Annotated in this window: 97 protein-coding genes; 49 read left to right on the forward strand and 48 right to left on the reverse strand. The window is 64.1% G+C overall.

All coding sequences use genetic code 11. The features are described 5' to 3' along the window. Window positions 1–329 precede the first annotated feature (329 nt). The 23 genes from ACT9T4_RS15660 (at window position 330) to ACT9T4_RS15770 (ending at window position 27,677) form a co-directional block, all read left to right on the forward strand. Window positions 330–1,235, forward strand: coding sequence for a helix-turn-helix domain-containing protein (locus ACT9T4_RS15660; RefSeq protein ID WP_042553633.1), 906 nt, complete (start codon window positions 330–332; stop codon window positions 1,233–1,235). 224 nt (window positions 1,236–1,459) lie between these two features. Then, complete coding sequence (locus ACT9T4_RS15665; protein ID WP_042553632.1) at window positions 1,460–2,770, forward strand: ABC transporter substrate-binding protein; 1,311 nt, start codon at window positions 1,460–1,462, stop codon at window positions 2,768–2,770. Between the two features lie 141 nt (window positions 2,771–2,911). After that, window positions 2,912–3,838 carry a carbohydrate ABC transporter permease gene (locus ACT9T4_RS15670; protein WP_042553631.1) on the forward strand — a complete coding sequence of 309 codons (927 nt, stop codon included), beginning with the start codon at window positions 2,912–2,914 and terminating at the stop codon, window positions 3,836–3,838. 9 nt (window positions 3,839–3,847) lie between these two features. Next, window positions 3,848–4,681: a carbohydrate ABC transporter permease gene (locus ACT9T4_RS15675; protein WP_042553630.1), complete on the forward strand. Its 834-nt coding sequence runs from the start codon at window positions 3,848–3,850 to the stop codon at window positions 4,679–4,681. 10 nt (window positions 4,682–4,691) lie between these two features. Beyond that, the gene (locus ACT9T4_RS15680; protein WP_499117841.1) at window positions 4,692–4,865 is read left to right on the forward strand and encodes a hypothetical protein; all 174 of its coding nucleotides are present in this window, start codon (window positions 4,692–4,694) and stop codon (window positions 4,863–4,865) included. Window positions 4,866–4,894: 29 nt separating this feature from the next. Further along, entirely contained in the window at window positions 4,895–6,001 is a 1,107-nt protein-coding gene (locus tag ACT9T4_RS15685) for an ABC transporter ATP-binding protein (RefSeq protein WP_179539557.1), read from the forward strand. Window positions 6,002–6,018: 17 nt separating this feature from the next. Continuing rightward, a complete protein-coding gene (locus ACT9T4_RS15690) occupies window positions 6,019–7,494 on the forward strand; it encodes a mannitol dehydrogenase family protein (protein ID WP_499117842.1) in 1,476 nt (491 codons plus the stop codon). Between the two features lie 3 nt (window positions 7,495–7,497). Further along, window positions 7,498–8,982: a xylulokinase gene (gene xylB, locus ACT9T4_RS15695; RefSeq protein WP_499117844.1), complete on the forward strand. Its 1,485-nt coding sequence runs from the start codon at window positions 7,498–7,500 to the stop codon at window positions 8,980–8,982. Between the two features lie 69 nt (window positions 8,983–9,051). Continuing rightward, window positions 9,052–10,017, forward strand: a complete 966-nt coding sequence (locus tag ACT9T4_RS15700) for a carbohydrate kinase family protein (protein WP_499117845.1) — start codon at window positions 9,052–9,054, stop codon at window positions 10,015–10,017. A 93-nt stretch (window positions 10,018–10,110) separates the two neighbouring features. Next, window positions 10,111–11,775, forward strand: a complete 1,665-nt coding sequence (gene pgi / locus ACT9T4_RS15705; protein WP_179539560.1) for a glucose-6-phosphate isomerase — start codon at window positions 10,111–10,113, stop codon at window positions 11,773–11,775. Between the two features lie 391 nt (window positions 11,776–12,166). Continuing rightward, entirely contained in the window at window positions 12,167–12,898 is a 732-nt protein-coding gene (locus ACT9T4_RS15710) for a carbonic anhydrase (protein WP_042553624.1), read from the forward strand. A 199-nt stretch (window positions 12,899–13,097) separates the two neighbouring features. Next, window positions 13,098–14,627, forward strand: coding sequence for a SulP family inorganic anion transporter (locus tag ACT9T4_RS15715; RefSeq protein WP_042553623.1), 1,530 nt, complete (start codon window positions 13,098–13,100; stop codon window positions 14,625–14,627). A 275-nt stretch (window positions 14,628–14,902) separates the two neighbouring features. Then, on the forward strand, window positions 14,903–15,535 hold the full coding sequence (locus tag ACT9T4_RS15720; RefSeq protein ID WP_499117848.1) for an SCO family protein: 633 nt from the start codon (window positions 14,903–14,905) through the stop codon (window positions 15,533–15,535). Window positions 15,536–15,912: 377 nt separating this feature from the next. Then, window positions 15,913–16,416 (forward strand): RNA polymerase sigma factor, encoded by a 504-nt coding sequence (locus ACT9T4_RS15725; protein WP_042553620.1) that lies wholly within the window; start codon window positions 15,913–15,915, stop codon window positions 16,414–16,416. Between the two features lie 90 nt (window positions 16,417–16,506). Then, complete coding sequence (locus ACT9T4_RS15730) at window positions 16,507–17,487, forward strand: FecR family protein (protein ID WP_042553619.1); 981 nt, start codon at window positions 16,507–16,509, stop codon at window positions 17,485–17,487. Between the two features lie 131 nt (window positions 17,488–17,618). Then, window positions 17,619–20,681: a TonB-dependent receptor gene (locus ACT9T4_RS15735; protein WP_499117851.1), complete on the forward strand. Its 3,063-nt coding sequence runs from the start codon at window positions 17,619–17,621 to the stop codon at window positions 20,679–20,681. A gap of 114 nt (window positions 20,682–20,795) precedes the next feature. Next, entirely contained in the window at window positions 20,796–21,359 is a 564-nt protein-coding gene (locus tag ACT9T4_RS15740) for a heme acquisition protein HasA (RefSeq protein WP_042553618.1), read from the forward strand. A gap of 187 nt (window positions 21,360–21,546) precedes the next feature. Continuing rightward, window positions 21,547–23,307, forward strand: coding sequence for a type I secretion system permease/ATPase (locus tag ACT9T4_RS15745; protein ID WP_499117852.1), 1,761 nt, complete (start codon window positions 21,547–21,549; stop codon window positions 23,305–23,307). Beyond that, window positions 23,307–24,632, forward strand: coding sequence for an HlyD family type I secretion periplasmic adaptor subunit (locus ACT9T4_RS15750; RefSeq protein WP_499117854.1), 1,326 nt, complete (start codon window positions 23,307–23,309; stop codon window positions 24,630–24,632). Before ACT9T4_RS15745 ends, ACT9T4_RS15750 begins: the two co-directional genes overlap by 1 nt. After that, complete coding sequence (locus ACT9T4_RS15755; RefSeq protein WP_499117856.1) at window positions 24,629–25,987, forward strand: TolC family outer membrane protein; 1,359 nt, start codon at window positions 24,629–24,631, stop codon at window positions 25,985–25,987. The genes ACT9T4_RS15750 and ACT9T4_RS15755 overlap by 4 nt, the downstream gene beginning before the upstream one ends. Before the next feature lie 111 nt (window positions 25,988–26,098). Next, on the forward strand, window positions 26,099–26,692 hold the full coding sequence (locus ACT9T4_RS15760; RefSeq protein WP_042553615.1) for a biliverdin-producing heme oxygenase: 594 nt from the start codon (window positions 26,099–26,101) through the stop codon (window positions 26,690–26,692). Then, on the forward strand, window positions 26,685–27,098 hold the full coding sequence (locus tag ACT9T4_RS15765) for a YbaN family protein (RefSeq protein ID WP_042553614.1): 414 nt from the start codon (window positions 26,685–26,687) through the stop codon (window positions 27,096–27,098). The genes ACT9T4_RS15760 and ACT9T4_RS15765 overlap by 8 nt, the downstream gene beginning before the upstream one ends. A 150-nt stretch (window positions 27,099–27,248) precedes the next feature. Next, window positions 27,249–27,677, forward strand: a complete 429-nt coding sequence (locus ACT9T4_RS15770; RefSeq protein ID WP_042553613.1) for a GFA family protein — start codon at window positions 27,249–27,251, stop codon at window positions 27,675–27,677. Between the two features lie 86 nt (window positions 27,678–27,763). Here ACT9T4_RS15770 and ACT9T4_RS15775 read toward each other — a convergent pair whose 3' ends face one another. From ACT9T4_RS15775 to ACT9T4_RS15850, 16 genes are all read right to left on the reverse strand, one after another. Continuing rightward, the gene (locus ACT9T4_RS15775; protein WP_042553612.1) at window positions 27,764–28,540 is read right to left on the reverse strand and encodes a MetQ/NlpA family ABC transporter substrate-binding protein; all 777 of its coding nucleotides are present in this window, start codon (window positions 28,538–28,540) and stop codon (window positions 27,764–27,766) included. A 61-nt stretch (window positions 28,541–28,601) separates the two neighbouring features. Then, the gene (locus tag ACT9T4_RS15780; protein WP_090423656.1) at window positions 28,602–29,267 is read right to left on the reverse strand and encodes a methionine ABC transporter permease; all 666 of its coding nucleotides are present in this window, start codon (window positions 29,265–29,267) and stop codon (window positions 28,602–28,604) included. Then, window positions 29,267–30,271 (reverse strand): methionine ABC transporter ATP-binding protein, encoded by a 1,005-nt coding sequence (locus tag ACT9T4_RS15785; RefSeq protein WP_499117860.1) that lies wholly within the window; start codon window positions 30,269–30,271, stop codon window positions 29,267–29,269. Before ACT9T4_RS15785 ends, ACT9T4_RS15780 begins: the two co-directional genes overlap by 1 nt. Window positions 30,272–30,432: 161 nt before the next feature. Continuing rightward, window positions 30,433–31,257, reverse strand: coding sequence for a PA5502 family lipoprotein (locus ACT9T4_RS15790; protein ID WP_499117862.1), 825 nt, complete (start codon window positions 31,255–31,257; stop codon window positions 30,433–30,435). Between the two features lie 74 nt (window positions 31,258–31,331). Further along, complete coding sequence (znuB, locus tag ACT9T4_RS15795) at window positions 31,332–32,120, reverse strand: zinc ABC transporter permease subunit ZnuB (RefSeq protein ID WP_042553608.1); 789 nt, start codon at window positions 32,118–32,120, stop codon at window positions 31,332–31,334. After that, window positions 32,113–32,916: a zinc ABC transporter ATP-binding protein ZnuC gene (gene znuC, locus ACT9T4_RS15800; protein ID WP_042553607.1), complete on the reverse strand. Its 804-nt coding sequence runs from the start codon at window positions 32,914–32,916 to the stop codon at window positions 32,113–32,115. The genes znuB and znuC overlap by 8 nt, the downstream gene beginning before the upstream one ends. Continuing rightward, window positions 32,913–33,413, reverse strand: a complete 501-nt coding sequence (locus ACT9T4_RS15805; RefSeq protein WP_042553606.1) for a Fur family transcriptional regulator — start codon at window positions 33,411–33,413, stop codon at window positions 32,913–32,915. Before ACT9T4_RS15805 ends, znuC begins: the two co-directional genes overlap by 4 nt. An 89-nt stretch (window positions 33,414–33,502) precedes the next feature. Continuing rightward, complete coding sequence (locus tag ACT9T4_RS15810) at window positions 33,503–34,237, reverse strand: ABC transporter ATP-binding protein (protein WP_042553605.1); 735 nt, start codon at window positions 34,235–34,237, stop codon at window positions 33,503–33,505. After that, window positions 34,234–35,091, reverse strand: coding sequence for an ABC transporter ATP-binding protein (locus ACT9T4_RS15815; protein ID WP_499117865.1), 858 nt, complete (start codon window positions 35,089–35,091; stop codon window positions 34,234–34,236). The genes ACT9T4_RS15810 and ACT9T4_RS15815 overlap by 4 nt, the downstream gene beginning before the upstream one ends. Continuing rightward, the gene (locus ACT9T4_RS15820; RefSeq protein WP_179539569.1) at window positions 35,084–35,965 is read right to left on the reverse strand and encodes an ABC transporter permease; all 882 of its coding nucleotides are present in this window, start codon (window positions 35,963–35,965) and stop codon (window positions 35,084–35,086) included. The genes ACT9T4_RS15815 and ACT9T4_RS15820 overlap by 8 nt, the downstream gene beginning before the upstream one ends. Continuing rightward, on the reverse strand, window positions 35,965–36,972 hold the full coding sequence (locus ACT9T4_RS15825) for an ABC transporter permease (RefSeq protein WP_499117867.1): 1,008 nt from the start codon (window positions 36,970–36,972) through the stop codon (window positions 35,965–35,967). The genes ACT9T4_RS15820 and ACT9T4_RS15825 overlap by 1 nt, the downstream gene beginning before the upstream one ends. After that, window positions 36,969–38,552 carry an ABC transporter substrate-binding protein gene (locus ACT9T4_RS15830; protein ID WP_499117869.1) on the reverse strand — a complete coding sequence of 528 codons (1,584 nt, stop codon included), beginning with the start codon at window positions 38,550–38,552 and terminating at the stop codon, window positions 36,969–36,971. The genes ACT9T4_RS15825 and ACT9T4_RS15830 overlap by 4 nt, the downstream gene beginning before the upstream one ends. A gap of 11 nt (window positions 38,553–38,563) precedes the next feature. Next, on the reverse strand, window positions 38,564–39,208 hold the full coding sequence (locus ACT9T4_RS15835; RefSeq protein ID WP_179539571.1) for a gamma-glutamylcyclotransferase: 645 nt from the start codon (window positions 39,206–39,208) through the stop codon (window positions 38,564–38,566). Between the two features lie 47 nt (window positions 39,209–39,255). Further along, window positions 39,256–42,027 carry a TonB-dependent receptor domain-containing protein gene (locus tag ACT9T4_RS15840; RefSeq protein WP_499117871.1) on the reverse strand — a complete coding sequence of 924 codons (2,772 nt, stop codon included), beginning with the start codon at window positions 42,025–42,027 and terminating at the stop codon, window positions 39,256–39,258. Window positions 42,028–42,046: 19 nt separating this feature from the next. Beyond that, the gene (locus tag ACT9T4_RS15845) at window positions 42,047–42,988 is read right to left on the reverse strand and encodes a FecR family protein (protein WP_179539572.1); all 942 of its coding nucleotides are present in this window, start codon (window positions 42,986–42,988) and stop codon (window positions 42,047–42,049) included. After that, window positions 42,985–43,485, reverse strand: a complete 501-nt coding sequence (locus ACT9T4_RS15850; RefSeq protein ID WP_499117874.1) for a sigma-70 family RNA polymerase sigma factor — start codon at window positions 43,483–43,485, stop codon at window positions 42,985–42,987. Before ACT9T4_RS15850 ends, ACT9T4_RS15845 begins: the two co-directional genes overlap by 4 nt. 190 nt (window positions 43,486–43,675) lie before the next feature. On the opposite strand from ACT9T4_RS15850, the gene znuA reads away from it, so the two are divergent. Next, window positions 43,676–44,635, forward strand: a complete 960-nt coding sequence (gene znuA / locus ACT9T4_RS15855) for a zinc ABC transporter substrate-binding protein ZnuA (RefSeq protein WP_499117875.1) — start codon at window positions 43,676–43,678, stop codon at window positions 44,633–44,635. A 42-nt stretch (window positions 44,636–44,677) separates the two neighbouring features. Here the strand turns inward: znuA and ACT9T4_RS15860 are convergent, their stop codons facing one another. The 3 genes from ACT9T4_RS15860 to ACT9T4_RS15870 all read right to left on the reverse strand — a co-directional run bounded on the left by ACT9T4_RS15860 (window position 44,678) and on the right by ACT9T4_RS15870 (window position 46,791). Then, complete coding sequence (locus ACT9T4_RS15860; protein ID WP_499117877.1) at window positions 44,678–45,355, reverse strand: TVP38/TMEM64 family protein; 678 nt, start codon at window positions 45,353–45,355, stop codon at window positions 44,678–44,680. 188 nt (window positions 45,356–45,543) lie between these two features. Next, window positions 45,544–46,494, reverse strand: a complete 951-nt coding sequence (locus ACT9T4_RS15865) for a homoserine kinase (protein ID WP_042553595.1) — start codon at window positions 46,492–46,494, stop codon at window positions 45,544–45,546. Window positions 46,495–46,506: 12 nt separating this feature from the next. Beyond that, window positions 46,507–46,791, reverse strand: coding sequence for a DUF2782 domain-containing protein (locus ACT9T4_RS15870; protein ID WP_042553594.1), 285 nt, complete (start codon window positions 46,789–46,791; stop codon window positions 46,507–46,509). Window positions 46,792–46,866: 75 nt separating this feature from the next. On the opposite strand from ACT9T4_RS15870, the gene polA reads away from it, so the two are divergent. Next, window positions 46,867–49,695, forward strand: coding sequence for a DNA polymerase I (polA, locus tag ACT9T4_RS15875; protein ID WP_499117880.1), 2,829 nt, complete (start codon window positions 46,867–46,869; stop codon window positions 49,693–49,695). Window positions 49,696–50,263: 568 nt separating this feature from the next. On the opposite strand, the gene yihA is transcribed toward polA, so the two are convergent. From yihA to ACT9T4_RS15895, 4 genes are all read right to left on the reverse strand, one after another. Continuing rightward, a complete protein-coding gene (gene yihA, locus ACT9T4_RS15880; RefSeq protein ID WP_042553592.1) occupies window positions 50,264–50,905 on the reverse strand; it encodes a ribosome biogenesis GTP-binding protein YihA/YsxC in 642 nt (213 codons plus the stop codon). An 85-nt stretch (window positions 50,906–50,990) separates the two neighbouring features. Further along, window positions 50,991–51,887, reverse strand: a complete 897-nt coding sequence (locus ACT9T4_RS15885; protein WP_042553654.1) for a D-hexose-6-phosphate mutarotase — start codon at window positions 51,885–51,887, stop codon at window positions 50,991–50,993. A 137-nt stretch (window positions 51,888–52,024) separates the two neighbouring features. Next, window positions 52,025–53,401, reverse strand: coding sequence for a TRAP transporter large permease (locus ACT9T4_RS15890; protein ID WP_042553591.1), 1,377 nt, complete (start codon window positions 53,399–53,401; stop codon window positions 52,025–52,027). After that, window positions 53,394–53,939: a TRAP transporter small permease subunit gene (locus ACT9T4_RS15895; RefSeq protein WP_042553590.1), complete on the reverse strand. Its 546-nt coding sequence runs from the start codon at window positions 53,937–53,939 to the stop codon at window positions 53,394–53,396. Before ACT9T4_RS15895 ends, ACT9T4_RS15890 begins: the two co-directional genes overlap by 8 nt. Window positions 53,940–54,249: 310 nt before the next feature. Here ACT9T4_RS15895 and ACT9T4_RS15900 point away from each other — a divergent pair, with 310 nt between their 5' ends. Next, window positions 54,250–55,347, forward strand: coding sequence for a TRAP transporter substrate-binding protein (locus ACT9T4_RS15900; protein ID WP_042553589.1), 1,098 nt, complete (start codon window positions 54,250–54,252; stop codon window positions 55,345–55,347). 65 nt (window positions 55,348–55,412) lie between these two features. Here the strand turns inward: ACT9T4_RS15900 and argB are convergent, their stop codons facing one another. The 4 genes from argB to coaBC form a co-directional block, all read right to left on the reverse strand. After that, entirely contained in the window at window positions 55,413–56,318 is a 906-nt protein-coding gene (argB, locus tag ACT9T4_RS15905; RefSeq protein ID WP_042553588.1) for an acetylglutamate kinase, read from the reverse strand. A 24-nt stretch (window positions 56,319–56,342) separates the two neighbouring features. Then, complete coding sequence (algC, locus tag ACT9T4_RS15910; protein ID WP_197077010.1) at window positions 56,343–57,734, reverse strand: phosphomannomutase/phosphoglucomutase; 1,392 nt, start codon at window positions 57,732–57,734, stop codon at window positions 56,343–56,345. Between the two features lie 1,210 nt (window positions 57,735–58,944). Continuing rightward, the gene (gene dut / locus ACT9T4_RS15915; RefSeq protein WP_042553586.1) at window positions 58,945–59,400 is read right to left on the reverse strand and encodes a dUTP diphosphatase; all 456 of its coding nucleotides are present in this window, start codon (window positions 59,398–59,400) and stop codon (window positions 58,945–58,947) included. Window positions 59,401–59,431: 31 nt separating this feature from the next. After that, the gene (gene coaBC / locus ACT9T4_RS15920; protein ID WP_042553585.1) at window positions 59,432–60,640 is read right to left on the reverse strand and encodes a bifunctional phosphopantothenoylcysteine decarboxylase/phosphopantothenate--cysteine ligase CoaBC; all 1,209 of its coding nucleotides are present in this window, start codon (window positions 60,638–60,640) and stop codon (window positions 59,432–59,434) included. Between the two features lie 177 nt (window positions 60,641–60,817). On the opposite strand from coaBC, the gene radC reads away from it, so the two are divergent. Then, entirely contained in the window at window positions 60,818–61,492 is a 675-nt protein-coding gene (gene radC, locus ACT9T4_RS15925) for a RadC family protein (protein ID WP_042553584.1), read from the forward strand. Between the two features lie 19 nt (window positions 61,493–61,511). Here radC and ACT9T4_RS15930 read toward each other — a convergent pair whose 3' ends face one another. Continuing rightward, window positions 61,512–62,867 carry an esterase-like activity of phytase family protein gene (locus ACT9T4_RS15930; RefSeq protein ID WP_499117883.1) on the reverse strand — a complete coding sequence of 452 codons (1,356 nt, stop codon included), beginning with the start codon at window positions 62,865–62,867 and terminating at the stop codon, window positions 61,512–61,514. Between the two features lie 122 nt (window positions 62,868–62,989). After that, the gene (locus ACT9T4_RS15935; protein WP_499117885.1) at window positions 62,990–64,567 is read right to left on the reverse strand and encodes an ABC transporter substrate-binding protein; all 1,578 of its coding nucleotides are present in this window, start codon (window positions 64,565–64,567) and stop codon (window positions 62,990–62,992) included. Window positions 64,568–64,948: 381 nt separating this feature from the next. On the opposite strand from ACT9T4_RS15935, the gene rpmB reads away from it, so the two are divergent. Together rpmB and rpmG are read left to right on the forward strand one after the other, a co-directional pair. Continuing rightward, complete coding sequence (gene rpmB, locus ACT9T4_RS15940; protein WP_042553582.1) at window positions 64,949–65,185, forward strand: 50S ribosomal protein L28; 237 nt, start codon at window positions 64,949–64,951, stop codon at window positions 65,183–65,185. Between the two features lie 9 nt (window positions 65,186–65,194). Further along, window positions 65,195–65,350 (forward strand): 50S ribosomal protein L33, encoded by a 156-nt coding sequence (rpmG, locus tag ACT9T4_RS15945; RefSeq protein ID WP_042553581.1) that lies wholly within the window; start codon window positions 65,195–65,197, stop codon window positions 65,348–65,350. 77 nt (window positions 65,351–65,427) lie between these two features. Here the strand turns inward: rpmG and ACT9T4_RS15950 are convergent, their stop codons facing one another. The 3 genes from ACT9T4_RS15950 to ACT9T4_RS15960 all read right to left on the reverse strand — a co-directional run bounded on the left by ACT9T4_RS15950 (window position 65,428) and on the right by ACT9T4_RS15960 (window position 70,290). Next, window positions 65,428–67,806 carry a penicillin acylase family protein gene (locus ACT9T4_RS15950; protein ID WP_499117888.1) on the reverse strand — a complete coding sequence of 793 codons (2,379 nt, stop codon included), beginning with the start codon at window positions 67,804–67,806 and terminating at the stop codon, window positions 65,428–65,430. A gap of 336 nt (window positions 67,807–68,142) precedes the next feature. After that, entirely contained in the window at window positions 68,143–69,630 is a 1,488-nt protein-coding gene (locus tag ACT9T4_RS15955; protein ID WP_499117890.1) for a methyl-accepting chemotaxis protein, read from the reverse strand. A gap of 84 nt (window positions 69,631–69,714) precedes the next feature. Then, window positions 69,715–70,290: a DUF6436 domain-containing protein gene (locus tag ACT9T4_RS15960; protein WP_042553578.1), complete on the reverse strand. Its 576-nt coding sequence runs from the start codon at window positions 70,288–70,290 to the stop codon at window positions 69,715–69,717. Between the two features lie 160 nt (window positions 70,291–70,450). Here ACT9T4_RS15960 and bipL point away from each other — a divergent pair, with 160 nt between their 5' ends. Next, on the forward strand, window positions 70,451–71,383 hold the full coding sequence (gene bipL, locus ACT9T4_RS15965; RefSeq protein ID WP_042553652.1) for a phospholipase BipL: 933 nt from the start codon (window positions 70,451–70,453) through the stop codon (window positions 71,381–71,383). Window positions 71,384–71,385: 2 nt separating this feature from the next. On the opposite strand, the gene ACT9T4_RS15970 is transcribed toward bipL, so the two are convergent. Then, window positions 71,386–72,117, reverse strand: coding sequence for a DUF2059 domain-containing protein (locus ACT9T4_RS15970; protein WP_179539581.1), 732 nt, complete (start codon window positions 72,115–72,117; stop codon window positions 71,386–71,388). A gap of 82 nt (window positions 72,118–72,199) precedes the next feature. Between ACT9T4_RS15970 and ACT9T4_RS15975 the strand changes: the two genes are divergently transcribed. Beyond that, window positions 72,200–72,823 carry a 2OG-Fe(II) oxygenase gene (locus ACT9T4_RS15975; protein WP_042553576.1) on the forward strand — a complete coding sequence of 208 codons (624 nt, stop codon included), beginning with the start codon at window positions 72,200–72,202 and terminating at the stop codon, window positions 72,821–72,823. 58 nt (window positions 72,824–72,881) lie between these two features. Here ACT9T4_RS15975 and serA read toward each other — a convergent pair whose 3' ends face one another. Continuing rightward, a complete protein-coding gene (gene serA / locus ACT9T4_RS15980) occupies window positions 72,882–74,111 on the reverse strand; it encodes a phosphoglycerate dehydrogenase (protein WP_042553575.1) in 1,230 nt (409 codons plus the stop codon). Between the two features lie 183 nt (window positions 74,112–74,294). Between serA and ACT9T4_RS15985 the strand changes: the two genes are divergently transcribed. The 6 genes from ACT9T4_RS15985 to ACT9T4_RS16010 all read left to right on the forward strand — a co-directional run bounded on the left by ACT9T4_RS15985 (window position 74,295) and on the right by ACT9T4_RS16010 (window position 79,053). Beyond that, window positions 74,295–75,686: a D-2-hydroxyglutarate dehydrogenase gene (locus ACT9T4_RS15985; RefSeq protein WP_042553574.1), complete on the forward strand. Its 1,392-nt coding sequence runs from the start codon at window positions 74,295–74,297 to the stop codon at window positions 75,684–75,686. A gap of 21 nt (window positions 75,687–75,707) precedes the next feature. After that, a complete protein-coding gene (locus tag ACT9T4_RS15990) occupies window positions 75,708–76,373 on the forward strand; it encodes a fumarylacetoacetate hydrolase family protein (RefSeq protein WP_042553573.1) in 666 nt (221 codons plus the stop codon). A gap of 242 nt (window positions 76,374–76,615) precedes the next feature. Continuing rightward, complete coding sequence (locus ACT9T4_RS15995; protein ID WP_042553572.1) at window positions 76,616–76,963, forward strand: NirD/YgiW/YdeI family stress tolerance protein; 348 nt, start codon at window positions 76,616–76,618, stop codon at window positions 76,961–76,963. Window positions 76,964–76,993: 30 nt separating this feature from the next. Beyond that, window positions 76,994–77,053: an H-X9-DG-CTERM domain-containing protein gene (locus ACT9T4_RS16000; RefSeq protein ID WP_350310366.1), complete on the forward strand. Its 60-nt coding sequence runs from the start codon at window positions 76,994–76,996 to the stop codon at window positions 77,051–77,053. Between the two features lie 10 nt (window positions 77,054–77,063). Continuing rightward, window positions 77,064–77,984 carry an SdiA-regulated domain-containing protein gene (locus ACT9T4_RS16005; RefSeq protein ID WP_042553571.1) on the forward strand — a complete coding sequence of 307 codons (921 nt, stop codon included), beginning with the start codon at window positions 77,064–77,066 and terminating at the stop codon, window positions 77,982–77,984. Between the two features lie 154 nt (window positions 77,985–78,138). Continuing rightward, window positions 78,139–79,053: an SdiA-regulated domain-containing protein gene (locus ACT9T4_RS16010; protein ID WP_499117895.1), complete on the forward strand. Its 915-nt coding sequence runs from the start codon at window positions 78,139–78,141 to the stop codon at window positions 79,051–79,053. A 35-nt stretch (window positions 79,054–79,088) separates the two neighbouring features. Here ACT9T4_RS16010 and rpiA read toward each other — a convergent pair whose 3' ends face one another. After that, a complete protein-coding gene (gene rpiA, locus ACT9T4_RS16015; protein ID WP_042553569.1) occupies window positions 79,089–79,760 on the reverse strand; it encodes a ribose-5-phosphate isomerase RpiA in 672 nt (223 codons plus the stop codon). A gap of 131 nt (window positions 79,761–79,891) precedes the next feature. Here rpiA and ilvA point away from each other — a divergent pair, with 131 nt between their 5' ends. After that, on the forward strand, window positions 79,892–81,406 hold the full coding sequence (ilvA, locus tag ACT9T4_RS16020; protein WP_499117915.1) for a threonine ammonia-lyase, biosynthetic: 1,515 nt from the start codon (window positions 79,892–79,894) through the stop codon (window positions 81,404–81,406). A 127-nt stretch (window positions 81,407–81,533) separates the two neighbouring features. Continuing rightward, window positions 81,534–81,974 carry a DUF2269 family protein gene (locus ACT9T4_RS16025; protein ID WP_499117897.1) on the forward strand — a complete coding sequence of 147 codons (441 nt, stop codon included), beginning with the start codon at window positions 81,534–81,536 and terminating at the stop codon, window positions 81,972–81,974. Here the strand turns inward: ACT9T4_RS16025 and ACT9T4_RS16030 are convergent. From ACT9T4_RS16030 to ACT9T4_RS16045, 4 genes are read right to left on the reverse strand one after another with little or no spacing between them, the layout of a single operon-like run. Beyond that, window positions 81,971–82,444 (reverse strand): response regulator, encoded by a 474-nt coding sequence (locus ACT9T4_RS16030; RefSeq protein ID WP_042553567.1) that lies wholly within the window; start codon window positions 82,442–82,444, stop codon window positions 81,971–81,973. The two genes, ACT9T4_RS16025 and ACT9T4_RS16030, sit on opposite strands and share 4 nt — an antisense overlap. After that, entirely contained in the window at window positions 82,441–84,765 is a 2,325-nt protein-coding gene (locus ACT9T4_RS16035) for an ATP-binding protein (RefSeq protein WP_042553566.1), read from the reverse strand. The genes ACT9T4_RS16030 and ACT9T4_RS16035 overlap by 4 nt, the downstream gene beginning before the upstream one ends. Next, entirely contained in the window at window positions 84,762–85,442 is a 681-nt protein-coding gene (locus tag ACT9T4_RS16040) for a response regulator (RefSeq protein WP_042553565.1), read from the reverse strand. The genes ACT9T4_RS16035 and ACT9T4_RS16040 overlap by 4 nt, the downstream gene beginning before the upstream one ends. Next, the gene (locus ACT9T4_RS16045; protein ID WP_499117900.1) at window positions 85,439–86,614 is read right to left on the reverse strand and encodes a sensor histidine kinase; all 1,176 of its coding nucleotides are present in this window, start codon (window positions 86,612–86,614) and stop codon (window positions 85,439–85,441) included. Before ACT9T4_RS16045 ends, ACT9T4_RS16040 begins: the two co-directional genes overlap by 4 nt. Before the next feature lie 175 nt (window positions 86,615–86,789). Here ACT9T4_RS16045 and ACT9T4_RS16050 point away from each other — a divergent pair, with 175 nt between their 5' ends. Continuing rightward, on the forward strand, window positions 86,790–87,314 hold the full coding sequence (locus ACT9T4_RS16050) for an SgcJ/EcaC family oxidoreductase (protein ID WP_042553563.1): 525 nt from the start codon (window positions 86,790–86,792) through the stop codon (window positions 87,312–87,314). 69 nt (window positions 87,315–87,383) lie between these two features. Here ACT9T4_RS16050 and ACT9T4_RS16055 read toward each other — a convergent pair whose 3' ends face one another. Next, a complete protein-coding gene (locus ACT9T4_RS16055; protein ID WP_042553562.1) occupies window positions 87,384–88,037 on the reverse strand; it encodes a histidinol-phosphatase in 654 nt (217 codons plus the stop codon). A 176-nt stretch (window positions 88,038–88,213) separates the two neighbouring features. Here ACT9T4_RS16055 and ACT9T4_RS16060 point away from each other — a divergent pair, with 176 nt between their 5' ends. Together ACT9T4_RS16060 and ptsP are read left to right on the forward strand one after the other, a co-directional pair. Further along, window positions 88,214–88,693, forward strand: a complete 480-nt coding sequence (locus ACT9T4_RS16060) for an RNA pyrophosphohydrolase (RefSeq protein ID WP_042553561.1) — start codon at window positions 88,214–88,216, stop codon at window positions 88,691–88,693. Window positions 88,694–88,705: 12 nt separating this feature from the next. Then, a complete protein-coding gene (gene ptsP, locus ACT9T4_RS16065) occupies window positions 88,706–90,985 on the forward strand; it encodes a phosphoenolpyruvate--protein phosphotransferase (RefSeq protein ID WP_179539584.1) in 2,280 nt (759 codons plus the stop codon). 150 nt (window positions 90,986–91,135) lie between these two features. Here ptsP and ACT9T4_RS16070 read toward each other — a convergent pair whose 3' ends face one another. Together ACT9T4_RS16070 and ACT9T4_RS16075 are read right to left on the reverse strand one after the other, a co-directional pair. Continuing rightward, entirely contained in the window at window positions 91,136–91,891 is a 756-nt protein-coding gene (locus ACT9T4_RS16070; protein WP_179539585.1) for an NRDE family protein, read from the reverse strand. Then, window positions 91,882–92,259, reverse strand: coding sequence for a hypothetical protein (locus ACT9T4_RS16075; RefSeq protein WP_052493785.1), 378 nt, complete (start codon window positions 92,257–92,259; stop codon window positions 91,882–91,884). The genes ACT9T4_RS16070 and ACT9T4_RS16075 overlap by 10 nt, the downstream gene beginning before the upstream one ends. Window positions 92,260–92,379: 120 nt before the next feature. On the opposite strand from ACT9T4_RS16075, the gene ACT9T4_RS16080 reads away from it, so the two are divergent. The 3 genes from ACT9T4_RS16080 to ACT9T4_RS16090 are packed head-to-tail and all read left to right on the forward strand — an operon-like array spanning window position 92,380 to window position 94,763. Further along, the gene (locus tag ACT9T4_RS16080; RefSeq protein WP_042553558.1) at window positions 92,380–93,162 is read left to right on the forward strand and encodes a sulfite exporter TauE/SafE family protein; all 783 of its coding nucleotides are present in this window, start codon (window positions 92,380–92,382) and stop codon (window positions 93,160–93,162) included. A 9-nt stretch (window positions 93,163–93,171) separates the two neighbouring features. Beyond that, on the forward strand, window positions 93,172–93,972 hold the full coding sequence (gene lgt / locus ACT9T4_RS16085; protein WP_042553557.1) for a prolipoprotein diacylglyceryl transferase: 801 nt from the start codon (window positions 93,172–93,174) through the stop codon (window positions 93,970–93,972). Beyond that, complete coding sequence (locus tag ACT9T4_RS16090; RefSeq protein ID WP_042553556.1) at window positions 93,969–94,763, forward strand: thymidylate synthase; 795 nt, start codon at window positions 93,969–93,971, stop codon at window positions 94,761–94,763. Before lgt ends, ACT9T4_RS16090 begins: the two co-directional genes overlap by 4 nt. 216 nt (window positions 94,764–94,979) lie before the next feature. Here ACT9T4_RS16090 and ACT9T4_RS16095 read toward each other — a convergent pair whose 3' ends face one another. Together ACT9T4_RS16095 and ACT9T4_RS16100 are read right to left on the reverse strand one after the other, a co-directional pair. Further along, complete coding sequence (locus ACT9T4_RS16095; RefSeq protein WP_257026968.1) at window positions 94,980–95,309, reverse strand: hypothetical protein; 330 nt, start codon at window positions 95,307–95,309, stop codon at window positions 94,980–94,982. After that, a complete protein-coding gene (locus ACT9T4_RS16100) occupies window positions 95,306–96,229 on the reverse strand; it encodes a LysR family transcriptional regulator (protein WP_179539586.1) in 924 nt (307 codons plus the stop codon). The genes ACT9T4_RS16095 and ACT9T4_RS16100 overlap by 4 nt, the downstream gene beginning before the upstream one ends. A gap of 91 nt (window positions 96,230–96,320) precedes the next feature. Here ACT9T4_RS16100 and ACT9T4_RS16105 point away from each other — a divergent pair, with 91 nt between their 5' ends. Next, on the forward strand, window positions 96,321–97,202 hold the full coding sequence (locus ACT9T4_RS16105; RefSeq protein WP_042553554.1) for a DMT family transporter: 882 nt from the start codon (window positions 96,321–96,323) through the stop codon (window positions 97,200–97,202). A 213-nt stretch (window positions 97,203–97,415) separates the two neighbouring features. Here the strand turns inward: ACT9T4_RS16105 and ACT9T4_RS16110 are convergent, their stop codons facing one another. The 4 genes from ACT9T4_RS16110 to ACT9T4_RS16125 all read right to left on the reverse strand — a co-directional run bounded on the left by ACT9T4_RS16110 (window position 97,416) and on the right by ACT9T4_RS16125 (window position 101,907). Beyond that, window positions 97,416–97,742, reverse strand: a complete 327-nt coding sequence (locus tag ACT9T4_RS16110; protein ID WP_499117906.1) for a cupin domain-containing protein — start codon at window positions 97,740–97,742, stop codon at window positions 97,416–97,418. A 23-nt stretch (window positions 97,743–97,765) separates the two neighbouring features. After that, window positions 97,766–99,139: a GTPase/DUF3482 domain-containing protein gene (locus ACT9T4_RS16115; protein ID WP_179539588.1), complete on the reverse strand. Its 1,374-nt coding sequence runs from the start codon at window positions 99,137–99,139 to the stop codon at window positions 97,766–97,768. Between the two features lie 216 nt (window positions 99,140–99,355). After that, window positions 99,356–100,732: a DUF2868 domain-containing protein gene (locus ACT9T4_RS16120; RefSeq protein ID WP_499117908.1), complete on the reverse strand. Its 1,377-nt coding sequence runs from the start codon at window positions 100,730–100,732 to the stop codon at window positions 99,356–99,358. Window positions 100,733–100,800: 68 nt separating this feature from the next. Further along, window positions 100,801–101,907 (reverse strand): glycerophosphodiester phosphodiesterase, encoded by a 1,107-nt coding sequence (locus ACT9T4_RS16125; protein ID WP_499117910.1) that lies wholly within the window; start codon window positions 101,905–101,907, stop codon window positions 100,801–100,803. 112 nt (window positions 101,908–102,019) lie between these two features. On the opposite strand from ACT9T4_RS16125, the gene ACT9T4_RS16130 reads away from it, so the two are divergent. The 3 genes from ACT9T4_RS16130 (at window position 102,020) to ACT9T4_RS16140 (ending at window position 105,731) form a co-directional block, all read left to right on the forward strand. Further along, a complete protein-coding gene (locus tag ACT9T4_RS16130; RefSeq protein ID WP_042553549.1) occupies window positions 102,020–102,544 on the forward strand; it encodes a dihydrofolate reductase in 525 nt (174 codons plus the stop codon). A gap of 77 nt (window positions 102,545–102,621) precedes the next feature. After that, window positions 102,622–103,266, forward strand: coding sequence for a YitT family protein (locus tag ACT9T4_RS16135; protein ID WP_499117912.1), 645 nt, complete (start codon window positions 102,622–102,624; stop codon window positions 103,264–103,266). A 353-nt stretch (window positions 103,267–103,619) separates the two neighbouring features. Next, window positions 103,620–105,731, forward strand: coding sequence for a TonB-dependent siderophore receptor (locus ACT9T4_RS16140; protein ID WP_499117917.1), 2,112 nt, complete (start codon window positions 103,620–103,622; stop codon window positions 105,729–105,731). Window positions 105,732–106,304: the final 573 nt, after the last annotated feature.

Genomic DNA, 106,304 nt, shown 5'->3' on the forward strand with positions numbered 1-106,304 from the left:
ATCGCGGGCGTGGCCCGCTCCCACGGTGGATCGCACGAGGTCAGCTCACCGCCTCATGACCGCGATGGTGGATGAAAGAGCGTCAGCTACGCGCCCCGATCCACCCTGCATCTGTGTGGGAGCGCGCCATGCGCGCGATTCGCGGGCGCGGCCCGCTCCTGCAGTGGATCGCACGATGCCAGCTCACCGCTTTGCGATCTCAGCGTGGATGAGCAGGGCGTGGGTGTGACCGGGTTCTCGCGGCGAGGTCAGTCAGCGAACCCCTCGGACTGTGCTAGGGTCTCTAGTCGATAGCTGTTTCGACAAGAACAAGAGCAGGCTGCCGAGCCATGTCCCGAACGCAAAGAACGCTCGACCCCTCCTACGAGTTGATGGATGACCACGAGGGTCATTCGCTGATCTATCGCCAGCACGGCTTTCCCAGCCCGCTGGTGCGTTGGCATTTCCACAAGGAATACGAGCTGCACCTGATCGTTGCCAGTTCCGGCAAGGTGTTCATCGGCGACTACATCGGCAATTTCTCCCCCGACACCCTGTTTCTCACCGGCCCCAACCTGCCGCACAACTGGATCAGCCAGATGAGTGCGGGCGAGGCGGTGGCCGAGCGCGACATGCTGGTCAACTTCACCGACGAGGTGCTGGAGAGCGGCACCGCGGTATTCGCCGAGCTCAAGGATCTGCAGCCGCTGCTCAGCCGGGCCCATTACGGCATCGAGTTCCGCTGCGAGCGCACCATCGCCGAGGCGCGTCAGCTGCTGCAGCGCATCGCCGACTCCCAGGGCATGACCCGGTTGGGCAATTTCTTCATCCTCATGGAGCTGCTCGCTGCTTGCGACGACTACCAGTTGCTGTCGGACAGAACCGCTGCGCAGCTGGCTGACGAGCACCATGTCGAACGCATCAACCGCGCGGTGGATTACATCTTCCAGCACTACGCCCAGGAGCTGACCCAGGAAGAAGTGGCCGAGTATCTGGGCATGACGCCCACCTATTTCTCGCGTTTCTTCAAGCAGGCCACCGGGCGGGGCTTCGTCGAGTTCGTCAATCGCATGCGGGTGAGCAAGTCCTGCGAGCTGCTGACCCAGAGCGACAAGCCGGTGACTCAGGTGTGTTTCGAGTCGGGCTTCAACAACATTTCCAACTTCAACCGGCGTTTCCAGCAGCTCAAGGGCATGACGCCCAGCGGCTATCGCAGGCTGGTCACGCAACGGGTTACCGAGCAAAACCTGTACTGATTCCGTCGCTCTCATCCACCGGGAAGATGCAGAAAGGCTCGTGCTTGAGCCTTTCTGCTGCATTTCATGACCGTTGTCCGTCACCTGGCGAGTGCAAAAAAGTATCGGTTGCAGTGCAGTCGAGGCGTTGTCTGCGCTCGGTCGTAGGGGTGTAATCCGGGTCGGCCCACAAAAACAATAACGTCTCCTGCGACCTCTCCGGTCAGGGAGAGGAGTTCAAGACCATGAACCACACGATCAAAGTACTGGTAGCCGCTTCATGCCTGTCGCTCACCGTTGGCGCGCAGGCCGCCGAAACCCTGACCATCGCCACGGTCAACAACAGCGACATGATCCGCATGCAGCGCCTGGCGAAAACCTTCGAAGAACAGAACCCCGACATCAAGCTCAAGTGGGTGGTACTCGAAGAGAACGTGCTGCGTCAGCGCCTGACCACCGACATCGCCACTCAGGGCGGCCAGTTCGACGTGCTGACCATCGGCATGTACGAAGCGGCGCTGTGGGGTGAGAAGGGCTGGCTGGAGCCGATGACCGATCTGCCCGCCGACTATGCCCTCGATGACGTCTTCCCCTCCGTGCGTGAGGGCCTCTCGGCCAAGGGCCAGCTCTATGCCCTGCCGTTCTACGCCGAAGCGTCGATCACCTACTACCGCACCGATCTTTTCGAGCAGGCCGGGTTGAAGATGCCCGAGCAGCCGACCTGGGATCAGATGGCCGAATTCGCCAGCAAGCTGCACCAGCCCGACAAGGGCCAGTACGGTATCTGCCTGCGTGGCAAGGCCGGCTGGGGCGAGAACATGGCGCTGATCACCACCGTGGCCAATGCCTACGGCGCGCGCTGGTTCGATGAGCAGTGGAAGCCTGAATTCACCGGCAGCGAGTGGAAGAACGCGCTGAACTTCTACGTCGACACCATGAACAAGTACGGCCCGCCGGGCGCGTCTAGCAATGGTTTCAACGAGAACCTGGCGTTGTTCAACAGCGGCAAGTGCGCGATGTGGGTCGATGCCAGCGTGGCCGGCTCGTTCGTCACCGACAAATCGCAGAGCAAGGTCGCCGACTCGGTAGGCTTCACCTTCGCGCCGACCCAGGTCACCGACAAGGGCGCCTCCTGGCTGTACTCCTGGGCGCTGGCGATCCCTACCAGTTCCAAGTCCAAGGACGCTGCCAAGACCTTCAGCGCCTGGGCCACGTCCAAGGCCTACGGAGCGCTGGTCGCCGAGAAGGATGGCGTCGCCAACGTGCCGCCAGGCACCCGCGCCTCGACCTACAGCGACGCCTACATGAAGGCGGCGCCGTTCGCCAAGGTCACCCTCGACTCGTTGAAGAAGGCCGACCCGGCCAACCCCAGCGCCAAGCCTGTCCCGTACGTGGGCATTCAACTGGTGACCATTCCCGAGTTCCAGGCCATCGGCACCAGTGTCGGCAAGCTGTTCGCCGCCGCGCTCACCGGGCAGATGAAGCCTGATCAGGCCCTGCAGGCAGCACAGCAGAGCACCGAGCGGGAAATGAAGCGCGCCGGGTATCCGAAGTAGCGGAACCGCGATCGTTCCCACGCTCTGCGTGGGAACGTATGTCGGGACGCTCCGCGTCCGCCCCGGTGTTACGCGGCGCGGAGCGCCACAGGCGGCGTTCCCAAAGCGTCATCCGCTGTAGAACCGTCTTTCGGAGACACGATGAATACCATCGACAATCCTGCGGAGCTGGCCCGCGAGCCGGCGCCGCGTAAATCGCGACGCCTGGCGCCCGGCTGGTTTCTGGTCAGCCCTTCGGTCGTCCTGCTGCTGATCTGGATGATCGTGCCTCTGGGCATGACCATCTATTTCTCGCTGATCCGCTACAACCTGCTGTACCCCGGCGAGAACGATTTCGTCGGGCTGGAGAACTTCGAGTACTTCGTCACCGACGCCGCGTTTCTGTCTGGCGCGGGCAACACCCTGTTGCTGGTGGGCAGCGTGCTGCTGATCAGCGTGGTGTTCGGCGTGCTGATTTCCGCACTGCTGGAGGCCAGTGAGTTCTTTGGCCGGGGCATCGTGCGGGTGCTGCTGATCTCGCCGTTCTTCATCATGCCGACGGTCAGCGCGCTGCTGTGGAAGAACCTGATCTTCCATCCGGTTTCGGGGATTCTGGCAGCCGTCTGGCAGTTCTTCGGCGCTCAGCCGGTGGACTGGCTGGCGCACCACCCCTTGTTCTCGATCATCCTCATCGTGTCCTGGCAGTGGCTGCCATTCGCCATCCTCATCCTGATGACCGCCATGCAGTCTCTGGATCAGGAGCAGAAGGAAGCCGCGCGCCTCGACGGTGCCGGACCGCTGGCCATCTTCTGGCACCTGACCCTGCCGCATCTGGCGCGACCGATTGCCGTGGTGGTGATGATCGAAACCATCTTCCTGCTCTCGGTATTCGCCGAAATCTACACCACCACCGGCGGCGGCCCGGGCTATGAGTCCACCAACCTCGCTTACCTGATCTACACCCAGGCGCTGCTGCAGTTCGACGTGGGCATGGCCTCCGCTGGCGGGCTGATCGCCGTGGTCATCGCCAACATCGCCGCCATCGTGCTGATTCGCATGATCGGCAAGAACCTGACCGACCGGCAGTAGGAGCGAAGCATGCTGACCCTCAAGCAATCCCGTCGGCTGCAGAGCCTGATCATCGGCACCCTGGCCTGGGCCATCGCCGCGTTGATCTTCTTTCCGATCTTCTGGATGGTGCTGACCAGCCTGAAGACCGAGCTCGACGCCTTCGCCACGCCGCCGCAGTTCATCTTCACGCCGACGCTGGAAAACTACCTGCACATCAACGAGCGCAGCAATTACTTCAGTTTCGCCTGGAACTCGGTGCTGATCTCCTTCTCGGCGACCCTGCTGTGCATGCTGATCGCGGTGCCGGCGGCATACTCGATGGCGTTCTTCGAGACCAAGCGCACCAAAGGCACGCTGCTATGGATGCTGTCGACCAAGATGCTGCCGCCGGTCGGTGTGCTGGTGCCGATCTATCTGCTGGCCAAGCAATTCGGCCTGCTCGATTCGCGTATCGCGCTGATCGTCATCTACACCCTGATCAACCTGCCGATCGTGGTGTGGATGGTGTACACCTACTTCAAGGATATCCCCGGAGAGATCCTCGAAGCGGCGCGCCTGGATGGGGCCACCACCTGGCAGGAAATCGTTCGCGTGCTGCTGCCCATCGCCCGTGGCGGCCTGGCCTCGACCATGCTGCTGTCGTTGATCCTGTGCTGGAACGAGGCTTTCTGGTCGCTCAACCTGACCAGTTCCGCGGCGGCGCCACTGACCGCGCTGGTGGCGTCCTACTCCAGTCCCGAAGGCCTGTTCTGGGCCAAGCTTTCCGCCGTTTCGACGCTTGCCTGCGCGCCCATCCTGATCTTCGGCTGGATCAGCCAGAAGCAGCTGGTGCGTGGCCTGTCGTTCGGGGCCGTGAAATGAGGACGCCGATATGTATTTGATTCTCGTCGCCCGCCGTAGGAGCGAGCTTGCTCGCGATCTGCCGGCAACCGGCAGTGGCTCTGCTGCCACGGTCGAGGGCGATTTCGCTGCCGGTTCCCTGCAGATCGCCGGCAAGCCGGGCTCCTACGCCCGTTGGGCAGAAGCACAACTGCAGCGTCTGTAAACAATCGAAGAATAAGACTGGAGCCCGCTATGGCTGATTTGAAAATCCGCAACCTGAAGAAAGGCTTCGACGGCACGGCGATCATCAAGGGCATCGACCTGGATATCGAGAACCGCGAGTTCGTGGTCTTCGTCGGCCCGTCCGGCTGCGGCAAGTCCACGCTGCTGCGGCTGATCGCCGGCCTGGAGGAGGTGTCCAGCGGGACGATCACCCTCGACGGCACCGATATCACCGACACCGCGCCAGCCAGGCGGGATCTGGCGATGGTCTTCCAGACCTACGCCCTGTATCCGCACATGACCGTGCGCAAGAACCTGTCCTTCGCCCTCGATCTCGCTCGGGTAGGCAAGCAGGAAGTGCAGGAGAAGGTCGCCAACGCGGCGCGCATCCTCGAGCTGGACGCCCTGCTCGAACGCAAGCCCAAGCAGCTCTCCGGTGGTCAGCGCCAGCGCGTGGCCATCGGCCGCGCCATCGTGCGCAATCCGAAGATCTTCCTGTTCGACGAACCACTGTCCAACCTCGATGCCGCCTTGCGCGTGCAGACCCGCCTGGAGCTGGCGCGGCTGCACAAGGAGCTGAAGGCGACGATGATCTACGTGACTCACGATCAGGTCGAGGCCATGACCCTGGCCGACAAGGTGGTGGTGCTCAACGGCGGCCGTGTGGAGCAGGTCGGTTCACCGCTGGAGCTCTACAACCACCCGGTCAACCTGTTCGTCGCCGGCTTTCTCGGCACGCCGAAGATGGGCTTCCTGCGTGGCCAGGTCGAGCGCGTCGATGCCGGGCTGTGCCAGATCCGCCTGGAAGGCGCTGCCACGCTGGATCTGCCGCTGGCAGGCACCGGCCTGGCGAGCGGCAGCCAGGTCACCCTGGGCATCCGCCCCGAGCACCTCAACGTGGTGCCTGCCGGCCAGGGCCGACTGCAGGCGACGGCGGACGTCAGCGAGCGTCTGGGCAGCGACACCTTCTGCCATGTCCGGGTGGGCGACGAAGTGCTCACCGTGCGTGTGCGCGGTGATTTCTCCCCGGCCTATGGCGAGCCGCTGGCGCTGGATTTCGATCCGGCCCACTGCCACCTCTTCAACGCCGATGGCCTGGCCATCGACAAACGCATCCAGGCTGGCCAGGCCGCCTGAAGCGCAGGAATGACCCCATGAAACTGACCCGCAAGAATCTCGCATCACTGGCCGCCGAGGTCGATGTACCGGCCTACGATCCGGCGGACGTACGCCAGGGCATCGCCCATATCGGCGTCGGCGGTTTCCACCGTGCTCACCAGGCGATCTACACCGAAGCGCTGCTCAACCGTGGCGAAGCCCTGAACTGGGGCATCTGTGGCGTTGGCCTGCGCCGCGAGGACCGCGCCATGCAACAGGCGCTGGCCGAGCAGGATCACCTCTACACGATGTTCGTGCTGGGCGATGAGCCCGGTCTGGAAGTCCGTGTGGTCGGTGCCATCAATGGCATGCTGCTGGCCGAGGACTCACCCGCCGCGCTGATCGACAAGCTGGCCGATCCGGCGATCCGTATCGTTTCGCTGACCATCACCGAAGGTGGCTACTGCATCGACGACAGCAGCGGCGAGTTCATGGCCCATCTGCCGGACATTCAGCATGATCTGGCGCACCCGGATGCACCGCGCAGCGTCTTTGGCTTTCTCTGCGCCGCCCTGGCCAGGCGCCGTGCTGCCGGCACGCCGGCGTTCACGTTGATGTCCTGCGATAACCTGCCCCACAACGGCGCGGTGACCCGCAAGGCGCTGCTGGCGTTCGCTCACCTGGCCGATCACGAGCTGGCGACCTGGATCGACAGCCATGTCAGCTTCCCCAATGCCATGGTCGACCGCATCACACCGATGACCAGCGACGCGCACCGCCAGCAACTGGCCGAGCGTCATGGCGTCGAGGACGCCTGGCCGGTGGTCTGCGAGCCGTTCCTGCAGTGGGTGCTCGAAGACAAGTTCGTCAGCGGCCGGCCGGCCTGGGAAAAGGTCGGTGTGCAGTTCACCGATGACGTCACGCCCTACGAGGAGATGAAGATAAAACTGCTCAACGGCAGCCACCTGGCGTTGACCTACCTGGGCTTTCTCAAGGGCTATCGCTTCGTTCACGAGGCCATGAACGATCCACTGTTCCAGCGCTATGTGCGCACCTTCATGGACCTCGACGTGACCCCGCAACTGGCAGCGGTGCCGGGTATCGATCTGGAGGCTTACAAGGACACCCTGATCGAGCGCTTTTCCAACCAGGCCATCGCCGATCAGCTCGAACGCGTCTGCTCGGACGGCTCGTCGAAGTTTCCCAAGTTCATCGTGCCGACCATCAACCGGCTGATCGAGGACGGTCGGCCGCTGGAGCGCGCGGCGCTGGTGGTCGCCGCGTGGGCGCTGTACCTCAAGGGTGTCGACGAGAAAGGCAGCCGCTATCGCATTCCTGATCCACGTGCCGAGTTCTGCCAGAAACTGGTACAGGATGACGACCGGGTGAGCGAGCTTGTGTTGGGCGTCGAAGTGATCTTCGGCAATGGCATCCCGCAGTCGGCGGCTTTCGTCACGGCCTTCGAACTCTGCTATGACAGCCTGCGCAAGCTCGGCGTGACGCGCACCCTGCAGACCCTGCTGGGTGATTGAGCCATGTACCTCGGCATCGATTGCGGCACCCAGGGTACCAAGGCGCTGGTGCTGGATATCCACAGTGGGCGGGTGCTTGGCGAAGGCAGCGCAGGGCACCAGCTGATCAGCGGTGCCAACGGGCGTCGCGAGCAGGAACCGGCCGACTGGCTGCAGGCCTTCGAATTGGCCACCGCGCGAGCGCTGCAGCAGGCCGGCGTGTCGGGTCGCGAGGTTCTCGGCATTGGCGTGTCCGGTCAGCAGCACGGCCTGGTGCTGCTCGATGCCAAAGGCGAAGTGCTGCGCCCTGCCAAGCTGTGGTGCGACACCGAGTCGGCCGCCGAGAACGCCCAGCTGCTGGATTTGCTCGGCGGCGAAAGCGGTTCGCTGGAGCGCCTGGGTGTGGCCATCGCGCCGGGCTACACGGTGTCCAAACTGCTCTGGACCCGTGATCATCACCCTGAGGTGTTCGCCCGCATCGCCCACATCCTGTTGCCCCACGACTACCTGAATTACTGGCTGACCGGGCGTTTCTGCGCTGAATACGGGGATGCCTCGGGTAGCGGTTATTTCAACGTGCGCACCCGCGCCTGGGACAGCCAACTACTCGAGTCGATCGACCCGAGCGGCGCCCTGTCGCGTGCCTTGCCGGAGCTGATCGAGTCGCATCGCTGCGTCGGTCCGATTCGTCCGCAGATCGCCGAGCTGCTGGGTCTGAACCCCCGTGCTCTGGTGGCCAGCGGCGGTGGCGACAATATGATGGGCGCCATCGGTACGGGCAATATCGCCCCCGGCGCCATCACCATGAGTCTCGGCACATCCGGCACGGTATACGCCTACGCCGATCAGCCACGGGTCAGCCCACACCCGCAGGTGGCGACCTTCTGTTCGTCATCCGCTGGCTGGCTGCCGTTGATCTGCACCATGAACCTGACCAACGCCAGCGGTGCGATTCGTGAATTGCTGGGGCTGGATATCGAGGCCTTCGGTGCGCTGGTCGGCCAGGCGCCCATCGGTGCGCAGGGCGTGCTGATGCTGCCATTCCTCAATGGCGAGCGGGTGCCGGCGTTGCCGCAGGCCACCGCCAGCCTGCATGGCCTGACGACCGACAACCTGACTCGCGCCAATCTCTGTCGGGCGGTGGTGGAGGGCACCACCTTCGGCTTGCGCTACGGGCTCGACCTGTTGCGTGACAGCGGTATTCGCAGCGATGCGATCCGCCTGATCGGTGGCGGTGCGAAGAGCGCCCCATGGCGGCAGATCGTCGCCGACATCATGGGGGCGCCGGTGGCCTGCCCGCAGCACACCGAAGCGGCAGCGCTCGGTGCGGCGATCCAGGCCGCCTGGTGCGTGAGTCACGAGCAGGGCGAGGCGCTGAGCCTGGACAGCCTGTGCGAGCGCTGCGTGACCCTGGATGAAACCCGCGGTGCCCAACCCGACGCGTTGCGCCGCCGGGCCTACGAGGGTGTCTACCAACGCTACCGTGAGCTGGTGCGACAACTGCAATGACCCACACCGACGGCATTTTGCCGTCGGCTCTTCCCTGCGCGAGCGCGCCTTCTGAGATGCGGAGATTCCATGTACCTGGTATGCGGCGAAGCCCTGTTCGATTTCTTCTGCAACCCTGGCGAGCGCAGCAGCGAGCTGAATTTCCAGGCCCTGGCCGGCGGTTCGCCGTTCAACGTGGCGGTCGGCCTGCGTCGGCTTGGCGTGGAGTCGGGCCTGTTCGGCGGTATTTCCAGTGACTACCTCGGCCAGCGCCTGCGCCAGGTGCTGGAGGAGGAGGGGGTGAGCGATCGTTACCTGATCGCCAGCGAGGCGCCAACCACCATGGCCATGGTCGCGCTGGATGCCAAGGGCTCGCCGCAGTACATGTTTCGCGGCGAGGGTTGTGCGGATCGTCAACTGCTACCCGAGCATTTGCCCGCTCTGGACGATGAGGTCAAAGGCCTGCACGTGGGCTCCTATTCGCTGGTGGTACCACCGATTGGCGACACTCTGCTGGCGCTGGTCGAGCGCGAGAGCGACCGCCGCCTGATCACCCTGGATCCCAACGTACGTCTCAATCCTGCACCGAATATCGAGCGCTGGCGCCAGCGAATTGAATCTTTTGCCGCCCATGCGCATCTGATCAAGGTCAGCGAGGAAGACCTGGAGCTGCTCTATCCCGGTATCGAGCCGCTGACGAGCATCGAGCGCTGGTTGGCCCGGCGTTGTCAGGTGGTGTTTCTGACCCGTGGCAGCGAAGGGGCGAGCGTGTTCAGCCGGCAGCATGGGCACTGGTCAGTGCCGGCGCGCCAGGTGGTCACGCGTGACACGGTGGGAGCGGGGGATACCTTCCAGGCGGCGATCATCGCCTACCTGGTGCAGCATGGGCTGGACAGCCCCACTGCCCTCGCTGCGTTGTCTCGTGAGAGGCTCGATGCGATGCTCGATTTTGCGGTGCAGGCCGCGGCGCTGACCTGTTCGCGGGTGGGTCCGCAGTTGCCGTATCGCCATGAACTGGAGCGTTATCAGGCCGTTGAGGGAAGTCAGGCGCAGTAGGCAATTTTCAACGCAGTATTGCCAACGCCACGCCCAGCGGCATGCAATCGAATTCGCGAGGTCAGCCTGGCTGGCCCGAACCAAGGAGTCTTCATGCCGTACCTTTCATCATCGCTGGATGTCACGCAATTGCCGAGCTGGCAGGCCCTGGTCGCCCACCGCGAGCGTCTTGCCGGTTTCAGCATGCGCCAGGCCTTCGCCGCGGATGCGCAGCGCTTCGAGACCTTCAGCCTGAGCGGCTGCGGGCTGTTTCTGGATTACTCGAAGAACCTGATCAATACCGAGACCCGCGAGCTGCTGGTCAATCTGGCCCGGGAAGTGGGGCTGGAGCGGGGCATTCGGGCGCTGTTCGACGGCGAGCTGCTGAACAACACCGAGAAGCGCCCGGCGCTGCACACTGCGCTGCGTCGTCCGCTGGGTGACAAGGTGCAGGTCGATGGCGTCGACATCATTCCCGAGGTGCAGCGCGTGCTGCAGCAGATGACCGAGCTGGTCGGGCGCATCCACGATGGCCTGTGGCGCGGTTACACCGAGAAGCCCATCACCGACGTGGTGAACATCGGCATCGGTGGCTCCTTCCTCGGCCCGCAACTGGTTTCCGAAGCGCTGCTGCCCTTCGCCCAGCGCGGTGTGCGCTGCCACTACCTGGCCAATATCGACGGTAGCGAATTCCACGAGCTGTCGGCCAAGCTGCGCGCCGAGACCACGCTGTTCATCGTCTCGTCGAAGTCCTTCGGCACTTTGGAAACTCTCAAGAACGCCCAGGCCGCTCGTGGCTGGTACCTGGCTCAGGGTGGCTCCGAAGCCGAGCTCTATCGTCACTTCATCGCCGTGTCGAGCAACCGCGAGGCGGCGGTGGGCTTCGGCATCCGTGAAGAGAACATCTTCCCGATGTGGGACTGGGTCGGTGGGCGCTACTCGCTGTGGTCGGCCATCGGTCTGCCGATCGCCCTGTCCATTGGCATGTCCAACTTCAAGGAGCTGTTGTCCGGTGCCTACCGCATGGACGAGCACTTCCAGACCGCACCGTTCGAAGAGAACATGCCGGTGCTGCTGGCACTGCTCGGTGTCTGGTACGGCAACTTCTGGAACGCCCAGAGCCATGCCATCCTGCCGTACGACCACTACCTGCGAAACATCACCAAGCACCTGCAGCAGCTGGACATGGAGTCCAACGGCAAGAGCGTGCGTGGCGATGGTCAGCCGGTCAACACCGCCACCGGTCCGGTGATCTGGGGGGGCGTGGGCTGCAACGGCCAGCACGCCTATCACCAGTTGCTGCATCAGGGCACCCAGCTGATTCCGGCGGATTTCATCGTGCCGGTGAGCAGCTACAACCCGGTCGCCGACCACCAGCAGTGGCTGTACGCCAACTGCCTGTCGCAGAGCCAGGCACTGATGCTCGGCAAGTCCCGCGAGGAGGCCGAGGATGAGCTGCGTGCCAAGGGCGTGAGCGAGGAAGAGGTGCAGCGCCTGGCGCCGCACAAGGTGATTCCCGGCAACCGTCCGAGCAACACCCTGGTCATGGAACGCGTCAGCCCGCGGCGCTTGGGTGCGCTGATCGCCATGTACGAGCACAAGGTGTTCGTGCAAAGCGTCATCTGGGGCAACAACGCGTTCGACCAGTGGGGCGTGGAGCTTGGCAAGGACCTTGGCAAGGGCGTTTATTCGCGCATGGTCGGTAGCGAGAGCGCGCGGGCGGAAGATGGCTCCACTCAGGGCCTGATCGACTTCTTCCGCGGTCGTCACCGCGGCTGATCGATCCGCAGTGCCATTATCTGGATGAGCGCAAAAGCCGCCCGGCATCTCTCCGCAGGCGTACGGTTTCGCGTGGCCGGGCATGGCCAGAATCACGCCCGGTCACGCGGCCTTTCTGATCAAAGGCCGCTCGCTGTCACACTCTGGACATCTGTACGTTCTTACATGGGACAGGTATCGAGCCCATGCTAGAGCGGTTGCGTGCGGAGCCAGGCGAGCCTGGCTCAGTGGCATGCAGTTACATATCGCTGGCCAATTTGGATCGCTTTTCTTGCGATTAAGGTTGGTTTAAGCCTTCATGGGTAAATTCGTATGCGATGTGACCAGTTGGTCACGAAGCACACTGCCACTAGATGGCAAGTCAATATCACGACTGAAACCAGGAGGCACCATGAGCGAGCGCATTCGTTCCATCCGATCCGCTACACCCTCGGCAGCCGGCAAGCAGACCGCGGAAGATGCCCTGCAGACCCTGCTTGATGGCTTTCAGCGTTTTCGCACCGAAGTCTTCCCCGAGCAGCGCGAGCTGTTCAGCAAACTGGCCCGCCAGCAGAGCCCGCAGGCCATGTTCATCACCTGCGCGGACTCGCGCATCGTTCCCGAACTGATTACCCAGAGCGACCCTGGCTCGCTGTTCGTGACCCGCAACGTCGGCAACGTGGTGCCCCCTTACGGACAGATGAACGGTGGCGTATCCACGGCCATCGAGTACGCGGTGATGGGCCTGGGCGTGCAGCACATCATCATCTGCGGACATTCCGACTGCGGCGCCATGAAAGCGGTGCTGGCGCCTGACACCATCGAGCGCATGCCGACGGTCAAGGCCTGGTTGCGTCATGCCGAAGTCGCCAAGACCGTGGTCGCCGACAACTGTGGCTGCGCCGATCACTCCACGCTCGGTGTGCTCACCGAAGAGAACGTGGTGGCCCAGCTCGACCACCTGCGCACGCATCCGTCGGTTGCTGCGCGCCTGGCCAGCGGTCAGCTGTTCATCCATGGCTGGGTCTATGACATCGAGAACTGCACCATCAAGGCCTATGACGCCGAGCGTGGCGAGTTCCTGCCGCTCGATGGCGAAACCGCTCCCAACGCCAGCCCTCGAGCGCGTTACCTGGCTTCCTAGCCGACCCCGACAGGACGTCACCCGGTGGCCATGAATCGACCCGTGGGTTAACCCCGCCAACAATCGACAGCCGTGTTCGGGTCTGCTCCGTCATTTCATGACGGAGCAGACCCTTGGGTTTTGACTGCCTACCTGCCAGACGGCGAGCGTTGCTTGTCGTCGTGACCTTTCGTGCGCCGTACCCGCAGGAGACCGCACCATGACCCTCGCTTCTTTCAAATCCGCTCTACCCCGTGATGCCCTGGCATCCATCGTGGTATTTCTCGTCGCCCTGCCGCTGTGCATGGGTATCGCCATCGCGTCCGGCATGCCGCCGGCCAAAGGCCTGATCACCGGCATCATCGGTGGTCTGGTGGTCGGTTGGCTGGCCGGCTCGCCGCTGCAGGTCAGCGGCCCGGCTGCCGGCCTCGCCGTACTGGTGTTCGAACTGGTGCGCACCCATGGCCTGGCCATGCTCGGGCCGATTCTGCTCCTGGCTGGACTGCTGCAACTGATCGCCGGGCGCCTGCGTCTCGGCTGCTGGTTTCGCGTCACGGCACCGGCAGTGGTGTACGGCATGCTTGCCGGTATCGGCATCCTTATCGTGCTTTCGCAGTTGCACGTGATGTTCGATGTGAAGCCCCAGGCGTCCGGCCTGGATAACCTGCTGGCGTTTCCCGACACGGTGCGCCAAGCGATTCCCGGCCTTGGCGGCGGCAGTGCCATGGCGGCGGCCCTGCTGGGTTTCGGCACCATCGCCTGCATGTTCCTGTGGGACAAGTTGCGCCCCAACAGCCTGCGCTTTCTGCCGGGCGCGTTGCTGGGGGTGGCGTCGATGACGCTGATCAGCCTGTGGATGAACCTGGGCGTGGCGCGGGTCGAAGTACCGGCCACGCTGAGCGATGCCATCGACTGGGTAAAGCCCGCCGATCTGCTCAACCTGGCTGATCCGCACATCCTGCTGGCCGCCGTCGTGGTGGCTTTCATCGCCAGTGCGGAAACCTTGCTGTCTGCGGCGGCGGTGGATCGCATGCACAGTGGCGCGCGTTCCAATATGGATCGTGAGTTGTCCGCTCAGGGCATCGGCAACATGCTCTGCGGTGCGCTCGGTGCCTTGCCGATGACCGGGGTGATCGTGCGCAGCTCGGCCAACGTGCAGGCCGGCGCGCGCACCCGCATGTCGGCCATCCTCCACGGTGCCTGGTTGCTGGCGTTCGTCATGCTGCTGCCCGGTGTGCTGCAGAGCATCCCCATCGCTTCGCTCGGCGGTGTCCTGGTGTACACCGGTTTCAAACTGGTCGACATCAAGGCCATTCGCAGCCTCGGGCGCTATGGCCGGGCGCCGGTATTCATCTACGCGGCCACTGCCATCGGCATCGTCTCGGTCGACCTGCTCACCGGTGTACTGATCGGCTTCGCCCTGACACTGGTCAAACTGGCCAGCAAGGCTTCGCGTCTGAAGGTCAACCTCAATCAGGTCGGCCCCGACCAGGCGGAACTACGCCTTATCGGCTCGGCGACTTTCCTCAAGGTGCCGCACCTGGCCAGCGTGCTGGAGGGTATCGCGCCGACCACTCGCCTGTATGTGCCGCTGGACAAGCTCAGCTACGTCGATCATGCCTGCATGGAGTTGCTCGACGACTGGGGCCGCGCGGCAGAACAGCAGGGCGGTGCGCTGCTGATCGAACGCCACGGCCTCAACCGGCGCCTGGAAGGTCGCACACTGAGCATGCGTCGCGCGGTGGCCTGACAGCCATCAGCCCTACAGGGCTTCAGCCGCCATGTGCAGCGTGGAGCCCGTCCGTTTCATCCGCGCCTGCTGCAATGGCAGGCGCGACTTTCTTCACCGTGACAGCTGGCCGCATGCGCCAATGCGACCTTGGCGCTCAGTATCTGGTACCTTTTCCCGCTGTTCATCGCCTACCGGCTGATCCCATCTGCCTGGCCGCCGTGCCATTCGCGTGTCGATCGGGGTTCTCTGGCCAGTCCGGGCGATCACCTTTCACTCAGACCATCGTGGCCGCCATGACCCGAAAGCAAATCACCGTATTCGTCCTGATCGCCGTCGTCGCACTGGTGCTCGGTCTTGCCGTCAATCAGGTGCTCAGCAGTAAATCGAAGAACGACCCTGCCGCGTTGCTCGACGCTGGCATCGTCATGCTGCCGCAACAACGCCAGGTACCGGCGCTGGACTTCGTCGATCAGGATGGCCAGACCTTTTCCACCAGTCAGCTCAAGGATCAGTGGAGTCTGCTGTTCTTCGGTTACACCTTCTGCCCGGACATCTGCCCGGCGACCCTGGCTCAGCTGCGCCAATTGCGTTCGGAAATCCCGGAGGAGGCCTGGAACAACCTGCGCATCGTACTGGTGACCGTCGACCCCAATCGCGACACGCCCGAGCAGATGAAAAAGTACCTGGGCTATTTCGATGCCGGTTACATGGGCCTGACCGGTGAGCCGGACACCATCCAGACGCTGGCCAACGCGGTGAGCATTCCCTACATCCCGGCCGATACCAGCAAGGAAAATTACCTCGTCGACCATAGCGGCAACCTCGCCGTCATCGGCCCTGACGGCACTCAGCGCGGCTTCATTCGTGCGCCGATCAATGTCGACAAACTGGCCGCACAATTGCCGGGATTGATCCGCAAGGATTGAAACGTTGGGCGAACGCCTGATGCCTGTCGGTGGCGTCTTCGCCGGCTCTCCAGGAGCCGCGACGCCGCGGCGAATGATGGGCATGACACGCATGGTGCGCTGATCACCATCGCATCGTCCGCGAGCGGGCTCCTCAGGGGCTCGCGGCTCTGCAGGTTTTGCAGACGAATCACGGCCAAGTGCGGCGGTACGGCGAGCCCGTCCATCGGGTGCATGAGGCCGTCGACGATCTGGAAGCAGGCTCGCTCACCCTGGCTTTCCTGCCTGTGCATGGCGCCAGCCTGACTGACGCGGTACCTGGTCAAAAATGTTAATTGAAAACTATTCTCATCGGTCGGTAAGATGCGGCTCCTTCCCGCTCAGGTCAGGTATGACGATTGTCGGATCTGGATCTCAAAGGCCTTTTCCAGCAGCACGCCAGGGCGCTACAGAGCTTCCTGCTGCGCAAGAGCCGTGACCCCCACCTGGCTGCCGATCTGGTCCAGGAAAGTTTCCTGCGCCTGACCGAGCAGGCGCGGCACGACCACATCGAGAATACCCCGGCCTATCTCTACCGTACCGCGCGCAACCTGCTGATCGACCACCGTCGCCAGCAGGATCGACGCAAGACCGACCTGGTGGGCGACGAGGTGCTCAACGCTGTCGAAGATGAGGTCGACAGCCTGGAAGACACGACCGAGAGGCAGCAACGTATGGAGCTGTTGCAGCGTGCTGTGGCCGAACTGCCACCGCGTACCCGCGAAATCTTTCACCTCAACCGAATCGAAGGGCTGACCCATGCCGAGGTCGCCAGGCGTCTGGCAATCAGTGACAGCTCGGTGCAAAAGCACCTGTCCAAGGCGCTGTCGCATGTCATGGAACGCCTGGGTGCAGGCCCATGAGCGGGAAAAATGCCGGTATCGCCGGGCGCTTTTACGGTAAAAGAGCCGCCCGAGCGTCATTACCCTTATAAGACGAACCGAGAGCACGACGTGAATAGCCCAGACCTGCAGGATCGCGGGATTCGCCAGGCCGCTGCCGAATGGGCGGTGCGCCTGAGCGATTCGCCACTCGCCGAGGATGAGCAGCAGGCGCTGCAGGCCTGGCTCGCCCTCGATTCGCGTCACGCCGCTGCCCTGCAGTTCGCTCGGCATACCTGGGGTGACCTCGCCGGTCTGACGGAGCCGCTTCTCGATGCTCCGCGGCGTGCACCCGCTCGGCCGCTTGCCGCGCCGCCAAGGCGCCGTAGCAGGCGTGCACTGCGTTGGCTGAGCAGCGCCTCGCTGGCGGTGATCGTTACCGCTGTCGGCTGGACGCAGGGTAACGCGCTGTACCTGCCACTGATCGCCGACCACCTGACCGCCAGCGGGGAAGTGCGCACCTTCGAGCTGCCCGACGGTAGCCAGGCGACGCTCGATGCGCGCAGTGCCATACGCCTCGATTACACCTCCCAGGCGCGGCGTATCGAATTGCTGGCCGGCTCGGCCATTTTTCAGACGGCTCCGGTGGGCAAGCACGAGTCACGGCCATTCATCGTCGACAGCGGTGGTGGCAAGGCCCAGGCGCTGGGCACGCGTTTTCTGGTCAGCCGGGGTGACGCCGAGCAGGCGCTCGTCGGTGTCATGCAGCACCGTGTGGCCGTCAGCAAACATGGTCAGAGCCTGATTCTCGACGAGGGGCAGAGTGCGCGTTTCGACGCCGATGGGCGGATCGAGCGGCTGAGCCTGGATCTGTCGCGCGCCAGCAGTTGGCAGCGCGGTCTGCTGATTTTCGATCAGGTACCGTTGCAGCAGGTGGTGACCCAGCTCAATCGTTACCGCGACGGGCACATTCTCATCGCTGGCGGCCAACTGGCGCAGCGCCGAGTCAGCGGTGTGTTCCGCCTGGACTCGCTGGACGGTGCGGTCGCTACCCTCACGGGCGAGCTGCAGGCCCGGCATAGCGATCTGCCCGGCCTCAGCATCATTTACTGAGCCGCGTTCGCCTGGGCTTTTCAGCCGAACGAATAATTTCCAAAAACGCTTACTGAGTTTTCCCGGCTGCAACGTCTTGCTTGTTGATAGTGATTTTCATTACACGCCAATATCAACAAAGAGCAGGGTCGATGGGCAACAAGGGAATGCGTCATTCAATCGCCGGAAACCAGAAAGGGCATCGCGCTCTGGGGCTGGCGGGTGGTTTGCTGGTGGGTGTGGCGCTGGTCGCTGGCAGTAGCGCCTGGGCCCAGCAGTCGGCGCCTTTGGCGGCGGATGCGGGCGGCGCTGTGAGGGCAGCTCAGGTCCAGTTCGATATTCCCGCACAGCCGCTGGGGAGCGCTGTGATCGCCTTTGCCGAGCAGGCCGGGATTCAGGTGTTCTTCGACAGCAGCAAGCTGGCAGGGCTGCAGAGTCGTGAGCTGAAGGGGCCGCACGGGCCGGAGCAGGGCTTGCGTCTGCTGCTCAGTGGTCTGCCGGTCAGCTACAGCTTCACGGGTGAGCGGCGGGTCAACGTGGAGCGGGTGGCCGAAGTCGCCGGCACGCTGCAGATCGATGCGACGACCATCGAATCGACCCGCGACGTCAGCAATGAATGGATCTACCAGGCGCCGCGCTCGGTCAGCGTTATCACCCGTGACCAGCTCGACCGCAACCCGCCACGGCATGCGGCCGACATGCTGGTCGAAACGCCAGGCGTGTACAGCGCGGTGAGCGCCCAGGATCCAGGGCTGTCGGTAAACATCCGCGGCATGCAGGACTTCGGTCGGGTCAACACGATGATCGATGGCATGCGCCAGAACTTCAACGAGAACGGCCATCAGCAGCGCAATGGCCAGCTCTACGCGGATTCCGAGCTGATCAGCAGCGTGGTGATCGAGAAGGGCCCGCGCTCCGACGTCACCGGTGCCGCGTCGATTGCCGGCAGCGCCAACTTCGGCACGCTGAATGTCGACGACATCATTCTGCCGGGCCAGGATCAGGGCGTGCGCCTGCGCGGCATGACCGGCCTGGGCGGCCACGGCAATGGCGTCAACTTCATCGGCAGTGCCGCTGTGGCCGGGCGCTTCGATGACCGCTGGGAGCTGCTCGCCGCCCGTAGCCGACGCAGCTTCGGCGATTACGCGCCGGGCTCGCGTCGGGAGAACTTCGATTTCCTGCTCGGTGGCGTTCAGGATTCCGACCGCCCGATCACGCAGGTCGTCGATCGCATCAAGTTCTCCGATCAGGAGCAGGATTCGGAGCTGTTCAAGGCGCGCTTCGTCATCAATCCGGAGCAGGCCCTGCAGTTCACCTACATCAATACCGACCTCGGCTATGCCAACGTGTCCGACCGCCGGGTGATCAACCCGGTCGACGGCGCAGCACGGGACGGTGAAGAGGCCTGGCAGAAATACGGCGATGCCAGTGCCCGTTCGCAGTCCTTCGGGCTGGACTACAGCGTCGATTCCGACTCGCCGCTGCTGGATCTCAAGGCCAAGCTCTACTACGTCACCACCCGCAACCAGCGCGACACCGCCGCCGGGCGACCGGTCGTCACGGGCGGCGTGAACATGACCGATACCGCCTGGCGACTGGGTTACTGCGACCAGAGCCCGGTGCCCGGCTCCTGGACCAGTGCCTGCGAGGCCGGGCTGGGTAACGATGCGCGTACCAAGATCGACACCATCGGCTTCACCCTGGACAACACCGCGCGCTTCGCCTTGGTTGGCGTCGAAGGTTTTCGCTTCAACCATGGCCTGGAGTACTTCCAGGATCGTGGCGCCTCGGACACCGTCTACAACCGCCAGGGCCGTGAAGTGGGTAGCGACACCAATACCCTCAACCCCAACGGCAAGCGCAGCATCACCAGCGCTTTTGGCAGCCTTACCTTCGAGACCGAGCAGATCACGCTGTCGGGTGGCCTGCGTTATGACTACTACAGGCTCAAGGGCAAGACCCGCGTACCCGTTACGGACTGGACCTACGAGGGCCGTGCCCAGGTTTACAACCGTCTGCTCACGCAATCCATCGCTGACACTCAGCTACGCTGCACCAGCTACGTGGCGCCTGTGATACGCGGCCAGAGCGAAGCGGCGCGCCTGGCCCGTCAGGCGCGTACCAGAGCGAGTGCCTGCGCCAACATCCCGGGACTGCAGGCCAGACTGGCGGCCGACCCGACCTCGGATCCGCGCTACTACACGAGTTTCTATGATGGCATCTGGTCGTCCAACACCGGCATGCGCGCGTACGAGGTCGATGAGAGCCTGGACAAATTCCTGCCTACATTCGCTGCCGCGTACCGCCCTACCGACTGGCTGGAAGTCTTTGCCAGTTGGGGCAAGTCCTGGCGGCCGCCGGCGCTGACAGAGTCGCTGATGGAGGGCTCCCATCCCGGTGACCCTTTCGCCACCATGTACCCCAATCCCTACGCCGAACCAGAGACGTCGCGCAGTTGGGACCTGGGCTTCAACGTCAACAAGCTGGACCTGGTCACGGTGGGCGACCAGTTCAACGCCAAGGTCACGTACTACGACACGCGCGTCGACAATTACCTGATCACCTCGATGGACAATGCCCTGCCGGGCATGACCGGCGGACTGGGTAACACCATGTTCGTCAATAATCAGGCCCGCATGCAGTTTCGCGGGGTCGAGCTGGAACTGGACTACGACGCCCGCCGCTGGTACAGCGGCCTGAACTACACCCATGTGATCGGTGGCGACAACGATATCTGCCAGAAGACTTTCCCGCTCGGCAGCGACAACATCCGCGAAGACATGCCCCGTGAGGACGGCAGCTATTCGGACCTTCGCAACCAGGCCGTAGCCGCTGGATACCCCTCCTACCAGGCCTACCTGGATGCCCAGACCTATTGCGGGGGAGACGTGTTCGGCATGAACAGCGCCCGCAACTCTCCGATGGATCGCGGCAGTTGGGTGTTCGGCACCCGCTGGCTGAACGAAAGCCTGGAACTGGGCACTCGCCTCAACTACAGCGCCGCCGGCCGGCCCAGAGGCTGGAGCACCGACCTGTGGCCGAGCTACACCACCTGGGACCTGTTCGCCAGCTATCGCATCAGCCGCAACCTGCAGCTGCGCGCCACAGTGGAAAACATCCGCGACCGCAGCTACGTCATGGGCTACTCGGACATCTTCGTCAAATCCTATGGGCCCGGTCGTACCGTGATGGGCGGCTTCGAACTGCAGTTCTGAATAGGGTCGTCGCCTGTGAGGGTCCTGTTCGATGCACTCCGGTGACGGTGTGCGTATCGGTACCGCGAGGTGCCAATCAACCGGCGAACGATCGCCAAGCAAGGAGAAACAACGATGGCAATTTCCTATAGCTACGATGCCGACCACTTCCCGATCAACTTCACCTCGGGTGGCTCGCTTGCAGAATTGTTGGGCGCTTATGAAGCCAATGGCGTTGCCGGTCAGCACCCGGCCAACACTGGCGGTTTCTACACCAATGGCGTCGCGTCAGGGCTGTCCGGCGATACCTACGCGCTGTCGCTCAACAACGGCGCCTTCTCGTTCTCGGCGGTCGGCAACCTGTCCTACAACTTCAGCAGCCACTCGCTGTACGGCACCCTGCAGCAGGTGACCCTGGGGGGTGGCCTGAATGCCAACGGTACCGTTTCCAGCCCGCTGATCAGCTTCGACTTCGGCAACACGCCGCTGACCGCCACGGCGGCGGAAGGTCGCGACAATGCCGTGCACGATGTGATCTGGGGCTTGATGAACGGTTCGGTCGAAGGGGCTACCGACAGCGCCGGTACGCCGAACGACGGTGGCCTGCTGGCCGTGCTGGAAGCTGCCGGGCTGGCCGACGACATCATCACCGCAGCGGGTTCGTCGTTGAGCGAGTCCGAGTTGCTGCTGGCTGCCTGATCATCAGGCAATAAAAAGCGAACGGATAAGTCATCCCGTCCGCTCTGGTAACGCCGTCACGGCCCGTGTTTTCCAAGGCCCAGGCTGTGACGGTCACGAATTCTGGGTGTCGCCCGGGCGCCCGTCAATGGCGCCGGGGGATGCCGCCGGGCGTGTCGCGCCTGGCATTGCGCCAAGGAGCCCCTGCATGCGTGCGCCCGTTCCCGCGGCTGCCAACGAGATACTTCAGGCCCTGCGTGCCTGCCGATCAGGGCTGCTGCATGTCGGCCTGTTCTCTGCGGTGATCAACCTGCTGATGCTGGCACCTGCGCTCTACATGCTGCAGGTCTATGACCGGGTGCTCGCCTCCGGCAATGCCATGACCCTGTTGATGCTGACCCTTATCGTGGTCGGGCTGTTCGTGTTCGCCGGAGCGCTGGAATGGATCCGCAGCCTGCTGGTGATCCGGCTCGGTACGCAGATGGACATGCGCCTCAATGCACGGGTATTCGAGGCGACCTTCGAAGCCAACCTGAGCAACGCGCGACAGACCTCGACCCAGGCGCTGAGCGATCTCACCAGCCTGCGTCAGTTCGCCACCGGCAATGCGCTGTTCGCCTTCTTCGACGCCCCCTGGTTCCCGGTGTATCTGGGGGTGATCTTCCTGTTCAGCCCGTGGCTTGGTCTGCTTGCCCTGGTAGGTGCCCTGGCGCTGGTGATGCTGGCCTGGCTCAATCAGCGCCTGACCCGAGAGCCGCTTGGCGAGGCTGCACGGCTGTCCATCGCGGCGAATCAGCAAGCCGCCGGCCATTTGCGTCAGGCCGAAGCCATCGAGTCGATGGGCATGCTTGGCGCGATACGCCAGCGCTGGTTCGCCCTGCATGCCGGCTTCCTGGGCCAGCAGAACCTGGCCAGTGAAAAGACCGCCGTGTTCAGCGCCTGGTCCAAGTACGTGCGTCTGGCGCTGCAGTCACTGGTGCTGGGCCTGGGTGCCTGGCTGGCCCTGGATGGGCTGATCACGCCGGGTATGATGATCGCCGGTTCCATACTCATGGGCCGGGTGCTGGCGCCCATCGATCAGGTCCTCGGCGTCTGGCGGCAGTGGAGCAATGCGCGGCTGGCCTATGAGCGGCTGTCGGCGCTGCTCCAGGCGCACCCGCCGCGCCAGGCAGGCATGCCGCTGCCCGCGCCGCTCGGTGCGCTACGCGTCGAGCAGCTCAGCGCTTTCGCCCCGGGCACCCGCACGCCGTGCCTGGTGAACCTTGGTTTCGCCCTGGGGGCGGGCGAGGTGCTGGGTGTGATCGGCCCCTCGGGCTCGGGCAAGTCGTCCCTGGCACGCCTGCTGGTGGGCGTGGCCAAGGCGCAGACCGGCAAGGTGCGCCTGGATGGCGCCGATCTCCAGCAATGGGACCGCACTGCGCTCGGGGCTCATATCGGTTACCTGCCGCAGGACGTGCAGCTGTTCGCCGGCAGCGTGGCCGAGAACATTGCCCGTTTCACCGAGGTGGATGCGCAGAAGGTGGTGGCCGCCGCGCGTATGGCCGGTGTGCATGACCTGATCCTGCAACTGGCCGACGGCTACGATACCCGTCTCGGTGAAGGCGGCACCGGCCTGTCCGGGGGACAGCGGCAGCGTATCGGCCTGGCCCGTGCACTGTATGGCCTGCCAGCGCTGATCGTGCTCGATGAGCCGAACTCCAATCTCGACGAAGTGGGTGAGCAGGCCCTGCTGGCAGCCATCGCCGAAGCGAAGCGGCAAGGTTGCACCCTGGTGCTGATCGCCCACAAGCCGTCATTGCTGGCCAGTACCGACAAGCTGCTGGTACTGCGTGACGGACAGATGCAGGCGTTCGGGGCCGCCGAGCGGGTCCTGCAGGAGTTGCAACCCAAGGCGGCACCCTTAGCTGCAGCCTTGCGCGGGGCCCCATCGCTGAGCATGAGTTACAGCAGCCACGGAGTGGCATCCTGATGGCCCAGTCCTTGCGCAAGGAGGGGCCACTGGCCGATGTGCTGCCCCTCGACGAGCGGCGTTATTCACGCATGGGTGGCTGGCTGCTGGCAGTCGGTTTCGGTGGTTTTCTGCTTTGGGCTGGGCTGGCCCCCCTCGACAAGGGCGTGGCGGTCAGCGGCAACGTAGTGGTCGCCGGCAATCGTCAAGCCGTGCAGCATCCCTCTGGTGGGGTGGTTCAGAGCCTGCTGGTACGTGACGGTGATCAGGTCGACGCCGGTCAGGTGCTGATTCGCATGGACGCCACGCAGATCCGTGCCCAGCGCGAATCGCTGTTCGTTCAGCACCTTGGAGCAGTGGCCAGCAGCGCTCGCCTGGAGGCCGAGCGTGACGGGCTGGCGGCCATCGCATTTCCGCCGGCCATCGCTTCAGCTGACGATCCACGGGTCGACTCGACCCTGGCCTTGCAGCGGCAGTTGCTCGCCAGTCGACGAGCCGCGTTGCGTCTGGAGCTCGATGGCCTGCAGGAGAGCATTGCCGGCAGCCAGGCCGTGCTCGAAGGGCTGCGCGCCGCCAAGGCTCACAAGGACGAGCAGCGCAGCAGCATGCAGGCGCAATTGCAGGGGCTGCGCGAGCTGGCCCGCGAAGGCTACGTGGCCCGCAATCGGCTGTTGGAAAACGAGCGGCTGTATGCCCAGCTCAATGGTGACATCTCCGAAGACCTCGGCAATATCGGCCGCACTCAGCGGCAGATACTCGAGCTGCGTCTGCGTGCCGCGCAGCGTGGCGAGGAGTACCAGCAGGACGTCCGTCAGCAGCTTGCCGATTCACGCCTCAAGGTGGAGGAACTGGGCAGCCGACTGAGCGCTGCCGACTTCGAACTGGCCCACAGTGAAGTCCGTGCCCCAGCCGCGGGCACCGTGGTCGGGCTCGACGTATTCACCGAGGGTGGGGTGATTTCGCCGGGGCAGATGCTGATGGAGATCGTCCCGCAGGACGCTCCGTTGCTGGTCGACGCACGAGCCCCCGTGGAACTGGTCGACAAGCTGCAGCCCGGCCTGGACGTGGAACTGCTGTTCGTCGCCTTCAACCAGAGCCGTACGCCGCGGGTCAATGGCAAGGTGACGCTGGTATCCGCTGACCGCCTGCTGGATGAAAAGACCGATCAGCCCTATTACCGGCTGCGCGTGCAGGTGGACGACGACGGGTTGCGGCAGTTGCAGGGCCAACAGATTCGGCCCGGCATGCCGGTGGAAGCCTTCGTGCGCACCGGTGAGCGTTCGTTGCTCAACTATCTGTTCAAGCCGCTGACCGATCGCACCCATATGGCGCTGGTGGAAGAATGAAAGTATCGAATCGAACCCGGCGTCGGGTCTCGCCAGCCCTCAGGTGCGGGATCCTGCTGCTCGGTGCGCTGCTCGCCGGGCCGAGCCTCGCGTTCGGCGTGATGGACGCTTACGCCCTGGCCCTGCGCAATGATCCGACTTTTCGCGCCGCCACCCGCGAGCGGGATGCTGGCGTGGAGAACCTGGCCATCGGCCGTGCCGGCTTGCTGCCGAACCTCTCGTACAGTTATCGCAAGGCCCGCAACGAGTCCGATGTCACGGCGGGCGGGGGGACCAACGGCCGTGATTACGACAGCTACTCCTCGGCGCTGACCCTGCAGCAACCGCTGTTCGATTACGCCGCCTGGGCCGAGTACCGCCAGGGCGTGGCCAAGGCAGCGCTGGCCGACGAACGTCTGCGTGGGCGTGGCCAGGAACTGGTGGTGCGGGTGTTCGAGGCATACAGCCAGGCATTGCTGGCTGGTGAGCAGATCGAGCTGGCGGGTGCCCAGCGGCGTGCCTATGCCGAGCAGTTGCAGCTCAACCAGCGCACCTTCGAGGCTGGCGAAGGCACCCGTACCGACCTGCTGGAAACCCGCGCTCGCCATGATCTGTCGCGGGCGCAGGAGATCGAGGCGCAGGATGCCCTGGATGCCGCGCTGCGCGATTTGCAGGCAATCATCGGCGAGCCGGTCGAGCTTCGCCAACTGGCCCCACTGAGCGGCCCGTTCAGCGCCGAACCGCTGGCTCCGGCACGGTTCGAAGGCTGGCGCGACATGGCCATGGCGCACAACGCCGAACTCGCCAGCCAGCGCCATGGGCTGAGCGTGGCCGAGCAGGAAGTCGAGCGTCAGCGCGCCGGGCACCTGCCAACGCTGGGGCTGTACGCCAGTTCGCGCAAGACCAGCTCCGACTCGGAAAGCACCTACAACCAGAAGTACGACACCGACAGCATCGGCATCCAGCTCAGTATGCCGTTGTTCGCCGGTGGCGGTGTATCGGCGGCGCGGCGTCAGGCAGCGGCATCCTACGAGCAGGCCCGCTACGAGCTGGACGCCCAGCGCGACGGGGTGCTCAACGAGCTGCGGCGGCAGTTCAACCTGTGTGCGAGCAGCACCGCCAAGGTGCGCGCCTATGAGCTGGCGGTCGAGTCGGCCAGCGGTTTGATCGACGCCACCCGAAAGAGCGTGACCGGTGGCGAACGGGTCAACCGCGATGTGCTCGATGCCGAGCAGCAGCTCTACAGCGCCCGGCGGGATCTGGCCGAGGCCCGTTATGGCTACCTGCGCGCCTGGTTGCAGCTGCGCTACCTGGCCGGGGTGCTCGGTGAGGCGGATCTGCGCCACTTGAGCCGTTACTTCCCGGCTAGCGCATGACAGTTGGCTCACGGAGCGAGTGACGGTGTTTACCGACTTTCTCCTGCTGATTCGTCAGTTATCCAGATGATGCCGAGCACCGCTCGGGAGGCCCGTACAAGGAGAGACCCCATGACCGCCCAACAGGCACAGCTGTCCCATCCACTGCGTTCGCAGCGTCTCAACCAACTGACTCACGAGCCTCATGGCAAGCTCGATGCGCTGGTCAAAGGCCATGATCCGTTCGGCAGTCCAGAGCGTTTCGCACGCTTCGTCGCCGCCCAGTATCTGTTCCAGTACGACCTGGAAACGCTCTATCACGACCCCGCGCTGCTCGCGTTGCTGCCGGATCTGCCGGCACGCTGCCGGTTGCAGCAGGCCCGTCTCGATCTGGCTGACCTTGGCCTGCCGGTGCCACTGGGCGATGAGTCTATTCGTGGCCAGTCCCTGGGGCTCGGCGCCGCCCTTGCCTGGCTGTTCGTGTCCGAGGGCTCCAAGCTGGGGGCGGCCTTCCTACTCAAGCGCATGCCCGCTCTGGGCCTGAGCGAGACCTTCGGGGCGCGGCATCTTGGCGAGCCCGAGGGTGGCCGGGCGCAAGGCTGGAAAACCTTCGTCGCGGCGCTCGACGGTGTCGAACTGGATGAGCAGCAGGAGCGCGAGGCCGAGGCTGCCGCCATCGCGGCCTTCGAGCGTTTCGCCGTGCACCTGGAGCGCAGCTTTGCCTGATACGCCACAGACGGTGGCGAGTGGCTGGGCACGCTGGCTATGGCTGGCGCTCGCCTACCTGAGCATCTGCATGGCGGCGCTGGGCGTGCTGGTACCTGGCTTGCCGACCACCGAGTTCGTACTGCTTGCCGCCTGGGCCGCGTCGCGCAGTTCACCACGGCTTAGCGCCTGGCTGGAGAGCCATCGTCTGTTCGGCCCGCTGCTGCGCAACTGGCGGGACGGTGGTGTGGTCACCCGGCGTACCAAGCTGGTAGCAAGCCTGAGCATGCTGATGGCCTTCGCCATCATGCTGCTGACAGTAGCGCACACGCCGTCGCTGATTTTCGCCGGCCTGGGCATGAGCGGCGGCGCGCTGTGGATCTGGTCTCGGCCGGAGCGACCACGCAAAGACAATTGCGCCCCATAGCCCGCGGTTGAGGGCAGCGATAGCTGGGATGCGTCGATATTAGACCTGGAGTTTTCGGTCGATTGTGCTCGGGTATCGCTTCGCTCGACGCCAGGCTGCGCATGCTGCGTTTGGCTTATGCTATGCCTTCGATCGAACGAGGGCCTGGCGATGAACAAGGATATCGGCGAGATCAGCGGTGCCTGCCATTGTGGCGGGGTGCGCTTTCAGGTGACGCTGAGCGACGGCCTGCATACCGCGCGGCGCTGCAACTGCTCCTATTGCCGGATGCGCGGCGCGGTGGCGGTATCTGCCGAACTGGCGGATTTCCGCGTGCTGCAGGGCGCAGACTTACTGACGGTCTATCGATTCAACACCAAGAGCGCGGAGCATCACTTCTGCTCGCGCTGCGGTATCTACACCCACCATCAACGCCGTTCCAATCCTCATCAGTACGGCGTCAACGTGGCGTGCCTGGAGGGTGTCAGCCCGTTCGACTTCGCCGAGGTGCCTGTCAGCGATGGCATCGCCCACCCGAAGGACGACCCCTCTGGCGCCGGACCGCGACAGGCTGGCGTGCTGCGCTTCATCCCGTCGTGAGCGTGCAGCCCGCCGCGCAGAAATGAAAATGCCGCGTAGCTTGGGGGCCACGCGGCATCGGGTACTGCAGGCGTGGTATTACGGCATCAGAACGCCGGAACCACCGCACCTTTGTATTTTTCCAGGATGAAGGCTTTCACTTCGTCGCTGTGCAGGGCCTTGACCAGCTTCTGTACGGCGGCGTTGTCCTTGTTGTCTTCACGGGTCACCAGGATGTTGACGTACGGCGAATCGCTGCCTTCGATGGCCAGGGCATCCTGGGTCGGGTTCAGCTTGGCTTCCAGCGCGTAGTTGGTGTTGATCAGCGCCAGGTCGACCTGGGTCAGAACGCGCGGCAGGGTCGCGGCTTCCAGTTCACGTACCTTGATGCCCTTCGGGTTCTCGGCGATGTCTTTCGGCGTGGAGAGGATGTTGTTGGCATCCTTGAGCGTGATCACGCCGGCTTTCTGCAGCAGCAGCAGGGCACGGCCGCCATTGGTGGCGTCGTTGGGGATCACCACGTTGGCGCCTTGCGGCAGGTCTTTCAGATCCTTGATCTTGCTGGAGTAGGCGCCGAATGGTTCGACGTGCACACCGCCTACGCTGACCAGAGTGGTGCCACGGCTCTTGTTGAACTCGTCCAGGTAGGGCTGGTGCTGGAAGAAGTTGGCGTCCAGACGCTTCTCGGCAACCTGTACGTTGGGCTGTACGTAGTCGGTGAACACCTTGACGTCCAGCTCCACGCCTTCTTTGGCCAGTGCCGGTTTGACAAAGTTGAGGATCTCCGCGTGCGGCACGGCCGACGCCGCGACGCTCAGGGTTTCAGCCTGGGCAGCGCTGGAAAAGGCTGCGACGACAGCCAGGGCAGTAAGCAGTTTTTTCATCGTTTGACTCCTTGAGATGAGGCGGCGTGGCGGCAAAGTGCCGGTCGTCCGTTCCAGCTGTTTATTTACGGGAGAAGTGCACCACCAGCCGATCGCCGATGGTTTGCAGGATTTGTACGAGCACCACCAGCAGCGCCACGGTCACGAACATCACGTCCGGCTGATAACGCTGATAGCCGTAACGCACCGCCAGGTCACCCAGGCCGCCGCCGCCGATCAGGCCACTCATCGCGGTGTAGGACACCAGGGTGATGGCGGTGACGGTGACCGCCGCCAGAATGCCCGGCAGGGCCTCGGGCAACAGGGCGTTGAAGATGATCTGGCGGGTGCTGGCACCCATCGCCTGGGTCGCTTCGATGATGCCGCGGTCGACCTCGCGCAGGGCGGTTTCCACTAGGCGCGCGAAGAACGGCGTGGCGCCGACCACCAGCGGCGGTATGGCGCCCGCAACCCCCAGCGATGTGCCGGTGATCAGCACCGTGACCGGGATCAGCAGGATCAGCAGGATCACGAAAGGCACCGAACGCAGAATGTTCACCAGCAGCGAGACCACCGCGTAGAGCGCCTTCTGTTCGAACATCTGCCGTGGTCCGGTGAGGAACAGCAGCACGCCGAGGGGCAGGCCGAACAGCACGGTGAACAGCATGGAGCCGCCCAGCATGTTCAGGGTATCGAGGCTGGCCTGCCAGATTTCCAGCCAGTCGACGTTGGGCAGTAGGGTTTCCATCAGCGCAAGACCTCCAGGTGCACATCGGCCGCTTCGAAGCGGGCCAGGGCCGCGTCGATATCGCCGCCACTCAGGGCCAGGGTCAGTTGGCCGTAGGGCGTATCCTTGATGCGGTCGATACGCCCGGCGAGGATGCTATAGTCGATACCGGTTTCCCGGGCGACCTGGCCGAGGATCGGCGAATAGGTCGAGTCCCCCTGAAAGGTCAGGCGCAGGATGCGACCCTGAACATGGGCGAAATCGTCGCGCTGCTCGTTTTCGTCGACCTGCTCGGCCTCCTGAACGAAGCGCCTGGTGGTGGCATGCTGCGGGTGCAGGAAGACGTCGGCGACGGCGCCCAGTTCGACGATCACGCCAGCATCCATGACCGCCACGCGGTCGCAGACGCGACGAATCACGTCCATTTCATGGGTGATCAGGACGATGGTCAGGCCCAGTTCGCGGTTGATCTCGGCCAGCAGTTGCAGCACCGACGCGGTAGTTTGCGGGTCGAGGGCACTGGTGGCCTCGTCGCAGAGCAGAATCTTCGGCCGGGTCGCCAGCGCCCGGGCGATGCCCACACGCTGCTTTTGCCCGCCGGACAGTTGTGCCGGGTACTTGTTGGCGTGGTCCTGCAGGCCGACGCGCTCGAGCAGGGCGGCGACGCGCTGCTCGATCTCCGCGTTGGCCACGCCAGCCAGCTTCAAGGGCATCGCGACGTTGGCGGCGACGGTCTTGGATGACAGCAGGTTGAAATGCTGGAAGATCATCCCGACCTGCTGGCGGAACGAGCGCAGGCCATCGGCACCGAGTGCGGTCACGTCCACGCCGTCGATATCGATGCGTCCGCCGGAAGGCTCTTCGAGGCGGTTGATCAGACGCAGCAGGGTACTCTTGCCGGCACCGGAGTGACCGATGATGCCGAATACTTCGCCACGGTCGATGTGCAAATCGCAGGGTTGCAGGGCGGGGATATCGCGGCCACTGACGCGGTACGCCTTGTGAACCTGGTGGAAGTCGATCACGCGTTAAACCTTTTGGGTTCGTCGTTTTTGCCGGATAGGCATATAGATTAGATGCGCTAGTTTATCCGGCGCTTGTTAGGCCTCAAAGATATTTGTAGGCCTATGTTTATAGCTAAAAAGCTGGTTGATGTGCGCCGCTCCAGGCGGCACATCCCCTTCAGCTACCGATTGCGCGCACTCAGTATCAGGTGGGGCACCTGAACGGGTTTCACGGCATGGCTGAGGGTCAGCTTGAAGGTCGGGTCGCGTTTCATCACCCGTGCTTCGAGCAGGCCGGTGACGCGGCGCAGATCCTCGGCGCTGCGCACCTGGATATGCACGGTGCGATCGAAGGTCACCACATCCGCAGCCACAGCATCGAGGCGTTCGAACAAGGCGGCCTCATCACGGCTATCCAGCATCGGCAGGCTGACTTCGCTGCGTTTGGCGGCAGGATCGATCAGTTGCGCCGGCACTTCCGGTTGCGCATCGGCGGCACGGGTCGCCGCTGCCTGGGCCTCGGCAGCCTGGCGCAACAGGCGCAGTTGTTCCTGACGCGCGGCCTGGGCCTGCTCACCGGCCTGGCGGGCCTGCTCGACTGCGCTCAGCTCGGCTTCACGGGCCTTGCCGATGGCGCCATCCAGGCCGGTGGTCAGCGCCGGGGCCTTGGGCATCAGGTTGCGCGCATGCCCCAGGGATTGGGCGGCCTTGTCGAGATCGCCGCTTTCCAGGGCTTTCTGACCTTCCTGCAGATAGGCTTCGGACAGGCGTCGCTGGGCGTGCAGCACCGCCGCGGGGTCACCGCTCTGCTGCAGCGCTTCGAATTGCGCCTCGGCCTCGGCCAACTGGCCAGCGGCCAGGTTGGCGTCGAACTGCTCCTGTGCACTGGGAGCAACCGCCACGGCAGCCGGAGCCGCAGCGGGTTCGGCTTCCTGGCGGCTTTGGCAGCCGACCATCAGCAGAACCAGTGCGGCCAGAGCGGCACGGCATAGGGGGAACGATGTCATGGCTGCGAGTCTCGATTTGTGCAAAAAACACGCAATTCTACACGCTGGCTGGTGTGCTGACCAAATTCCGCGATTCACGCTCGGCGGCGCGGCAGTGCGAAACTGAGCAGGAACAGGCTGGCTGCGGAAACCACGATGGACGGGCCGGCCGGGGTGTCCTGCAGCCAGGACAGGCTGAGGCCGCTGCACACCGCGACGATGCCCAGCAGGCTCGCGCCAAAGGCCATTTGTTCCGGGGTGCGCGCATGTCGCTGCGCGGCAGCGGCGGGGATGATCAGCAACGAGGTGATCAGCAGCACGCCGACGATCTTCATGGCCACTGCGATGACGATGGCGATGAGCAGCATCAGACCGAGGCGGATCGCTGCCACCGGCAGACCTTCCACCCTGGCCAGTTCCTCGTGCACGGTAATCGCCAGCAACGGGCGCCACATCAGCACCAGCAGGATCAGTACCAGAGCACTGCCAGCAAGAATCCAGGCCAGATCGGTGGTGCTGACGGCGAGCAGGTCGCCGAACAGGTAGCCCATCAGGTCGATGCGTACGTCGCGCATGAAACTCAGCACCACCAGGCCCAGCGACAGCGTACTGTGGGCGAGGATGCCGAGCAGCGTATCGCTGGCCAGTGGCTGGCGGGTCTGCAGGGTGACCAGCAGGATCGCCAGCAGCACGCAGCCGACGGTCACCGCGAAGGTCGGGCTGACGTCCAGCATCAGCCCCAGGGCCACACCGAGCAGCGCGGCATGGGACAGGGTGTCGCCGAAGTAGGCCATGCGTCGCCACACCACGAAGGAGCCCAGCGGGCCGGCGACCAGCGCCAGAGCGAGGCCAGCGAGCAGGGCGTTGAGCAGAAAATCAGCCATGCGTGCAGCCATCTCCGTGTACATGGGGGCGAACCGGGCCGTTGATGGTCAGGCCCGGTTTGTCGCTGACCACGCCGCCATGCAGGTCGTGTTCATGGTCGTGGTGGTGGTGATAGACGGCCAGGCTCTGGGCGTCGCGGCCGAACAGCTCGACGAAGGCCGGATCGAAACTGACCTGCTCGGGATGCCCCGAACAGCACACGTGACGGTTCAGGCACACCACCTGATCGGTGGTGCTCATCACCAGATGGAGATCGTGGGAGACCATCAGCACGCCGCAGCCATGGCGATCGCGCAAACGGGTGATCAGCCGATACAGCTCGGCCTGGCCGGCGACGTCGACGCCCTGGACCGGCTCGTCGAGCACCAGCAACTGCGGTTCGCGCAGCAGGGCACGGGCCAGCAGCACGCGCTGCAGTTCGCCACCGGAGATACCCTGCAGCGGGCTGTCGAGCACCTGGCTGGCACCCACCTCCGCCAGCGCCGCCTGGGCCCGGGCACGGTCGACGCCGGGTACCAGGCGCAGAAAGCGCAGCACGCTGAGCGGCAAGGTCGGGTCGACGTGCAGTTTCTGCGGCATGTAGCCGATGCGCAGCTTGGGCTTGCGCCAGACGCTGCCGCTGTCCTGCTTGAGCAGGCCGAGCACCGCGCGTACCAGGGTGGTCTTGCCGGCGCCGTTGGGGCCGATCAGGGTGACGATCTCGCCGGGTTTGATGGTCAGCTCGACGTTATCGAGCACCGTCTGCCCGGAGAAACCGACAGTCACGCCTTCGAGGCGAATCAGTGCGTCGCTCATTTGCTGCCTTGGCAGCCTGCGCACAGGCCGACGACTTCCACGGTCTGGCTTTCGACGTTGAAGCCGACACCCTTGGCGCCGGTGACGATGGCGTCGCTGATCGCTGTCTGCTCCAGCTCCACGGCGGCATTGCAACTGCGGCAGATCAGGAACTGGCTCTGGTGAGCGTGTGCCGGATGGCTGCAGCCAACGAAGGCGTTGAGCGAGGCGATGCGGTGCACCAGGCCATTTTCGAGGAGGAAATCCAGGGCGCGATAAACGGTCGGCGGTGCAGCGCGGCGGCCATCTTCCTCGCTGAGCACGCCAAGAATGTCGTAGGCGCCCAGCGGCTTGTGGCTGGCCCATACCAGCTCCAGCACCCGCTTGCGCAGAGTGGTCAGGCGCAGGCCCTGGCGAGCGCAGATGGCCTCGGCTTCGGCCAGCGCGTGGCTGACGCAGTGGGAGTGGTCATGGGGGCGCGATGCCAAAGGCGGCACGACGCTGACGGGTTTGTACATGGCGAGGGCCTCGAAGCGTAGGACGTTATTCTATTACGCATCGGCCATCGCGCGCCAAATGAATGCGGCTGACGGTCGCCTGACGGCGATCAAAAGGCCTGGCTGGCTGCCAGGAAAGTACGGCTGTAGGGTGCTTCGGCCTGGTTATGACGGATCTGGTCGGCGCTCAGTGATTCGATGATACGACCCTCCTGCATCAGCCCGAGGTTGGGGCAGAGATGGGCCACCACTGCCAGGTCATGACTGACGAGCAGGTAGGCGAGATTGCGATCACGCTGCAATCGTTTGAGCAGGTTGAGGATTTCCGCCTGCACCGAAACGTCCAGCGCGGAAGTCGGTTCGTCGAGCAGCAGCAGGTCCGGCTCGAGAATCAGTGCGCGGGCAATCGCCACGCGCTGGCGCTGGCCACCGGAGAGCTCATGGGGGTAGCGAAAGCGCAGCTCGCGGGACAGCCCAACCTCGTCGAGCATGTTCAGCAGTCGGCGTTCGCTGCCATCGAGGCGGTGAATGCGCAGCGGTTCGCGCAACACCTGTTCTACCGTCTTGCGCGGATGCAGCGACGCATAGGGATCCTGAAACACCATCTGCAGGCGTCTGGCGAGGACGCCCCGTGGCGTACCTCGCAGATCACTACCCTCCAGACGTGCCTGGCCCCGGTAGCGCACCAGCCCCGCCAGGGCGCGCAATACGCTGGACTTGCCGCAGCCCGATTCGCCGATCAGGCCGTAGGCACCGCCACGCTCGATGTGCAGGGATACACCCTCGACGACCTGGCGCCCCGCGTAATCGACGACCAGATCGCTTACCTCCAGCAGCAGGCTCATGCGTCGAACTCCTCGAGTGGCCGTGACCAGTCCGGGGTACGTTGCGGGACCGTCAGCCAGTCCTGCGGGCTATGCAGGTCGGGGCGGCTGGCCAGCAGTGCGCGGGTGTAAGGGTGGCGAGCCAGATGCAGATCACGGGCGGCCAGCCGTTCGACGATGCGCCCGGCATACATGACCAGGATGCGGTCGCAGAACCCGGCGACCAGATCCAGATCATGGCTGATCAGCAACAGGCTGGAGCCCTGGCGCGCCAGCAGCTCATCGAGAACGCTCAGGAACTGGCGGCGTACGGTCACGTCCAGTGCCGAGGTCGGTTCATCGGCGATGATCAACTGCGGTTCGGTGATCAGCATCATGGCGATCATGATGCGCTGACCCATGCCGCCCGATACCTGATGGGGGTACAGCTCGTAGACCCGCTGTGGTTCGCGGATCTGCACTGCCTCGAGCATCGCCAGGCTGCGTTGACGCGCTTGCTCGCGGGCGTTGGGGTGGTGCAGCCGCCAGGTCTCGGCGATCTGCTCGCCGACCCGTTTGAGCGGGTTGAGCGAGAACTTCGGATCCTGAAGGATCATCGAGATGCGTCGACCACGTATCGTCTGCATCTGCCGTTCATCTGCCCGGATCAGGTCGATGCCGTCGAAGCTCATGCGGCTGGCGCTGACATGGCCGCCGCGGGCGGTAATCTGCAGCAACGCACGGGCAGTCTGCGACTTGCCACTGCCCGACTCGCCGACGATGCCCAGCTTTTCGCCCGCGCGCAGCGAGAAGCCGATGCCGCGCACCGCTTCATGCTGGCCGCGTGGCCCGTTGAAGCCCACGCGCAGATTTTCTACTTTGAGCAGGTCAGTCATGGCGGGGATCCAGGGCGTCGCGCAAACCGTCGCCGAACAGGTTGAAAGCCAGGCTGGCGATCAGGATCGCGCAACCTGGTCCGGCGGCGACCCACCATGCGGTTAGGCCATACTCCCGTCCGCTGGCGAGCATCGCGCCCCATTCCGGGCTGGGAGGCTGGGCGCCGAGGCCGAGAAAGCCGAGACCGGCAGCGGCAAGGATGATCGCCGCCATGTTCAGAGTCACTCGTACCACCACCGAGGGCAGGCACAGAGGCACGATATGCAGCACGATCAGGCGCAGGTGCGAGGCGCCGAGCAGGCGTGCCGCGGCAAGGTAATCCGCCTGGCGGATGGCGAGCGTTTCGGCCCGCGCCAGTCGCGCTATCGGGGGCCAGGCGGAAAGGGCGATGGCCATGATCGTATTGTCGATGCCTGGGCCGAGGGCCGCGACGAAGGCCAGGGCCAGAATCAGCCCGGGAAAGGCCAGGAACAGGTCGACGACACGCATCAGCACACGGTCGGTCCAGCCGCCGAAGTAGCCGGCGCAAACGCCGATCAGCAGGCCAAGGGGCGTGACGATGATGGCGCAGAGCAGGGCGATGTACAGCGTCAGCCGGGTGCCGTGCAGCAGCCTGCCGAGAATGTCGCGGCCCAGCTCATCGGTACCCAGCCAGTGCCGCGCCGAGGGCGCTTGCAGCGTTGCGGCAAGATCCTGTGCATTGAAGTCGCCCGGAGCCAGCCAGGGTGCAATCACCGCCAGGGTAACGAGCAGCAGGAGAATCACCAGCCCGGCCAGTGCCGAGTGATTGCTGCAGAAACGGCGCACGGCCAGGGCGCTCTGGCGGCTGCGTGCCTGCCAGATCGTCTCGGCCGGAGTTGGAGCGCTTTGCATCACAGGGCCTCCCGGGCGCGTGGGTCGAGCAGGCGGTAGAGCAGGTCGCTGAACAGGTTGAGCAGCACGAAGATCAGCCCCACCAACAAGGTGCAGCCGACCACTGCGTTCATGTCACCGGCCATCAGGGCATTGGTCATGTAGCGACCGAATCCGGGCCAGGCGAATACCGTTTCGATCAGCACCGCGCCTTCCAGCAGAAAGGCATAGGCCAGCGCCACTACCGTCACCAGCTGCACGGCGATGTTGGGGAAGGCATGCAGCCATACCGTGCGTGTCCAGGACAGGCCCTTGACCCGGGCAGTGACGATGTACTCCTGCTGCAACTGTTCGAGCATGAAGCTGCGTGTCATGCGGCTGATATAGGCGAAGGCGCTCAGGCCGAGGATCGATGCCGGCAGCACCAGGTGTGCCCAGGCATTGCGCAACACTGCCCATTCGCCCTGCCAGAGGGCATCGAGCAGGACGAAACCAGTGACGTTCTGGTAATTCCACTGGTAGGCGAAATCCAGTCTGCCTGGCCCGCCGACCCAGCCAAGAGCGGCGTAGAACAGCGCAAGAGCCATCAGGCCGAGCCAGAAGCTCGGCGTCGAATAGCACAGCAGGCCGATTATTCTTACGCCATGATCGAGCGGGCCGTTGCGGCGCATCGCGGCCAGCACGCCGAGCGGAATGCCCAGTAGCGTGCCGATCAGCATGGCCACACTGGCCAGCTCCAGAGTGGCCGGAAACACCCGGGCGATATCGGCGAGCACTGGCTGCCCGGATACCAGCGACATGCCCAGGTCCAGTTGCAGCACATCCAGCAGGTAACGACCGAACTGTTCAGCCAGGCTGCGATCCAGCCCGAGCTGGCGATGCAATGCGGCATAGGCCTCCGTGGAAGCGCCTTCGCCGAGAATTGCCAGGACCGGATCGACGGGCAGCAGGCGACCAATACAGAAGGTGAGTGCGGCGAGCCCGAGCAGCGTGATGAGTACCGATAACAGGCCGCTGAGCAGCTTCATTTGTAGGCCTTGGCGTAGTAGCTGCGCGAACCGTTCCAGCGCCAGCCCTGCAGGCTTGTGCGCAGCGCGGCCACCTGATTGAGCTGAAACAGGAAGGCAAACGGACCGTCCTGCATCTGCTGGCGTTGCAGGTCGTGATAGAGCGCCTGTCGGCGGGCCTCGTCTGGCTCGAGCAGCGCGCTTTCAACGGCACGGTTGGCTGCCTCGGAGTAATAGCTGGCGAACACGGTCGGCACCGCTCCGGTGGCCTTGCGTGGCGTGGGCTCGGGATTGAAGACCAGGCGCGATGCCATGCCATGGGCATCCGGAATGTTACTGTCGAGGCTGTGCAGGCTGATGTCGAACTGGTTGGCGAAGATGCGGGTGAACAGCTGGCCGTTGGTCATGCGCTCCAGGTTCAGGCGGATACCCACCTGGGCCGCGTTGTGCTGCAAGTGCTGAGCGACCGGCGCCGAGTACAGCGGCGTGCCGTACAACAGGCGGCGTTCGAAGCCATCCGGGTAGCCGGCTTCGCTCAGCAGTTGCCGGGCCTTGTCGACGTCGAGCCTGAAAGGCTGGCCACTTTCCGCGTCGAGGGCGCCGAACGAGCCCAGCGGCACGAAGCTGGCGCGGGGCACGCCGTTGTAGCGCATCACCGTGCTGGCCAGGGCCTGGTAGTCGATCAGGTAGCGCAGCGCCAGGCGTACCTTGGGGTTGCCGAGAATCGGGTCGTTGTTGTTGATGTCGAGAAAGTACATCTGCGGTTTTTCCACCGCGACGATGCGCACCTGCTCCTTGCCCTCGAGCGCCCCCAGGTCCTCTGCATTGAGGTTGCGTGCGACGTCCACGTCGTCGCGTTCGAGGAGCAGGCGCTGGGTGGCCGACTCGGCGACATGGCGCAGGATCACCCGCTCCAGTTTCGCCGCCTGCCAGTGGCCGGGATTGCGCTCCAGTACCGCCACTTCGCCGGCACTCCACTGGCGTAGTCGATAGGGGCCGACGCAAGCACTGTGCCGGCCCAGCCAGCGGTTGCCGAGGTCACCATCGACCGCTTCGCTCAACAATGTCTGGCGATCCAGCAGGCTGGACACCCGGTGGGTGCCAATTGCCTGCATGATCACCGATTGTGGATAGGCGCGATCCAGTTGCAGCTGCAGGGTCAGGTCATCCAGCGCGCGGATGCGCCGCTCGGCGTCCTCCAGGCGAAAGCCATACTCGCGCAGGGCATTGGCGCCGGCCATGCCGAGCTGCAGGTTGCGGCGAATCGACCAGGCCAGATCCTCGGCCGTCGCGCTGCGGCCATCGGCGAAGCGCAGATCACCACGCAGATGGAAGGTCAGGGTTCGACGATCGGCAGATTGCTCCCAGCGTTCGGCCAGCCCTGGCAAAAGCCGTGTGGCATCCTCTGGATCTGGTGTTACCAGCGTATCGCAGAGGTTGGCGATGACCTCATTGGTGACGATATCGCTACTGCGCGCCGGGTCGAAGGTGTTGATCGAATCGATGTTCCAGGCGATCACCAGTACGTTGTCCGGTGTGCCGAGCGAGTCGCTGCAGGCGCCCAGCGCGAGGGCCAGGCTGGCCAGCAGTGCATGGCGCATGCGCTTCGCCATCATTTCGGAACGTCCACGCTGCAACCGCAGCGGGCAAGCGTTGCTTCCAGGCGTCGATCCGGCATGGCGTGCTGGCGCAACGCCCGCGCGGTCTGCTCGGCATACTCACGGGTGCTGCCGAAATGGCCGCGAGCATGGCTCAGTACCTGGCGCAGTACCGGATCCGGCAGGCTGCCGGCGAAGTGCGGCCCCTGACGGTTGAGCACGAAGGTCAGGGCGTCGATGCGCGTGCCGTCCTCGAGCCGGCAAGTCAGCCATTTCGGCTGGTAGGCGGCGTCGATCATCTCGCGCCGCCAGAGGGCCAGCAGGTGGCAGTCCAGTTCTTCTTCGGCCAGGCGGTAGGCGAAGCCGTTGCAGGAGCCACCTCGGTCCAGACCAAATACCAGGCCTGGCTGTTCCGGGGTTCCACGGTGGTTGTGCGACCACAGATAGAGGCCTCGATGGTAGCCGTGCAGGCGTGCACGGCGCACCTCCAGCGACGGGCATTCCGGACGCCAGATCAGCGAGCCGTAAGCGAACAGCCAGAATGGCTGGTCGCCACGCTGGCGGTGCACGGTCTCCATCGACTGGCGCATCTGTTCGGCGCTGAGCAGCGCGCTGGTGAGCGCAAGCGGCGAGTCGAATGGGGAGTTGGCCGGGTTCATGATCGCTGCCTGAAAGTTGTGGCCCCGGGCGAGGCCGGGGCTTGGGGTTACCAGCTGTAGCTGACCTTGCCGTAGTAGAAGGCGCCGCTGTAGCCATAGGGCGAGAAAGTGCTGTATTTCAGATTGCCGCCCGAGGAGTTGGCTGCGAGCAGGCGCTCCGGTCGTTCATCGGTGATGTTGTCGCCGCCCACGGTGAACAGCCAGTTGTCGAGTGCGTAATCCGCTGCCAGGTCGAGAATCCAGGCGGCGTCGAAGGTCTGGTCGTTGGCCGCATTGTTCTGATAGCTGGTGAACTTGCCGTAACGCACCAGGTTGCTGCGCAGTGTCCAGTTGCCGACGCTCAGGTCGTTGCTGAAGGTGAGTTTGTGCTTGGGAGTGGTATCGCCAAGCAGGCCCAGTCGCTCGCGACGGTCCACGCGCAACAGGTTCAGCCCCAGGCTGTCGAGAACTGCCGGGTTGTCCTTGACGTCGGTGACCTTGGTCCGGTTGTAGTTGTAGCCCAGCGTGCTGCTCCAGCGCAGGTCATTGGCGAAGCTGTGGCGGTAGCTGGCGACCAGATCGACGCCGGTGGTGCGGGTGTCCACGGCGTTGTTGAAGTAGCGGGCCGTGGTATAGCTGATGTCGCCGACACCGTTGGCCTGCAGGTAAGCCAGCGCCGCCGGGTTGTTGCTCAGGTCGAGGTTGGACGACAGGGTGATGCGATCTCGGATGTCGATACGGTAGACGTCGGCGGTGAGCTGCAGGTTGTCCAATGGGTTGAGTACCAGACCCAGGCTGTAGTTGCGCGATTTCTCCGCCTTCAGATCCTCGGCGCCGAGCAGGCGGGCGACCTGCGAGTCGGCGGGGAAGGTGCCGGCCTCCTGAATGGTGCTGCCGATCAACTGCGAGGAGGTCTGGGCAAAATGTTGCTGGGCAAGTGATGGCGCACGAAAACCGGTGGACACACTGCCGCGCAGGGCCACTTGCGGGGTGAAGTCGTAGCGCCCGGCCAGCGAGCCGCTGATGTTCGAGCCGAAGTCGCTGTAGTCCTCGTGACGCACCGCGGCAGAGATACCGAACTGCTCGGTCAGGTTGGTCTCCAGGTCGAGGTACTGCGCCAGGTTGTGGCGGCTCCATTCGCCGGCGTCGGCGGCACGGAAGCCCGCCAGGCCGGAACTGCCACCCCGGTAGTAGGAGCCGGTTTCACCGGCTTCCAGCTCGTAGTTCTGGTGCAGGTATTCGGCACCGAATGCCACGCTCAGCGGGTAAGGCAGCCAGGACAGCTCGAAATCCCGAGCCAGGTCCAGGTTGATCTGCTTCTGTTCGTTGCTCAAGGTGCCATTGTCGAACGAGAACGGTGTGCTGCCTGTGTCGCGGTACAGGTCCGGGTTGATGGTTCGGGTGCTGATTTCGTATTCGTTGCGTCCGTAGTTGAGCGACAGGTCGTAGCGCCAGTCATCCGCCAGCTCGCCGCGCAGGCCGGTGGTCAGCGAGCTGTCCTGCAGCTCACCGCGAATCAGCGGCAGGTAACCGTCCGGATACAGGGCCGGGATGTTGTTGCCGGCGTTGCTGGCGCGGTAGAACGCAGCGGTCTCACCCTTGCGGCGGCTGTAGCCGCCAAAGGCATAGAGTTCCGCGCCGTTCTGCAATGCGTACTCGCCATTGAGGAACAGCTTGCCTTCCTCGGTCGCAGGTTCACCCTGGCGGAACACCTGCTGGCCATAGGTGGTAGAGCCGACGCTGCCAGGCCGCAGATCTTTGCCCGCGCGGTTGGTGTAATCGTTGTTGCCGCCTTCAATAGTCAGGTTCAGCCAGCCATTGTCGCCAAGCGCGAGGCCGCTGTTGGCGCTGAGCTGGCGCTGGATACCGTCGCCATCCTTGTATTGGCCGAACTTGCTGCTCACCGAGCCGCCTTCGGCATCCTGCTTGAGGATCACGTTGATCACCCCGGCAATGGCGTCCGAGCCGTAGCGCGCCGAGGCGCCGTCACGCAGCACTTCGATACGTTCCACCGCCGCGACTGGAATGGCGTTCAGGTCGACCGGAGCCGAACCGCGACCGATGGCCCCACCAAGGTTGACGAAGGCGCCGGTATGGCGGCGTTTGCCGTTGACCAGCACCAGAACCTGATCCGGTGACAGGCCACGCAATTGCGCCGGGCGGGCCAGCTCGGCACCGTCCACCAGGCTGGGCCGCGGGAAGTTGATCGACGGCACCAGCCGCGCCAGTACTGCGCCAAGCTCTTCCGAGCCGGTGTTGCGCAGGCTGTCGCCGCTGATGACATCGATAGGCGACAGCGACGCGCTGGCGGTGCGCTCCTGTGAGCGAGTGCCCGTGACGATCACGCTGTCCAGGCGCGGCGCCAGTGCCGGCTGGACTGTTGCGACTGCCGCGGCAGAGGGCGTCACAGGTCGGTTGGCAGCGGCGCCAGGACTGACGATTACCGCATCGGCATCCCTGGAGAAGCCCAGGCCACTGCCCTGCAACGCTTGCGAAATGGCCTGGTCGACGTTGAGCTGGCCACTGACGGCATCTGCCTGTCGGCCCTGAACCAGTGCCGGATCGAAGGAAATCAACTGGCCGCTCTGCCGGGAGATCCCTAGCAACACCTGGCCAAGCGGGCCAGCCGGAACCTGGAAGCTGTGTGCCTGCTGGGTCGCCGCGCTCTGCGCCAGGCTGGTTTGTGCCCAGCTGGCGCCGAGCACCAGCGCCAGGGCCAGGGAGGAAGGTTTGAACAGGGTACTGATCGGAGTGTGCATGGCAGACGTCTCATCCTTGGTTTTCTGCAATGAGCGATGACGCGGAGAAAGCTGCAGAAAATCCTTGGAACGATTGGTCATGAGCTTATGCATTTCTGCCTCACGCTCGTTCGATACTGACCCACAGGTCGCCAAAGCGGCTGATGCGGATCGGCAGCGTCTGTGCCAGCAGTTGCAGGGCTCGGTCACTGTCATCGAGGGGATACAGGCCGCTGGTGCGCAGGCTCGCGGCGGTCGCGGACAACCGCAAGACGCCGTTGCGATAGGCTCGCAGGGCATCGACAACCTCGCCAAGCGGGCGGTCATCCACCTCCAGCAGGCCGTCGAGCCAGGCGCTTTCGTTGCCGCGTAACGGGCTTTGTCCGATGACGCCGGTGCTGTCCAGGTTCACGTTGCTACCAGGTTGCAGCTGTTGACCGTTGGCCAGGCGAACCTCGGCATCGAACACCGTGAGCTGCAACTGCCCGACAGCGCGACTGCGCAGGATGAGGCGGCCACCCAGACTGCTCAGGCGACCTGCCGGACTGTCGAGAATGAGTGGTGTCGCCGTGATAGGGGCATCCAGCAGCGCGCCGCCATGATGGAAGTGCAGGCCTCGACGCTGGGAGCCGAAGTCCGGCGTCACTCGGGTTCGTGCATCCAGGCTCAGCCGGCTACCGTCCGCCAGGTCGTGGGTGGTGCGCTCGCCTGTTGCGGTGTAGAGGTCGCCGGGTAGCACCAGGCCGGTGCGATTGAGGTGCAGCCCTAGCGTGCCAAGAGCGACGGCGCCGACCACGGCGAGACTGCCGCGCAGGAAATCGCGTCGGCTCGAGGGCGTGTTGATGGTGCGCAGCACCTGCTCGTCCGAGAGCCGAAGCAGAGGCTCGCGGCGCAGCAGGCCAAGGTTGTCGGCAAGGCGCTGGAATACCTGAACGTGTGTGGGATGGCTGTTTTGCCAAGCGATGAACGCCTGGCGCTCGTCCTCGCTGATATCACCGGATTGCAGGCGCATCATCCAGTGCGCGGCCTCGTCGACCACGCTTTTCAGCGGTTGCTCGCTCATTGCTGCAGTGCTCCGTAGCAGAGCTTGAAGGCTTCGGTCATGTATTGCTGCACGCGGCTGGGCGAAATGCTCAGTCGTTCAGCGATCTGTATATAGGTCAGCCCGCCTATCTGGCTGTGGATAAATGCAGCCTTGCCCTGGCCGGGCAAGCCATCGAGGAGTTGGTCGAGCCTTACCAGTGTTTCGATCAGCAAAAGGCGCTCTTCCGGCGAGGGGTGAACCTGTTCGGGAAGCTCCTCGAGCATCTGCAGGTACGCGCGCTCCAGGTCCCGGCGCCGCCAGCTTTCCTGCATCAGGCGTTGCGCGATGGTGGTCAGCAAAGCCCGTGGTTCGCGAATTTGAGCGGGGTCCGGCAGGCTGAGTACGCGCAGGAACGTTTCCGCAACCAGGTCTTCGGCATTGTGGGTGCAGCCCAGGCGGCGATACAGGCGGGCGTGCAGCCAGCGCTGGTTCTGCACGAACCATTGGGCGACCAGTCGCCGAGCTGGATTTTCCATGTCCTTTCCTCAAAAGGTCTGGAGCTACTGTGCCGCAAATGGAAATCAGCTAAAAAGAATAAAAAACACCATGAATATATCAATTTTTAATTTTACTGTGGCTCACAGATAGACCTGACGAGGAACCTGCGACGTCTTTTCGAGGAAATGTTATTGTATAGCTCCTTTGCTCTCTGAATGACCCGTCGCCATGCCGTTGTTTTTTTCTCGCCTGCTCGTCCTGTCTCTAAGCCTGTTCTGTCTCGTACCGGTTGCCCAGGCCGATGTTCGGGTACTCACCAGCATCAAACCGTTGCAACTGATCGCCGCTGCGGTGCAGGAGGGAGTGGGCGAACCCGAGGTTTTGCTGCCGCCGGGTGCGTCACCGCACCACTACGCGCTGCGCCCCTCGGACATGCGCCGGGTGCAGGAGGTGGATCTGCTGTATTGGATCGGACCGGACATGGAGAGCTTCATGCCCCGCGTTCTGGCTACCCGCGAGAAGCCCAGCGTCGCCGTGCAGAGCCTGCCAGATATGACGCTGCGGCATTTCGGTGAGGATGATGGTCACGACCACGACCACGACCACGACCACGACCACGAGGTTGCCCATGAAGCACTCGGCGAGCATGACCACGACCACCGTCCTGGCAGTCTGGACGCCCACCTGTGGCTGTTGCCGGCCAACGCTCGGGTGATTGCCGCACGCATGGCCGCCGATCTGAGCGAGGCCGATCCCGCCAACGCACCGCGTTATCAAGCCAATCTGCACGCGTTCGACAAGCGTCTCGATGCACTGGAGCCGCGTCTGCAGGCTCAGCTCAAGCCGCTGGCGAGCAAGCCCTTCTTCGTTTTCCATGAGGCCTTCGACTACTTCGAGGCCGCCTATGGCCTCAAGCATATCGGCGTGTTCAGCGTGGCCAGCGAAGTGCAGCCGGGTGCCCGTCATGTGGCGGCGATGCGCGAGCAACTGCAGCGCGTAGGGCCGAGCTGCGTATTCAGCGAGCCTCCGCTGCGTCCGCGTCTGGCCGAGACCCTGACCGCCGGGCTGCCGGCTACCCTGGCCGAGCTCGACGCCATGGGCGCGGCGGCCCCGGTCAGTGCAGCCGGTTACGAAAGCCTGCTGCAGGGCCTGGCCGATGGTCTGGATGGTTGCCTGGGCAAGCTCTGAACCCGGGCATTCAGGCTTCGGTGCGACAAGCCCGCGGCCCGCTCATTCGGAGCCTTGCCTGGCGGTGAAGCGTCGGCGTATCAGGTAGATCGCCAGCGCGACCAGGCCCAGCACGGCGAGGGCCCCTGCGCTGTTGCCCAGATCATGCTCGAGCAGCGACTCACCCAGTACCACGAAGGCCACCGCGTAGATGCCGGTGATCAGCCCGGAAACCCCGAAGTAGATCCAGAAGGGGACGCCGGCCATACCGAGCAGGTAGTGCTTGATGAAGATCGGTACGCCAGGGGCCAGCTTCACCAGCAGCGCGAAACGCAGCGCACCATCACCCTTCTCGAAGTCGGGAATGCTGTAGCGAGTACGTGCGAGCAGGCGACCTAGCCAGGGCCGCAGGCCGCTGCGGGCTATCCAGTAGCACAGCAGCAGATTGGCCGACAGGGCGACCGCGCTGCCGGCGAGCCCTATAGGCACACCGAAGGTCGCGCCGGCGACGATGAAGAAGGGCGTGATGGGCACACCCAGCGCAGGCACTATCGCCATGGCGAGGAAAAACGGCAGCACCCCGGCTTCTTCGCGCCAGGCGATGAAGGCCTGGTGATCCCAGGCGTTCCAGATCGCCACGGCGAGCACCAGCAAGACGATCGCGCCGAGAATACGCAGTGCCCAGGTGGCGGGTGTAGCGGGCGCCGGGCGCCCTTTGTGATTGGGCGTCGGTGATTGCATAGGGGCCCGCTGCAAGGTCGTGAACCTGACTCGATTTCGCGCGAGTCAGTGGCGATCGAGCTGCCAGCCGCGTTTCACCGGTAGCAGCGGATGAGAGCCGCAGCATAGGGGCAAGCGCTCGAACGGTACAGGCGCTGAGCCAGGGCATACGCGACTGGATGCTACAAGCCCCCGGTCCCGCCGGAGATCTACAGCGCGAACGGCAACGCCAGGTCGACGTGCTGACGTTCGGCCAGACGACGCTGGAACTCGGCCGGATCGTGAATCAGCACGTCCTGGCCGGCGAAGGCTTCTGCGGCGATCAGCCGCGATAGCCAGAAACGCACGCAGCCGATGCGCAGCAGGGCAGGCCACAGCTCGGCTTCGGCGGCGCTGAACGGACGCAGTGCGGCGTAGGCACCGAGCAGTGCACGGGTACGTTCGGCATTCAGTCGCCCTTGCTCATCCGAGCACCAATCGTTCACGGCGATGGCCAGGTCATAGAGCATCGGCCCCGAACAGGCGTTGTAGAAGTCGATCACTCCGCTCAGGTGCGTGCCTTCGAACAGGCAGTTGTCGCGGAACAGGTCGGCATGCAGATTGGCACCCGGCAGTTTGCGCACGCGTTCCTGCAATGTGGCGATCTCTTCCAGGGCGTCGTTCAGCAGGCTGGCCTGCTCGGCAGGCAGCCGCAGGGCCAGTGCTGCACCTTCACGCAGCATCCACTCCAGGCCCCGATCGCTCTTGCGTGGCAACGGGCTTTCGCGGGTCGCCAGGTGAATGCGCGCCAGCAGGCCGCCGATTTCCTGGCAATGGTGGGCGTTGACCGCGCTGATGTGCTTGCCGCTCAGTCGCGGTTGCAGCAGCGCCGGCTTGCCAGCCAGGCTGCGCAAGGCTTCGCCGCTGTCGGTGCGCAACGCGTAGGGCACCGGCAGGCCGGCATCGTGGAGCACGTCCAGCAGCTCGATGAAGAACGGCAGATCGTCGCTTGGTCCGCGTTCGATCAGGGTCAGCACGAACTCGCCCTGCTCCAGGCTGACGAAGAAGTTGCTGTTCTCGCTACCGGCCTCGATGCCCTGGAAGTCGAGCAGACGGCCGAGCCCGTAGGGGGCGAGAAACGTATCCAGTTGCGGACGTTGCAGCGGGGTGAACACCGACATGAATTGACTGCCTTACCAGCTGAAGATTTCCCAGGCCGGGATCAGCATGTCCGGCGAATCGGACCGCACGAAATTGCCGTCGCTGCCGTCGGCCCGAACCAGGAAATAGGGTTTGCCACCTTTCGGGGTGACCTTGATGGCGTAGAGGAAGCCGTTGACCCGGTACTCCTCCACGGTTCGGTCGCCGTCCTGGCGGATGGTTACATCAGGATCCGCCGAGGGGGCGTCATCGGCCTGAGCGGCGAATGGCACGCTGGCCAGCACGGCAAGCAGGATCAAGCGATTCAGTGGTCCCATGGTAACCTTGTCCCTTTGATATCAACGGTGCTGCGTATTCTAGCGCCACGCCCGCCGAAAAGGTTGATCACGCTCATGAGCCAAGCCCCCCTCGTCCTGGTGGACGGTTCCTCTTACCTGTACCGCGCCTTCCATGCCCTGCCGCCCCTGACCACCTCCCGAGGCCTGCCCACCGGCGCGGTCAAAGGGGTGTTGAACATGCTGCGCAGCCTGCGCCGGCAGTACCCGGACAGCCCCTTCGCGGTGGTTTTCGACGCCAAGGGCGGGACCTTCCGCGATGAACTGTTCGCCGAGTACAAGGCCAACCGTCCACCGATGCCCGACGAACTGCGCCTGCAGGTCGAGCCGCTGCATGCCAGCGTGCGTGCGCTCGGCCTGCCGCTGCTGTGCATCGAAGGCGTGGAAGCGGATGACGTGATCGGCACCCTGGCCCGGCAGAGCGCCGCCGAGGGCCGTGACGTGGTGATCTCCACGGGTGACAAGGACATGGCGCAACTGGTGTGCCAGCACGTTACGCTGGTCAACACCATGACCGGTAGCGTTTACGACATCGAGGGCGTGAAAGGGAAATTCGGTGTCGGCCCTGAGCTGATCATCGACTACCTGGCGCTGATGGGCGACAAGGTCGACAACATTCCAGGCGTGCCCGGTGTCGGTGAGAAAACCGCTCTGGGTCTGCTGGTCGGTGTCGGCGGCGGCCTCGACGTGCTCTACGCCAACCTCGACAAGGTGCCAGGCCTGCCGATTCGCGGCGCCAAGACATTGCCGGCCAAGCTCGAAGAACACCGTGAGATGGCCTATCTGTCCTATCAGCTGGCGACCATCAAGCTGGACGTGCCGCTGGACCTCGATTACGCCAGGCTGTACCCCGGCGAGCCCGATGTCGAAGCACTGATACCGCTCTACGAAGAGCTGGAGTTCAAGAGCTGGCTCGATGAACTGCTGCGCCAGAACAAGAGCGCCGCACCCAAGCCCAGGGCCAGGACAGAGCTCACACCGGCTGCCGACGATCTGTTCAGCAGCCCTGAACCCGCTGCGCCCGTTGCAGGTGATGCTCCCGTTGCCGAAAGCGAGCCGGTGGCGGTTACCGGCCATTACCGCACGATCCTCGAGCAGGGCGAGTTCGATGCGCTGCTCGTCCAGTTGCAGCAGGCCGAACTGATCGCCTTCGATACCGAAACCACCAGCGTCGATGCTCAGCAGGCGCAGCTGGTCGGTCTGTCGTTCGCGGTCAAGGCCGGTGAAGCTGCCTACGTGCCGGTCGCCCACAGCTACATGGGCGTCCCGCAGCAGCTGGATCGTGATGCCGTGCTGCGCGCGCTCAAGCCGATTCTCGAAGACCCGGCCAAGGCCAAGGTCGGCCAGCACGCCAAGTACGACATCAATGTCCTCGCCAATGCCTCCACGCGCATCACCGTGCAGGGCGTGGCGTTCGACACCATGCTCGAGTCCTACGTGCTGGACTCCACCGCCACACGCCATGACATGGACAGCCTGTCGCTCAAGTACCTGGGGCACAGCACCATCCGTTTCGAGGACATCGCCGGCAAGGGTGCCAAGCAGCTGACCTTCGACCAGATCGCCCTGGAACAGGCCGGCCCTTATGCCGCAGAGGACGCCGACGTGACCCTGCGTCTGCACCAGCACCTGTGGAGCCGTCTGGAGCAGGAGCCGAGCCTGGCCAGCGTGCTGCGTGATATCGAAATTCCCCTGGTGCCGGTGCTGGCGCGTATCGAGCGCAACGGTGCGCTGGTCGATGCCAACCTGCTGGGCCGTCACAGCCAGGAACTGGGCGAAAAGCTGGTCGCGCTGGAGCGCGAGGCGTTCGAGGTGGCCGGCGAAGAGTTCAACCTCGGCTCGCCCAAGCAACTGGGCGCCATCCTTTATGAAAAGCTCGGTTTGCCGATCATCAGCAAGACCGCCAAAGGTCAGGCTTCGACTGCCGAAGCGGTACTCGCCGAGCTGGCCGAGCAGGACTACGAACTGCCCAAGGTGCTGATGCAGTACCGCAGCCTGAGCAAGCTCAAGAGCACCTACACCGACCGCCTGCCGGAGCAGATCAACCCGCGTACCGGGCGTATCCACACCAGTTATCAACAGGCGGTCGCGTCCACGGGGCGCCTGTCGTCCAGCGACCCGAACCTGCAGAACATCCCGGTGCGCAGCGCCGAGGGCCGGCGTATTCGCCAGGCCTTCATCGCGCCCGAGGGCTACAAGCTGCTGGCGGCGGACTATTCGCAGATCGAGCTGCGCATCATGGCGCACCTGTCACGCGATGAAGGCCTGATGAATGCCTTCCGCGAGAACCTCGACGTGCACACCGCGACGGCTGCCGAAGTGTTCAAGGTCGAACTGGATCAGGTGACCTCCGATCAGCGGCGTAGCGCCAAGGCCATCAACTTCGGCCTGATCTACGGCATGGGGGCGCAGAAGCTGGCCAAGGACATCGGCGTGGACAGCAAAACCGCCAAGGCTTACATCGAGACCTATTTCGCCCGCTACCCGGGTGTGCGCGAGTACATGGACCGCACCCGTCAGCAGGCTGCCGAGCAGGGCTTCGTGGAGACCCTGTTCGGGCGTCGTCTGTACCTGCCGCAGATCAAGTCCAGCCGCCCTCAGGAGCGTGCCGGTGCCGAGCGTACGGCGATCAACGCGCCGATGCAGGGCACTGCTGCGGACATCATCAAGAAAGCCATGGTGACTGTGGATAACTGGCTGACCGAGTCAGGCCTGGATGCCAGGGTGATCCTGCAGGTGCACGATGAACTGGTGGTGGAGGTGCGTGAGGATCTGGTCGAGCAGGTCAGCGCGCGGATTCGCCCGCTGATGGCCGAGGCCGCCGAGCTGGATGTGCCGATGCTCGTCGAGGTGGGTGTTGGCAATAACTGGGACGAGGCTCATTGAGCACCTTGGGGAGATGCGTCACGTTATCACTTAGAGCTGAGCATTCTTAGCTGGTATCGAGACCAAACAAAGCATTCTAAGCATCGCTGAACTTTACTTCTGTCCACCCGGTCAGAGTTTGTGAATGGCCCATAAAGCCCTTCGATGCTCCTTTGTTGTGTTAAGTGTTGGCAGACATCTGAGCCCCGCCCTAGCGGTTCAGACCCTTAAACCCCGATCTTCTCCCTCCCCATACGAAGTTCGGGGTTTTTTTTGCCTGCAGAAAAGTGCCAGGCAGCTTCAGCCCCTCATTCCCTTCTTGCAGCGTAGACCCTGATTGCCCAGGCGCAACCTCCTGCCCGCACAAAACCGCTCTGCGCCGAGGTTGGCAGCCCGTGCAGTATGCGTGCGCATGATGCGGCGATCGATGAACTGGGCAGCTCAACCGTGGCCCCGTGCCTGTACATCTCTTTCGCGCAATGCAAAACGCCCCGCGTCTGCGGGGCGTTTCGTTGCCTGGGTCGAGCGAAGCGAACCCGAGAGGTTCGTAGTCACTCCATCTGCCGGGCGTCAGGGATCGACGCGAAGGTTATTGCTCAGGCTCATCCTCTGCGCCGATCAGGCCCAGCCAGTGGCCCAGAACGGTTTGTGCGTCTTCCACGCCGATGCGCTTGGGGGCCGAGAACAGCTGGATGCTGACGTGATCGCCCCATTCCTTGCGAATCTCCTGCTGAACCTTGAGCAGTGCATTCTTCGCCGCGCCGAAAGCCAGCTTGTCGGCTTTGGTCAGCAGGATGTGCATGGGCATGCCACTGGCGCCGGACCAGTCGAGCATCATGCGGTCGAACTCGGTGAGCGGATGACGGATATCCATCATCAGAATCAACCCGCGTAGGCTTTCGCGGCTGCCCAGATAGGCCTCGAGGTGTTTCTGCCAGTGCAGCTTGAGCGGGATCGGTACCTTGGCGTAGCCGTAGCCGGGCAGGTCGACCAGGCGGCGTTCTTCGTCCAGGCGGAAGAAGTTGAGCAACTGGGTGCGCCCCGGGGTTTTCGAGGTGCGTGCCAGGCTGGCGTGGGTCAGGGTGTTCAGCGCGCTGGATTTTCCGGCGTTGGAACGCCCGGCGAAGGCGACCTCAAAGCCCTGGTCGTCCGGGCATTGGTCGACCTTGGCGGCACTGATCAGAAAAGTGGCTTGCTGACACAAGCCGATTGCAGGGTTCTTTGCTTGCATCGGGGTATCCGGTGGAGGGCGTGCATCGCGGCAGTCTATCAGGCTGGAGGCCCGCTGACCCGTACGGGCTGACCGCCGCGATGTCTCAGAGTGCTTGCGACCAGAGTGTCACTTCCAGCTTGTATTCGGCGTCCGGCGCGAGAATCAGGGCGTCATCCAGCACGTTGGCGTGCTCGATGCAGAGCATGCCTTGCCAGGCGTCGTCGGCGAACTGCGACAGGCGCTTGGCCTTGGCGATCCACGGGTTCCACACCACCGCCGAGCCAGAGCCCTCGCTGCGCATGAGAATGCGGCGCTTCCACAGCGGATCGACGATGCTCAGTTGCGCTGGTGTGTCGAGGTAGATGCGGTCGGTCTCGCCGGTGAATGCCAGCGCGCCTTTCTGGCGGACCTTCTTCCAGCCGTCGAGGGTGTCGACGTAACGGCAGGCATCCAGGCCTTCGACCTTCACCTGGCGGATGTCGCTGACCGCGAAGTAGCTGTGCAACGCCTGGCTGATCGGCAGCTCGGTGTCGCCGAGGTTGCGTGTGGTCAGGGTCAGCCTGAGGCGCTCGCCGAGATGGATATCGAGCTGCAGTTCGGCGGCAAACGGCCACTCTGCGAAGGGTTGCGCAGCGGTGTCGTAGGCGAACGACAGCGTCACGCCGTCCTCCTCGGTGTTCAGACCGATCAACTGCCAGTCGCAAGTACGCACCAACCCATGGGCGGGCGCGTTTTCGGGGCGTGCATGGGCAGCGCGTATCGCCTCGGGGTTGCGCTGCAGGTCGCCGAACCAGGGCCAGCACACCGGAATCCCGCCGCGCACGCTTTGCCCGGCCGCATAGGCGGCTTCGTCGCTGAGCCAGATCAGTGGCTGCCCGCTGGCCGGCTGATAACGCAGAATCTGCGCGCCTTGCTCGCTCACCAGCAGCTCGGCACCGGCGTGGTGGATGCGCCAGCAGACCAGGTCGCCGAGCTGGATGCGTTCGTTGGTGGTGCTCATGAACATGCTGCTCCTGTAGCAGGCCGTTCTTCGACGGCCTGGTAGACGTTGCCTGTTGGGCCACTGCGCGGCCTCGAGGTTCGCTCGCTGCCATGAAAAACGCCCGTCGAGACGGGCGTTCTTTACCGCTTGCCAGTTTACGAACCGTAGACCTGATTCGGTAGCCAGGTGATCAGGCCCGGGAACTGGTAGGCGATGACCAGCATCATCAACTGGATGATGATGAACGGAATCACGCCCCGGTACATGGTAGCGGTACTTACCGAGCGTGGGGTCACGCCGCGCAGGTAGAACAGCGAGAAGCCCAGCGGTGGAGTGAGGAACGAGGTCTGCAGGTTCAGGGCGATCATCACCCCGAGCCAGACCGGATCCAGCCCCATGGCCAGCAGCACGGGCCCGACGATCGGCACCACCACGAAGATGATCTCGATGAAGTCGAGTATGAACCCGAGCAGGAAGATCACCAGCATGACCAGGAAGAACGCGCCGAGCACGCCGCCTGGCAGTTGCTGGAACACGTCCTCGATCAGCGCTTCACCGCCGAAGCCACGGAACACCAGAGAGAACAGCGAGGCGCCGATCAGGATCAGGAACACCATGCTGGAAATTTCCGTGGTGCCCTGGGCCACGGCGCGCAACTGCGTCAGGTTCAGCTGGCCCTTGAACAGCGCCAGCAGGGTCGCACCGACCGCACCGATGGCCGCTGCTTCGGTAGGCGTCGCGTAACCACCGAGGATCGAACCGAGCACTGCGATGATCAGGGCCAGCGGCGGTACCAGCGAACCGAGCAGCTTGCCCCATTCCACGTCGCCCAGCTCTTCCTTGGGAACCACCGGCATCTTCTTCGGCTGGAAGATCGCCACCATGATCAGGTAGACGACATACAGCACCACCAGCAGCAGACCCGGCACCAGGGCGCCCATGAACAGGTCGCCTACCGACACGGTCTTCGGCGAGAAGATGCCCATGCGCAACTGAGCCTGCTGGTAGGCGCTGGACATCACGTCACCGAGCAGGACCAGCACGATGGATGGCGGGATGATCTGCCCCAGGGTGCCGGTGGCGGCCAGGGTGCCGGTAGCGACCGCCGGGTCGAAACCACGCTTGAGCAGCGTCGGCAGGGCCAGCAGGCCCATGGTCACCACGGTGGCGCCAACGATGCCGGTGCTGGCCGCGAGCAACGCGCCCACCAGACACACCGAAATCGCCAGGCCGCCGCGGATGCCGCCGAACAGGCGCGACATGGATTCCAGCAGGTCTTCGGCAACCTTGGATTTTTCCAGCATCACGCCCATGAACACGAACAGCGGCACGGCCAGCATGGTCTGGTTGTTCATGATGCCGAACAGGCGGTTGGGCAGGGCACTCAGGTAACCGGCGTCGAAGGTGCCGGTTGCGATGCCGATGCCGGCGAACAGCAGGGATACGCCCGCCAGGGTGAAGGCCACCGGAAAACCGCCCATCAGCACCACGCAGATGCTCACGAACAGCAGGATCGACATGACTTCAGCCATGTTTCACCTCCGGCTCGGGCAGCACACCGAGGAGCAGGTAGATCGCCTTGATCAGGTTGGAGATACCTTGCAGGGTCAGGCTGACCACCAGCACCAGAATGATGCTCTTCTGCAGGTAGACGAACTTCAGGCCGCCCGATTCGCTGGAGCCCTCGCGGGTCGACCAGGAGTTGGCCACGTAATCCCAGCTGGCCCAGCCGAGGAACAGGCAGACCGGCAGCAGCAGGAACAGGGTGCCGAGCACCTCGACCAGCGCCTGACGGCGGCCGCTGAACTGCTGATAGAAGATATCCACACGCACGTGCGCATTGCGTTGCAGTGCCCAGGCCGAAGCGCCCATGAACACCAGGGCATGGGCGTAGAGCACGGCTTCCTGCAGCGCGGTCGCGCCCAGGTTCATGCCATAGCGCAATACCACGACCAGCGCCGTGCCGAGGACCAGAAACAGGGTCAACCAGGAGCAGGCCTGGCCGAAGCGAAAGTTCACCGCGTCGATGACGCGTGCGATCCCCAGCGGAAGTGAAGGCTTGTTGGACATGACGCGTCCTTATAGTTATCGAAAAGAGCGAAAAGCGGGGGATTTTAGGCAGGAGGCTGCACCTACGGCAATGGCGATACGCCTTGGCTGGCGTCAGTCCGCGGTACTGGCCGGTTGCCCTCGAAGGGGCTGTGTTGAGCCGCTGGCGCGGCTCTCAGGGCATTCGATGGACACGGGTTGAAACATTTGTACGCGCCGAGTGGCCGTTAGGCGGGCATAGGATAGCGCGCGGGGCGGTTGGCGGATCGCCACTGTGTTATCGAGGCTGGAACGGCCCGAAGGTAAGTATTACAACAACAAGGAGCTACCTATGAAACGTCGCCAAATACTGGCTGCTGCTGGTGTCGGCATTGCCGCAGGTGCATTGGTCGGGTGCAAGGAGGAAGCCGGTGCGGCCGACTCGTCCCAGCCGGTCGCCGAAACCAGGAACTTCAACTGGAAGATGGTCACCTCCTGGCCGAAGAACTTTCCGGGTGTAGGCGTGGGCGCCGAGCGCTTCGCCAAGCTGGTCGAGCAGATGAGCAATGGCCGCCTGAAGATCAAGGTCTACGCGGCCGGTGAGCTGGTACCGGCTCTCGAAGTGTTCGACGCGGTCTCGCGCGGCACTGCCGAAATGGGCCACGGCGCGCCTTACTACTGGAAGGGCAAGGTACCCGCTGCCCAATTCTTCTGTGCACTGCCATTCGGTCCCAATGCCCAGGAAATGAATGCCTGGCTGCACTATGGCGGTGGCATGCAGTTGTGGGAAGAGGTCTACAAGCCTCACGGCGTGCTGCCGATGGCCTGTGGCGCAACTGGTGTGCAGACCGCCGGCTGGTTCAACAAGGAAATCAATTCGGTCGATGACCTCAAGGGTCTGAAGATGCGCACTCCAGGCCTCGGCGGCGAAGTGCTCACCAAGGTCGGCGGTACCGTGGTCAACATGCCGGCAGGCGAGATCTTCACCGCCCTGCAGACCGGCACCATCGACGCCACCGAATGGATCGGGCCGTACAACGACCAGGCGCTGGGCTTGCACAAGGCGGCCAAGTATTACTACACACCGGGTTGGCAGGAGCCGAACGTCACCTTCGAACTGGATATCAATATCAAGGCTTGGGAAACCCTGCCGGCCGATCTGCAGGCCATCGTTCGCGCCGCTGCTCGCGACGTCAACGGCGACATGCTCGACGACTACAACGCCAAGAACATGGAGTCCATGGAGCAGCTGAAACAGGCCGGTGTAGACGTGCGCCGCCTGCCGGATGACGTGCTCGCCAAGCTCAAGGAGGTCTCTGCCGGTGTGGTCGATGCCACCGCTGCCGCCGACCCTGCTGCGCAGAAAGTCTGGGAGCAGCAGAAGGCCTACCTGGCGCGCCTGTACGAGTACGCCGAAGCCAACGAGAAGGACATCTACGCGATTCGTTGAATGCTGCACCCTACGCAAACAACAACGCCGGCTGATAGCCGGCGTTGTTGTGCTGCGCAGAGCGATCAGTGACGTTTGCGGTTGCTGATCAGGGTGCCCACACCGGTGTCGGTGAAGATTTCCAGCAGCACGGCATTGGGTACGCGACCGTCGACGATGTGCGCGGTGGTCACGCCGCCTTGCACCGCTTCCAGTGCGCAGCGAATCTTCGGCAGCATGCCGCCGTAGATGGTGCCGTCGGCGATCAGCCCATCCACCTGCTCGGTGGTCAGGCCGGTGAGTACCTCGCCCTGCTTGTCCATCAAGCCAGCGATGTTGGTCAGCAACATCAGTTTCTCGGCCTTCAGCGCCTCGGCGACCTTGCCGGCCACCAGATCGGCGTTGATGTTGTAGGACTCGCCGTCCGGGCCCACGCCGATTGGCGCGATAACCGGGATGAAGTTGCCCTTGACCAGCATGTTCAGCAGCTCGACATTGACCCCGGTGACTTCACCGACATGGCCGATATCGATGATTTCCGGCTGGGTCATCTCCGGCGTCTGGCGGCTGACGGTGAGCTTCTTGGCGCGGATCAGCTCGGCATCCTTGCCGGTCAGGCCGATGGCGCTGCCGCCATGGCTGTTGATCAGATTGACGATGTCCTTGTTGACCTTGCCGCCGAGCACCATCTCCACCACGTCCATGGTCTGTGCGTCGGTCACCCGCATGCCGTCGACGAAGTGGCTCTCGATGGACAGGCGCTTGAGCAGATCACCGATCTGCGGGCCACCGCCGTGAACCACCACCGGGTTGATGCCTACGGCCTTCATCAGCACGATGTCGCGAGCGAAGCCGGTCTTCAGCTCGTCGCTTTCCATGGCGTTGCCGCCGTATTTGATCACCAGGGTCTTGCCAACGAAGCGGCGAATGTACGGCAGTGCTTCGGACAGAACCTTGGCGACGTTGGTGGCGGCATCACGCTCTAGGGTCATGCAGGGGCTCCAGTGCTGGGCGGATCAGAACGGTAATTTTACATCGGGTGCGACAAGGTGCATCTGCGTGCGGAACAGCTCCTGAATCCGCTCCAGTTCGGCCTGGTTCTCCGCTTCGAAGCGCAGCACCAGAACCGGCGTGGTATTGGACGCACGCACCAGGCCCCAGCCTTTCGGGTAGTCGACGCGCACACCATCGAGGTTGGTCACACTGCCTTCGCCCCACTGGCCTTCACGCTGCAGGCGCTCGACGATGGGGAACTTGGTCTGCTCAGTGACCTGGATGTTGATCTCCGGGGTCGACACGTCGTCAGGAAACGCGGCGAATACCTGTTCGGCAGTGCGCTTGTCCTGGCTGAGAATCTCCAGCAAACGGGCCGCGGCGTAAATGCCGTCGTCGAAACCGAACCAGCGCTCCTTGAAGAACACGTGGCCGCTCATTTCGCCGGCCAGCAGGGCACCGGTTTCCTTCATCTTCTTCTTGATCAGCGAATGGCCGGTCTTCCACATCACCGGACGACCACCGTAGCCGCTGATCAGCGGGGTCAGGCGGCGGGTGCATTTGACGTCGAAGATGATGTCGGCGCCAGGGTTGCGCGAGACCACGTCCTTGGCGAAGAGCATCAGCAGACGGTCCGGGTAGACGATCGCGCCCGTGTTGGTGACCACACCGACACGGTCGCCATCGCCGTCGAAGGCCAGGCCGATGTCAGCGTTCTCTTCCTTGACCTTGGCGATCAGGTCGACGAGGTTCTCGGGTTTGCCCGGGTCCGGATGGTGATTGGGGAAGTTGCCGTCGACGTCGCAGAACAGCGGAATCACCTTGCAGCCCAGGGCTTCGATCAGCTGCGGGGCGATCACGCCTGCCGCACCGTTGCCACAGTCGACCACCACGCGCAGCGGCTTGGCCATGGCGATGTCGCTGCGTATCTGTTCCAGATAGCGTGGCAGCAGATCGACCGCCTCCACGCTGCCTTCACCGCTGAGCAGGTCATTGGTGTCGATGCGCGTCTTGAGTGCCTGGATCTGCTCGTTGGCCAGGGTATCGCCAGCGATGACGATCTTGAAGCCGTTGTAGTCCGGCGGGTTGTGGCTGCCGGTGAGCATCACCGCGGATTTGCCGGCCAGCACGTGGGCGGCGTAATACACCACAGGCGTCGGCACCATGCCGACGTCACTGACCTGGCAGCCGCTGTCGACCAGACCCTGGATCAACTGCTGTACCAGCGTTGGGCCGGACAGGCGGCCGTCACGGCCAACGGAGACGTTGGGCTCGCCTTCGGCGATGCTCTGCGAGCCGATGGCGCGGCCGATCCAGTACGCGGTTTCCGGGGTCAGGCCAGCGCCTACCACGCCGCGGATGTCATAGGCTCGGAAGATGTCTGCTGGGAGTTTCGGGGCTTGCGGCGCGGTCATGATCGGGGTCTGCTCCAGTCCCAGGAGATCCTGGTCGTCGTCGAGAATGTCGATATCGAGGATATCGGTGTCTTGAAACAGCGGATTTACGAAATCCGCCGGCTTGGCCGCGACGCTACTACTGGGTTGCTGACTGGCTGTGACGTCCGGGCGTACGGCCACGGACTCCTGGGCGCGACGGGGGAGTCGGCTCAGGCTTTGTGCCAGGTCATGCAGGGCGGGCAGGCTCAAGCTGAAGGCTTTGACGGCTTTGCCCGCGGAGAGTTCTTTAACCAGTTGGGTCAATTGCGACGTGTCACTGTCCAGACGCTGCAGCAAGCGCCGATTGACCAGATAAAGCCCGGCCAGCGCACCAGCCAGGGCAACCAGCAGCGCCAGTACCAGGAGCGTCGGCGACAGGCCGGTCGCACCGAGGCTGGAGGCTGGCGTGAAGTTCAGCGTCCAGTGTGGGTTGCCGGTGGCGAATGTCTGGGCGCTGCCATCGGCCTGGCCACGCTGGGTGAGGACCTGTGGGGCGCCGCCGTCGAAGCGCTGCACCAACTGGATCTGTCCGACATCGGCGGGCAGCGCTGGCAGGTTGGCAAGCACGCGATTTATGTCCACCGCCAACAGCAGGGTGCCGAGCATCGGCTGGGCGTCGTCCTGGCGCACGGGGGCAACGCTGTAGGCCAGCCAGCGATCGCCTACCCGATAGGCCTCCACGGCCGGTGCCTGACCGCCCTCGAGGCGGCGCAGCATGTCCAGCGCGGCGAAGTTCATCGGCGCGCTGCGGCTGCTGTCCGGCACGGCCTGGCCGGTGAGGTTGAGCTGGGCGTCGACCACGCCGTTCCAGTAGCGCAGGCCGTTTTCGGCGTTGCTCAGCTGCTGCGCATCGCCGCTCTGCAGCGCTTGTGAGAGTGCCGGGTTGCGTGCCGCTGCGATGGTATCGGCGCTGAGCTGCTTGAGCGCCTGCTGCAGGCTGGCTGCCTGGCTCTCGCCCCAGGCGCGGGTCAGCTGTTGCTGCTGCACCTGCTGGGCCGGGCTGACCGCGGTGAACCATAGCAGCGCACCGGCCAATACTGCGCCGAGGGTGGCGGCCAGGGCGCCGGGCAACAGGTCGGCAGTGGCCTTGGGTTTCGACTGGGCGTTACCTTGCGAATCGCCGGAGCGTTCTTCCTTGGGCGCGCGTTTGAAGCCTTTCATCAGACGTCTCCTGGCGATTGGGTCTGCTTCAGTGGCTGCCGGAGTGGCCGAAACCACCGGTGCCGCGCTCGCTGTCGTCGAAGTCCTCGACGACCTCGAAGCGCGCTTGCACGACGGGCACCAGTACCAACTGAGCGATGCGTTCGCCAATCGCCATCTTGAAGGCGCTGTTGCCGCGGTTCCAGCACGACACCATCAGTTCGCCCTGGTAGTCGGAGTCGATCAGGCCGACCAGGTTGCCGAGCACGATGCCGTGTTTGTGGCCCAGGCCCGAACGCGGCAGGATCAGCGCCGCCAGACCAGGGTCGGCAACGTGGATCGCCAGACCCGTGGGGATCAATACGGTCTGCCCTGGTTCCAGGGTCAGGTCTTCCTTGAGCATGGCACGCAGATCGAGGCCTGCCGAACCCGGCGTGGCATAGGCCGGCATTGGGAAGTCGTTACCGAGGCGTGGGTCGAGAATCTTGGCTTGTAGGGCGTGCATGGGGCGATCAGGTTTTCCGTGCTGATGAATGTCAGGGTTTGCGCTGGTGCGCAGCGATGAAGCTCACCAGTTGCCGGGCGATCTTGCCCTTGCTGGTCTGCGCGAAGCTGCTCTGGTGGAGCTCGCGATCGATGATGGTGATCGCGTTGTCTTCACTGTTGAAACCGATGCTGGGGTTGGCCACGTCGTTGGCGACGATCAGATCGAGGTTCTTGTCCTTGAGTTTGCGCGAGGCGTACTCCAGCAGATTCTCGGTCTCGGCGGCGAAGCCGACGCTGAAGGGGCGGTCGTCACGGTGTGCCAGAGTGGCGAGAATGTCCGGGTTGCGGACCATCTGCAACAGCAGGCCGTCACCGCTGTTCGGGTCTTTCTTCAATTTGTGCTGAGCGACAACTTCCGGGCGGTAGTCGGCGACCGCGGCCGCTGCGATGAGGATATCGCAGGGCATCGCCGCTTCGCAGGCGGCGAGCATGTCACGGGCGCTGACCACGTCGATGCGGTTGACCCGATCCGGTGTCGCGAGGTGCACCGGACCGCTGATCAGCGTGACCTTGGCACCGGCCTCCACGGCGGCCTCGGCGAGGGCGAAGCCCATCTTGCCGGAGCTGTGGTTGGTGATGTAGCGCACCGGGTCGATGTTTTCCTGGGTCGGGCCGGCAGTGATCAGCACGTGCTTGCCGGTCAGAGCGAGGTGTTCGAAGCAGTCGGCGGCGAGATGCGCCAGGTCATCGGCTTCGAGCATGCGCCCCAGGCCCACGTCGCCACAGGCCTGGCTGCCGGATGCCGGCCCGAACAGGCGCAGGCCGCGCGCGCGCAGCAAGGCGCTATTGGCCTGGGTGGCCGGGTCGCGCCACATGGCCTGATTCATCGCCGGCGCCAAGGCTACCGGGGCGTCGGTGGCGAGCACCAGTGTCGTCAGCAGGTCGTCGGCCACGCCCTGTGCCAGGCGCGCCATGAGGTCGGCGGTCGCTGGAGCGATCAGCACCAGATCGGCCCAGCGCGCCAGTTCGATATGGCCCATGGCGGCTTCTGCAGCCGGATCGAGCAGGTCCTGATGCACCGGGTGACCGGATAGCGCCTGCAGGGTCAGCGGGGTGATGAACTCGCGACCACCCTGGGTCATGACCACGCGCACTTCGGCGCCCTGGTCCTTGAGTCGGCGTACCAGCTCGGCGCTCTTGTACGCCGCGATGCCGCCACCCACGCCAAGGATGATGCGTTTGCGATACAGCCGCTGCATAACTCTGCCTTTGTCGTATGGAGTTACAGACGCAGGATGCCGGCGCCTCCCCAGCCCCGGCACCCCGCGAAAAACCGGGCTACGATAGCACAGCGGCAGCAGGGGAGCAGTGGCGTGCCGGGCGAGGATTTCGCCAGCGGCAGGTGATGCCGATTCGAATGGACAGGGAGTGTCTCGATGAGTATTCGTGAGTGGCCCGCGGCAGAGCGCCCGCGGGAGAAGTTGCTGGCCCAGGGGGCGGCCAGCCTGACCGACGCCGAGTTGCTGGCGATCTTCCTGCGCACCGGCGTGGCGGGGCAGAGTGCGGTGGATCTGGCGCGGCACCTGCTCGCCGATTTCGGCAGCCTGCGGGCGTTGTTGCAGGCTGACCTGGCGTCCTTCAGTCAACGCCTCGGGCTCGGGCCTGCCAAGTTCGCGCAGCTGCAGGCGGTGCTGGAAATGGCCCGCCGGCATCTGGCCGAGCAGCTCCGGCGTGATTCGGCGCTGGAAAGCCCCCAGGCGGTGCGGGATTACCTCAAGGCACTGTTGCGCCACGAGCCCCACGAGGTGTTTGGCTGCCTGTTTCTCGATGCCAAGCATCGCGTGCTGGCGTTCGAGGCGCTGTTCCAGGGCTCCATCGACAGTGCCAGCGTTTACCCGCGGCAGGTGGTCAAGCGCGCGCTGGCGCACAATGCCGCGGCGCTGATCCTCACGCACAATCACCCGTCCGGCGTCGCGGAGCCGAGTCAGGCCGACAAGGTGCTGACCCAGCGATTGAAGGAGGCGCTCGCCCTGGTCGAAGTGCGCATCCTCGACCATTTCATCGTGGGCGATGGCGAGCCGTTGTCGATGGCCGAGCACGGCTGGATGTAGCCGGCGCGGCCGTCGCCGCTCAGCGGGCGCGCAGCAGCTCACCTGCCTCGAGCAGAACCAGTTCGTTGTCATCAGCCTGGTTGGGCTCACGGCTGCTGGAGAACGGCAGGTTGTTGTCGTTGCCGACGACGATGTGCGTGTCATCGACGATGTCGACGTTCTCGATGGTGAAGAACGGAAAGGTCAGCACGCCGTCGTTCAAGGGCTTGCGGGCGATGCCCTTGGGGTCCTGAATCGCGAGCAGGTCGATATGGCCGACCTTGCGCACGGGCTGGCCGACGTTGCCGTCGTCGAACGCCACCTTGTAGACGCGCTTGAAGCGGGCGATGTCGGAGAAGCAGGTGCTGCCTTTTTCACCGGCAGGGCAGGCCTTGTCGGCGGTACCTTCGCCATTGTCGCGCTCGATGATCAGCCCGCTGGCGGCATCGATCATGTTGAAGTCGCCGATGGCGTGGCCGGGCTGCTCCAGGGCGTACAGCCAGTGGCGCCCGGTCCAGGCCTCGCGCTGCACATCGAACTCGACCATGCGCAACACGTTCTTGCCATCCTGCTGCTCGGCGCCGTTGCTGGCGGCATCCCACAGGGGGCCTTCGAGCAGGGCGTAGAGTTTGCTGCCGTCGCTCGAGGCTGCCATGCCCTCCAGGCCCTTGGAGCGCCGTACCTCGACATTCATCGGCTCGGCAGGCCAGCCAGGCAATTTGACCGCGGGGTTGTCTGGCGAGCGCAGCGGTTTGCCCGCTACCTCCACGTCGAAGACCTTCTGCACCCGGCCCTGCAAATCGGCCTTGATCACATAGGGGCCGAACTCGTCACCGATCCAGATTGCATCACCCACGAACTGAAAACTCTCGGGGTCGAAATCGGCGCCCGACAGGTAGCGCGCTTTCGAGCCTTCATGAACGATGCGAAACGGTACCTTCTTGTCCGGGTCGCTGAGAAATACCGTTGCCAGGCGCTTGAATTCGCCTGACTGGAAGTCGACGTCGTAGTGGTTGAGGTAGAGCATCGCGTCGGCCGAATTGGCCTTGGTGCCGAAACCGTTGTCGGTCAGTACCCAGAAGCTGCCGTCAGGCATGTGCTTGATACCGGAATGGCCCTGCAGCGGCTGACCCTGAAAAGGCAGCGACATGCCGGTGGGGCGATTGGCCGACATCCCCTCCACGCTGCCGATTTTCTCGCTGCGCTGGCCATTGGAGAATTTGCCGCTGACCGCGAAATCGGCCGGTGCATCAGCCGGCGGGGTCACGAAACTGGCCGCCGGCAGCACGGCGTGGCCGGCCAGTATCGCCGGGTAGGCGGTATCCGTGTCCTGCCCGTGGCAGAGGAGTGGGACGCAGCAGAGTGTGGTGGCGAGCAGTTTGCAATCGAAGCGCATGGCCGAGCGATCCCCGTCTGTAGAGAACGGACAGGGTGGGGCAGGCGTGTGTCATGACTGTGACAACTGCCTGCGACCTGCCCAGTGCCAGAGCGGGCAGGCAGCAGGCAATGCATGGGGTGTCAGGGCTTCACGCTGACCTTGGAGAAATCCTGGCGGCCGAACGGGCTGACGCTGTAGCCCTCGACATCCTTGCGGATGAGGGCGTAGGCCGTCGGATGTGCCAGGGGCAGCCACAGCGCCTGCTGCTGGATGATCGCCTGAGCATCTTTATATAGCGCGGCGCGTTTTGCCTGATCGCTGATGGCCTTGCCGTCGGCGATCAGCTTGTCGAGCTTGGCGTCGCAGTAACGGGCGAAGTTCAGGCCGGACTCCACCGACGCGCAGGAAAACTGCGGGGTCAGGAAGTTGTCCGGATCACCGTTGTCACCGGCCCAGCCCATGAACAGCAGATCGTGCTCGCCGGCCTTGGCGCGACGAATCAGTTCGCCCCACTCGATCACGCGGATTTGCGCCTTGATACCGACCTCGGCCAGGTCGGCCTGCAGCAGTTGCGCGCCCAGGCTGGGGTTGGGGTTGAGCACGCTGCCCGATGGCCGCGTCCAGATGGTGGTGCTGAAGCCGTCGGCCAGCCCGGCTTCTTTCAGCAGTTCGCGGGCTCTCTGCGGGTCATGGGCATAGCCCGGCAGATCGCTGGCGTAGCCCCAGGTGTTCGGTGGGTAAGGGCCGTTGGCGGGTTCCGCGCTGTTTTCGAATACCGCCTTCAGGTAGCTGGTCTTGTCGAAGGCCAGGTTGATGGCCTGGCGCACGGCAGGCTTGTCCAGTGGCGGGTGCTGGCTGTTGATGCCGACGAAGGCGGTCATGAAGGCCGCGGTTTTCACGCTGCCGAGGTTGGCGTCCTTGGTGGCGGCTTCGACGTCCAGCGGCTTGGGCGACAGGGCGATATGGCATTCGCCACGGCGCAGCTTCTGCAGGCGCACGTTGGCATCCGGGGTGATGGCAAAGACCAGTGCGTCGACATTCGGTTTGCCGGCGAAGTAATCCGCGTTGGCGACATAACGGACGGCGGCGTCCTTTTGGAAGCGCCTGAACACGAAAGGCCCGGTGCCGATGGGCTGGCTGTTGAGCTTCTCGGGGGTTTCGGCCTTGAACAACTGGTCCGCGTATTCGGCCGAGTAGATGGAGGCGAAGCCCATGCTCAGCGTGGCGAGGAAGGTCGCGTCCGGTTTGTTGAGGGTAATACGCACCTGGTGGGCGTCGACCTTCTCGACCGCCTTGACCAGCTCCGGCCACTGCATGGATTGGGCGTGGGGATAGCCGCTGGTGGCTACCTTGTGCCAGGGCTGGGTGGGATCGAGCATGCGCTGGAAACTGAACAGCACGTCGTCGGCTTCCAATGGACGGCTGGGCTTGAAGTAGTCGGTGCGGTGGAACTGCACGTCGTTGCGCAGGGTGAAGGTGTAGACGAGGCCGTCCTGGGAAACCTCCCATTTGCTGGCCAGGCTCGGTACCAGCTTGCCGCTGGCGGCATCGAAATCGACCAGGCGGTTCATCAGCACGTCGGCCGACGCGTTGGTGGTGGTCAGGGAGTTGTACTGCACCACGTCGAACCCGTCCGGGCTGGCTTCGGTACAGACGCTGAGCGTAGCGGCCTGGGCGAACAGCGGGGCGATGAGCAGCGGCAAAAGGGCGAGACGCATGGGGAACTCCTGAGCGGGGCGGCGCGCATCCGGCGGGCCGTCGAATGGAAAACGCTGACTGGGGTGGGTCGCGTTGACGCGTGAACAGACACTAAGCGATAAGTCGGAGGGGAACAACGTATCGTCGCGACGAATGGTCATTGCCGGGCGAGCCCGCATCGCCGGGCCGGCGCACGGCGAGCCGCGTATTTAAAGTGTGGTCGTGCTTGTTGCTGTGGGGGCTTTCTGGTATAAAGCAGCGCTCTTTTCTAGGGGCCCGGTTGCTTGATTGCGATCTATCGCCGGTAAGACCCTGAAGAAACGCGGCGCCCAGCGCCGAAAAACAGAGATTAAGCGGCCAACCCATGCCGGGTTGGGCATGTGGTTTTAGAGGGCTGAGGTATGTCGAGAGTCTGTCAAGTTACCGGTAAGGGTCCGGTAACCGGGAATAACATTTCCCACGCCAACAACAAAACCCGTCGTCGTTTCCTGCCGAACCTGCAGCATCACCGCTTCTGGGTCGAGTCTGAGAACCGTTTCGTTCGTCTGCGTCTTACCGCTAAAGGTATGCGCATCATCGACAAACGTGGTATTGACGTAGTCCTGGCCGAGCTTCGTGCTCGTGGCGAAAAGGTTTAAGGAGCTATCATGCGCGAACTGATCCGTTTGGTGTCCAGTGCCGGTACCGGCCACTTCTACACCACCGACAAGAACAAACGCACCACCCCCGACAAGCTCGAAATCAAGAAATTCGACCCTGTCGCACGCAAGCACGTGAACTACAAGGAAGCCAAGATCAAGTAATTGATCGGCGACCCTGTTGTTGAAAAAGCCCGCCTCATGGCGGGCTTTTTCATGCCCGTGATTTGCCTGCCAGGCGGTCAGGGGGCGGGCTGCAAGGTCAGCGTGCTGCGGGTATTGGCGACGACGTCCTCGTCGCTCAGGTGCTGTGGTACGTAGGCGCCATCGATGAAGCGCTGCGCCTGGTCGCTGTAGTGGCGATCGAAGGGCACGCCGCTCTGGCCGAGCGGGTTGATGCCCAGGCTGTGGCTGGCATCGGCCATATCGATCAGGCGCCGCGTGGAGGGGCCGTGGCCTACCTGCCAGGGCGCGCTGGCGATGCGGTGCGACAGGTTGTTCGGCGTTTCATGGCCACCGGGCGCAGCCAACGGACCGATGTTGAGTAGCGCGTCCAGTGGCCATTGCACGCCGAGCGGATGCTGATGGGTGAGCGTGTGTGCCGGCCCCCAGTGCCATTGCCCGGGATTCTCGCCAAGGGTCGCTCGCAGGTGCTGCAGGGTCGCGCGCCAGGCATCGGCCACTGCGTCGGCGCGGCTGCGGGATCGGCCGTCGGCACGTGCCCACCAGGGCGATTGCGGGTCGGCGGTGAGGCGCGGCAACGCACTGTCGATCATGCGCGTCGACAGCAATCGCTCGAAGGAGGCCTGGCCCAGCCTCTCGGCCATGGCCAAGCGGCTCAGCTCGAAGATGAACTGGTTGAACAGGGTGGCGGCCACTGAATCCAGCGGATGATCGCCCTTCCAGGTGGCCAGGGTTTCGACCAGTTCCCGTTCGGGCTCGTCCGCTGCCGCTGCGCGCAAGTCGTCGAGGATCGGCGCCAGCAGCCGCGGGCCGTAATCGGTGCCGGTCTCCAGTTGCAGGGCCTGGCTGTTGTGCAGATCCCAGCGTATAGCCGGGTCGGCCAGGTGCCGATTCAGGCGCTGGCCGCGTTCCGGCGGGTTGTAGTAGCCGGGAATCTCCAGGCCACTGGCCGACAGCGGCTGGAAATTGGCTGAAACGATATACCCGCGCGCCGGGTTCTCCTCCTGAGGATTGGCGCTGAAGGGCTGGAAGCCGGGTTTGTCCGCCGCGTCGCTGCCGCCGTCGAGAATGAACGCCGGATTCACCCCGGCAGGTCGTTCAGGCAGTTTCGCCGCGGCCCACCAGGCGATGTCACCGCTGGCGTTGGCCCAGACCAGGTTGAGGCCTGGAGCGTGTATGCGCTCTGCAGCGGCGCGGCCCTTTTCGAGGGTGTCGGCGCGGTTCAGGCGGTAGAAGGCGTCGAGCAGCGGGTTCTCGGTTTCCAGAAAGGCCCACCACATGGCGATCGGTGTCGTGCCATCGGCATCGCCCAGGGCATCGTTGATGATCGGGCCGTGAGGGGAGCGGCGCAACGCCAGGGTTACCGGCTCGGCATCCTTGACCTGAATGGTCTCCTGGCGACGCTGCAGAGCGACCCAGCGGCCCTGGTACCAGACCTGCTCGGGATCGTCCGGGTTGACCCGTTCGGCGATCAGGTCCATGTCGTCGTTCTGGAACATGGTCAGGCTCCAGGCGAAGTCGCGGTTGTGGCCGAGAAACGCCACCGGGGTCGCCGGCTGGTGATGGCCGTACAGCTCGAAGCCCGGGTACTTGAGGTGCGCCTCGTACCACACCGACGGTGCGGAGAAGCGAATATGCGGGTCGCCGGCCAGCAGGGGCTTGCCACTGGCGGTGCGGGAACCCGATACCGCCCAGGCATTGCTGCCCTCGAACTGTGGCAGGCCGTTGTCGATCAGGGCCTGCTGGCTGAGCTGGGCAAGGCGGTCGAGCGCCTGCCAGTCGCTCTTCCCGAGGGAGGCGTCGAGCACGCCTTCGGGGTGCCAGTCGATATCGAAGATTTTCATGTAGTCGCTGCCGAGCTCGTCGCGAATGTGGGTCAGCAGCGGTTCGCTGCGCAGCGCTGCGGCGAAGCTGTAGGCCAGGTAACCGGCGATGGACAGGGTGTCGGCGGCCGTGAAAGGGCGCTTCTCGATACCCAGCAGGTCGAACTCCAGGGGCGCCGGGCGGCTGTCCTGATACTGGTTGATGCCATCGAGATAGGCGGCGAGTGCCTTGGCGTGGGGGCTGTCGGCATCCAGTCGGGCGGCCTGCTGGTCGGCCCTCGCACGGATTTCCAGGCTGCGGAACAGGCGGTCGGTGGGCAACAGTTTGGCGCCGAGAATTTCTGCCAGTTCACCGCGCGCCAGGCGGCGTAGCATCTCCATCTGGAACAGGCGATCCTGGGCCTGCACGAAGCCCAGGGCGCGGTACAGGTCGGCCTCGTTCTGCGCTTCGATATGCGGCACGCCGCGCTCGTCATAGCGCACCTCGACGGGCGCGCTCAAACCCTGCAGAGTCAGTTGGCCCTCACGCAGTGGCTGCTTGCCGTGCAGGTACCAGGCTCCTGCGCCAGTCACTGCCAGCATGAGTGCAGCCAGGGTGATAAATAGGCGTTTCATGCTCACATCCTTGTTCCGGGGGCGCCCATGCTGCGAGCAATCGGCGCCGGCCGCAACCAGGGTCTATTGACGTTTCAACGCGAGCCGCGTTGCCGCGAGAAATTTCGCCAGGAGAGGCAGAGTACACAGGGAATGGACTAGCCGTCCGCGCCTTGCCTTTTCAGGTCCTCCAGCGACGCACGGAGAAACTCCCCGCGCAACCCGCAGGGCCGGTCCCGCTTTGCCGCGATGCTGCGTTTCTCGCCGACTCATTTGGCCAGCCAAACTTCGCGGCTCGTGCCTTGCCTATCGGTAAAACCGACGCCGGCGCGGCTGTGCGTGAAACGTCAACAGACCCTAAGGCGTCGCGCGGTTCTGGCTGACGTGAAACTGGTCGCAAAGGCCATTGAGGTGCTCGGCCAGCGAGGCCAGGCGCTGGCTGTCACCAGCCACCTCGCCCGCGTCACGTGCAGTGTCTCCGGCGACCTGACGAACCTGTTCGATCAGGCGTGCCACTTCGGCGGTAGCCGCCAACTGCTCGCGCGTGGAAACGCCGATAGCCTGAATGGCCTCGATGGAGCGGTGCACGTTGTCCAGCAGGGTCACGGTGCGCTGGGTATGGCCAACGCAGCGGGCCACGCCAGCATGACTTTCGGCCATCGCATTCACCGCGTTGGTCGAGCCCTGCTGCAGGCGGGCGATCATGCCCTGAATCTCGCCGGTGGCCTGCTGGGTACGTTGTGCGAGCTGTCGTACCTCATCGGCCACTACCGCGAAGCCGCGGCCCTGCTCGCCAGCGCGGGCGGCTTCGATGGCGGCGTTGAGAGCCAGCAGGTTGGTCTGCTCGGCCACCGAGCGAATCACCTCCAGTACCTTGTCGATGGCTCTGGCTTCGTCGGCCAGTTCCTGCACCACGCTGCTGCTGCCGTCGATCTGCCGGGCCAGGCTCTGGATCTCGCTCTGCGTATCGGTGATCGCCGAGGCGCCCGCTGCGGCATCGCGATCGGCCAGGCGTGCGGTTTGCGCCGCCTGTTCAGCGCTGTTGGAGACCTCGCCCACGGCCAGGGTCATCTGCTCGATGGCACCACCCATCTGCGCAGTGGCGTTGAGCAGATCCTCGGCGCACTTGTTCAGCTCGAGGGTGGACTGGCTGAGGTGCTGGCTGGTACTGCGCAGTTCATCGCCTGCGCCGACGACCCGGCTGACCAGGTTGTCGAGCAGTGCCAGAAAGCGATTGAAGCGTTGCGCCAGGCGGTCGCTGGAGGTGCTGCGGTACGCCAGGTCGACAGGTTCGCCATCGCGCAGCAGGTGCGCGGAGGTGCGTTGCAGGTCTTCGCCTGCCGCCGCTTCACGGGCGCTGTGGCGAGCCAGCACGAGCAGGATGATGGTCTCGGCGATCACATAGGCGGCGTGGATGAACACCACGGGCCAGCCAGCGCCGGCTTGCAGGAGGAACACGCCGCTGCCGTTCTGCTGCAGGGCGAAGAAGCTCAGGTGATGCACGGCGATGGTGCCGGCAGCCAGCAGTATTGGCAGCCAGTCGCGGTAATAGACCAGGAACGCCAGCAGGACGAATACGCTGAAATGCATCTCGACCATGCCATGACTCTGCTGGATATGCAGCGCGGCCAGCACCATGAATGCCACCGCGATCAGGCAGCGATAGGGCCGGGTGCCGCCGATCATGGCGTACAGCGCACTGAGCGCGATGGCCGTACCGCCGCCGATGATCAGTGCCGCCGCCCAGGTCGCGTGCCAGAACGCCAGCCCGAGCGCGTACAGGGTCATCAGCCAGACTACGCAAAGCATCAGGCGGTCGGCCTGGCGATAGAAATTGTTGTGCATGGTGTCCCTTCCAATTGCTGCAGCGCCAAGAAGTTTTGGCAGAACAGTGAAGGAATCGCAAGTTCGATGCCATTCAATGGCCGTTCAGCGCAGTTTTACCCAATCGCAGAAGCAGCCGCTGGCCAGATTGTTGTTCGCAACGACTTTCCGGCCATCGAGCAACGCGTCGAGTACGGGCTCGATGAAGCTGTTGCCGGAGGTGCAGGTAAAACCGCTGCTGTAGGGGCCGAAATAGGCCAGTTCGCCGCGCTGATCCCAGATCGCCACGGCCGGGCTGGCTGGCAGGTTGTCGCTGCCCGTCAACCCATCGAGCGGTTGCAGGGCGCTCAGGCTGGCCGGCAGCTGTCCGTCCGTGCCCGCTTTCTGTACGACGTGGAAGCTCACGCCGCGCGACGAGTAACGCTCCGTGAGCTCGCTGAGGTGTTGCTGATTGCCGACGTTGCAGGGGCATGCCGGATCCCAGAAATGCACCAGGCGGATTTCGCCCGGCCCGGCCAGTGTTGCCGGCAGGCGCAGCTCGCTGCCCGTGAACAGGGCGGTGCGATCACTGAACGGGCGCAGATAACGCGCCTCGAACCACCAGAAGGCGACGACCATGGCGACCAGCCAGGTCACGGTGACCAGGCAGGCGAGCAGGGTGGTGCGTCGGGAACGGGCCATATGACAGCTTCCGTTGGGTGAGGGAGACGGCTTCCAGGTACACCGAGCCTGCAACTGCCGATGCCGGCTTGCCACGGGGCGCTCGGCGGCAGAAGATCGCTACTCTACCCGTTGCCCCGTTGGGGCGACGCTGCTGTGAGTCAAAAGAGTCATGAGCCTGATGTCCGATACCTTTGAGCCCCAATCCCTGGTCGCCAGCCTGCGTCCTCTGGCCAGCGCCGCGCCGCTTTCGCCGGCGGAGCTCGTCTACCGGCAGTTCTACGGCTTCGTGCCGCAGGATGCGGTGCAAACGCGGCTGGGCTGGTTCGCGGTGGACGATTATCGCATCGCCGCCCAGCTGTGGCAGCCCGTTGCGCCGCGCGCGACCCTGTTGCTCCTGCATGGCTATTACGATCACAGCGGCCTGTATCGCCATGTGATTCAGTGGGGCCTGGAGATGGGGTTCGCCGTGCTCGCCGTCGACTTGCCCGGGCATGGGTTGTCCAGTGGGCTGCGCGCCAGCATCAATGATTTCGCCGAGTATCAGGCCGTGCTGCGTGCTGCCCTGCAGCAGGCTGGTGCGCTGGGGCTGCCGGAGCCCTGGCACCTGTGTGGGCAGAGCACCGGTGGTGCGATCCTGATCGACTACCTGCTCAACGACAAGCCGCTGGGTGCCGTGGGTGAAACCATCCTGCTGGCGCCGCTGGTACGGCCGCGGCGCTGGAACTGGTCACAACTCAGCTATCGCCTGCTGCGCCGTTTCGTTCAGGAGATTCCACGGCGCTTCAGCGAAAATTCCAGTGACCTGGAGTTCCTCGATTTCCTGCGCAATCGCGATCCCTTGCAGCCCAAGGTAGTGCCAACTGTCTGGGTCGGGGCGCTGAGCCAGTGGGTGCCGCGCATCGAGCAGGCCCAGCGCAGTGCGCGCAGCCCGCTGATCATTCAGGGCGAGGCGGATATGACAGTGGACTGGCGGCACAATCTCGGCGTGCTGGAGAGCAAGTTCAGTTCGCCGCGGATCTTTCGCCTGCCCGAAGCCCGCCATCACCTGGCCAACGAGGCTGCACCGTTACGGCAGCGCTATTTCGATTATCTGGGCGAGCAACTGAGCTGAGCTCACTGACCTACCGCCAGGCCAGCGCGTACGGCGGCCAATGCAGCCTTGTAGTAAGCCGCGCCGTCATTGGATTGGGCGAACGTGACGAACTCCTCCAGTTCCGGGTCGGATAACGTGCGGTAGACATGCAGCAGGGTGTTGTCGAGGTCTTTGTCGATCTGCGTCATCAGACGCTGGCGCTGGCCGTCGAGCAGGCCTTGAGCCGTGCCACCGCCGAGCAGGCCGGGAATCATCTGGCTCAGGCTGTCGGCAGCGACACCTGCCAGAGCCAGGCTGATTTCCGCCCCCGCCTCGCTGGCCGGCAGGGCCTGCGCCAGGTGGCGAATCAGCAGGCGGCGGGTGGCATCCGCTTCGCTGAGCGGCAGGCCATCGGCGTACTTGGCCAATTGGTCCGGACGCGTGGCGAGCAGCTCCGCTTCGACGATCTTGCGGCCCAACGGCGATTCGAAGAAGCGCAGGGCCGGGGTCGGATCGGCCAGGTTCTCGCGCAAGCTGCGCTCTGCCCGTTCATCCATGGCCTTTGCAGCGAAGCGCTGGTTGCTGTTGCTCACCAGTGCCTGGTACACCGCCGGTGGCAGGCTCTTGCTGTAGCGTGCCTGAGCGGCGCTGAGGGCATCGCTGAAATGCGCACGTTGCTGCGGCCAGCCGGCTTTCTCGTACAGCTCGGCATGAGGCTCGGCCAGAGCGGGAAGGCTCAGGAGCACCAACAATAGACAACACAACGCGCGCATAAGGACTCCTGTCTGGGGCAGCTATTTTCGGCAGCCAGGTGACGCTTGTCGAGGTGTAGTCGACACAGGGTAGAATCTTGTCATGACGACCGACATTTCCGATTCGCTGCTGAGCCGCATCATCGATGACCTTGCCGAATTCGGGTGGTCGTTGCAAACCCAGTTCGCCCCTCAGTCTCTGACGCGGCAATTGGCCGAAGAGTGCCGCCAGCGTATTTCCCAGGGCACCCTGGCGCCTGCCGGCACGGGCCGCGGTAACGCCGTGGCGGTGCGTGAGGGCACCCGTGGCGATCATATCCAGTGGCTCGAGGCCGGGCAGTCTCCGGCCTGTGATGGTTATTTGCAGCTGCTCGACGAACTGCGTGTTGCACTCAATCAGAGCCTCTACCTCGGATTGGTCGACTACGAGAGCCACTTCGCCTTCTACCCGCCTGGGGCTTTCTACCTCAAGCACCTGGATCGCTTTCTCGACGAGGATCGGCGAGCCGTTTCCGCAGTGCTTTATCTCAATGAAGACTGGTTACCGGAGGAGGGCGGCGCGTTGCGGCTGTACTTGGCCGATGGCGAAGTGCGTGATGTCTGGCCTCAGGCCGGCACCCTGGTCGTCTTCCTGTCTGCCGATGTGCCCCACGAAGTGCTGCCCGCCAGCCGTGATCGACTGTCGTTGACCGGCTGGTTCCGCCGTCGCGGTGATAGCCCGCTCTGACGGGTGCCAGAAACGAAGAAGGGAGGCCGAGGCCTCCCTTCTTGATGCGGCTAGGTTCTTAGAACAGAACGCGGCTACGGATGGTGCCGTTGACGTGCTGCAGCTTTTCCAGCGCCAGATCCGAGTACTCGGCGTCGACGTCGATGACCACGTAACCGACCTTCTCGTTGGTCTGCAGGTACTGACCGGAGATGTTGATACCGTTGTCGGCGAACACCTTGTTGATCTCGCTCATCACGCCCGGAACGTTGGCGTGGATGTGCAGCAGACGGTGCTTGCCCGCGTGTGCCGGCAGGGCCACTTCCGGGAAGTTGACCGAGGATACCGAGGTGCCGTTGTCGCTGTACTTGACCAGCTTCTCGGCCACTTCCAGGCCGATGTTCGCCTGGGCTTCGGCGGTGGAGCCACCGATGTGCGGCGTGAGGATCACGCGATCCAGGCCTCGCAGCGGGCTTTCGAACACGTCGTCGTTGGACTTCGGCTCGACCGGGAACACGTCGATGGCGGCGCCGATCAGGTGCTCGTCCTTGATCGCGGCAGCCAGGTGATCGAGCTCGACCACGGTACCGCGGGCGGCGTTGATCAGGATGCCGCCCTTCTTCATGGCACGAATTTCCTTCTCGCCGATCATCCACTGGGTGGACGCCAGCTCGGGCACGTGCAGGGAAACGATGTCGCACTGACCCAGCAGGTCGTGCAGCTTGCCGATCTGCTGCGCATTGCCCAGCGGCAGTTTGGTCACCACGTCGTAGAAGAACACCTGCATACCCAGGGCTTCGGCGAGCACCGACAGCTGGGTGCCGATGGAGCCGTAACCGACGATGCCAAGCTTCTTGCCACGGATTTCGAAGGAGTTGGCCGCCGACTTGATCCAGCCGCCACGGTGGCAGGAGGCGTTCTTCTCGGGAATGCCGCGCAGCAGCAGGATGGCCTGGGCCAGCACCAGCTCGGCGACCGAGCGGGTGTTGGAGTACGGCGCGTTGAACACGGCGATACCGCGCTCGCGGGCGGCGTTCAGGTCGACCTGGTTGGTGCCGATGCAGAAGCAGCCAACGGCGACCAGTTTCTTCGCGCAATCGAAGATCTCTTCGGTCAGCTGGGTGCGCGAGCGGATGCCGATGAAGTGCGCGTCGGCGATCTTGGCCTTCAGTTCCTCGCCGGACAGCGCGGTCTTGAGGTACTCGATGTTGGTGTAACCGGACGCCTTCAGGGTATCCACTGCATTCTGGTGGACGCCTTCGAGAAGAAGGAACTTGATCTTGCTCTTGTCGAGAGAGGTCGTGCTCATCGGAGTACCTGTTGTCCCACTAAATTAAGTGTCAGGAGAAGTATCGGCGCTGGCGCCAATGGGCCTGCAGATCGCGGCAAAGCATGATTTGCGGGGGGCATATGCTAGCATGGCTTCCCTTTTCCTTGCTCGGTTGCGACCTGAACGGTTCTCAGGGCGACCATGAATGTTTCGAGAGTTGAAATGACCGATCACCTGCCGATTGAAGAACTCAAAACCCTGGTCGAGCCCGGTAAGGTGCTGACCGACGCCGCCTCCCTGGAAACCTATGGCAAGGACTGGACCAAGCACTACGCGCCAGCCCCCAGCGCCATCGTCTTCCCCAAGACCATCGAGCAGGTGCAGGCCATCGTGCGTTGGGCCAATGCCCACAAGATCGCCCTGGTGCCTTCGGGTGGCCGTACTGGCCTGTCGGCAGCGGCGGTCGCGGCCAATGGCGAGGTGGTGGTGTCGTTCGACTACATGAATCAGATCCTCGACTTCAACGAGTCCAACCGCACCGTGGTCTGCCAGCCGGGTGTGGTCACCGGCGCGCTGCAGCAGTTCGCCGAGGACAAGGGCCTTTATTACCCGGTGGATTTCGCCTCTGCCGGCTCCAGCCAGATTGGCGGCAACATCGGCACCAATGCCGGTGGCATCAAGGTGATTCGCTACGGGCTGACCCGCAACTGGGTGGCTGGCCTGAAAGTGGTCACCGGTACCGGTGAGCTGCTCGAGCTGAACAAGGACCTGATCAAGAACGCCACCGGCTATGACCTGCGTCAGCTGTTCATCGGCGCCGAAGGCACCCTGGGCTTCGTGGTCGAGGCGACCATGCGTCTGGATCGTGCGCCGCGCAACCTTACCGCCATGGTGCTCGGCACGCCTGATTTCGACTCGATCATGCCGGTGCTGCACGCCTTTCACGGCAAGCTCGACCTCACCGCCTTCGAGTTCTTCTCCGACAAGTGCCTGGACAAGATCCTCGGCCGTGGCGACATTCCGGCACCGTTCGAGAGCCGCACGCCGTTCTACGCCCTGCTGGAATTCGAAGCCGTCAACGAAGACGTGGCCAATGCCGCTCTGGCGACCTTCGAGCATTGTGTCGAACAGGGCTGGGTGCTCGATGGCGTGATGAGCCAGAGCGAGCAGCAACTGCAGAACCTGTGGAAGCTGCGCGAGTACATCTCCGAGACCATCAGCCACTGGACGCCTTACAAGAACGACATCTCGGTGACGGTCAGCCAGGTGCCGGCGTTTCTCGCCGATATCGACACCATCGTTTCCGGCAGCTACCCCGATTTCGAAGTGCTCTGGTACGGCCACATCGGCGACGGCAACCTGCACCTGAACATCCTCAAGCCCGACGCCTTGAGCAAGGAAGACTTCTTCGCCAAGTGCGCGACCGTCAACAAGTGGGTGTTCGAGACCGTCGAGAAGTACAACGGCTCGATCTCCGCCGAGCACGGCGTGGGCATGACCAAGCGTGATTACCTGGAATACAGCCGCTCGCCGGCAGAAATCGCTTACATGCGAGCGGTCAAGGCGGTCTTCGACCCCAACGGCATCATGAACCCAGGCAAGATCTTCAACTGATCCCCGGACCAAGGAGCGACCATGAGCTACCAGCACCAGTATATCGATGGCACCCGTATCCACTTCCCGCTGGGCAAGGTGGTGTGCGTAGGCCGCAATTACGCCGAGCATGCCAAGGAACTCAACAACCCCTTGCCGACCGAGCCGATGCTGTTCATCAAGCCCGGCAGCTGCGTGGTGCCGCTCGAAGGTGGCTTCAGCATTCCGGAAGACCGCGGCTCGGTGCACTACGAAGTGGAAATCGCCGTCCTGATCGGCAAGCCGCTGTCGCGCAAGCCGAGCGAAGAGGAAGTGCTCGACGCCATCTCCGGTTTCGCTCCTGCTCTGGACCTGACCCTGCGCGACGTGCAGAACAAGCTCAAGGACAAGGGGCATCCCTGGGAGCCGGCCAAGGCATTCGACGGTGCCTGTGTACTGGCGCCGTTCGTGCCGGGTGACGCGGTCGAGGACCTGGCTGCCATCGGCATCCGTCTGACCATCAACGGCGAAGTGCGTCAGGACGGCATCAGCGGCGACATGATCTTCGCGATCGTTCCGGTGATTCAGGAAATGGCCGGCCACTTCAACCTGCAGCCCGGCGACGTGATCCTCACCGGTACCCCCGCAGGCGTGGGCCCGCTGCACAAGGGCGATGAACTGGTGCTCGACCTGGTCGGCCACTCCAGCTTCGCCAGCCGGGTCATCTGACACGGCGATCGCTGCAAGGCGGTAGCGGCCGTTCGCCGCTCCACTGTGGGAGCGCGCCATGCGCGCGAAAAATCGCGGGCTTGGCCCGCTCCCACAGATACTGCACCGATGACCACTCTCGCCTCGCAACCATCCCGAATCCACGTCTATTCCAATTAAGCTTCGCTTAAGCCGGCTTTAAGCCTGGCTTCAGCTGGGCGACTTAACCTGACCCCGTCATCTACAGATAGAGGGTCATCCCCATGAAAGCTCCCGTACTCGCACTGCTGCTCGCTCCGCTGTTCTCCACCGCTGCCATGGCTGCCGGTTACACAGGCCCAGGCCAGGTCGCTCAGGTCACGACTGTCGAGCAGGCGCTGAAAGCTGGCGACGACACCCCGGTGGTACTGCAGGGCCAGATCGTCAAGCGTCTGCAGGACGAACTCTATGAGTTCAAGGACGCCACCGGCACCATCCACGTTGAAATCGACGACGAAGACTGGCCGCCGCAAGCCATTTCCGAGAAGGCCACCGTCAAACTGACCGGTGAAGTCGACAAGGATCTGACCAGCCGTGAAATCGACGTCGATATCGTCGAACTGGTGAAATAAGGCGCGCGCTGTTAGCGTCCCACCACTGCACTGAATGGCCGCCTCTCGGAGCATCCGGGGGGCGGCGTTGTCGTTTTTGCTGATGGATAAGTGAATCGCCATGCGCCGTCTGATTTCGATCAAAGGTTTATCCCTGCTGTTGATGCTCGTTCTGCTGGTTGCGCTGGGTATCGCGAGCCAGCAATTTCGCCTGTTCGAGCGGGCCTGGTTCAATGTCAGTCAGCCAGCCGAGGCGCCCTCGCATTCGCTGTGGTTGAGCGACTACAAGGTGGTGATAGAGGCGCAGCGTATCGAAGGACTGGAGGACGACGTCTCGGCGTTGACCTACGATCCGGATCGCCAGAGCCTGTTCACGGTGACCAACCAGCATCCCAAACTGATCGAGCTGTCCCTGGACGGCAAGGTACTGCGGCAGATCGAACTGGTCGGCTTCGGTGATCCCGAAGCGGTGGAATACGTGGCGCCCGGGCGTTTCGTGATCGCCGACGAGCGCACCCAGCGGTTGGTCAAGATCCGCGTCGACGACGACACCACCTCCATCGATGCCGCCGATGGTCAGCAGATGTCCCTGGGCCTGGAGATGGGCAGCAAGAACAAGGGCTTCGAGGGCCTGGCCTACGACCTGGCTGGCAAACGCCTGTTCGTGGCCAAGGAGCGCGACCCGATGCGCATCTACGAGGTGCATGGCTTCCCCAACCTCGACCCGGACACGCCCGATCCTGTGCAGATTCGCGATGACCGCAAGCGCGATGCGGGCATCTTCGTGCGAGACCTCTCCAGCCTGCATTACGACAGCCTCACCGGCCATCTGCTGGCGCTGTCGGATGAGTCACGACTGGTCGTCGAACTGGACGAGGCCGGCAAGCCGATCAGCAGCCTGTCATTGCTGCAGGGCCAGCAGGGCCTCAAGAAGTCGGTGCCGCAGGCGGAGGGCATCACCATGGATGATCATGGCGTGCTCTACCTGACCAGCGAGCCCAATCTCTTCTATGTCTTCAGCAAGGGCGGCAAGACCGACTGAGCCTGCGGCACCGCCCAGGTGGCGACAGCCCTGCCTGCCTCACCGCGCTGGTGAAGTGAGGCGAGGGCTGGTAGTTTCGCCTGTCACTATGGCTGCCCCCGGGATTCTCTCGGGGGCAGCACCGTTTTCCTCGCCGATGGACAAGTGAACCGATATGCGTCGTCTGTTTTCCCTCAAGGCATTGCTGGTGCTGTTCGTACTCATCGTGGCCTCGTTGCTGGCTGTCTGGGGGCAGGAGTTCCGGGTCTTCGAACGGGCCTGGTTCAACGTGCAGCAGCCGGATGAGGCTCCAGCGGATGCGCTATGGCTCGATGGTTATCGGGTAACCCGTGAAGCGCAGGTGATCGAGGGCCTGGACGATGACGTTTCGGCATTGACCTACGATCCACTGCGCAAGAGCCTGTTCACCGTCACCAACCAGAACTCCCGGCTGATCGAGCTTTCCCTGGAAGGCAAGGTGCTGCGCGAGATCGAACTGGTCGGTTTCGGCGATCCTGAGGCCGTGGAGTATGTCGCGCCGGGAGTCTTCGTGGTCGCCGACGAACGCCCCCAGCGTCTGGTGGAGGTGCGCATCGACGACAGCACCACCCGTGTGGACGCTGCCAGTGGTCAGCAGCTTTCCCTGGGCCTGGAGATGGAAGCCAAGAACAAGGGTTTCGAAGGTCTGGCCTACGATCTGGTCGGCAAGCGCCTGTTCGTCGCCAAGGAGCGCGACCCGCTGCGCATCTACGAGGTGCACGGCTTCCCTCACCTCGACCCGAGCACGCCATCGGCGATCCGTGTCATCGATGACCGCGAGCGCGACGAGGGACTTTTCGTACGCGATCTGTCCAGCCTGCAGTACGACGCGCGCACCGGGCATCTGCTGGGCCTTTCCGATGACTCGCGCTTGCTGGTGGAGCTCGATACCAAGGGCGAAGCGGTCAGCAGCCTGTCGCTGATCGGCGGTCAGCAGGGGCTGAAGGCGTCCGTTCCTCAGGCCGAAGGCATCGCCATGGACGAGCAGGGGGTGATCTACATGATCAGCGAGCCCAATCTCTTCTACACCTTCAGCAAAAAGGCCGAGTGACTGCTCACCCGGCCTTTCGGTGTTGCCCGCGTTACTCAGCGCTGCAGCGACTTCACGCCTTCGGCGGTGCCGAGCAGCAGCAGGTCGGCCGGGCGCGCGGCGAACAGGCCGTTGGTGACCACGCCGACGATGGCGTTGATGTCCGCTTCCAGTTTCACCGGGTCGGTGATGCTCATGTTGTGCACATCGAGGATCACATTGCCGTTGTCGGTCAGCACGCCTTCGCGGTAGACCGGGTCGCCGCCCAGCTTGACCAGCTCACGGGCCACGTGGCTGCGGGCCATGGGAATCACCTCCACCGGCAGCGGGAAGGCGCCGAGCACCGGCACCAGCTTGCTGCCGTCGGCGATGCAGATGAAGGTGCGGGCCACGGCGGCGACGATCTTCTCGCGGGTCAGGGCCGCGCCGCCGCCCTTGATCAGGTTCAGGCGCTCGTCACTCTCGTCGGCGCCGTCGACGTAGAACTCCAGATCGCTGACGCTGTTCAGTTCGTACACCGGGATGCCGTGGCCCTTGAGGCGTGCGGCAGTGGCTTCGGAGCTGGCTACGGCACCGTCGAAGTCCAGTTTGTGCTTGGCCAGGGCGTCGATGAAACAGTTGGCCGTGGAGCCGGTGCCGACCCCAACGACGCTCTTGGCGTCGAGCTTGGGAAGGATGAAGTCGACGGCGGCCTGAGCCACGGCTTGTTTGAGCTGATCCTGGGTCATGCGGGTTCCACGAGAGAGAAGGAAACGAGGCGCTGATTATAGCCGGCAAAACCCAGGAATTCGTATGGTCGCTCGGCAGATGGCTGGGTTAGACTCCGGGGTTCCTCATGAAACCGCCTGCGATGCCTGCCATGCTCGAACAGTACGTCAAGAAGACCCTGACCTCCCGTGTCTATGACGTTGCCGTGGAAACCCCGCTGCAACCCGCTCGCCAACTCTCCGAACGCCTGGGCAATCGGATTCTGCTCAAGCGCGAGGATCTGCAGCCGGTTTACTCGTTCAAGATTCGTGGCGCCTACAACAAGCTGGCGCAACTCACCCCGCAAGAGCTGGCTCGTGGCGTGGTTACCGCCTCGGCCGGCAACCACGCCCAGGGCCTGGCACTGGCCGCCAAGCACATGGGCGTGAAGGCGACCATTGTCATGCCGCGTACCACGCCCGAGCTCAAGGTGCAGGGCGTTCGCTCCCGTGGCGGCAAGGTGGTGCTGCACGGCGACGCCTTTCCCGAAGCCCTGGCGCATTCGCTGAAGCTGGTCGAGGAAAAGGGCCTGGTGTACGTGCACCCCTACGACGATCCCCATGTGATCGCTGGCCAGGGCACCGTGGCGATGGAGATCCTCCGTCAGCATCAGGGGCCGCTGCATGCGATCTTCGTTCCGGTCGGCGGTGGTGGTCTGATCGCCGGCATCGCCGCCTACGTCAAATACCTGCGTCCGGAGACCAAGGTGATCGGCGTCGAGCCGGACGACTCCAACTGTCTGCAGCAGGCCTTGGCTGCAGGCGAGCGCGTGGTACTGCCGCAAGTCGGGCTGTTCGCCGACGGCGTGGCAGTGGCGCAGATCGGTCAGCACACCTTCGATATCTGCAAGCTGTGCGTCGATGAAGTGATCACCGTCAGTACCGACGAGATCTGCGCAGCGATCAAGGACATCTACGACGACACCCGCTCGATCACCGAGCCCGCGGGCGCGCTGGCCGTGGCCGGAATCAAGAAGTACGTCGAGCGCGAAAACGTCAGCGGCCAGGTGCTGGTGGGCATCGATTCCGGCGCCAACGTCAACTTCGACCGCCTGCGCCATGTGGCGGAACGTGCCGAACTGGGTGAAAAACGCGAAGCGATCATCGCCGTGACCATTCCCGAGAAGCCGGGCAGCTTCAAGGCCTTCTGCGAAGCGATAGGCAAACGGCAGATCACCGAATTCAACTACCGCTACCACCAGGATGGCGAGGCGCACATCTTCGTCGGCGTGCAGACCCACCCGGAGAACGACCCCCGTGCGGCGCTGGTCGAGAACCTGCGTGGCCAGGGCTTCCCGGTACTCGACCTGACCGACAACGAGCTGGCCAAACTGCACATCCGCCATACCGTCGGCGGGCATGCCGCTGCCGTGCCGGACGAGTGCGTGTTTCGTTTCGAGTTTCCGGAGCGGCCGGGGGCGCTGTTCAACTTCCTCAACAAGTTGGGCGGGCGCTGGAACATCACGCTGTTCCACTACCGCAACCACGGCGCCGCCGATGGCCGTGTGCTGGCTGCCCTGCAAGTGCCGGAAGACGAGCGCCATCTGCTCGCGCCGGCGCTGGATGCGATCGGTTATCCGTACTGGGACGAGACCGACAATCCGGCTTACAAGCTGTTTCTCGGTTAGTCGATTCGCGCAGACGATTTTCCCGGGCATCGCGTTGCTCCGCCCAGGCTACGGACGTTTCTACCCTTGGCCTGGCGCTGAGCGCTGCGTTACCAGGGTACCTATTAGAAAATCAAAGGAAACCGTGATGGAACATTACCTGCTGCTGCGCATCCTCCACAGCGTGCCTGGCATCTTGTTGCTGCTCGGCGTGCTGGCCCATGCCTTCATGCTCTGGAAGGCGTGGCGCAAGGGCGACAGTGCCGTGCTGCAACGCAAGCTGCAGCGCACCCGGACCATCAGCCTGCCGGTGTTCGCCCTGCTGGCGTTGAGCCTGCCGGTGACCGGATGGTGGATGGTCAACCTGGCCGGTTGGCCGCTGAGCCAGACCTGGCTGCTGCTGGGTAGCATTCTTTTCGCGGCGCTGATGATCGTCGGCCTGCTGTTGCTCGGTCGTCTCGGTTCCTGGCAGGCTCAGGCCGGCGGCACGGTGCCGGCCAGGTCGCTGCGTTTCGTGATGGCCTATGCCGCGCTGATCGTCGTGCTGCTGGTGGTGATAATGGCGGTGATGGGCGCCAAACCCGTCTAACGTCTGCCCTGTCGCTGCGCCACCAGCGGTTGCAGCAGTGCGGCCAGTTGCGGCTCGCTCAGGGTCGCACGCAGTGCTTTGTAGAGGGCCCGGGTTTCCAGCAGGTTCCAGACCCGCAGCATGGTTTCCAGGGCGTCGAGCGGCTTGCTGATGAAGTCCCTTGCACCCAGCGCCAGGGCGCGCAGGCGCGTGGCGCGGGTCACGTCGGCGGTCAGTACCAGCAAGGGCACGTAATCGTTCTGCGGGATGCGCCGGTTGAGCTGCTCCATCAGGGCGAAACCGTCGAAATCCGGCATGTGCAGATCGAGGATCACCAGATCCGGCTCGAAGCTGTTGTACAGCTCAAGTGCCCGCATCGGCTGGGTGCTGCTGAGCACGTTGTGCAGACCTTCGCGGGCCAGCAGCTGCTCCATCAGATCCAGGTTGGGACGCTGATCGTCGATGATCAGGATGCGGTAGTCGTCGCTCATGCGGGCTCCGGCAGGTGCTGGTCGAGAAAGGCCAGAAAGGTCGGTACGTGGATGGGTTTGGTGAGGATCGCCGTTGCTCCCGCCTGCTGCATGGCGCGCCGCGAAGCAGTGCTGGCGTCGGCGGTGATCATCAGTACGGCGATACCCGCCGTGGCCGGGTCGGCACGCAGGCGCTTCAGTACATCGATGCCGGTCATGTCCGGCAGGTTGATATCCAGCAGGATCACCCGGGGCAAATGCTGGCGCGCCAGATCCAGACCAAGCTGGCCCTGCATGCTCGACAACAGTTGTACGCCTTGACGACGCTGCAGCAGGGTTTCGATCAGGGCCTGGCTGGACAGGTTGTCCTCGATGCACAGCACGCGGGTCAGGTTGCCGCTTTCCAGCGTACCGGCAGGGGCCGGGGAGGGTGGGTGGCGCCAGGGGTCGTCAGCGCCAGCCAGGGTTTCGACTTGCGCCGTGGGCAGTGTCAGCACGAAGCGGCTGCCGGTGCCCACCACGCTGATCACCTCCAGCGTGCCGTCCATTGCCTGCAGCAGGTTGCGACTCAGGGCCAGGCCCAGGCCGGTGCCTTCGCTGTGTTGGTCGGCGCCCAGGCGTTCGAAGGGGCGGAACAGTCGCTCCAGATCGTCCGCTGCGATGCCCGCTCCGCTGTCATTGACGGCCAGGGCCAGGCGCTCGCCCTGCAATTCGATATCCAGATGTACTTCGCCACCCGGGCGGTTGTACTTCACGGCGTTGGACAGCAGGTTGAGCAGCACCTGGATCAGCCGCTGCCGGTCGGCCATCACGCCTGCCGGCGAGGTGCTCGGCGGCAATGGCCGCAGACGGATGCCGGCCTCGTCGGCCAGCGGCGAGATCAGCGTCATCGCTTCCTGCACAACGCCATGCAGGTCGATGGCTTCCGGGCTCATGGGCAGCCGGCCGGCTTCGATACGGGCGATGTCGAGCACTTCGTTGATCAGCGTGAGCAGGTGCTGGCCCGCCCGCAGGATGTGCGTGACCTGTGGCCTCGGCGATTCCAGATCGAGTAGTTGAGCGAAGCCCAGAATGGAGTTGAGCGGCGTGCGCAGCTCATGGCTCATGCGCGAGAGAAATTCGCTCTTCGCCTGGCTGGCGTTCTCGGCTTCCTCACGGGCGTCGCGCAGGGCGATATCGGCGGCGCGACGGTCGGTGATGTCGCGGGTGACCTTGGAAAAACCGCGCAGGGTGCCGCTGGCGTCGTGCTGGGCGGTGATCACCACGCTGGCCCAGAAGCGCGAGCCGTCACGCCGCTGACGCCAGGCCTCTTCCTCGTAGCGGCCTTTTTCGGCGGCCACCTGCAGTGCCCGCAACGGATGGTGGGGGCGCTGCTCGTTCGGATAGAACAGCGAGAAATGGCGGCCGATGATTTCCGTTTCGCTGTAGCCCTTGATTCGTTCGGCGCCCGCGTTCCAGGTGGTGACGTGCCCCTGCGGGTCGAGGGCGAAGATGCCGTAGTCGCGTACGCCTTCGATGATCAGGCGCATGCGCTCCTCGTTCTCACGCAAGGCGCGCTCGCGCTGGGCCAGCAACTGGCTGGCCTCCTCGAGGCTGGCGCCGAGGCGGCCGATCTCGTCACGTTCGTGGTGACGGGTTTTCAACGGCATGCCAAGTGCCAGGTGGCGAGCACTGCGCTGCACACGCTGAACGCGGGTGACGATGCCGCTGGACAGCAACAGCACCGCGATGATCGCACCGAACAGGCCGCAGCCTGCCGCCAGCAGCGTGGCCAGGAGCATGCGCTGGCGATTGTCCGCGGCATTCGCTGTGCGGTCGGCGAGCAGGGCGTCCTCACGCACGCGCATTGCGTCGATCTCCTGGCGCAGGGTGTCGAGCATGCGTTTGTTCTCGACCAGGATGGCGATGATCTGCTCACTGTCCTGGCGCATGTCGACGTTGCGCAGCACATCCAGGCCCTGCAGCTTGGTGCTGATCAGCGGCCTGATGCGCTCCAGGCGCTGGCGTACCTCGGTGTCGCGGATAGTGGCGTCGAGGCGGGCCAGGGCTGCTTCGATGCGTGGTTCGGTCTGCAGGTAGGTGGGCAGAAAGTTCTCGCGGCGGGTCAGCAGGTAGCCCCGCACGCTGGCGGCACCCTCGGCCAGCAGGGTCTGCACGGCCTGGATATCGCCCTGCACCTGCAGTACTCGGCGCACGTCCTCCTCGGCCTCGGCGGTCTGCCGCTCGGTGATGTAGATCAGCACCAGCGACAGCAGCAGGATCACCAGCGGCAGGGAGATGCCGACCAGCGCCTTGCCGCGCAGGGGCAGGTCAGCCCAGGAACGATCGATGCGGCGCATCATGGCGACGAACCGAACCAGTCCGCCGCTGGCTGGGCCACCAGACCCAGGGCGATGCCACGCACGGCCGCCTGGGTGCGGTCGGCCACGCCGAGCTTGGCGATCACCCGCTCGACGTGGGTTTTCACGGTGCCGGCGGCAATCCCCAGTTTCTCGCCGATCTCGCGATTGCTGAAGCCACCGGCGACCAGGCCGAGCACCTGCCGCTCGCGGCTGGTCAAGGCGTCGGAAGGCGGGGTGCCAGCATTACTGCGGTCGGCGATGCGCCGCAGCAGGCGCGCGCTGACCGCGCTGTTGAGCGCTTCCTCACCCGCCGCAACCCGGCGCAGGCTGGCGATCACCTCGTCGCGCGTGGCGTCCTTGAGCAGGTAGCCCACGGCGCCCGCGGCGATGGCCGCCTCGAGGTGATCGGGGCTGTCGTACATGGTGAACATCACCACTTTCAGGCGTGGCAGGCGTTGCTGCAGCAGGCGTGCGGCACCCAGCCCGTTGAGCCCGGGCATACGGATGTCGAGAATGGCGATGTCCGGCTGCAGGCGCTCGCACAGTTGCAGCGCGCTATCACCGTCGGCCGCCTGACCGACCACCTCGAATTCGTCGCAGCTCGCCAGCATGGCGACGAAGCCCGCACGGGTCACTTCATGGTCATCGGCCAGCACCAGACGCAAGGGCGTGGTCATTGCGGGCTCCCTCCAAGGCTGGGGACCCGAGCCAGCAACCGGGTACCGCGTCCCGGCTCGCTGCTGCAATGCAGATGGCCACTCAGTAGGCTGGCCCGTTCGTGCATGGCGGCCAGGCCGAGGCCGCCGCTGCCTGATACCGATCTGTCAGGTGCCGTGTCGAAGCCGCGGCCATCGTCCTCGACCCGCAGCTCGGCGCTTTGTTCGGCGCTGCTCAGGCCGATGCGCACGCTGCAGGGGCCGGCATGCTTGAGGATGTTGTTGATACCTTCCTGGGCGATACGAAACAGGGTGATTTCCACGTTGGCGGGCAGCCGCGCGTCACTGCGTTGCAGCCATTGCACCCGGTAACCGGCTTCGCGCAGACGATCGGCCTCCTTGTCGAGTGCCTGCAGCAGGCCGAAGTCATCGAGCAGTTGCGGGCGCAGCCCGGCGATGGCCTGGCGGCCCTCGCGCACGCAGCGCTGGGCCAGGTCGAGGATGGTGCTCAGTTCCTGCTGCTGGGCGTCGGGCAGCGTCGGGCATTGGCTGGCGAAGCCCTGCAAGCGCTGATGCAGGCCGGCGAGGGTCTGGGCCAGGCCGTCGTGCAGGTCATAGGCGACGCGTCTGCGCTCGTCTTCCTGTGCGCTGAGCAGCCGATGGACCAGCTCCGACATGGTGCGCTCGCGAGCCAGCAGGTCGCCGTGCAGGCGCTGGTTGTCCAGGTGCGCGGCGAGCAGCGTGGCGAGCAGTTGCAGTGACTCGAGGTCTTCGTCATCCGGCGGGTTGATCTTCACCGCGCTGGCCAGCAGGACGCAGCCGAACGGGCTGCCCTTAGCGGTCGACAAGGGCAGTCGGATGACCAGTTGCAGCCCGCTCTTATCGATGGCCAGGCATTGCGCCAGTGGTGAGTCGTTTTCGGCCAGTGCCAGCAGTGCCACGCGTTGTTCGCTGGAGTGGGCGCCATGGCTGGCGAGCACCTGGTTTTCACCATTCAGCTCGCGGACCACCAGACCGCTGTCCATGGCGCAGAAGGCGCAGGCGCGTTGCAGCACGCGCTCGCCCATTTTGCCCGGTGCCAGTGCACCGAGCTCACGTCCGGTATCGACCAGCAGGCTCAGGCGCGCGGCGCGGCTTTCCCATTGCCGGTACTGGCTGCGTAGGGCCAGGGCACTGCCGTTGTCATTGTGCATGGGTGTCTCTCCAGCGGGGCAGCGCCGATCGGTGGCGCAATGATCCCATTAAATCGACTTCAGGCGGTGGTCGCCCATCCGCCGAACGGCATAGGCCGTCGGCGCCAACCGGCCGATGGCGGCGTCGCGCGGGCCGGGCAAAGTACAGGCATCAACCAACGAGACAGGAAAGACCATGAAAGTGCATGCAATCGCCGCCGCTCTGTTGCTTACCGCCAGCTCCTCGCTGTTCGCCGCTGCCGAGCAGAAGCCATACACCTACAGCAGTATTGCCGAGGCGCCTGCCAACGCCGCCGACCGTGAAGTGGCTGCTCTTTTCGACCAGTGGAACAACGCGCTGCAGACCGGTGATTCGTCCAAGGTGGTCGCGCTGTACAGCAAGGACGCCGTGCTGCAGCCAACCGTTTCCAACCACGTGCGGGCAACGTCTGCGGAAATCACCGACTACTTCGACCACTTCCTGGCGCTCAAGCCGGTCGGCCAGATCAATTACCGGGAAATCCGCCGCCTGGGCCCGACCACTGCCCTGGACAGCGGTGTATATACCTTCCGCCTGACCGATGCCAAAGGCAAGAAGCAGGATGTGCAGGCGCGTTATACCTTCCTCTATACCCTCGTCGACGGGCAGTGGAAGATCCTCAACCACCACTCTTCGGCGATGCCGGAAAAAGTGCCGAGCGAAGTCGCCAAGCAGCTTTGAAGGTGGTTACCGACTCACAAAAAACCGGCGCCTGGAGCGCCGGTTTTTTCATTGCATGCCAAATGCTTTCTAGCGCAGCGACAGCACCGGCCAGCCACGCTTCTGCGCTTCGGCCAGCAGCTTCGGATCCGGGTCGACGGCCACCGGGCGGCTGACGCACTCCAGCAATGGCAGGTCGTTCATCGAGTCGCTGTAGAAGCTGGCGCCCTCCAGGCTGAAGCCGTTTTCCTGCATCCAGCGATTGAGGCGGGTGACCTTGCCCTCCTTGAAGCACGGCACATCGGTGGTGCGCCCGGTGTAGCGGCCGTCGACCATTTCGCACTCGGTCGCCAGCAGCGTGTCGACGCCCAGGCGGGCGGCGATCGGCGCGGTGACGAAGCGGTTGGTGGCGGTGATGATCACCAGCTTGTCGCCGGCCGCACGGTGCTCGTCGAGCAGCGCCAGGCCCTTGGGCAGAATGATCGGCTCGATGCATTCGGCCATGAACTGCTCATGCCACGCCTGCAACTGGGCCATGTCGGTACGGCCGAAGATATCCAGGGTGAAGTTCAGGTAATCGGTGATGTTCAGGCGCCCGGCCAGGTAATCCTGGTAGAAGGCATCGTTGCGGGCCTTGTAGGTCGCGCCGTCGAGAATGCCGCGCTCGCACAACCAGTCGCCCCAGGCGTGGTCGCTGTCGCCGCCGAGCAGCGTGTTGTCGAGATCGAATAAAGCCAAACGCACGGAGCCACCTCTTTATACGGAGCCATGGAAGGCGCCAGAATAGCGGCTTTGCCTGGCTGGGGAAAACCTGATCGGGTGTTGCGGCCGGCCTATGGCGAAGTCCCGCGCGGGCGCGTTGCCGCTGTCCCGAGCTTTGTGGAACAATGCCGGGACATGCGTTTACGAGGTTGTGCGCCGTGATCGATCCTGATGGTTTTCGCCCCAACGTCGGCATCATTCTCACCAATGATGTTGGCCAGGTGCTCTGGGCGCGTCGAATTAACCAGGATGCCTGGCAGTTCCCGCAAGGCGGCATCAATGACCGCGAGTCGCCGGAAGAGGCGTTGTACCGCGAATTGAACGAAGAAGTCGGTCTCGAACAGCAGGATGTGAAAATTCTCGCCTGTACCCGGGGCTGGTTGAGGTATCGTCTGCCGCAGCGCCTGGTGCGCACCCACAGCCAGCCGCTGTGTATTGGCCAGAAGCAGAAGTGGTTCCTGTTGCGCCTGACCGCCGATGAGCAGCGGGTGCGCATGGATCTGACCGGCAAGCCTGAGTTCGATGGCTGGCGCTGGGTCAGTTACTGGTATCCGTTGGGGCAGGTGGTTACATTCAAGCGCGAAGTTTACCGTCGCGCGCTCAAGGAACTCGCACCGCGCCTGCTGGCACGGGACTAGGCAGGGTCAGGCATGCTCAACACGCTGCGCAAGATCGTCCAGGAAGTCAACGCCGCCAAGGATCTCAAAGCGGCGCTGGGCATCATCGTGCAGCGCGTCAAGGAAACCATGGGCACCCAGGTGTGCTCGGTTTACCTGCTCGACCCGGAGAGCAACCGTTTCGTGCTGATGGCCACCGATGGCCTCAACAAACGCTCGATCGGCAAGGTCAGCATGGCGCCCAACGAAGGCCTGGTCGGCCTGGTCGGTACCCGTGAAGAGCCGCTGAACCTCGAAAACGCTTCCGAACACCCTCGCTACCGCTACTTCGCCGAGACCGGTGAAGAGCGCTACGCCTCTTTCCTCGGCTCACCGATCATCCACCACCGTCGCGTGATGGGCGTGCTGGTCGTGCAGCAGAAGGAGCGCCGCCAGTTCGACGAGGGTGAAGAAGCCTTCCTGGTGACCATGAGCGCGCAGCTCGCCGGGGTCATCGCCCACGCCGAGGCGACCGGCTCGATCCGCGGCCTCGGCAAGCAGGGCAAGGGCATTCAGGAAGCCAAGTTCATCGGCGTACCGGGCTCGCCCGGGGCTGCCGTGGGTACCGCCGTGGTGGTCCTGCCGCCGGCCGATCTGGAAGTGGTACCCGACAGGGCCGTCACCGATATCGATGCCGAGCTGAAACTCTTCAACGATGCGCTGGAGGGCGTACGCGGCGACATGCGCAGCCTCTCGGAGCGCATGGCCACTCAGCTGCGCCCGGAAGAGCGTGCGCTGTTCGACGTCTACCTGATGATGCTCGAAGACGCCGCGCTCGGTAACGAAGTGGTCAAGATCATCAAGACCGGCCAGTGGGCCCAGGGCGCCCTGCGTCATGTGGTCAGCGAGCACATCAACCGCTTCGAATTGATGGACGACGCCTATCTGCGCGAGCGTGCATCGGACGTGCGAGACCTTGGCCGCCGTCTGCTCGCCTATCTGCAACAGGCGCGGCAGCAGACCCTGGTCTACCCGGACAACTGCATCCTGGTTGCCGAAGAGCTGTCGCCCGCGATGCTCGGCGAAGTGCCGGAAGGCAAGCTGGTCGGCCTGGTGTCGGTACAGGGGTCGGGCAACTCCCATGTGGCGATCTTCGCCCGCGCCATGGGCATTCCCACGGTCATGGGCGCGGTCGAGCTGCCGTACTCGAAGATCGACGGCATTCAGTTGATCGTCGATGGTTACCACGGCGAGGTGTTCACCAACCCCAGCGAGATCCTGCGCAAGCAGTATGCCGATGTGGTCGAGGAGGATCGCCAGCTCACCAAGGGCCTCGACGCCCTGCGTGCGCTGCCCTGCGAGACCCTGGACGGTCATCACATGCCGCTGTGGGTCAACACCGGCCTGCTCGCCGATGTGGTGCGGGCTCAGGAGCGTGGCGCCGAAGGCGTTGGCCTGTACCGCACCGAAGTGCCGTTCATGATCAAGGATCGCTTCCCCAGCGAGAAGGAACAGCTGGCGATCTACCGTGAGCAACTGGCCGCCTTCCATCCGCTGCCCGTGACCATGCGCACCCTGGATGTCGGCGGCGACAAGGCGCTGAGCTATTTCCCTATCAAGGAAGACAACCCCTTCCTCGGCTGGCGCGGTATCCGCGTGACCCTCGACCACCCGGAAATCTTCCTGGTGCAGGTGCGCGCCATGCTCAAGGCCAGTGAAGGCCTGGACAACCTGCGCATCCTGCTGCCGATGATTTCCGGCATCCAGGAGCTGGAAGAATCGCTGCATTTGATTCACCGCGCCTGGGGCGAGGTACGTGACGAAGGCACCGATGTGCCGCTGCCACCGATCGGCGTGATGATCGAGATTCCCGCTGCCGTCTACCAGACCCGCGACCTGGCCCGCCAGGTGGACTTCCTGTCGGTCGGCTCCAACGACCTCACTCAGTACCTGCTGGCCGTGGACCGCAACAACCCGCGCGTCGCTGACCTCTACGATTTCCTTCATCCGGCGGTTCTGCAGGCGCTGACCAAGGTGGTCGAAGACGCCCATGCCGAAGGCAAGCCGGTGAGCATCTGCGGTGAAATGGCCGGTGACCCGACCGCTGCCGTATTGCTGATGGCCATGGGCTTCGACAGCCTGTCGATGAACGCCACCAACCTGCCCAAGGTGAAATGGCTGTTGCGCCAGATCAGCATGGCCAAGGCCAAGGATCTGCTCGGCCAGGTGATGCGCATCGACAATCCGCAGGTCATCCACAGCACTCTGCAGCTGGCCCTGCGCAACCTCGGCCTGGGCCGGATGATCAACCCGGCGTCGGATATCCAGGCTTAACGCTCCTGGCAGGACATAGCGGACCTTCGAGTTCCCCCAAGATCGTTCCTCAGGCTCCGCTTGGGAATGCCGCTGGGACGCTGCGCGTCCGGTGTTGAATGCCAACATCCAGCGATAGGGTAGGTTGGGCGGCGCTGCGCCTCAGCCCACCTATTGGTTTCCTGTCTCGACCCTCACTTCACCGATCGCTACCCCTCCAGCCCCGAAACTGCGTTCGATCAGTTGCCGTGTTCCGTCTGCATGGCTGAACAGCAGGGTGCTGGCACGGGTGCCATAGTTGGCGCTGGCGATGAATATGCTGGCGAGCAGCCGTTCCGTATCGAGGCCCACGCCGGTGTCCGGCAGTGCCGCGTCTGCAGGCTTCGCGGTATTGGCCAAAAGAGCGAACAGCGTTTCCTCATCGGCTCTCTCGAGGGCACTGGTAAGTGCAGCCTTGGCGCGTTGCAGCTTTGGCCATGGTGTATCCAGGTCGGCATTGGAAATGCCGTGAATGCCTGGCTGCAGCACCTCGATCCGCCCGCTCTGGGAGTTGTAGTGGCAGAGCTGCTGACGGTCGCCGACCAGCAGGTTGAAGCCGCTGTAGTCAGCCGCCCCGCTGTGCAGTCTGTCTAGAAAGGCTTCTGGCTCCAGGTCTCCCTGCAGAAAACGCAGCGGCAGCTCGCCTCGCGAGCGTGAGCCCTGAGGCGCGCGCGGGTCACGAATGTTGGTGAGGGCCGCGAAGCGCCCGCCAGGGCCGATACCCAGCCAGGTACCGCCGGCTTGCAGATCACGCCCGGCTATCAGCCCCGGCATCTGCGGCCACTCGGCCAGTGCAGCGGTAGGGCGGGCGTAGAACTCATCGCGATTGGCGGCGACCAGCAGGGGCAGGCGATGACCGGGGCGCCAGGCGAGAACGATCAGGCACATGGTCGTTCCAGCTTGGCGCGCACACCTGCCGCGTCAAGGACTTCGCCGATATGCACCACGACCTTTTTGGCGCCACAGCCTTTGCCCAGTTCGAGCAGTAGGCGTTCTTCTACCTGAGAAAGGCCACCTTCCAGCCGCTCAAGGGGATGAATGACCATGCGCGGCGGCAGGCTCAGGCGCATGAAGCGCTTACGGATCACTGACTGAGCTGCCTCACTGATCAGTCTGTCAGCGATGCTGAATTCGGCAACCAGCAAACGTACGCTGCTGAACGGTGGATCGGCATGCAGCTCCCGTTCGGTGCCGCTTTCCAGATGCGTGATCCGCAGGTGGTTACAGGCGATACGCAGATACAGAGTGTTGAACACAGCGGCTTCTCGTCCATTGAAAGGCTCACTGTACGCAACACGCGTAGTCGCTTCCATCGCCTAAAGTAGAGTGCGTGACCAGCTTCCGTTACCATGCCGCATCGCTTTACAGAGCACACCATGATCTTCTTACTGTACATACTGCTCGGCGCCGCGGCAGGCCTGCTTGCCGGGCTGTTCGGTGTCGGTGGCGGCATGGTCATCGTGCCCGTGCTGATCTTCACCTTCACCGCCCAGGGCTTCGACGCATCCGTGCTGACCCATATGGCAGTAGGCACCTCGCTGGCCACCATCCTGTTCACCTCGATCAATGCCGTGCGTGAGCACCACAGCCGTGGTGCGGTGCGCTGGGGACTGTTCGTCTGGTTGACCGTCGGTATCGTCTTGGGCTCTGCGCTCGGCGCGTTGACCGCCGACTCCATCGACGGTCAGGTCTTGCAGAAGATCATCGGCGTGTTCGCCCTGTGCGTGGCTCTGCAACTGGCGCTGGATCTCAAACCCAAGGCCAGCCGTGACGTGCCGGGCAAGACCGGGCTTGGCGTTGCCGGTGGCGTGATTGGCTGGGCTTCGGCGATCATCGGCATCGGTGGTGGTTCGCTGACCGTGCCGTTCCTGACCTGGCGCGGCGTCTCCGTGCAGCAGGCGGTGGCGACGTCTTCGGCATGCGGCTGGCCCATCGCGGCTGCCGGTGCCCTGAGTTATCTGTGGCTGGGGTGGGGCGATGCGCGTCTGCCTCACTGGAGCCTGGGCTACGTTTACCTGCCGGCGCTGCTGGGCATCGCCCTGACCAGTGTGTTCTTCGCGAGGACCGGCGCGCGCCTGGCCCATCGCTTGTCGCCGCGGGTGCTCAAGCGCCTGTTCGCTTTGCTGCTGTTCATCGTCGGCCTGAATTTTCTGTTGTGAGGAATCCTGATGCTGCCCTACCCGAATATTGATCCGGTCGCTCTCGACCTGGGTTTCCTGCAGATTCACTGGTACGGCCTGATGTACCTGGTCGGCATCGGCGGTGCCTGGTTCCTCGCCTCGCGGCGCCTGAACGCTTTCGACCCGACCTGGAGCAAGGAGAAACTTTCCGACCTGGTGTTCTGGGTGGCAATGGGCGTGATCCTCGGTGGTCGCCTTGGCTACGTGCTGTTCTACGATCTGTCGGCCTATATCGCCAACCCGCTGCTGATCCTCGAAGTGTGGAAGGGCGGTATGTCGTTCCACGGCGGCCTGATCGGCGTGATGCTGGCCACCCTGTGGTTCGCCAGGCGCAACGGCAAGAGCTTCTTCGAGCTGATGGACTTCATCGCGCCGCTGGTGCCGATCGGCCTGGGTGCCGGGCGTATCGGTAACTTCATCAACGGCGAGCTGTGGGGCAAGGTCACCGACGTGCCCTGGGCCATGGTCTTCCCCACTGGCGGGCCCGAGCCGCGTCATCCGTCGCAGCTGTACCAGTTCGCGCTGGAAGGCGTGGCGCTGTTCGTGATCCTCTGGTTCTACTCGCGCAAACCACGGCCGACCATGGCGGTCTCCGGCTTGTTCGCGGTGTGCTACGGCATCTTCCGTTTCATCGTCGAACTCGTCCGTGTGCCAGACGCTCAGCTCGGTTATCTGGCATGGGGCTGGCTGACCATGGGCCAGGTGCTGTGCATTCCGATGATCCTCGCCGGCCTGGGCGTGATGGCCTATGCCTACAAACGACAGGCTGCCCAGGAGGTCGCACGATGAAACAGTACCTCGACCTGATGCGCCATGTGCGCGAGAACGGCACCTTCAAGGAAGACCGCACGGGCACCGGCACCTACAGCGTGTTCGCCCACCAGATGCGTTTCGACCTGGCCGATGGCTTTCCTCTGGTGACCACCAAGAAATGCCACCTCAAGTCGATCATTCACGAGCTGCTGTGGTTCCTGCAGGGCGACACCAACATCAAGTACCTGAAGGACAACGGCGTACGTATCTGGGACGAGTGGGCCGACGAGAACGGCGACCTCGGACCGGTCTACGGCTACCAGTGGCGCAACTGGCCGGCGCCGAACGGCGAGTCGGTCGACCAGATCAGCAAGCTGATCGAGATGATCAGGAAGAACCCGGATTCGCGCCGCCTGATCGTCTCCGCCTGGAACCCGGCGCTGGTCGAGCAGATGGCCCTGCCGCCGTGCCATGCGCTGTTCCAGTTCTACGTCGCCGACGGCAAGCTCAGCTGCCAGCTGTATCAGCGCTCGGCCGACATCTTCCTCGGCGTGCCCTTCAACATCGCCAGCTACGCACTGCTGACGCTGATGGTGGCCCAGGTGTGCGGCCTGCAGCCAGGCGAGTTCATCTGGACGGGTGGCGACTGCCACCTGTACGCCAACCACCTGGAGCAGACCGACCTGCAACTGACCCGCGAGCCGCTGCCGCTGCCGACCATGAAACTCAACCCTGAGGTGAAGGACCTGTTCGCCTTCCGCTTCGAGGATTTCGAACTGGTCGGTTACGAAGCGCACCCGCACATCAAGGCGCCGGTCGCGGTCTGACCCAGGCTGCCGCAAGTAGGGTGGCCCGGGCGGCGATCCGCTTCAGCCCACCAATGCCCGCCCATCCGACGATGCATTCAAGGAGCGCCGGTCTAGAACGATCGCTTCCGGAGCAGCTCGGGATAGGGTGGCTTGGCTGGTCTGCGGCGGGCTGAAGCCCACCCTACGGCTAAGTAGCGCGGCGCTGAGCGAAGCGATGCCCGGCAGATGGCTCGCTCACTTGCGTAACGAAAAACGCTCGGCGATTTCTTCGATGAGCTCGCTCGGGCCGCTGAGCTTCCACTCGAACCAGTTGTCCCACTCCAGCCTCAGCTCATCCAGCCCACGGCGCAGCGTGTAGCTGTCGTAATCGATACCCTTGTCGAACGCCATTGGGCTGTACTGCGCGACCTGCCTCCAGCCCTCGGCCTTGAGACTTTCCAGAATGCGGTTGCCGACGTCGGTTTCGATATCTTCGAGGGTGACGTGATCGGCCGTGCACACCGGTTGACGCTCCAGACGCCGCCGCTCCAGCCACTGGCGAAACCGCCCCATCAACCCGGTCATAACGCGGGGCCCTTGCCCAGCCCCTCCGCGAGGTGGTCGATGAGCACCCGCAGCTTGGGCGGCAGGTGGCGGGTCGGGTGGTAGAGAATCCACGCGGTGCCCTGGTAGGAACCGGTGTAGCGCCACTGTGGCAGCACGCGCACCAGCGCGCCGCTGGTCAGTGACGCCGCGGCAGTGAAGTGTGGCAGGCAGGTGATGCCCAGATGCTCGAGCACAGCGTTCAGGCGTACTTCGCTATGGTTGCTGGCGAAGCGGCCGTTCACCGCCACCACGCATTGCTCCGGCCCATTGCTGAAATGCCAGCGGTGGTCGTCCGCCGTTTCGTCCAGATACAGGCAGGCGTGGCGCACCAGTTCGCTGGGGTGCTGGGGCATCCCGTGGCGCTGCAGATAGGTGGGGCTCGCACACAGCAACTGTTGCACATTGCACAGCGGCCGACCGGCCAGGGTGGGTGGCGGCTGGTCGGTGATGCTCACCAGCAGGTCGAATTGATCGCTGATCAAGTCCGGGCTGCGGTCGCTGAGGTTGAGGCTGATATCCACTTCCGAGTAGCGCTGCAGGAAGTCGTTGATCAGCGGCATGACCAGAAAGCGCCCAAAGGCCTTGGGCACGCTCAGGCGGACCCGGCCGCGGGGTTGGCTCATCAGTCGCTCGCCCACATCCAGGGCTGCCTGGGCAGCGTCGAGCATGTCCTTGCAGCGTTCGAACACTTCGCTGCCGGCCTCGCTCAGGCGCAAGCGGCGGGTGGTGCGCTCGAGCAGGCGTACGCCGAGGGTCTGCTCGAGATGGGCGATCTGTCGGCTCACCGCCGACGCCGTACTGCCTTGCTGGCGGGCGGCGGCAGAGAAGCTCCCTGCCTCGACCACGCGTACGAAGATGGCCAGATAGGGAAGCAACTGCGGCGTGAGATTCGTGCGCATGGGGAACAGGTCTTGTTCAGAGTTGATGGATTATCACGCTGAAGGACGCAATGGACAATGCGCTTCTCGCCGATGTCCAGGAAACACTCCCATGTCCACGCTGATCAGTCGTTCCCCTTCCCGCCTGTTGCAGGCCAGCGATCTGCTGCTCCTGCTGGTCGCGCTCGTCTGGGGGACCAGCTACGGCGTGGCCAAACAGGCGCTGGTGTTCTATCCCGTGCTCGGTTTTCTCGCCGTGCGTTTCTGCCTGACCTTTCTGATCCTGCTACCGCAGTTGCGTGGAGAGGGCCGCCAGGCCTGGGCGCCGGGCATTCCGCTCGGCGGTGTGATGCTGGCCATCTTCCTGTGCGAAACCTATGGCGTGCTGCATACCTCGGCCAGCAACGCGGCGTTCCTGATCAGCCTGTGCGTGGTCATCACCCCTTTCGTCGAATGGCTGATGTTCGACCGCAGGCCTGATTCGCGCCTGCTGCCCGCGGTTGCACTGTCGCTGTTCGGCACCTGGCTGCTCAGCGGCGGGGTCGACCTGCAATTCAACCTGGGTGATGGCCTGATGCTGGTGGCGGCTCTGCTGCGCGCCGTTCTGGTCTGCCTGACCGGCAAGCTCACAGCCCACACTCAGGTTCCCGCACTGGCGCTGACGGCGGTGCAGACCGGGGTGATCGGTCTCGGCTGTTTGTTACTGGGGGCGATCTTCCTGCCAGGCGGGTTGCCCGCGCTGCCGGTGGAGCCGGCGTTCTGGATCGGCACCTTGTATCTGGTGCTGTTCGCCACGCTGTTCGCGTTCTTCGTGCAGAACTACGCCCTGCGCCGCAGCAGCCCCACACGAGTGTCCCTGTTGATGGGCAGCGAGCCGCTGTTCGGGGCGCTGTTCGCCGTGCTGTGGCTCAGTGAGGACCTGAGTGTGCAGGCCTGGGTCGGTGGCTTGCTGATCGTGGCGGCGACCTTGTGGACGAGCCTGCTCAGGCGCTGACAGTCGTGGTGGAAGGGTGAAGCGCCTTCCACCCTACGGCTAAAGTCGTGCGTGTATGTGGGAGCGCGCCATGCCCGCGAATTTTCGCGCGCATGGCGCGCTCCCACGGTTAACTACAATTGCCAGTTTCGTAGCCTGGGTTAGCCGAAGGCGTAACCCGGGACGGTGGCAGGGGTTTTCACAAATCCCGGGTATCGCTGTGCTCAGCCCGGGCTACGGGTTACTGGGGTGCAAATGAATCGCCAGCCATAGCGCACCTTCGCTGGTGCGCTCTACGCGGTGGGGCGTGCCAGCTGCCAGGAACAGGTGATCGCCGGCAGTCAGCTCGATAGTTTCTCCGGCAACCGTCATGCGCGCTTCGCCGCGGGCCAGCAGCACCCATTCATCCTGCTCCTGCACATAGTCCATCGACTCGATACGTGACGAGCTGACGATGCGTTCGATCACCAGTTCGCGATGGCTCAGCAGGGTTTCGAAGCGTTCGCCCTGAGCGGGCGGCTCGCTGTCGGTGAACAGGTTGGCGAGTGAGGTGGTGGTCATGGCGGCTCCGAGACGCGCGGCGTTCAGCCCGCGTCGATTTCCTTGGCCAGGCGCTCGACCTGTTCCAGGCGTTCGACCTGATCGAGGCGGGCACCGGGGTTCAGGGACGACCACTCCGGTCGTGCCCGGGCTATGCGCAGCGCGGTCGGCAGCTTGCCCTCGCGCCACTGGCTGTCCTGCAGGGCGTCGAGGCGTACCGCTTCCACCGCTGCATGGCCACGGTGATCGAGGGCCTGCAGCAGGTGCTGCTGGCGCAGCGCGAGCAGGCGCAGCACGGCGTCGTCGACGGTCAGCTCTCGCTGGCCCTGGAGCTTGCCCTTGAGACGCGAACCATAATTACGCAGGGTCTGCGCGCCACCGCCGAGCAATGCGCCGGCCAAGGCAGCGGTTCCCAGGGTCAGGCCGCCGACCAGCAGGTCCACGCCGGCACCGGCCGCGGCACCCGCGGCAGCGCCGCCGCCCAGGCGAATGCCCAGTTGCTTGATGGTTTCCGGGTTGAACAGATCATCGCCCCAGCGGCCGTCCAGCAACGGCAGGTCGTCGGCGCGGGCATCCTCGCGGCGGAAGGCATACAGACGCAGCAAGGCTTCCACGCAGCGTTGTTCGCGCTGGCGAACCTCTTTGCGAAGTTCGCCGATGGCGCTCTTTTCCAGTTCGCTTTGGTTGGCCACGCTGCGTCGGCAGGCGGCGCAGTCGATCAGCAGTTCGGCGATCAGGCGCTTGGCGCTACGGTGGCGGGCCACTCGTTGAGCCTCGTGGTCGTCGATCAGGCGTTGCAGCTGCGGGCGCGACTTCTCGTGCATCAGCGCCAGGCTTTCATAGAGCCGCCGCTCGCCATCGAGTGGCGGTGCCACGCTGTCGAAACGAACCAGAGCATGCAGTCCCAGGCGTGCCAGTGCTTCGCGCCAGTCGTCTTCGCGATGATTGGCACTGGCCACGAAATTCAGCACGGGTAGCAGCGGCCGCCCGCACATGGCCAGCACGTTCAGCTCGTCCCGGTACTTGGCCAGTACCGGCTCGCGTGCATCGATCACGTAAAGACCGGCGTCGGATGCCTGTAGCTGGCGCAGCACCTTGGCTTCCTGTTCGAAACGCTGGCGCGCCTCACTGCCTTCCATGAAGCGCGCCAGGCGGGCCGGGCCGTCGAGGCGCTCGCCGGGACGATCCAGCCTGTCGAGGTAGTCGAGCAGGGCGATGGCATCTTCCAGGCCGGGCGTGTCGTACAGCTCCAGCAGTGCTTCGCCGTCCACCGACAGGCGTGCGCCCTCGACGTGGCGGGTGGTGCTGGGGCGATGCGACACTTCGCCGAAACCGATATCGCGGGTCAGGGTACGCAGCAGCGAGGTCTTGCCGACGTTGGTGTGGCCGACCACGGCGAGCTTCAGTGCCTGGCTCATGGGCGGCGCTCCCGCAAGCGATCGTCGCCGCCTAGGAGCGAGAGGCGTCGCGCCGCTGGCTGCTCTATCGCGGCTGCAATCGCATCGCCGGCTAGCCGGCTCCTACAGGATTGATTGCGGGCAGAGGGCTTTTGCAGGAGCCCGCTTGCGGGCGATCGCGATGGTCGGCAGGCTGCAAGAGCGATCGCCGGCAAGCCGGCTCCTACGGAAATGCGGCTAGTCATGGCCCGTCTCCAGCCAGGTCAATGGCGAACTGTCGCGATGCTCAAGCTGCAATCGATCCAGCGCACTATGCCAGTCACCCAGACGTTCGCCGTCGAGGCTTTCCCCGGACGGTGGCGGTAGCAGCCAGATGCGTGTTTCGCCGGCGCAGCGTGCCAGCTCGGCGAGCAACGCCAGGCTGCCGCGGTCCGGCGAGCGCCGTGGATCACAAGCGATGGCCAGGCGAGCGGGCGGAAAGCGGGTGAGCTGGTCGAGGAGTTGGCGGCGCTGCTCGCGGCTGTCGATGATCCCGGCGTCGGCCACCGACTTGGGCAACTGCGGTGGCCAGGGGCGCCGGTCGTCCAGCTCGATGGCCACCAGCAGCGCGCCCTGGCTGGCGTCGACGCCGGCGCCGGACTGCACCTGATAAAGCTGCGCCGGCTCTGCATCGCACACGCCCAGGCGTTCGCTGTTGGGTTGCAGGCGGTCGCGCAGCAGGCCGTAACCGGGCAGGTCGACATCCAGTTGCAGGTGGGCCACGCCGCTACGCCAGCGCCACAGGCAGATCAGCCCCAGCAGCAGGCGTGGCAGCAGGCCGTAGAGCACGACCACGCCGATCAGCCAGCCGGCCCAGGCATGCCGGGCCGACTCCAGCGGCAGCGGGCTGTCGCCACTGGCGCGTACGGTGGCGGCATCGGGAACCGGAAAACCCAGCAGGCCGGGCAGGGCGCCGAGGGCCTGGGTGAGGGCGACGAAGGTATCGCCGCCCAGCAAGGTGGTTTCCCATACGAAGCCATAACGGCGGGTAGACAGCAGCGCGAGGAGCATCAGCAGGGCGGTGGTCAGTGCCACCAGCCAGAGCCCGTGTACGGCCATGCCGACCAACCAGCGATTGAGGCGCTGGCGACGCAGTAGCAGGACCAGGGCGGGGCCGGTGTGCAGCGCGCTGGCATCGCGGGCCAGCTTCTCGCTGAGCCACAGCCAGAGGCGCCCGAGCACCGCGCCATGGCCGCCGCCAAACAGCAGGCCGATCAGCCAGCCAAGCAACATCAGCAGGTGCAGGCCGAGCAGGCTACCCAGGGCCCAGAACACGTTGACCGGCGTTTGTCCGTCGCCCAGTGCGGCTACCGCCAGGCCCGCGCCACTGGCCAGGGCCAGCAGGCCGAGCAGCAGCAACGCCAGGCGTGCGCCTTGCAGCCAATGGCGCTGCGCCTGCTGCTGGCCATCGCGCTCGGCGAGCAGCAGGGCGCGGTTTTCGATGCGGGTGGCCAGGTCACCGCCTGCCACCTGAGCACGGCGGTTGGCTTCGCTGTCCTCGAGCAGCCCGGCATGTTCTTCTCGCAGGCGTACGGCCTCGCAGAGCCATAGGCGTTGCAGCTTGGGTAAGGCCACGCGATCTCCCGGCAGTTGGAATCCACGGGGAGCATAACCGCTGTGAGGCGATTGGCAAAAACTCGCGTTTAACGGACCTGTTGCTGGCGCAGTCGCACGGCGATATCGGGCTGGTCGATGAACAGGCCGTCTATGCTGGTGGCCAGGAAGGCACGGACCTCCGCGTCGATATCGCCGCGGTCTGCGGGGCTGCTACCCCGTTGCAGCTCCGCGGGCAGAAACTGGTTCTCGGCGCGGAAGGTATAGGGGTGGACCAACAGCCCCGCAGCATGGGCATCGGCGACGAATCGCGTCGGTTCGCCCAGGCTGCCGTCCGGCTTGCGCGGGATGACGTAGCTCTTGTCCGGGCCCACGCCATTGGCGTATTCGGCGACTGCCCGCAGCCCGGCTGGCGTGGCCATCTGCGCGTAGGTCAGCGGATTGCCCTGCACGACCTGATCATGGGGCTGGCCCTTGCCGTACAGCTGCACCAGGCGCAGCGAGCTCAACTGACGCAGTGCTTTCAGGTTGCTCACCTCGAAGGACTGGACGTACACCGGCGCTGCGGCGTCGCGATAGCCATTGCGAGCGAGGGTCTCGATCAGCGGCTTGTCCATGCCCAGGCCCAGCTGTTGGAAATGCGCGGGATGCTTGGTCTCGATGTACAGGCCGATCTCACGGCCCTGGCTGACCTGCAGCGCTTTTACCAGGTCGATGACTTCCTGCAGGGTGGGGATCTCGAACTGGCCATCGAGGCGGGTATTGCCCGGGCGGATATCGGGGATCCGCTCGATGGCACGCAGGCGCTTGAGTTCGGCCGCGGTGAAGTCTTCGCTGAACCAACCGTCGAGCTCGACGCCATCGATGTTGGCCTTGCGTTTGCGGTCGGCGAACTCGGGGTGCCTGGCGACGTCGGTAGTCAGGCCCAGCTCGTTGTCGTGGCGGGCGAACAGTTGGCCGTCCTTGCTCATCACCAGATCCGGTTCGACGTAGTCAGCACCTTGCAGCACGGCGACCGCATAGGCAGCGAGGGTATGTTCGGGCAGGTAACCGCTGGCGCCGCGGTGCGCGATGATCAGCGGTTTGCCGTCGTCGGCACGCTTGGCGGCGGGCGCTGCCGGGGTTTCTGCGTGCGCCGTGAAGGGCAGGGCGAGCAGTGTGCTGAGCAGTAGCAGACGGGGCTGGCGTAGGGGCATCGGGCATCTCTCCTGGGCGGCATTGGCGGTGGTTATCCAACAGCCTGCACTGAAAAAGATGGCGTGGCGATGACAGTGCGGCAAGTCATGCAGCGCGATGCGGCCCTCTGCTATGCTCGCCGCCATGACGACTCGACTCCCCCTCTGCCTGATCGCCGCCCTTGCGGAAAACCGCGTGATCGGCCGCGACAACCAATTGCCCTGGCACCTGCCGGCGGATCTCAAGCACTTCAAGGCCAAGACCCTCGGCAAGCCGATCATCATGGGTCGTAAGACCTGGGATTCTCTCGGCCGTCCGCTACCTGGGCGGCTCAATCTGGTGGTCAGCCGCCAGTCCGGCCTCGAGCTGGAAGGTGCCGAGGTGTTCGCGACCGTCGCGGCCGCTCATCTGCGGGCCGAGGCCTGGGCTCGCGAGCAGGGCGTCGACGAAGTGATGCTGATCGGCGGCGCTCAGCTGTACGAGCAGGCGCTGACCATTGCCGACCGCCTGTACCTGACCCGCGTGGCGTTGCAGCCCGAGGGCGACGCCTGGTTCCCGGCGTTCGACGAGGCGCAGTGGCAGCGCACCGAGCAGGACGATCAGCCGGCTACCGATACCGCGCCCGCGCACAGTTACGAGACCTGGACTCGCCGGTAGTCCGCCCCCTTATATATTCTGATTCGCCACCCTGACCCGGTGGCGTTTTACCTTGTGCGGCCAGTGAGAGATACACCATGAACGACACCCCGGACGCTGGCGAGCGAGAGACGATTGCCGACTTCTTCGTCCGTCATCCACTCTGGGAAGATGCGCTGGCGCTGATCCTCGGCACCGCCATGGTCGCCCTGGGCATCACCCTCTACAGCCACGCAGGCCTGTTGACCGGCGGCACGGTGGGGCTGGCCTTTCTAATCAAGTACCTGGCTGGCTGGCCGTTCGGCGTGGTGTTCTTTCTGCTCAACGTGCCGTTTTACTTACTGGCGATCTGGCGCATGGGCTGGGCATTCACTCTGCGTACGGTCTGCGCGGTCGGCCTCGTGTCGCTGCTGGCCGAGCTGACGCCGCACTGGATCACTTTCGCTGCGCTCAACGAGCTTTACGCTGCGCTGTTCGGTGGTTTCGCCATGGGCCTGGGTTTGCTGATGCTGTTCCGTCACCGTGCCAGCCTGGGCGGTGTGAACATCCTCGCGCTGTATCTGCAGGAGCGCTTCGGGTTGCGCGCCGGTGCCGTGCAGATGGGGGTGGACGCCGCCATCGTGCTGGCGTCGATCTTCGTCGTGGCCCCTGAGAAGGTCGCGCTGTCGGTTCTCGGTGCCGTGGCATTGAACATGGTGCTGGCCATCAATCACCGCGCCGGCCGTTACATGGGCGTGAGCTGACAGGCGACTCGCTGCACTCCGTCGCTCCCTGAGCATCGCCCCTGCGCCATTCCCCTCTCGTCGAGCGGGCACCTGTCGCGCAGCGCGATGCCCTTCACCCTATTTTTCCGGGTTCAGGCCCCTGCCGCTGGGTTTGCCGTGGGAAGGAGGGCGGCGGCTTCGCCATATTTGGTAATAAGATTTAAGGAGTTAATGAGAGGTGATATCGTTTATGCGTCTGCGTATCACTCTACTCAAAACAACAGGAGACTCCTATGAATCCCCATGCCATGGCGGGCGCTGGCTGTGCTCGACGGCCGCTTCCCTGCGCCCCCAGCCTGTTGGCTGTCGCGATCACCCTGGCTGGCATCGCGATGCCGCTGATGGCCCACGCGCAACAGGCCGCACAGGGCGATAGTGGCAGTACCGTGGTCCTCGAGCCTCAGGACGGAACACTCGAACTGGAGGCCACCTCGGTCACCAGCAACCAGCTCGGTACCATCACCGAGGAATCCCAATCCTACACGCCGGGCTCCATCGCCACTGCGACCCGTCTGGTACTGACGCCGCGCGAAACGCCGCAGTCGATCAGCGTGGTCACGCGCAAGCGCATGGATGATTTCGGGCTCACCAGCATCGACGACGTAATGCGTCACACCCCGGGAGTCAGCATCGTCACCTATGACACCGAGCGTACCGAGTACTACGCCCGTGGTTTTGCCATCAACAACTTCCAGTACGACGGCATTCCAATGTCGCGCGACTCCGCTTACTCGGCAGGCAATACCTTGAGCGATATGGCGATCTATGACCGTATCGAAGTGCTCAAGGGGGCTACCGGCCTGCTGACGGGTAGCGGTGACCCGGGTGCGACCATCAACCTGATCCGCAAGAAACCAACTCACGAATTCTCAGGGCATCTTTCCGCTGGCATCGGATCGTGGGAGGACTACCGCACCGAGATCGATGTCGGTGGCCCGCTGACCCCTACTGGCAACGTACGCGGTCGTGCAGTCGCAGCCTATCAGGACAAGCATTCGTTCCAGGACAACTATGAGCGCAAGACCAACGTCTATTACGGCATTCTCGAGTTCGACCTGAGCGAAGACACGCTGCTCAGCGTTGGGGCCGACTATCAGGACAACAAGCCGGAAGGATCGAGCTGGGGATCGATGCCGATCTTCGACAGCAATGGCAACTTCAACAAGGTTTCTCGTTCTTTCAACCCAGGCACCAACTGGAGTGGCTGGGAACAATACACCCGCACCGTATTCGCCACGCTGGAGCACAACTTTGCCAATGGCTGGCTGGCCAAGATGCAGCTCAACCACCAGATCAATGGCTATGACGCGACCCTGGGGTCTGCCAGTGCGGGTAATCCCAACCCGGCGGACGGTTCTGGTGCTCGTCAGTGGCAGGGCAAGTACGTCGGCGAGACGAAAGCGGATGCGGCCGATGGCTACGTGAGCGGCTCGTACCAGTTGTTCGGCCGCGAGCATGAGCTGGTCGTGGGAGGCAGCATTGCGCGCCGCAAGACGGATCGTGATGGCTATGCCTTCTTCGGCCCGGACGTCGATGACTTCTACAGCTGGAATGGCAATGTCCCCGAGCCGGATTGGGGAGCGCCGACCAACGACAAGGAGACGATTCGTGAGAACGGCCTCTACACCACCTCGCGTTTCAATCTGCAGGATGATCTGAAGCTTATCCTCGGTGCGCGCCTGGCCAATTACCGGGGGGAAGACACCAAGAAGAGCGGTGTCGTCGTGCCGTACGCAGGGCTGATCTATGACCTGACGGACACTATCTCGGCCTACACCAGCTACACCACCATCTTCAAACCGCAGAGCAGCCGCGACCGGCAGGGCAGAACCCTCGAGCCGCAAGAAGGTGACAACTACGAGATCGGCCTGAAGGGCGAGTTCTACGACGGCCGTCTGAATGCCAGCCTGGCCTACTTCGAAATCCACCAGGACAACCGTCCTCAGGCCGATGGGTTCATCAACGGCACGGCAGAGCAGGCTTTCCGCGCCGTGCAGGGGGTGAAGACCAAGGGCTACGAGGCCGAAGTCTCGGGTGAACTGACACCGGGTTGGCAGCTGCAGGCCGGGTACTCGCACAAGATCGCTCGCGTCGACGGCAGGAAGCTCTCCACGGTAGAGCCAGAAGACCAGTTCAGCGTTTACACCACCTACAACCTCAAGGGGCAACTCGAGCCATTGACCGTTGGCGGCGGTGCGCGCTGGCAGAGCAGAAGCTGGGGCTCGGTGTGGAATGCACCGCGTGCTCGCAATGAGGACTTCGGCCAGAGTGCCTACTGGCTGCTGGACGTGATGGCCAAGTATCAGGTAACCGATAACCTGTCCGCGACCCTGAACGTCAACAACCTGCTGGACAAGAAGTACCTGACCATCATGGACTTCTACAGCGTTTACTCCTGGGGCGAGCCGCGTAACGTCATGCTGACCACGCGCTACGACTTCTGAGTCACCTGCCAGATGCGAAGAGGGCCGCTTACCCTGTCTCCCTCATGACCGGAATCGGCATTCACGCTGTTCCATAGGAGCCGGCTCGCCGGCGATCAGTGGCCATTGCGCGCCTTGCGTGACGGCTGGCATCGCATCGCCCGCAAGCGGGCTCCTACGGGCATGGCGAGTGCGGGTGGTCTGGCGGTAGCCGTAGGCCGTGGATCATCACGCGGTCACGTAGGAGCCGGCTTGCCGGCGATTAGCGGCCATGGCACGGAGTGTGGGGTGGCCCGCGATCATATCGCCCGCAAGCGGGCTCCTACGGATATGGCGAGTGCGGGTGGTCTGGCGGTAGCCGCAGGCAGGCTGTGGATCATCACGCGGTCACGTAGGAGCCGGCTTGCCGGCGATCAGTGGCCATTGCGCGCCTGCGTGACGGCCAGCATCGCATCGCCCGCAAGCGGGCTCCTACGGATGTGGCGAGTGCGGGTGTGGCGGTAGCCGCAGGCTGGCTGTGGATCATCACGCGGTCATGTAGGAGCCGGCTTGCCGGCGATTAACGACCATGGCACGGAGTGTGGGGCGGCCCGA

This window comes from Pseudomonas sp. SZ40 (genome assembly GCF_052958135.1).

What these genes read in the sequence shown, in the direction of transcription:
- ACT9T4_RS15660 (WP_042553633.1), top strand. Translation starts at nt 330, where the DNA reads ATGTCCCGAACGCAAAGAACGCTCGACCCCTCCTACGAGTTGATGGAT.
- ACT9T4_RS15665 (WP_042553632.1), top strand. Translation starts at nt 1,460, where the DNA reads ATGAACCACACGATCAAAGTACTGGTAGCCGCTTCATGCCTGTCGCTC.
- ACT9T4_RS15670 (WP_042553631.1), top strand. Translation starts at nt 2,912, where the DNA reads ATGAATACCATCGACAATCCTGCGGAGCTGGCCCGCGAGCCGGCGCCG.
- ACT9T4_RS15675 (WP_042553630.1), top strand. Translation starts at nt 3,848, where the DNA reads ATGCTGACCCTCAAGCAATCCCGTCGGCTGCAGAGCCTGATCATCGGC.
- ACT9T4_RS15680 (WP_499117841.1), top strand. Translation starts at nt 4,692, where the DNA reads ATGTATTTGATTCTCGTCGCCCGCCGTAGGAGCGAGCTTGCTCGCGAT.
- ACT9T4_RS15685 (WP_179539557.1), top strand. Translation starts at nt 4,895, where the DNA reads ATGGCTGATTTGAAAATCCGCAACCTGAAGAAAGGCTTCGACGGCACG.
- ACT9T4_RS15690 (WP_499117842.1), top strand. Translation starts at nt 6,019, where the DNA reads ATGAAACTGACCCGCAAGAATCTCGCATCACTGGCCGCCGAGGTCGAT.
- xylB (WP_499117844.1), top strand. Translation starts at nt 7,498, where the DNA reads ATGTACCTCGGCATCGATTGCGGCACCCAGGGTACCAAGGCGCTGGTG.
- ACT9T4_RS15700 (WP_499117845.1), top strand. Translation starts at nt 9,052, where the DNA reads ATGTACCTGGTATGCGGCGAAGCCCTGTTCGATTTCTTCTGCAACCCT.
- pgi (WP_179539560.1), top strand. Translation starts at nt 10,111, where the DNA reads ATGCCGTACCTTTCATCATCGCTGGATGTCACGCAATTGCCGAGCTGG.
- ACT9T4_RS15710 (WP_042553624.1), top strand. Translation starts at nt 12,167, where the DNA reads ATGAGCGAGCGCATTCGTTCCATCCGATCCGCTACACCCTCGGCAGCC.
- ACT9T4_RS15715 (WP_042553623.1), top strand. Translation starts at nt 13,098, where the DNA reads ATGACCCTCGCTTCTTTCAAATCCGCTCTACCCCGTGATGCCCTGGCA.
- ACT9T4_RS15720 (WP_499117848.1), top strand. Translation starts at nt 14,903, where the DNA reads ATGACCCGAAAGCAAATCACCGTATTCGTCCTGATCGCCGTCGTCGCA.
- ACT9T4_RS15735 (WP_499117851.1), top strand. Translation starts at nt 17,619, where the DNA reads ATGGGCAACAAGGGAATGCGTCATTCAATCGCCGGAAACCAGAAAGGG.
- ACT9T4_RS15740 (WP_042553618.1), top strand. Translation starts at nt 20,796, where the DNA reads ATGGCAATTTCCTATAGCTACGATGCCGACCACTTCCCGATCAACTTC.
- ACT9T4_RS15745 (WP_499117852.1), top strand. Translation starts at nt 21,547, where the DNA reads ATGCGTGCGCCCGTTCCCGCGGCTGCCAACGAGATACTTCAGGCCCTG.
- ACT9T4_RS15750 (WP_499117854.1), top strand. Translation starts at nt 23,307, where the DNA reads ATGGCCCAGTCCTTGCGCAAGGAGGGGCCACTGGCCGATGTGCTGCCC.
- ACT9T4_RS15755 (WP_499117856.1), top strand. Translation starts at nt 24,629, where the DNA reads ATGAAAGTATCGAATCGAACCCGGCGTCGGGTCTCGCCAGCCCTCAGG.
- ACT9T4_RS15760 (WP_042553615.1), top strand. Translation starts at nt 26,099, where the DNA reads ATGACCGCCCAACAGGCACAGCTGTCCCATCCACTGCGTTCGCAGCGT.
- ACT9T4_RS15770 (WP_042553613.1), top strand. Translation starts at nt 27,249, where the DNA reads ATGAACAAGGATATCGGCGAGATCAGCGGTGCCTGCCATTGTGGCGGG.
- ACT9T4_RS15775 (WP_042553612.1), bottom strand. Translation starts at nt 28,540, where the DNA reads ATGAAAAAACTGCTTACTGCCCTGGCTGTCGTCGCAGCCTTTTCCAGC.
- ACT9T4_RS15780 (WP_090423656.1), bottom strand. Translation starts at nt 29,267, where the DNA reads ATGGAAACCCTACTGCCCAACGTCGACTGGCTGGAAATCTGGCAGGCC.
- ACT9T4_RS15790 (WP_499117862.1), bottom strand. Translation starts at nt 31,257, where the DNA reads ATGACATCGTTCCCCCTATGCCGTGCCGCTCTGGCCGCACTGGTTCTG.
- znuB (WP_042553608.1), bottom strand. Translation starts at nt 32,120, where the DNA reads ATGGCTGATTTTCTGCTCAACGCCCTGCTCGCTGGCCTCGCTCTGGCG.
- znuC (WP_042553607.1), bottom strand. Translation starts at nt 32,916, where the DNA reads ATGAGCGACGCACTGATTCGCCTCGAAGGCGTGACTGTCGGTTTCTCC.
- ACT9T4_RS15805 (WP_042553606.1), bottom strand. Translation starts at nt 33,413, where the DNA reads ATGTACAAACCCGTCAGCGTCGTGCCGCCTTTGGCATCGCGCCCCCAT.
- ACT9T4_RS15810 (WP_042553605.1), bottom strand. Translation starts at nt 34,237, where the DNA reads ATGAGCCTGCTGCTGGAGGTAAGCGATCTGGTCGTCGATTACGCGGGG.
- ACT9T4_RS15815 (WP_499117865.1), bottom strand. Translation starts at nt 35,091, where the DNA reads ATGACTGACCTGCTCAAAGTAGAAAATCTGCGCGTGGGCTTCAACGGG.
- ACT9T4_RS15820 (WP_179539569.1), bottom strand. Translation starts at nt 35,965, where the DNA reads ATGCAAAGCGCTCCAACTCCGGCCGAGACGATCTGGCAGGCACGCAGC.
- ACT9T4_RS15825 (WP_499117867.1), bottom strand. Translation starts at nt 36,972, where the DNA reads ATGAAGCTGCTCAGCGGCCTGTTATCGGTACTCATCACGCTGCTCGGG.
- ACT9T4_RS15830 (WP_499117869.1), bottom strand. Translation starts at nt 38,552, where the DNA reads ATGCGCCATGCACTGCTGGCCAGCCTGGCCCTCGCGCTGGGCGCCTGC.
- ACT9T4_RS15835 (WP_179539571.1), bottom strand. Translation starts at nt 39,208, where the DNA reads ATGAACCCGGCCAACTCCCCATTCGACTCGCCGCTTGCGCTCACCAGC.
- ACT9T4_RS15840 (WP_499117871.1), bottom strand. Translation starts at nt 42,027, where the DNA reads ATGACCAATCGTTCCAAGGATTTTCTGCAGCTTTCTCCGCGTCATCGC.
- ACT9T4_RS15845 (WP_179539572.1), bottom strand. Translation starts at nt 42,988, where the DNA reads ATGAGCGAGCAACCGCTGAAAAGCGTGGTCGACGAGGCCGCGCACTGG.
- ACT9T4_RS15850 (WP_499117874.1), bottom strand. Translation starts at nt 43,485, where the DNA reads ATGGAAAATCCAGCTCGGCGACTGGTCGCCCAATGGTTCGTGCAGAAC.
- znuA (WP_499117875.1), top strand. Translation starts at nt 43,676, where the DNA reads ATGCCGTTGTTTTTTTCTCGCCTGCTCGTCCTGTCTCTAAGCCTGTTC.
- ACT9T4_RS15860 (WP_499117877.1), bottom strand. Translation starts at nt 45,355, where the DNA reads ATGCAATCACCGACGCCCAATCACAAAGGGCGCCCGGCGCCCGCTACA.
- ACT9T4_RS15865 (WP_042553595.1), bottom strand. Translation starts at nt 46,494, where the DNA reads ATGTCGGTGTTCACCCCGCTGCAACGTCCGCAACTGGATACGTTTCTC.
- ACT9T4_RS15870 (WP_042553594.1), bottom strand. Translation starts at nt 46,791, where the DNA reads ATGGGACCACTGAATCGCTTGATCCTGCTTGCCGTGCTGGCCAGCGTG.
- polA (WP_499117880.1), top strand. Translation starts at nt 46,867, where the DNA reads ATGAGCCAAGCCCCCCTCGTCCTGGTGGACGGTTCCTCTTACCTGTAC.
- yihA (WP_042553592.1), bottom strand. Translation starts at nt 50,905, where the DNA reads ATGCAAGCAAAGAACCCTGCAATCGGCTTGTGTCAGCAAGCCACTTTT.
- ACT9T4_RS15885 (WP_042553654.1), bottom strand. Translation starts at nt 51,887, where the DNA reads ATGAGCACCACCAACGAACGCATCCAGCTCGGCGACCTGGTCTGCTGG.
- ACT9T4_RS15890 (WP_042553591.1), bottom strand. Translation starts at nt 53,401, where the DNA reads ATGGCTGAAGTCATGTCGATCCTGCTGTTCGTGAGCATCTGCGTGGTG.
- ACT9T4_RS15895 (WP_042553590.1), bottom strand. Translation starts at nt 53,939, where the DNA reads ATGTCCAACAAGCCTTCACTTCCGCTGGGGATCGCACGCGTCATCGAC.
- ACT9T4_RS15900 (WP_042553589.1), top strand. Translation starts at nt 54,250, where the DNA reads ATGAAACGTCGCCAAATACTGGCTGCTGCTGGTGTCGGCATTGCCGCA.
- argB (WP_042553588.1), bottom strand. Translation starts at nt 56,318, where the DNA reads ATGACCCTAGAGCGTGATGCCGCCACCAACGTCGCCAAGGTTCTGTCC.
- algC (WP_197077010.1), bottom strand. Translation starts at nt 57,734, where the DNA reads ATGACCGCGCCGCAAGCCCCGAAACTCCCAGCAGACATCTTCCGAGCC.
- dut (WP_042553586.1), bottom strand. Translation starts at nt 59,400, where the DNA reads ATGCACGCCCTACAAGCCAAGATTCTCGACCCACGCCTCGGTAACGAC.
- coaBC (WP_042553585.1), bottom strand. Translation starts at nt 60,640, where the DNA reads ATGCAGCGGCTGTATCGCAAACGCATCATCCTTGGCGTGGGTGGCGGC.
- radC (WP_042553584.1), top strand. Translation starts at nt 60,818, where the DNA reads ATGAGTATTCGTGAGTGGCCCGCGGCAGAGCGCCCGCGGGAGAAGTTG.
- ACT9T4_RS15930 (WP_499117883.1), bottom strand. Translation starts at nt 62,867, where the DNA reads ATGCGCTTCGATTGCAAACTGCTCGCCACCACACTCTGCTGCGTCCCA.
- ACT9T4_RS15935 (WP_499117885.1), bottom strand. Translation starts at nt 64,567, where the DNA reads ATGCGTCTCGCCCTTTTGCCGCTGCTCATCGCCCCGCTGTTCGCCCAG.
- rpmB (WP_042553582.1), top strand. Translation starts at nt 64,949, where the DNA reads ATGTCGAGAGTCTGTCAAGTTACCGGTAAGGGTCCGGTAACCGGGAAT.
- rpmG (WP_042553581.1), top strand. Translation starts at nt 65,195, where the DNA reads ATGCGCGAACTGATCCGTTTGGTGTCCAGTGCCGGTACCGGCCACTTC.
- ACT9T4_RS15950 (WP_499117888.1), bottom strand. Translation starts at nt 67,806, where the DNA reads ATGAAACGCCTATTTATCACCCTGGCTGCACTCATGCTGGCAGTGACT.
- ACT9T4_RS15955 (WP_499117890.1), bottom strand. Translation starts at nt 69,630, where the DNA reads ATGCACAACAATTTCTATCGCCAGGCCGACCGCCTGATGCTTTGCGTA.
- ACT9T4_RS15960 (WP_042553578.1), bottom strand. Translation starts at nt 70,290, where the DNA reads ATGGCCCGTTCCCGACGCACCACCCTGCTCGCCTGCCTGGTCACCGTG.
- bipL (WP_042553652.1), top strand. Translation starts at nt 70,451, where the DNA reads ATGTCCGATACCTTTGAGCCCCAATCCCTGGTCGCCAGCCTGCGTCCT.
- ACT9T4_RS15970 (WP_179539581.1), bottom strand. Translation starts at nt 72,117, where the DNA reads ATGCGCGCGTTGTGTTGTCTATTGTTGGTGCTCCTGAGCCTTCCCGCT.
- ACT9T4_RS15975 (WP_042553576.1), top strand. Translation starts at nt 72,200, where the DNA reads ATGACGACCGACATTTCCGATTCGCTGCTGAGCCGCATCATCGATGAC.
- serA (WP_042553575.1), bottom strand. Translation starts at nt 74,111, where the DNA reads ATGAGCACGACCTCTCTCGACAAGAGCAAGATCAAGTTCCTTCTTCTC.
- ACT9T4_RS15985 (WP_042553574.1), top strand. Translation starts at nt 74,295, where the DNA reads ATGACCGATCACCTGCCGATTGAAGAACTCAAAACCCTGGTCGAGCCC.
- ACT9T4_RS15990 (WP_042553573.1), top strand. Translation starts at nt 75,708, where the DNA reads ATGAGCTACCAGCACCAGTATATCGATGGCACCCGTATCCACTTCCCG.
- ACT9T4_RS15995 (WP_042553572.1), top strand. Translation starts at nt 76,616, where the DNA reads ATGAAAGCTCCCGTACTCGCACTGCTGCTCGCTCCGCTGTTCTCCACC.
- ACT9T4_RS16005 (WP_042553571.1), top strand. Translation starts at nt 77,064, where the DNA reads ATGCGCCGTCTGATTTCGATCAAAGGTTTATCCCTGCTGTTGATGCTC.
- ACT9T4_RS16010 (WP_499117895.1), top strand. Translation starts at nt 78,139, where the DNA reads ATGCGTCGTCTGTTTTCCCTCAAGGCATTGCTGGTGCTGTTCGTACTC.
- rpiA (WP_042553569.1), bottom strand. Translation starts at nt 79,760, where the DNA reads ATGACCCAGGATCAGCTCAAACAAGCCGTGGCTCAGGCCGCCGTCGAC.
- ilvA (WP_499117915.1), top strand. Translation starts at nt 79,892, where the DNA reads ATGCTCGAACAGTACGTCAAGAAGACCCTGACCTCCCGTGTCTATGAC.
- ACT9T4_RS16025 (WP_499117897.1), top strand. Translation starts at nt 81,534, where the DNA reads ATGGAACATTACCTGCTGCTGCGCATCCTCCACAGCGTGCCTGGCATC.
- ACT9T4_RS16030 (WP_042553567.1), bottom strand. Translation starts at nt 82,444, where the DNA reads ATGAGCGACGACTACCGCATCCTGATCATCGACGATCAGCGTCCCAAC.
- ACT9T4_RS16035 (WP_042553566.1), bottom strand. Translation starts at nt 84,765, where the DNA reads ATGATGCGCCGCATCGATCGTTCCTGGGCTGACCTGCCCCTGCGCGGC.
- ACT9T4_RS16040 (WP_042553565.1), bottom strand. Translation starts at nt 85,442, where the DNA reads ATGACCACGCCCTTGCGTCTGGTGCTGGCCGATGACCATGAAGTGACC.
- ACT9T4_RS16045 (WP_499117900.1), bottom strand. Translation starts at nt 86,614, where the DNA reads ATGCACAATGACAACGGCAGTGCCCTGGCCCTACGCAGCCAGTACCGG.
- ACT9T4_RS16050 (WP_042553563.1), top strand. Translation starts at nt 86,790, where the DNA reads ATGAAAGTGCATGCAATCGCCGCCGCTCTGTTGCTTACCGCCAGCTCC.
- ptsP (WP_179539584.1), top strand. Translation starts at nt 88,706, where the DNA reads ATGCTCAACACGCTGCGCAAGATCGTCCAGGAAGTCAACGCCGCCAAG.
- ACT9T4_RS16070 (WP_179539585.1), bottom strand. Translation starts at nt 91,891, where the DNA reads ATGTGCCTGATCGTTCTCGCCTGGCGCCCCGGTCATCGCCTGCCCCTG.
- ACT9T4_RS16080 (WP_042553558.1), top strand. Translation starts at nt 92,380, where the DNA reads ATGATCTTCTTACTGTACATACTGCTCGGCGCCGCGGCAGGCCTGCTT.
- lgt (WP_042553557.1), top strand. Translation starts at nt 93,172, where the DNA reads ATGCTGCCCTACCCGAATATTGATCCGGTCGCTCTCGACCTGGGTTTC.
- ACT9T4_RS16090 (WP_042553556.1), top strand. Translation starts at nt 93,969, where the DNA reads ATGAAACAGTACCTCGACCTGATGCGCCATGTGCGCGAGAACGGCACC.
- ACT9T4_RS16095 (WP_257026968.1), bottom strand. Translation starts at nt 95,309, where the DNA reads ATGACCGGGTTGATGGGGCGGTTTCGCCAGTGGCTGGAGCGGCGGCGT.
- ACT9T4_RS16100 (WP_179539586.1), bottom strand. Translation starts at nt 96,229, where the DNA reads ATGCGCACGAATCTCACGCCGCAGTTGCTTCCCTATCTGGCCATCTTC.
- ACT9T4_RS16105 (WP_042553554.1), top strand. Translation starts at nt 96,321, where the DNA reads ATGTCCACGCTGATCAGTCGTTCCCCTTCCCGCCTGTTGCAGGCCAGC.
- ACT9T4_RS16110 (WP_499117906.1), bottom strand. Translation starts at nt 97,742, where the DNA reads ATGACCACCACCTCACTCGCCAACCTGTTCACCGACAGCGAGCCGCCC.
- ACT9T4_RS16115 (WP_179539588.1), bottom strand. Translation starts at nt 99,139, where the DNA reads ATGAGCCAGGCACTGAAGCTCGCCGTGGTCGGCCACACCAACGTCGGC.
- ACT9T4_RS16125 (WP_499117910.1), bottom strand. Translation starts at nt 101,907, where the DNA reads ATGCCCCTACGCCAGCCCCGTCTGCTACTGCTCAGCACACTGCTCGCC.
- ACT9T4_RS16130 (WP_042553549.1), top strand. Translation starts at nt 102,020, where the DNA reads ATGCTCGCCGCCATGACGACTCGACTCCCCCTCTGCCTGATCGCCGCC.
- ACT9T4_RS16135 (WP_499117912.1), top strand. Translation starts at nt 102,622, where the DNA reads ATGAACGACACCCCGGACGCTGGCGAGCGAGAGACGATTGCCGACTTC.
- ACT9T4_RS16140 (WP_499117917.1), top strand. Translation starts at nt 103,620, where the DNA reads ATGCCGCTGATGGCCCACGCGCAACAGGCCGCACAGGGCGATAGTGGC.